The organism is Brevibacillus fulvus (assembly GCF_016908525.1).
Lineage (GTDB): Bacteria > Bacillota > Bacilli > Brevibacillales > Brevibacillaceae > Brevibacillus_G > Brevibacillus_G fulvus.
Genome location: NZ_JAFBEB010000004.1, coordinates 1 through 114833, shown reverse-complemented (window position 1 = coordinate 114833; position 114833 = coordinate 1). Strand labels below are relative to the sequence as shown.

General features: G+C 50.4%; 116 protein-coding genes, 1 tRNA gene, 1 rRNA gene and 3 pseudogenes (1 of these 121 running past the window's edge). 97 read left to right on the top strand and 24 right to left on the bottom strand.

Going from position 1 to position 114833, the window contains the following annotated elements:
• The 4 genes from mltG to JOD01_RS07600 all read left to right on the top strand — a co-directional run.
• Positions 1–569, top strand: partial view of an endolytic transglycosylase MltG gene (gene mltG / locus JOD01_RS07615; RefSeq protein WP_338028539.1) — the 3' portion only. 505 nt of this gene lie to the left of the window's left edge; 569 of the gene's 1074 nt are visible here — the last part of the coding sequence; its start codon lies off the left edge, out of view; the stop codon is at positions 567–569.
• Positions 570–628: 59 nt separating this feature from the next.
• On the top strand, positions 629–1261 hold the full coding sequence (locus tag JOD01_RS07610) for an O-methyltransferase (protein ID WP_204517664.1): 633 nt from the start codon (positions 629–631) through the stop codon (positions 1259–1261).
• Between the two features lie 48 nt (positions 1262–1309).
• On the top strand, positions 1310–1951 hold the full coding sequence (gene udk, locus JOD01_RS07605; protein ID WP_204517663.1) for a uridine kinase: 642 nt from the start codon (positions 1310–1312) through the stop codon (positions 1949–1951).
• A 254-nt stretch (positions 1952–2205) separates the two neighbouring features.
• Complete coding sequence (locus JOD01_RS07600; protein WP_204517662.1) at positions 2206–4029, top strand: peptidoglycan D,D-transpeptidase FtsI family protein; 1824 nt, start codon at positions 2206–2208, stop codon at positions 4027–4029.
• Here the strand turns inward: JOD01_RS07600 and JOD01_RS07595 are convergent.
• Positions 3968–4444, bottom strand: coding sequence for a Mov34/MPN/PAD-1 family protein (locus JOD01_RS07595; protein WP_204517661.1), 477 nt, complete (start codon positions 4442–4444; stop codon positions 3968–3970). The genes JOD01_RS07600 and JOD01_RS07595 overlap by 62 nt on opposite strands.
• 220 nt (positions 4445–4664) lie before the next feature.
• Here JOD01_RS07595 and JOD01_RS07590 point away from each other — a divergent pair.
• Positions 4665–5057 (top strand): annotated as a pseudogene (locus JOD01_RS07590) (sigma-70 family RNA polymerase sigma factor); the annotation flags it as partial.
• A 27-nt stretch (positions 5058–5084) separates the two neighbouring features.
• Here JOD01_RS07590 and JOD01_RS07585 read toward each other — a convergent pair.
• Positions 5085–6107: a CapA family protein gene (locus JOD01_RS07585; RefSeq protein WP_204517660.1), complete on the bottom strand. Its 1023-nt coding sequence runs from the start codon at positions 6105–6107 to the stop codon at positions 5085–5087.
• A gap of 181 nt (positions 6108–6288) precedes the next feature.
• Between JOD01_RS07585 and JOD01_RS07580 the strand changes: the two genes are divergently transcribed.
• The 5 genes and pseudogenes from JOD01_RS07580 to JOD01_RS07560 form a co-directional block, all read left to right on the top strand.
• The gene (locus JOD01_RS07580) at positions 6289–7521 is read left to right on the top strand and encodes a UDP-N-acetylmuramoyl-tripeptide--D-alanyl-D-alanine ligase (RefSeq protein WP_338028537.1); all 1233 of its coding nucleotides are present in this window, start codon (positions 6289–6291) and stop codon (positions 7519–7521) included.
• A gap of 263 nt (positions 7522–7784) precedes the next feature.
• Positions 7785–8828: a C40 family peptidase gene (locus tag JOD01_RS07575; RefSeq protein WP_204517659.1), complete on the top strand. Its 1044-nt coding sequence runs from the start codon at positions 7785–7787 to the stop codon at positions 8826–8828.
• Between the two features lie 221 nt (positions 8829–9049).
• Positions 9050–10549, top strand: a complete 1500-nt coding sequence (locus JOD01_RS07570) for a recombinase family protein (protein ID WP_204517658.1) — start codon at positions 9050–9052, stop codon at positions 10547–10549.
• Positions 10550–10651: 102 nt separating this feature from the next.
• Positions 10652–11077 carry a hypothetical protein gene (locus tag JOD01_RS07565; RefSeq protein ID WP_204517657.1) on the top strand — a complete coding sequence of 142 codons (426 nt, stop codon included), beginning with the start codon at positions 10652–10654 and terminating at the stop codon, positions 11075–11077.
• Positions 11078–11173: 96 nt separating this feature from the next.
• Positions 11174–11554 (top strand): annotated as a pseudogene (locus JOD01_RS07560) (sigma-70 family RNA polymerase sigma factor); the annotation flags it as partial.
• A 76-nt stretch (positions 11555–11630) separates the two neighbouring features.
• Here the strand turns inward: JOD01_RS07560 and JOD01_RS07555 are convergent.
• Complete coding sequence (locus JOD01_RS07555) at positions 11631–12215, bottom strand: pyridoxamine 5'-phosphate oxidase family protein (protein WP_204517655.1); 585 nt, start codon at positions 12213–12215, stop codon at positions 11631–11633.
• A 585-nt stretch (positions 12216–12800) separates the two neighbouring features.
• On the opposite strand from JOD01_RS07555, the gene JOD01_RS07550 reads away from it, so the two are divergent.
• The 6 genes from JOD01_RS07550 (at position 12801) to JOD01_RS07525 (ending at position 18378) form a co-directional block, all read left to right on the top strand.
• Positions 12801–13754, top strand: coding sequence for a catechol 2,3-dioxygenase (locus tag JOD01_RS07550; RefSeq protein WP_338028536.1), 954 nt, complete (start codon positions 12801–12803; stop codon positions 13752–13754).
• A 218-nt stretch (positions 13755–13972) separates the two neighbouring features.
• Positions 13973–14704, top strand: a complete 732-nt coding sequence (locus tag JOD01_RS07545) for a PIG-L deacetylase family protein (protein ID WP_204517653.1) — start codon at positions 13973–13975, stop codon at positions 14702–14704.
• Complete coding sequence (locus JOD01_RS07540; protein ID WP_204517652.1) at positions 14704–15384, top strand: 4-carboxy-4-hydroxy-2-oxoadipate aldolase/oxaloacetate decarboxylase; 681 nt, start codon at positions 14704–14706, stop codon at positions 15382–15384. Before JOD01_RS07545 ends, JOD01_RS07540 begins: the two co-directional genes overlap by 1 nt.
• A 178-nt stretch (positions 15385–15562) precedes the next feature.
• Positions 15563–16603 carry a TRAP transporter substrate-binding protein gene (locus JOD01_RS07535; protein ID WP_204517651.1) on the top strand — a complete coding sequence of 347 codons (1041 nt, stop codon included), beginning with the start codon at positions 15563–15565 and terminating at the stop codon, positions 16601–16603.
• A gap of 6 nt (positions 16604–16609) precedes the next feature.
• Complete coding sequence (locus JOD01_RS07530) at positions 16610–17101, top strand: TRAP transporter small permease (protein ID WP_204517650.1); 492 nt, start codon at positions 16610–16612, stop codon at positions 17099–17101.
• On the top strand, positions 17101–18378 hold the full coding sequence (locus JOD01_RS07525) for a TRAP transporter large permease (protein WP_204517649.1): 1278 nt from the start codon (positions 17101–17103) through the stop codon (positions 18376–18378). Before JOD01_RS07530 ends, JOD01_RS07525 begins: the two co-directional genes overlap by 1 nt.
• A 127-nt stretch (positions 18379–18505) precedes the next feature.
• Here the strand turns inward: JOD01_RS07525 and JOD01_RS07520 are convergent, their stop codons facing one another.
• Entirely contained in the window at positions 18506–19027 is a 522-nt protein-coding gene (locus JOD01_RS07520) for a GNAT family N-acetyltransferase (protein WP_204517648.1), read from the bottom strand.
• 179 nt (positions 19028–19206) lie between these two features.
• Here JOD01_RS07520 and JOD01_RS07515 point away from each other — a divergent pair, with 179 nt between their 5' ends.
• Entirely contained in the window at positions 19207–19563 is a 357-nt protein-coding gene (locus tag JOD01_RS07515) for a response regulator (protein WP_204517647.1), read from the top strand.
• A gap of 55 nt (positions 19564–19618) precedes the next feature.
• Here the strand turns inward: JOD01_RS07515 and JOD01_RS07510 are convergent, their stop codons facing one another.
• A complete protein-coding gene (locus JOD01_RS07510) occupies positions 19619–20296 on the bottom strand; it encodes a type 1 glutamine amidotransferase domain-containing protein (protein ID WP_204517646.1) in 678 nt (225 codons plus the stop codon).
• Positions 20297–20479: 183 nt separating this feature from the next.
• Here JOD01_RS07510 and JOD01_RS07505 point away from each other — a divergent pair.
• The 4 genes from JOD01_RS07505 to JOD01_RS07490 all read left to right on the top strand — a co-directional run bounded on the left by JOD01_RS07505 (position 20480) and on the right by JOD01_RS07490 (position 24143).
• Positions 20480–20553 (top strand) — tRNA-Thr (locus tag JOD01_RS07505).
• Positions 20554–20863: 310 nt separating this feature from the next.
• A complete protein-coding gene (gene aspA / locus JOD01_RS07500) occupies positions 20864–22291 on the top strand; it encodes an aspartate ammonia-lyase (RefSeq protein WP_204517645.1) in 1428 nt (475 codons plus the stop codon).
• A 95-nt stretch (positions 22292–22386) separates the two neighbouring features.
• Positions 22387–22749 carry an MmcQ/YjbR family DNA-binding protein gene (locus JOD01_RS07495; protein ID WP_204517846.1) on the top strand — a complete coding sequence of 121 codons (363 nt, stop codon included), beginning with the start codon at positions 22387–22389 and terminating at the stop codon, positions 22747–22749.
• A gap of 104 nt (positions 22750–22853) precedes the next feature.
• On the top strand, positions 22854–24143 hold the full coding sequence (locus tag JOD01_RS07490) for an MFS transporter (RefSeq protein WP_204517644.1): 1290 nt from the start codon (positions 22854–22856) through the stop codon (positions 24141–24143).
• On the opposite strand, the gene JOD01_RS07485 is transcribed toward JOD01_RS07490, so the two are convergent.
• Positions 24098–24766, bottom strand: a complete 669-nt coding sequence (locus tag JOD01_RS07485; protein ID WP_204517845.1) for an MFS transporter — start codon at positions 24764–24766, stop codon at positions 24098–24100. The two genes, JOD01_RS07490 and JOD01_RS07485, sit on opposite strands and share 46 nt — an antisense overlap.
• Positions 24747–25145 carry a DoxX family membrane protein gene (locus tag JOD01_RS07480; protein ID WP_204517844.1) on the bottom strand — a complete coding sequence of 133 codons (399 nt, stop codon included), beginning with the start codon at positions 25143–25145 and terminating at the stop codon, positions 24747–24749. Before JOD01_RS07480 ends, JOD01_RS07485 begins: the two co-directional genes overlap by 20 nt.
• A 135-nt stretch (positions 25146–25280) precedes the next feature.
• Between JOD01_RS07480 and JOD01_RS07475 the strand changes: the two genes are divergently transcribed.
• A complete protein-coding gene (locus JOD01_RS07475) occupies positions 25281–26030 on the top strand; it encodes a DUF4931 domain-containing protein (RefSeq protein WP_204517643.1) in 750 nt (249 codons plus the stop codon).
• Between the two features lie 92 nt (positions 26031–26122).
• Here JOD01_RS07475 and JOD01_RS07470 read toward each other — a convergent pair whose 3' ends face one another.
• From JOD01_RS07470 to JOD01_RS07460, 4 genes are all read right to left on the bottom strand, one after another.
• Complete coding sequence (locus tag JOD01_RS07470) at positions 26123–26920, bottom strand: ABC transporter permease (protein ID WP_204517642.1); 798 nt, start codon at positions 26918–26920, stop codon at positions 26123–26125.
• Positions 26913–27845, bottom strand: a complete 933-nt coding sequence (locus JOD01_RS07465; protein ID WP_204517641.1) for an ABC transporter ATP-binding protein — start codon at positions 27843–27845, stop codon at positions 26913–26915. The genes JOD01_RS07470 and JOD01_RS07465 overlap by 8 nt, the downstream gene beginning before the upstream one ends.
• A 165-nt stretch (positions 27846–28010) precedes the next feature.
• Positions 28011–28145 carry a hypothetical protein gene (locus JOD01_RS19840; protein ID WP_275581932.1) on the bottom strand — a complete coding sequence of 45 codons (135 nt, stop codon included), beginning with the start codon at positions 28143–28145 and terminating at the stop codon, positions 28011–28013.
• 13 nt (positions 28146–28158) lie between these two features.
• A complete protein-coding gene (locus JOD01_RS07460) occupies positions 28159–28464 on the bottom strand; it encodes a hypothetical protein (protein WP_204517640.1) in 306 nt (101 codons plus the stop codon).
• Between the two features lie 231 nt (positions 28465–28695).
• Between JOD01_RS07460 and JOD01_RS07455 the strand changes: the two genes are divergently transcribed.
• Positions 28696–29826: a virulence factor gene (locus JOD01_RS07455; protein WP_204517639.1), complete on the top strand. Its 1131-nt coding sequence runs from the start codon at positions 28696–28698 to the stop codon at positions 29824–29826.
• Here JOD01_RS07455 and JOD01_RS07450 read toward each other — a convergent pair.
• Positions 29823–30032: a hypothetical protein gene (locus tag JOD01_RS07450; RefSeq protein ID WP_204517638.1), complete on the bottom strand. Its 210-nt coding sequence runs from the start codon at positions 30030–30032 to the stop codon at positions 29823–29825. The two genes, JOD01_RS07455 and JOD01_RS07450, sit on opposite strands and share 4 nt — an antisense overlap.
• Positions 30033–30264: 232 nt before the next feature.
• On the opposite strand from JOD01_RS07450, the gene JOD01_RS07445 reads away from it, so the two are divergent.
• Positions 30265–31560: a phytoene desaturase family protein gene (locus JOD01_RS07445; RefSeq protein ID WP_204517637.1), complete on the top strand. Its 1296-nt coding sequence runs from the start codon at positions 30265–30267 to the stop codon at positions 31558–31560.
• Between the two features lie 160 nt (positions 31561–31720).
• Positions 31721–32173: a MarR family winged helix-turn-helix transcriptional regulator gene (locus tag JOD01_RS07440; protein ID WP_239565298.1), complete on the top strand. Its 453-nt coding sequence runs from the start codon at positions 31721–31723 to the stop codon at positions 32171–32173.
• A 52-nt stretch (positions 32174–32225) separates the two neighbouring features.
• Here JOD01_RS07440 and JOD01_RS07435 read toward each other — a convergent pair whose 3' ends face one another.
• Positions 32226–33035, bottom strand: coding sequence for a serine hydrolase (locus JOD01_RS07435; protein WP_204517636.1), 810 nt, complete (start codon positions 33033–33035; stop codon positions 32226–32228).
• Between the two features lie 179 nt (positions 33036–33214).
• Between JOD01_RS07435 and JOD01_RS07430 the strand changes: the two genes are divergently transcribed.
• From JOD01_RS07430 to JOD01_RS07390, 9 genes are all read left to right on the top strand, one after another.
• A complete protein-coding gene (locus JOD01_RS07430) occupies positions 33215–34288 on the top strand; it encodes a DNA polymerase IV (RefSeq protein ID WP_204517635.1) in 1074 nt (357 codons plus the stop codon).
• Between the two features lie 122 nt (positions 34289–34410).
• Positions 34411–34935 carry a YqeG family HAD IIIA-type phosphatase gene (locus JOD01_RS07425; protein WP_204517634.1) on the top strand — a complete coding sequence of 175 codons (525 nt, stop codon included), beginning with the start codon at positions 34411–34413 and terminating at the stop codon, positions 34933–34935.
• The gene (yqeH, locus tag JOD01_RS07420; protein ID WP_204517842.1) at positions 34935–36038 is read left to right on the top strand and encodes a ribosome biogenesis GTPase YqeH; all 1104 of its coding nucleotides are present in this window, start codon (positions 34935–34937) and stop codon (positions 36036–36038) included. The genes JOD01_RS07425 and yqeH overlap by 1 nt, the downstream gene beginning before the upstream one ends.
• Before the next feature lie 33 nt (positions 36039–36071).
• Positions 36072–36923, top strand: a complete 852-nt coding sequence (locus JOD01_RS07415) for a shikimate dehydrogenase (RefSeq protein WP_204517841.1) — start codon at positions 36072–36074, stop codon at positions 36921–36923.
• Between the two features lie 69 nt (positions 36924–36992).
• Positions 36993–37283 (top strand): ribosome assembly RNA-binding protein YhbY, encoded by a 291-nt coding sequence (yhbY, locus tag JOD01_RS07410; protein ID WP_204517633.1) that lies wholly within the window; start codon positions 36993–36995, stop codon positions 37281–37283.
• A gap of 8 nt (positions 37284–37291) precedes the next feature.
• Entirely contained in the window at positions 37292–37876 is a 585-nt protein-coding gene (locus JOD01_RS07405; RefSeq protein ID WP_204517840.1) for a nicotinate-nucleotide adenylyltransferase, read from the top strand.
• Complete coding sequence (gene yqeK / locus JOD01_RS07400; protein ID WP_204517632.1) at positions 37860–38441, top strand: bis(5'-nucleosyl)-tetraphosphatase (symmetrical) YqeK; 582 nt, start codon at positions 37860–37862, stop codon at positions 38439–38441. Before JOD01_RS07405 ends, yqeK begins: the two co-directional genes overlap by 17 nt.
• On the top strand, positions 38441–38797 hold the full coding sequence (gene rsfS / locus JOD01_RS07395; protein ID WP_204517631.1) for a ribosome silencing factor: 357 nt from the start codon (positions 38441–38443) through the stop codon (positions 38795–38797). The genes yqeK and rsfS overlap by 1 nt, the downstream gene beginning before the upstream one ends.
• Before the next feature lie 2 nt (positions 38798–38799).
• Entirely contained in the window at positions 38800–39555 is a 756-nt protein-coding gene (locus JOD01_RS07390; protein WP_204517630.1) for a class I SAM-dependent DNA methyltransferase, read from the top strand.
• A gap of 66 nt (positions 39556–39621) precedes the next feature.
• Here JOD01_RS07390 and comER read toward each other — a convergent pair whose 3' ends face one another.
• The 4 genes from comER to asnB form a co-directional block, all read right to left on the bottom strand.
• Positions 39622–40455, bottom strand: coding sequence for a late competence protein ComER (gene comER / locus JOD01_RS07385; RefSeq protein WP_204517629.1), 834 nt, complete (start codon positions 40453–40455; stop codon positions 39622–39624).
• Positions 40456–40521: 66 nt separating this feature from the next.
• Positions 40522–41202: a ComEA family DNA-binding protein gene (locus tag JOD01_RS07380; protein WP_204517628.1), complete on the bottom strand. Its 681-nt coding sequence runs from the start codon at positions 41200–41202 to the stop codon at positions 40522–40524.
• Positions 41203–41344: 142 nt separating this feature from the next.
• Positions 41345–42310, bottom strand: a complete 966-nt coding sequence (coaA, locus tag JOD01_RS07375) for a type I pantothenate kinase (RefSeq protein ID WP_204517627.1) — start codon at positions 42308–42310, stop codon at positions 41345–41347.
• Positions 42311–42454: 144 nt separating this feature from the next.
• Entirely contained in the window at positions 42455–44383 is a 1929-nt protein-coding gene (asnB, locus tag JOD01_RS07370) for an asparagine synthase (glutamine-hydrolyzing) (RefSeq protein WP_204517626.1), read from the bottom strand.
• 180 nt (positions 44384–44563) lie between these two features.
• Here asnB and JOD01_RS07365 point away from each other — a divergent pair, with 180 nt between their 5' ends.
• The 5 genes from JOD01_RS07365 (at position 44564) to JOD01_RS07345 (ending at position 50991) form a co-directional block, all read left to right on the top strand.
• The gene (locus tag JOD01_RS07365) at positions 44564–46993 is read left to right on the top strand and encodes a DNA internalization-related competence protein ComEC/Rec2 (RefSeq protein WP_204517625.1); all 2430 of its coding nucleotides are present in this window, start codon (positions 44564–44566) and stop codon (positions 46991–46993) included.
• A gap of 47 nt (positions 46994–47040) precedes the next feature.
• Complete coding sequence (locus JOD01_RS07360; protein WP_204517624.1) at positions 47041–47589, top strand: RNA polymerase sigma factor; 549 nt, start codon at positions 47041–47043, stop codon at positions 47587–47589.
• Positions 47589–48551: a hypothetical protein gene (locus JOD01_RS07355; protein WP_204517623.1), complete on the top strand. Its 963-nt coding sequence runs from the start codon at positions 47589–47591 to the stop codon at positions 48549–48551. The genes JOD01_RS07360 and JOD01_RS07355 overlap by 1 nt, the downstream gene beginning before the upstream one ends.
• Positions 48552–48785: 234 nt before the next feature.
• Complete coding sequence (gene holA / locus JOD01_RS07350) at positions 48786–49832, top strand: DNA polymerase III subunit delta (protein ID WP_204517622.1); 1047 nt, start codon at positions 48786–48788, stop codon at positions 49830–49832.
• Between the two features lie 169 nt (positions 49833–50001).
• Positions 50002–50991: a bile acid:sodium symporter family protein gene (locus tag JOD01_RS07345; protein ID WP_204517621.1), complete on the top strand. Its 990-nt coding sequence runs from the start codon at positions 50002–50004 to the stop codon at positions 50989–50991.
• 71 nt (positions 50992–51062) lie between these two features.
• Here the strand turns inward: JOD01_RS07345 and rpsT are convergent, their stop codons facing one another.
• Positions 51063–51338, bottom strand: a complete 276-nt coding sequence (gene rpsT, locus JOD01_RS07340) for a 30S ribosomal protein S20 (protein ID WP_204517620.1) — start codon at positions 51336–51338, stop codon at positions 51063–51065.
• Between the two features lie 156 nt (positions 51339–51494).
• Between rpsT and gpr the strand changes: the two genes are divergently transcribed.
• From gpr to JOD01_RS07295, 9 genes are all read left to right on the top strand, one after another.
• Positions 51495–52595 (top strand): GPR endopeptidase, encoded by a 1101-nt coding sequence (gene gpr / locus JOD01_RS07335; RefSeq protein WP_204517619.1) that lies wholly within the window; start codon positions 51495–51497, stop codon positions 52593–52595.
• A 127-nt stretch (positions 52596–52722) separates the two neighbouring features.
• Complete coding sequence (gene spoIIP, locus JOD01_RS07330; RefSeq protein ID WP_204517618.1) at positions 52723–53898, top strand: stage II sporulation protein P; 1176 nt, start codon at positions 52723–52725, stop codon at positions 53896–53898.
• A gap of 8 nt (positions 53899–53906) precedes the next feature.
• Entirely contained in the window at positions 53907–54221 is a 315-nt protein-coding gene (locus JOD01_RS07325) for a DUF3679 domain-containing protein (RefSeq protein WP_239565297.1), read from the top strand.
• Positions 54222–54413: 192 nt separating this feature from the next.
• Entirely contained in the window at positions 54414–55382 is a 969-nt protein-coding gene (locus tag JOD01_RS07320) for an ABC transporter ATP-binding protein (protein WP_204517616.1), read from the top strand.
• A gap of 18 nt (positions 55383–55400) precedes the next feature.
• Positions 55401–56372, top strand: coding sequence for a dipeptide ABC transporter ATP-binding protein (locus JOD01_RS07315; protein ID WP_204517615.1), 972 nt, complete (start codon positions 55401–55403; stop codon positions 56370–56372).
• A gap of 101 nt (positions 56373–56473) precedes the next feature.
• Positions 56474–58132: an ABC transporter substrate-binding protein gene (locus JOD01_RS07310; RefSeq protein WP_204517614.1), complete on the top strand. Its 1659-nt coding sequence runs from the start codon at positions 56474–56476 to the stop codon at positions 58130–58132.
• Between the two features lie 87 nt (positions 58133–58219).
• Positions 58220–59230, top strand: coding sequence for an ABC transporter permease (locus JOD01_RS07305; protein ID WP_204517613.1), 1011 nt, complete (start codon positions 58220–58222; stop codon positions 59228–59230).
• An 18-nt stretch (positions 59231–59248) separates the two neighbouring features.
• A complete protein-coding gene (gene nikC, locus JOD01_RS07300; protein ID WP_204517612.1) occupies positions 59249–60136 on the top strand; it encodes a nickel transporter permease in 888 nt (295 codons plus the stop codon).
• A 117-nt stretch (positions 60137–60253) separates the two neighbouring features.
• A complete protein-coding gene (locus JOD01_RS07295; RefSeq protein WP_204517611.1) occupies positions 60254–61357 on the top strand; it encodes a M24 family metallopeptidase in 1104 nt (367 codons plus the stop codon).
• A 118-nt stretch (positions 61358–61475) separates the two neighbouring features.
• On the opposite strand, the gene JOD01_RS07290 is transcribed toward JOD01_RS07295, so the two are convergent.
• Positions 61476–62126: a VOC family protein gene (locus JOD01_RS07290; protein ID WP_204517610.1), complete on the bottom strand. Its 651-nt coding sequence runs from the start codon at positions 62124–62126 to the stop codon at positions 61476–61478.
• Positions 62127–62281: 155 nt separating this feature from the next.
• On the opposite strand from JOD01_RS07290, the gene JOD01_RS07285 reads away from it, so the two are divergent.
• The 14 genes from JOD01_RS07285 (at position 62282) to JOD01_RS07220 (ending at position 76632) form a co-directional block, all read left to right on the top strand.
• The gene (locus JOD01_RS07285; protein WP_204517609.1) at positions 62282–62851 is read left to right on the top strand and encodes a GNAT family N-acetyltransferase; all 570 of its coding nucleotides are present in this window, start codon (positions 62282–62284) and stop codon (positions 62849–62851) included.
• A gap of 174 nt (positions 62852–63025) precedes the next feature.
• Positions 63026–64843, top strand: coding sequence for a translation elongation factor 4 (lepA, locus tag JOD01_RS07280; protein ID WP_204517608.1), 1818 nt, complete (start codon positions 63026–63028; stop codon positions 64841–64843).
• A 123-nt stretch (positions 64844–64966) separates the two neighbouring features.
• On the top strand, positions 64967–66112 hold the full coding sequence (hemW, locus tag JOD01_RS07275; protein ID WP_204517607.1) for a radical SAM family heme chaperone HemW: 1146 nt from the start codon (positions 64967–64969) through the stop codon (positions 66110–66112).
• A 112-nt stretch (positions 66113–66224) separates the two neighbouring features.
• Entirely contained in the window at positions 66225–67244 is a 1020-nt protein-coding gene (hrcA, locus tag JOD01_RS07270; protein WP_204517606.1) for a heat-inducible transcriptional repressor HrcA, read from the top strand.
• 109 nt (positions 67245–67353) lie between these two features.
• The gene (gene grpE, locus JOD01_RS07265) at positions 67354–67920 is read left to right on the top strand and encodes a nucleotide exchange factor GrpE (protein WP_275581938.1); all 567 of its coding nucleotides are present in this window, start codon (positions 67354–67356) and stop codon (positions 67918–67920) included.
• 58 nt (positions 67921–67978) lie between these two features.
• On the top strand, positions 67979–69820 hold the full coding sequence (dnaK, locus tag JOD01_RS07260; protein WP_204517604.1) for a molecular chaperone DnaK: 1842 nt from the start codon (positions 67979–67981) through the stop codon (positions 69818–69820).
• A 213-nt stretch (positions 69821–70033) separates the two neighbouring features.
• Positions 70034–71161 (top strand): molecular chaperone DnaJ, encoded by a 1128-nt coding sequence (dnaJ, locus tag JOD01_RS07255; protein ID WP_204517603.1) that lies wholly within the window; start codon positions 70034–70036, stop codon positions 71159–71161.
• An 83-nt stretch (positions 71162–71244) separates the two neighbouring features.
• Positions 71245–72183: a 50S ribosomal protein L11 methyltransferase gene (prmA, locus tag JOD01_RS07250; RefSeq protein ID WP_204517602.1), complete on the top strand. Its 939-nt coding sequence runs from the start codon at positions 71245–71247 to the stop codon at positions 72181–72183.
• A gap of 18 nt (positions 72184–72201) precedes the next feature.
• Complete coding sequence (locus JOD01_RS07245) at positions 72202–72936, top strand: 16S rRNA (uracil(1498)-N(3))-methyltransferase (RefSeq protein WP_204517601.1); 735 nt, start codon at positions 72202–72204, stop codon at positions 72934–72936.
• Between the two features lie 29 nt (positions 72937–72965).
• Positions 72966–74324, top strand: a complete 1359-nt coding sequence (gene mtaB, locus JOD01_RS07240) for a tRNA (N(6)-L-threonylcarbamoyladenosine(37)-C(2))-methylthiotransferase MtaB (protein ID WP_204517600.1) — start codon at positions 72966–72968, stop codon at positions 74322–74324.
• Complete coding sequence (locus JOD01_RS07235; RefSeq protein WP_204517599.1) at positions 74321–74752, top strand: NUDIX hydrolase; 432 nt, start codon at positions 74321–74323, stop codon at positions 74750–74752. Before mtaB ends, JOD01_RS07235 begins: the two co-directional genes overlap by 4 nt.
• 3 nt (positions 74753–74755) lie before the next feature.
• Positions 74756–75421, top strand: coding sequence for a deoxyribose-phosphate aldolase (gene deoC, locus JOD01_RS07230; protein WP_204517598.1), 666 nt, complete (start codon positions 74756–74758; stop codon positions 75419–75421).
• Between the two features lie 154 nt (positions 75422–75575).
• Complete coding sequence (locus tag JOD01_RS07225; RefSeq protein WP_204517597.1) at positions 75576–75971, top strand: CidA/LrgA family protein; 396 nt, start codon at positions 75576–75578, stop codon at positions 75969–75971.
• Positions 75964–76632 carry an LrgB family protein gene (locus tag JOD01_RS07220; protein ID WP_204517596.1) on the top strand — a complete coding sequence of 223 codons (669 nt, stop codon included), beginning with the start codon at positions 75964–75966 and terminating at the stop codon, positions 76630–76632. The genes JOD01_RS07225 and JOD01_RS07220 overlap by 8 nt, the downstream gene beginning before the upstream one ends.
• A 10-nt stretch (positions 76633–76642) precedes the next feature.
• Here JOD01_RS07220 and JOD01_RS07215 read toward each other — a convergent pair whose 3' ends face one another.
• Positions 76643–77590, bottom strand: a complete 948-nt coding sequence (locus JOD01_RS07215; protein WP_338028535.1) for a Na/Pi cotransporter family protein — start codon at positions 77588–77590, stop codon at positions 76643–76645.
• 119 nt (positions 77591–77709) lie between these two features.
• Between JOD01_RS07215 and JOD01_RS07210 the strand changes: the two genes are divergently transcribed.
• Complete coding sequence (locus JOD01_RS07210; protein WP_204517595.1) at positions 77710–79005, top strand: class I SAM-dependent rRNA methyltransferase; 1296 nt, start codon at positions 77710–77712, stop codon at positions 79003–79005.
• A gap of 176 nt (positions 79006–79181) precedes the next feature.
• On the top strand, positions 79182–80615 hold the full coding sequence (gene cshA, locus JOD01_RS07205) for a degradosome RNA helicase CshA (protein WP_204517838.1): 1434 nt from the start codon (positions 79182–79184) through the stop codon (positions 80613–80615).
• A 49-nt stretch (positions 80616–80664) separates the two neighbouring features.
• Here cshA and JOD01_RS07200 read toward each other — a convergent pair whose 3' ends face one another.
• Entirely contained in the window at positions 80665–81156 is a 492-nt protein-coding gene (locus JOD01_RS07200) for a hypothetical protein (RefSeq protein WP_204517594.1), read from the bottom strand.
• 241 nt (positions 81157–81397) lie between these two features.
• Between JOD01_RS07200 and JOD01_RS07195 the strand changes: the two genes are divergently transcribed.
• Positions 81398–82507, top strand: a complete 1110-nt coding sequence (locus tag JOD01_RS07195) for a D-alanine--D-alanine ligase (RefSeq protein ID WP_204517593.1) — start codon at positions 81398–81400, stop codon at positions 82505–82507.
• A gap of 51 nt (positions 82508–82558) precedes the next feature.
• Here the strand turns inward: JOD01_RS07195 and JOD01_RS07190 are convergent, their stop codons facing one another.
• Positions 82559–83935, bottom strand: coding sequence for a UDP-N-acetylmuramoyl-tripeptide--D-alanyl-D-alanine ligase (locus JOD01_RS07190; RefSeq protein ID WP_204517592.1), 1377 nt, complete (start codon positions 83933–83935; stop codon positions 82559–82561).
• A 148-nt stretch (positions 83936–84083) separates the two neighbouring features.
• Between JOD01_RS07190 and JOD01_RS07185 the strand changes: the two genes are divergently transcribed.
• The 23 genes from JOD01_RS07185 (at position 84084) to JOD01_RS07075 (ending at position 104082) form a co-directional block, all read left to right on the top strand.
• Positions 84084–84407, top strand: a complete 324-nt coding sequence (locus tag JOD01_RS07185) for a histidine triad nucleotide-binding protein (RefSeq protein ID WP_204517591.1) — start codon at positions 84084–84086, stop codon at positions 84405–84407.
• Between the two features lie 117 nt (positions 84408–84524).
• Positions 84525–84698, top strand: a complete 174-nt coding sequence (gene rpsU / locus JOD01_RS07180; RefSeq protein WP_204517590.1) for a 30S ribosomal protein S21 — start codon at positions 84525–84527, stop codon at positions 84696–84698.
• Between the two features lie 17 nt (positions 84699–84715).
• Complete coding sequence (locus tag JOD01_RS07175) at positions 84716–85162, top strand: GatB/YqeY domain-containing protein (protein ID WP_204517589.1); 447 nt, start codon at positions 84716–84718, stop codon at positions 85160–85162.
• 131 nt (positions 85163–85293) lie between these two features.
• Positions 85294–86649: an NfeD family protein gene (locus JOD01_RS07170; protein WP_204517588.1), complete on the top strand. Its 1356-nt coding sequence runs from the start codon at positions 85294–85296 to the stop codon at positions 86647–86649.
• Between the two features lie 2 nt (positions 86650–86651).
• Positions 86652–87656: a flotillin-like protein FloA gene (floA, locus tag JOD01_RS07165; protein WP_204517587.1), complete on the top strand. Its 1005-nt coding sequence runs from the start codon at positions 86652–86654 to the stop codon at positions 87654–87656.
• A 12-nt stretch (positions 87657–87668) separates the two neighbouring features.
• Positions 87669–88169, top strand: a complete 501-nt coding sequence (locus JOD01_RS07160; protein ID WP_204517586.1) for a hypothetical protein — start codon at positions 87669–87671, stop codon at positions 88167–88169.
• A 266-nt stretch (positions 88170–88435) separates the two neighbouring features.
• A complete protein-coding gene (locus JOD01_RS19640) occupies positions 88436–88696 on the top strand; it encodes a sigma-70 family RNA polymerase sigma factor (protein ID WP_239565296.1) in 261 nt (86 codons plus the stop codon).
• A gap of 296 nt (positions 88697–88992) precedes the next feature.
• Positions 88993–89277 carry a sporulation protein YqfC gene (gene yqfC / locus JOD01_RS07150; RefSeq protein ID WP_204517585.1) on the top strand — a complete coding sequence of 95 codons (285 nt, stop codon included), beginning with the start codon at positions 88993–88995 and terminating at the stop codon, positions 89275–89277.
• A gap of 24 nt (positions 89278–89301) precedes the next feature.
• On the top strand, positions 89302–90525 hold the full coding sequence (gene yqfD, locus JOD01_RS07145) for a sporulation protein YqfD (RefSeq protein WP_204517584.1): 1224 nt from the start codon (positions 89302–89304) through the stop codon (positions 90523–90525).
• A gap of 33 nt (positions 90526–90558) precedes the next feature.
• A complete protein-coding gene (locus JOD01_RS07140) occupies positions 90559–91536 on the top strand; it encodes a PhoH family protein (protein WP_204517583.1) in 978 nt (325 codons plus the stop codon).
• A gap of 15 nt (positions 91537–91551) precedes the next feature.
• Positions 91552–92025, top strand: coding sequence for an rRNA maturation RNase YbeY (gene ybeY / locus JOD01_RS07135; RefSeq protein ID WP_204517582.1), 474 nt, complete (start codon positions 91552–91554; stop codon positions 92023–92025).
• A 9-nt stretch (positions 92026–92034) separates the two neighbouring features.
• Entirely contained in the window at positions 92035–92418 is a 384-nt protein-coding gene (locus JOD01_RS07130; RefSeq protein WP_204517581.1) for a diacylglycerol kinase family protein, read from the top strand.
• A 160-nt stretch (positions 92419–92578) separates the two neighbouring features.
• Positions 92579–92977, top strand: a complete 399-nt coding sequence (locus JOD01_RS07125) for a cytidine deaminase (protein WP_204517580.1) — start codon at positions 92579–92581, stop codon at positions 92975–92977.
• A complete protein-coding gene (gene era / locus JOD01_RS07120) occupies positions 92970–93890 on the top strand; it encodes a GTPase Era (protein ID WP_204517579.1) in 921 nt (306 codons plus the stop codon). The genes JOD01_RS07125 and era overlap by 8 nt, the downstream gene beginning before the upstream one ends.
• Positions 93891–93994: 104 nt before the next feature.
• Positions 93995–94147: a YqzL family protein gene (locus JOD01_RS07115; protein WP_204517578.1), complete on the top strand. Its 153-nt coding sequence runs from the start codon at positions 93995–93997 to the stop codon at positions 94145–94147.
• Positions 94138–94899 (top strand): DNA repair protein RecO, encoded by a 762-nt coding sequence (gene recO, locus JOD01_RS07110; protein ID WP_204517577.1) that lies wholly within the window; start codon positions 94138–94140, stop codon positions 94897–94899. The genes JOD01_RS07115 and recO overlap by 10 nt, the downstream gene beginning before the upstream one ends.
• Before the next feature lie 312 nt (positions 94900–95211).
• Complete coding sequence (gene glyQ / locus JOD01_RS07105; RefSeq protein WP_420829075.1) at positions 95212–96099, top strand: glycine--tRNA ligase subunit alpha; 888 nt, start codon at positions 95212–95214, stop codon at positions 96097–96099.
• Positions 96092–98170: a glycine--tRNA ligase subunit beta gene (gene glyS, locus JOD01_RS07100; protein ID WP_204517575.1), complete on the top strand. Its 2079-nt coding sequence runs from the start codon at positions 96092–96094 to the stop codon at positions 98168–98170. Before glyQ ends, glyS begins: the two co-directional genes overlap by 8 nt.
• Positions 98171–98291: 121 nt before the next feature.
• Positions 98292–98930, top strand: coding sequence for a transcriptional regulator CcpN (ccpN, locus tag JOD01_RS07095; RefSeq protein WP_204517837.1), 639 nt, complete (start codon positions 98292–98294; stop codon positions 98928–98930).
• 11 nt (positions 98931–98941) lie between these two features.
• The gene (locus JOD01_RS07090) at positions 98942–99775 is read left to right on the top strand and encodes a pyruvate, water dikinase regulatory protein (RefSeq protein WP_204517574.1); all 834 of its coding nucleotides are present in this window, start codon (positions 98942–98944) and stop codon (positions 99773–99775) included.
• A gap of 236 nt (positions 99776–100011) precedes the next feature.
• Positions 100012–101862, top strand: a complete 1851-nt coding sequence (dnaG, locus tag JOD01_RS07085; RefSeq protein ID WP_204517573.1) for a DNA primase — start codon at positions 100012–100014, stop codon at positions 101860–101862.
• Positions 101863–101896: 34 nt separating this feature from the next.
• Entirely contained in the window at positions 101897–103021 is a 1125-nt protein-coding gene (gene rpoD, locus JOD01_RS07080) for an RNA polymerase sigma factor RpoD (RefSeq protein WP_204517572.1), read from the top strand.
• Positions 103022–103173: 152 nt separating this feature from the next.
• Positions 103174–104082 carry a hypothetical protein gene (locus JOD01_RS07075; protein ID WP_204517571.1) on the top strand — a complete coding sequence of 303 codons (909 nt, stop codon included), beginning with the start codon at positions 103174–103176 and terminating at the stop codon, positions 104080–104082.
• 71 nt (positions 104083–104153) lie between these two features.
• Here JOD01_RS07075 and JOD01_RS07070 read toward each other — a convergent pair whose 3' ends face one another.
• Positions 104154–104708, bottom strand: coding sequence for a pyridoxamine 5'-phosphate oxidase family protein (locus JOD01_RS07070; RefSeq protein ID WP_204517570.1), 555 nt, complete (start codon positions 104706–104708; stop codon positions 104154–104156).
• A 111-nt stretch (positions 104709–104819) separates the two neighbouring features.
• Between JOD01_RS07070 and JOD01_RS20090 the strand changes: the two are divergent.
• From JOD01_RS20090 to JOD01_RS07035, 8 genes and pseudogenes are all read left to right on the top strand, one after another.
• Positions 104820–104912 (top strand): annotated as a pseudogene (locus JOD01_RS20090) (hypothetical protein); the annotation flags it as partial.
• Positions 104913–105007: 95 nt separating this feature from the next.
• Positions 105008–106237, top strand: a complete 1230-nt coding sequence (gene pdxR, locus JOD01_RS07065; RefSeq protein ID WP_476695686.1) for a MocR-like pyridoxine biosynthesis transcription factor PdxR — start codon at positions 105008–105010, stop codon at positions 106235–106237.
• A gap of 132 nt (positions 106238–106369) precedes the next feature.
• Positions 106370–107125, top strand: a complete 756-nt coding sequence (locus tag JOD01_RS07060; RefSeq protein WP_204517569.1) for a tRNA (adenine(22)-N(1))-methyltransferase — start codon at positions 106370–106372, stop codon at positions 107123–107125.
• Entirely contained in the window at positions 107080–108195 is a 1116-nt protein-coding gene (locus JOD01_RS07055; protein WP_204517568.1) for a Nif3-like dinuclear metal center hexameric protein, read from the top strand. Before JOD01_RS07060 ends, JOD01_RS07055 begins: the two co-directional genes overlap by 46 nt.
• Positions 108196–108210: 15 nt before the next feature.
• Positions 108211–108708: a C4-type zinc ribbon domain-containing protein gene (locus tag JOD01_RS07050; RefSeq protein ID WP_204517567.1), complete on the top strand. Its 498-nt coding sequence runs from the start codon at positions 108211–108213 to the stop codon at positions 108706–108708.
• A gap of 19 nt (positions 108709–108727) precedes the next feature.
• Positions 108728–110722 carry an S-layer homology domain-containing protein gene (locus tag JOD01_RS07045; protein ID WP_204517566.1) on the top strand — a complete coding sequence of 665 codons (1995 nt, stop codon included), beginning with the start codon at positions 108728–108730 and terminating at the stop codon, positions 110720–110722.
• Positions 110719–112215, top strand: coding sequence for a S41 family peptidase (locus tag JOD01_RS07040; protein ID WP_204517565.1), 1497 nt, complete (start codon positions 110719–110721; stop codon positions 112213–112215). The genes JOD01_RS07045 and JOD01_RS07040 overlap by 4 nt, the downstream gene beginning before the upstream one ends.
• Before the next feature lie 120 nt (positions 112216–112335).
• On the top strand, positions 112336–113817 hold the full coding sequence (locus tag JOD01_RS07035) for an alkaline phosphatase family protein (RefSeq protein WP_204517564.1): 1482 nt from the start codon (positions 112336–112338) through the stop codon (positions 113815–113817).
• Here JOD01_RS07035 and JOD01_RS07030 read toward each other — a convergent pair.
• Positions 113777–114457, bottom strand: coding sequence for an endonuclease/exonuclease/phosphatase family protein (locus tag JOD01_RS07030; protein WP_204517563.1), 681 nt, complete (start codon positions 114455–114457; stop codon positions 113777–113779). The two genes, JOD01_RS07035 and JOD01_RS07030, sit on opposite strands and share 41 nt — an antisense overlap.
• A 285-nt stretch (positions 114458–114742) precedes the next feature.
• Between JOD01_RS07030 and JOD01_RS07025 the strand changes: the two genes are divergently transcribed.
• Positions 114743–114833: ribosomal RNA gene (locus JOD01_RS07025) — 16S ribosomal RNA — on the top strand; the annotation flags it as partial.

Sequence of the window (114833 nt, the reverse complement as noted above, 5' to 3'; positions counted from 1 at the left end):
ATATACCCCAAAAAGAAGGCAGGAAGTATCGCCTGGAAGGTTATTTGTTCCCGGAAACGTACGAGTTCAAAAAGGGGGCGACCGCGCATGAAGTGGTGGCCAAGCTGTTGGGGCAGTTTGAAAAGGAATTAAAACCGGAATGGCTGGACACTTTGAACAAGAGAAAGCTGTCGCTGGATGACGCGGTCAACCTGGCCTCCATCGTCGAGCGGGAAGTGGTCAGCGACAGAGAACGGCCCATTGTCGCGGGAGTGTTTTTCAATCGGATGCGGGAGAGCTGGCTCTTGCAATCTTGTGCCACGGTACAGTTCGTGTTGGGGAAACAGCGCGACCGAATCACGTTGGACGATTTGAAAATCGACAGTCCTTATAATACTTATATCCATCCAGGGCTGCCGCCCGGCCCGATCGCCAATCCGGGGAGAGCTTCGCTGGCGGCTGTCGTCAACCCGGCTGTCCATGATTACTTTTTCTTCGTTACCAAAAAAGACGGTTCCTCGGAGCATTATTTTTCCAAGACGTATCAAGAGCATCTGGCACGTGACGCGAAAAGTCGCGGAAACTTCTAAGACAAGCTTTCCAACTATGGCAGATATGATATAATAGTTCGGTTGACGGGGGTGAAACTATGATTACCAATCCAGCAATTGAAGATTACGTGACTAAACTGGTGTCAGCGCGTTCCCCGTTGCTAGCCCAACTGGAACAAGAAGCAGAGACAGAAGGGATTCCGATTATCCAACTGCCCTCTGCCCAGACGATTCGCTTGCTGCTCATGCTTCATCGTCCAAAAGCGATTTTGGAAGTGGGCACAGCGATTGGCTATTCAACGATTTGGTTGGCAGAAGCCGCGGTTGATGCAAAGATTGTGACCATGGAATTAGACGAAGAGCGGATTCAACGGGCACAAAACAATTTCAAATTGGCTGGTCTGTCGGAGCGAATCGAGCTGATTGGCGGCGATGCGACCAAAGGTTTGCCCGATCACTACGAATTTGACTGTCTGTTTATTGATGCGGCCAAAGGACAGTATCGCACCTTTCTTGATCTGTATCTGCCCAAAGTACGGTCAGGCGGACTGATTATTTGTGACAACATTTTATTTCGTGGCCTCGTGGCGGCGCCGGAGGAAGCAAGCAAACGTCTGCGGCCGCTGGTTGAAAAAATTGACCGATTTAATCATCATTTGATGGAACGGCCGGATCTGGAAACGGCCATCCTGCCGGTAGGAGACGGCCTAGCCGTCAGCTATAAACGATAACGACTATACAGAGCAGAGTCTGACGACGCAGGAAGGAGAATTACGAGCATGGGTAACCCCGTCTTGATAGGGGTAGCCGGAGGAAGCGGTTCCGGCAAAACCACTGTAGCAAAAGAGTTGTTTCGCCAGTTTCAAAACGACAGTGTGATCATGATTGAACAGGACTCCTATTACAAAGACCAAAGTCATCTGAGCATGGAGGAACGGGCGCGAACCAATTATGACCACCCGTTCGCTTTTGATAATGACTTGTTGCTGTTTCATTTGCAGGAACTGCTCAATCGGCGCCCGATTGAAAAACCGATCTATGATTTTAAACAGCATAATCGCCGACCGGAGCGGATTCGCATTGAACCGAAAGATGTCGTCATCTTGGAAGGCATGCTGATTTTGGAAGATCCGCGCATTCGCGAGCTGATGGACATTAAAGTATTTGTCGACACCGATGCGGACGTCAGGATTGTGCGCCGGATTCAGCGGGACATTGAAGAGCGCGGCCGAACGCTGGAATCAGTCGTCAATCAGTATTTGTCTGTCGTGCGCCCGATGCACCTGCAGTTTATTGAACCGACCAAACGGTACGCAGATGTGATCGTTCCGGAAGGGGGCTACAATCGCGTAGCCTTGGATCTTTTGTCCACGAAGATCCGCAATATCCTGGAAGAAAAACAGACTGTGGCAGAGCTGTAAGAAGCGGCGCGAAGTTGCGCCGCCGCCGACCGGTCCACGTTGCTCATGACTGGGCGGTTAAACCGCTCGCCATCGGAAACGGCCCCCCAACTTGCAATGCAAATAGTTTTGTCTGCAAACCGAGCAAGAGTGCACAGAAATGGTGCGCTCTTGCTTTTTTTTACTTTTTAAATCCGTTTCAGCCATTCCTCGCTTAGACATGGTTTTTCCTCGTTGTTTTCCGTCAACAATGGAAAAAGGAAGGAGGAATCGAGATGAATCTGGTCCGTCAGATCAAACGGCGCAGTTTTGTCGTGTTGCTGTTTTTAACGTTGGTATGGAGCGGTTTGGCCGCCCGGCTTTGGTGGATTCAACTGGGGGCGCCGCACAACTTTTCCAAGCATCATATCGATCTGGTCAAAAATGCCGTGAAACAGCGGCAGCAAAGCATAATGTTGAACAGCGGCCGCGGCGATATTCTGGATCAAAAGGGCCGCTCTTTCACCGGCAAGGAAGAGCAGGCGCTGATCATTTTTCCGTTGGCGAGGGGAAGCCTGGAAGGAACGGATATGTTGGACAAAGTGGCGCAAATTGTCCAGCAGCCGGCTGCGGAAATTTCACGGATTGTGCACGAAGGAAAAACGCCGATGATGCTGCGCGATCAGCAGGGAAATATCATTCCATTGAGCGATGAACAGGCCGAGCGGATAAATGCGCTGCAGATTCCCGGCATTGTGGCTCTCGAAGTGACAGAGCGCTATCGGTCAGATGAAGTGGCCAAACACGTCGTCGGCTTTGTCAACCAAAATCCGCAATTGGTCCAATCCGTATACCAACAGGAACTTGAGGCGGGAAAAATGAGTCTGGACAGCCTGGTTGGCGCATCAGGTTTGGAGCACAGCTTTGACCGATTTTTGCAGGGCGTGCAGCCTTCGATCCTTTCCTATTACGTCGATGGTCAAGGAAACCCGCTGCGTGGCTTGGATATTCGCCTGACGGAGCAAACCAATCAATTTTATCCGTTGTCGTTGATCACCACATTGGATAAGGATATTCAGCGGAGCATGGAAGATGTAGCTGACCAAGCCCAACTGAACGAAGGAGCGATCGTTGTATTGGATGCAACGACCGGGGATGTCTTGTCGATGGTCAGTCGGCCCAACTTTGATCCCAATCATGTCAATCTGGCGGAAGGCGCCTGGCAAAATCATGCCGTCAAGCAGCTCGCGCCCGGTTCGGTTTTCAAAACCATCGTCGCAGCCGCCGCTTTGGCGGAAGGGGTTGTTTCCCCCGGCGAACATTTTCTCTGTGAAGGGGAATACGGCAAGTATGGCTTTTCCTGTTGGAAAAAGGGGGGACATGGCAGTATTACGATCGATGAGGCTTTTGCCGAATCGTGCAATGTTGTGTTTGCCCAGATTGCCAATCGTTTGGGAGCAGACAAAATCGAAGAATATGCGAAACGGTTGGGATTAGGAACGCAGGTGGGCCATCTGACCGCCCAGTTTTACAAGCTGGAAAACTTCCGGCAGATTGACGGAGAAGAAAAAGGCGAGATTTTTGCACCACAGACCTCGCGGACGGACGAAGGGGTGCTCATTCAGACTGCGATCGGCCAGCGGGACGTGCGCGTCACTCCGCTGCAGGCGGCCAACATGATGGTCACGATTTTACGCGGTGGACAGCCGGGGCAGGTTCGCCTCGTTTCCGATATTGCGTATCGAAACGGGATGAATTTTTATCATTTTTCCCCACAAATGCTTCCCCAGGAGGGTATCGATACCGCGACGTCGCTCAAATTGAAAAAAATGCTGCGGGAAGTGGTGACCGAAGGAACAGGCAGCTACTTGCAGCAAGCCGCCTGGCCGGTTGCGGGAAAAAGCGGAACGGCTGAAGTGGAGCAAAATGGCGTCGCCAGGAATCATCACTGGTTTGTCGGGTATGCGCCGGAGGATCACCCGAAATATGCGATCGCTGTCGTCGCGGAAAATCAACCGGTTTCTGCGGTCAACCGGGGACCGGAATTGTTTGCGCGTGTCATCGACGCGCTTGCCGCTCTTTCAGATAAATCTCCTTCACCTCGGTCAGCGAATCCGTAAGAATATAAGCACGTGCATTCAACTGGTCGCGCTTGCCTAAGCCAACGATCAGCATCAAGGGAGAGGTGGAGGCGTATTTGGCCTGAACCGCTTTTTCATAAACGGTTTGCCGATCCCCTTTGCTGGGAGAGAGGCGTCGGACCGTATGGCTGTGCCAGTCGCCGATATAACGCCACCGCCCCGCCCCGCGTCGATTTAATTTGCGCACCAGATTGCGCAAGTAGGGCTCATCAAAAAAGATGGAGCGCGGCTGATGGATCGCTTTCGGACCGGGTTCGCTGGCATAGGTGACCAACCAGTCTTGTTCGTTCAACGGATAGCCCATCATGATCCCCCCGGTCTCCACTTCCGGATTTTTGCGGACGGCCCGCTCAATCTGGTTCCATGCACGTGCCGAGATATAGAGTCTGGTCATCGTTTCCTGATCCTCCTCGATCAAAAAATACGGCAGGGAATTATGGTCTTTACATTGTATGAAACGAACGGTACGGATGTCCCTGCAGAATTCGCTTTGCCGGCTGAGGACGACAGTGACTTTTTCCGTTCGGTCGCCCGCCCGTGAACAGGCACACTTAGGCACGCGCCCACATATGGATAAAAGTAAGCAGCAGCAAGAAGACCTGGAGGTGGCAGACGTGTCCAGCATCTTAATGGCACTTTCGCTTTTTTTCAAAGAACTTCTGATGTTTGTAGCCTATGTCAAAAACAATGCGTTTCCACAGCCTCTTCCGGAAGTGGAAGAAGAGAAATATCTCAGGCTGATGGCAGATGGGGACCCGTATGCGCGAAACAAACTGATTGAACATAATTTGCGGCTTGTAGCGCACATCGTGAAAAAATTTGAAAACACCGGAGAAGACAGCGAGGACCTCATTTCGATCGGGACCATCGGTTTGATCAAGGCGATTGAAAGTTACCAGGTAGACAAAGGGACGAAGCTCGCCACATACGCCGCCCGATGCATTGAGAATGAGAGTTTACTGTCAAAGCTTCGAGGCAAACAAAAAAGCTTGCAAAAGCCAGACGGAGGCTTCACAAGCTGCAGCACAACCAGCTTACCGCGCGTGTCCTTTTAAATGAGCGGTCGTATTGTTCCACACCTGTTTCAAAGTGTCACGGTCTTTCGCGGAAATATGGGAATCGGGATGACGAAGAAACTTTTTGACCGGCAAGACGCGGTAGGATGCCTTTCCGTTTTTGCTCCATTTTTGCGTCCACGTGGGGATATAGTCGAAGCCGGATACATAGGTTTCGCCGTTGTCCTCTTTTTTTATGGTCAAATTGAGAATGACACCGCTCTCCGTCTGAAGATTGTCGCGCATTCTGGCAGAGATAAAGTTGCCCAGCGAGTAAATCGCAAACTGGCGGTTTTTCCAGACGATCGGCTGAAGCACATGCGGATGACAGCCTAAAATCACATCCGCGCCCGCTTTCAATACCGCTTTGACCAATCGTTTCTGCTTGTCTGTCGGATAACGGCGGAACTCTTGGCCAAAATGCAAGGCAACGATGGTGACGTCCGCCTTTTTGCGCAGCCGGCGAAGATCGCTGCGGATTTTCTCCAGTTTGATCCGATTGACCAACCAAGGCTTTGATTTGGGAACGGAAATATAATTGGTGCCGTAGGTGTAAGCGAGTATGCCGACGCGGATTCCTTTCACATTTTTGATCAGGAATTTGCGGGAATCTTCCTTTTTGCGATACGTTCCTGTATGAGCAAAACCGTGGCGGTCCAAAACTTGCAACGTGCGTTTCAAGCCGCGGACGCCCCGATCCATGCAATGGTTGTTGGCTGTCGTCAGTACGTCAAATCCGGTCGCTTTTAACGTTTTGGCAAGTTCATCCGGACAATTGAACATCGGATAACCCGTCTTCGGGTTTTTTTGTTGGTATTGTTTTTCTCTGCCCGAAAAGGTCGTCTCCAGATTACCGATGGTGAGATCGGCGCCGCGCAAATAAGGGCGGACTTCTTGAAACATGGAGCGAAACGAATAGCCGCCGTTTTTTTTGGCAGCGGCAATTTGCTTGCCCCACATCAAAATGTCGCCGACTGCTACGATTTTGATTTTCGTTGTCATGACTCGCCTCCCTTGACCGTTTCAATTCTATAGTTTATTCCAGTGGGTCAAGGTTGGTTTTGGGTGAAAGCGGACAGGGAGAAGGCGGATACCCGTCTATACCAATCACCTATTCTTTTCATAAGATGGTGTGCGTCTGTGGAGTGGCTAAACAACACATAGGAAAAAGGTGGGATGATTGGTGGTTCGAACGCGAGTCAAACGATGGCGGGTTGGCGCAAAATCTAAAACACGCAAGACAGCCGTCAAACCGAAAGCAACGCCAGTGCGAAAGGAAAAGACGCTGATCTTGAACAAACCGGTGATCGCGATTACCGGCAGTGCGGGAAAGACGACAACCAAAGAGATGATTGCCTCCATTCTAAGAAGGCGCTACAAAATTTTCCAGACAGCCAAAAATATGAATTTTATAAACAATACGCGGGCGAACGCGCGTAAAATCACTGATCAACATCGCGCGGTCGTCTTGGAATATGGCTTGCTCAAAAAAGGAAACATCAAGCGGCATTGTCAAATTATTCAGCCCAATATCGGAGTGATCACCAATATCGGGACGGCGCACATCGGCAATTTTGGCGGGAAAATATCGGGAATTGCCCGGGCCAAGTCCGAACTGATCCAATATATGAAACCGACGGGAACGTTGTATTTGAATGCGGATGACCGAAACTCGCGCTTGCTGTTGACGCAAAAATTTAAAGGGAAAATTATCCGGGTCGGAACAGGCAAGCATGCCCAGTATCGGGCCAAAGGCATCCGGTTTCAATCCAACGGCATGAGCTTTCGCGTCGCTCTGCGGAATAAGGAACATACTTTTTTCGTCCCCGCTTTTGGCGAACACAACATATACAATGCGCTGTTTGCGATTGCCGTCACGCACCAACTCGGCTGTTCCATCCCGTTGATCAAGGCCGGATTACAACATTATAAAAAACCGGAACGAAGATTGGTCGTCAATCGCTTGGCAAACGGAATTAAAGTGTTGGATGACACATACAGCGCCAACCCCACCGCGGTAAAAGCAGCCGCCGATGTTTTGGCCCGAATTGCGACAGGACCCAAAATTGCGGTGCTGGGCAGCATGTTGGAAATGGGAAACTATGCGGTCAAAGGACACAAGGAGGTGGGCAAATATCTGGCAAAGAAAAAGATTGATTACTTGTATACATTGGGGCGGGATGCCAAACATATTCGAACGGGGGCACTGCAGCATGGACTTTCCAGACAAAAAGCTGTCCACTGCTCCTCCAGGCAACAGCTGCATCGTCTGTTGGCCAAACGGCTGCAACCGAACACCACGATTTTGGTCAAAGGTTCACACAAGATGAAGATGGATCAAACGGTTTCTTATATAAAGCGAAAGTTGGCAAGAAAAAATAAACGACTCGTCAGAAAGCGGAACATAAGATCATAAGCGAGTATGCAGCGCCATGTTTTTACATTTTCCTGTAAATACATGGCATTTTTTTTCTGAGCAAATGATTAACACTTTATGGGACTTTGTACCCTGTCCCTTTACATAAAGATGCGTTATTGGAAACTGCAGATAAACGTGGGACTATCTAATCAAATACTTATTTGGAAAAAATTGCGGTCTTAATTTCTGGCAAACAGACCAGTAAGATGGGGTTGTACCCAGTTGACTGGGAGAAAACATCACAGCTAGGAGGAAACAAAATGACGAAACAAGCATGGTTGCAAAAGTCATCATTGGCCGTCATCTTAAGCACGTCCCTGTTGATGTTGGCTGAAGGTGGACAAGCTTCTGCAGCACAAACCGGGGAAGCCGCGTCCGCAAATACGCAAGAAGTTGTTGCTTTGGCCAAATCATTGGTTGGCCAAGATTATCAATCGGGAGCCAATGGCCCTACCCAATTTGATTCAGCAGGTTTACCAGCCTACATATATCGGCAAGTGGGAATCGATGTTGCGGACAGCATCTCTGCATTATACAAAGCAGGGGTAAAAGTAGATGCCGCCAGCATTCAGCCGGGGGATTTGGTTTTCTTCTCCACGAAAGGCACCAGTACTCCTAATTATATGGGGGTTTATGTAGGGGCTCAACAATTTGTCTATGCTTCAGCGGGAGAGGACGAGGTTGTGACCAAATCTTTGACCGGAAGCCAGGCAAGCAAACTGATCGGAGTGCGCCGTCTGTTGAACGATACGGTGCAAACGCCGGACAAGCCTGAACCGAGCCAGCCGGTGATTTCCAAACCGGTTACACCTGCCCAGCCGCAACCGGCACCAACTGCACCGAGCAATGAGACAACTGCGAATCAGGATATCGCCGAGAAAGTCATTGCAGCCGGTATGAAATATTTGGGGACTCCGTATGAATATGCCTCTACCCGCTCCAACAGCAAAACGATGGACTGCTCCGAGTTTACGATGCTGGCCTACAAGGAAGGTGCAGGAATTAACATCGGCAGCAATTCCCGTTCACAAGCCGAGTTTGTGAAGAAAAGCGGAACGCCAGTCTACAACGTGGACGATTTGCAGCGCGGCGACCTGATCTTCATGATGAGCTACAAAGGTTCGAAAGCGTCCAGTTACAGCGGAATTGACAAAGCGAGCCAAAGAATCACCCACGTGGGGATTTATTTGGGCGACGGAAAGATTCTCCACACCTACAGCAAAGAAGCGGGCGGTGTAAAAATCACCCAGTTTAACGATACTTCCTGGGAATATCGCTTCGTTGTCGGCGGGCGCCCATATTAAGAATATTGGCAATGATTAAACAAGAGGGGACATTCGTCTCCTCTTGTTTGTGTTCTGCAGGCAGCAGATAAAAGACAAGAAAACAAGCCGTTCTCGCATATCCTCTTTCTCAGGGAGGGGATGTATGATGTTGGTACATTTTCTCACTGGCGATTCATCTGACCGCATTCGCTCCGATTGTTACCGCTACCTGATCGAAAAATTCAGGAGGGAGAGATTGCATGGTAGGGATCTACGCGAGAGTGAGCACAGAGGAACAGGCGAAGAGCGGCTTCAGTCTGCAGGACCAGATACGGGAATGCCGGAGGAAGGCGGGCGGCGAAACGGTGATTGAATATATCGATGAAGGCGTGTCGGGAGAGATTTTGGATCGGCCCGCTTTGACCCGCTTGCGGCAGGACGCGAAGCGGGGAGTAATCCGCAAAGTGATTTGTCTCGACCCCGACCGTTTGTCGCGCAAGCTGATGAATCAACTGATCATTACGGATGAATTGGATCAGCGGGGAATCGAATTGCTTTTCGTCAACGGAGAATACGCGAAAACGCCGGAAGGAAATCTCTTTTACAGCATGCGGGGCGCTATTGCCGAGTTTGAAAAAGCGAAAATCAACGAACGCATGTCGCGCGGACGAAAGGAAAAGGCACGTCAGGGGCGTGTCCTGCGCGACTTTAAAATATTCGGGTACGATTATTGCAAAGAGCAAGAGAAGTTTATCATCAACGAAGCGGAAGCGGAGATCGTCCGCTTGATCTTCAACTTGTTTACGACACCGCAACCCGACATTCACGGCATCAACGGAATCGCCAGATATTTGACCGAGCAAGGGGTCCCGACCAAACGGGGCGCGGCTGTCTGGCATCGGCAAGTCGTCCGGCAAATTTTGGCCAACCGGACTTACATCGGCGAGTTTTACCAAAATCGCTGGAATACCGAGGGCATGTTGGCCAATCGGTATAAGCAAGCGGACGAGAGGCGGGTCGTTCAACAACGGCCAAGAGATGAGTGGATTTGCATTCCTTGCCCCGCGATTGTGGACAAAGCGCAGTTTGAACACGCCCAGCAGTTGTTGAAGGAATCGAGACGCCGTTGGGCCGGGAAAGCGCAACACCAATACTTGCTAAGCGGATTGCTGCGCTGTGGCGAATGCGGAAACACGATGACCGGGCAAAAAGCGAGCCATTGGGGGAAAACTGTTTTTCTTTATTCTGATCGGAAAAATACGCAAGGGGCGAAACAGCCGGGTTGTGGCCATACCGTTCTGTGCGAACAAGTGGACCAACTCGTTTGGCAAAGCGTGAACCGCTGGCTGGGCGAGGAGAGCGATATACAGGAAGCGGAGCGGTTGGCGGTGCGCGAACAGCAGCAGGAGCAACTGCAGGAGCTGGCTCGCTTGAAACGGGAATTGGCAAAAGCGAAGAATGCACAAAGCAGGCTGCTGACGATGCTGGTTGAGCACAGCGAGATGGCAGATGAGCTGGAACAGGCATTGCGGCAAGCAAAGGAGAAAATCACCAGAATTACCAAGCAACTGCAGCGGATGGAAGCAACAAATATCGAGGTAAGCGGCGCCACCAGTCCGGAACATGACGCAGTACGCTTTTATCTTGAGGTTGCGCCGGAGCAACTGACGGACCAAGACAGACGAGAGCTGATTCGGCGAGTCGTGCGTGAAATCAAGGTCTACAAAAGTTCACCGGCAATCGAAATTTATACCTTCTAGCCGAGTGTGAATGGAAATTAGGGAAGTGCCCCGTTACATTCATCCAATCCATTTCAGTCCCCGCCGCATCTCCTATAAGAGACTGATTGGAGGTGACAGCAAGTGAGTTACAGACCACCATTTCCTCCCGGCGGCGGGTTTCCTCCCGGCGGCGGGTTTCCTCCCGGCGGCGGATTTCCTCCCGGCGGCGGATTTCCTCCCGGCGGCGGGTTTCCTCCTGGCGGCGGGTTTCCCCCTGGCGGCGGGTTTCCTCCCGGCGGACAAAGAGGCGGCGGTGCTCCACCCGGTCCTCCACCGGTAGGTCGCACTCCTTCCCGACCTTTTGGCAGAACATATCGTGTCGATCCCGGTGCAATTCGTTCCTGCCTGTATCGCTATACGTATGTATGGCTGCGAAATGGCAGAGAATTCTGGTTCTATCCTGTCTTCGTCGGTCCCACTTCGGTAGCAGGTTATCGTTGGAATGGCTTTTCTTGGGTGTATACCGGATTAGATCTGAATCGGATTGACTATTTCGAGTGTTATTAACGTGCCAGCGCAAGGTTTAGCTTCGAGTTCCGCGGCCAGCATCTTTCCCGATGCTGGTTTTTCGTTGTCTATAAGGTCGCCGGTCGCTTTGACCGTGAAATCGAGATATTAATGCATCTCCGCAGTTTGAAAAAAACCAAAAAAGACGTATCGCTGCATGACCCGATTGGCACGGACAAGGAAGGAAACGAGATTACATTAATTGATGTGCTGGGTACGGAGACGGATGAAGTGGTCGATGCGGTTCAGCTAAAACTGGAGAGCAACAAGATTTACCAGCACATTCACATCTTGGACGATCGGGAAAAAGAGGTCATTATTGGCCGCTTTGGCTTGGATCAAGACAAGGAAAAAACGCAACGGGAAATTGCTCGCGAACTGGGGATCTCCCGTTCCTATGTTTCTCGGATTGAGAAGCGGGCGTTGATGAAGTTGTTTAACGAATTTTACCGTTCCAAACAGGCGCAGGGAAGATAAATCACGCTAACAAATAAGCCATCTGCAAACGAACGCCCCCGGTGATACGGGGGCATTTTTCACAAGTGGACCGTGCTTAGCCGTTTTCGTCAGCATCTGCAGTTTGGGAGGGAATTTGACCCAAGGGTGTAACCAATCCATCCATGGTGAGGCTGTTTTTTTCCTGACGGTACGCTTTAAGAGCTTGTTCTCCTTTTTTTTGGGCCCACTGTTGCAGTGTGTTGCGATCTCCAGCGTAAGAATAGTAAGGGACGCTGTAACCGCAAGATGTTTTCACCGCATGGATTTGGACCGAGATGATTTGACGCGCGCCGGGCAGCAGATCGAAGTGTGGAATCAACCGCTCCCAATCCGGCATATTTGGCAAGACGACACGTCCACTCCCGTATAGCCGCAAGATCAGGGGAGCTCCTTCAAACGCGAGAAACATCAGCGTGATCCGTCCATTCTCGGTTATGTGCGCGCTTGTTTCGTTGCCGCTCCCCGTCAAATCCAGATAGGCGACTTCTGAAGACGACAAAATCCGCAGTACATCATAGCCCTTTGGAGAAATGTTTACATGTCCCTCAGGCTGCAAGGGAGCCGACCCAACAAAAAAGATTCGTTGCTTCTGGATAAACTGCTCATGTTCCGGCCGTAAAGCGGAAAAAAGTTTTCCCATCGAAAACCCCTCTTTTTAACGAGATCTATGTGATGATTATCGATCACTTCTTTATATTTGTAAAATATATAGAAGTGATCTTCTTTATAGATAATGCCTATAGGTTGTTTCCTGTCGAATCGCTTGGTGCAAATGTGCATAACGATTTCCGCGCAGATCAGTCAGGGGGGAAGAGACGGATTTTTTTTCTTTCCATTCGCAATCCGTTATTTCCATAAAAACGCTGCTGTATAAAAGCGGTTTTTTTAACCAAAATCATTGTCAAACAGTTCCCGGGAAAATTTTAAACGATTCGCCGGATACCATCAGCTTTCACCATTGCCCGAATGGCAACTCCGGGAAAGCTACCGATTGCTTTAACGAATCGTCTAGATCACTTGCTCATTCGATGATGAAAAGTCCTTGATCGTTCGTTTCCGGATCAAGGGCTTTTTATTGCTCCGGCGCACGGTTTCCGCAACTCCGCAGCAAATAAACCGATCGTTCAGAAAATTGATAACAGATTGACAACGGAAAGCCCTTTCATTTACAATTATTGCAAGCCATAATTGATAAACAATATTGTTATATACGGAGGGGCAAATGATGGCACAAGAACAAATTCATGATGTAGCGCATTTGGGACATGTTGAATTGCTTACGCCAAAGCCGAACGAGAGCTTGCATTTTTTCAAGGAAATTCTCGGGATGGAAGAAGTGGCGAGGCAAGGTCAATCCGTCTATTTACGGGGCTGGGGAGATTACCAGCTATACAGCCTGAAATTGACCGAATCACCCCAAGCAGGGTTAGGCCATATCGGAATGCGTACATTTTCTCCCGCTGCTCTGGAGCGCAGAGCGTTGGCGATTGAAAAGACCGGATACGGCATAGGCTGGGCAGAGCAGGGCGATATCGATCACGGCCTGACTTACCGCTTCACCGATCCTGACGGCCATCGGATGGAGATTTATTATGAAGCGGTTAAATATACACCTCCCGCCGAGTTAAGACCGTCGTTAAAAAATCAGCCGCAAAAAAACACGGCGCGAGGAGCGAATATTCGGCAACTGGATCATCTCAATTTGCTCACTTCCAATGTAGATGCAGACAGCCAATTCATGATGGAGCATGTTGGATTCAAAATGAGCGAACAGCTTATCCTCGATGATGGGAAACGAGGCGCAGCCTGGCTGCATGTTACCAACAAATCGTATGAAATTGCTTACACATCCGACAAGACGGGAGCAAAAGGACGCCTGCACCATTTGACTTTTAATGTGGAAAGCAGAGAAGCGGTACTGCGGGCGGCGGATATTTTTCTCGACAATGGCGTTTATATCGAATTTGCTCCCAGCAAACATGCAGCCAACCAAACTTTTTTTGTGTATGTTTACGAGCCAGGCGGCAATCGCATTGAATTGTGCGCAGGCGGTTACCTGATTTTTGCCCCGGATTGGGAACCGATCACCTGGACACAAGCGGAACGAGCCAAAGGACAGGCGTGGGGCAATGCCACGGTGCCGACTTTCCATACATATGGAACTCCCGCCGTCGAATAAGGAAATGGAATAAAAGGACGGAATAATCATGCAAACGATTATTTCGTCTTTTTTTATGAAACAGGCTGGCAGCAAAAATTTCGCTAAAGAAACGAAATTCAAACTATTGACTAATTGCAGGACGATATTTATACTCAATACATGGAATCAATATTGTTGAGCAATTTTATGCAACAAAGATCGCGTGCGACTATTCAGGCAGATAGAGGAGGATAACGATGATTGATCACGATGTCAATGTGTTGGTGGTAAGCGCACATGCCGCCGATTTTGTATGGAGAGCGGGCGGAACGATCGCCAAATATGTGAAAAACGGCGCAAACGTCTCACTGGTCATTCTCAGCTACGGCGTAAGAGGCGAGTCCAATGATCTTTGGAACATCGCGGGGCAAACGGTTGAAAACGTGAAAAACGTGCGAAGAGAAGAAATCGAACAAGCTTGCAAGCATTTGGGCGTGACCGACGTTGAGATCTGGGACTTTGCAGATTACCATATGCAGATCACCCCGGAAAGAATGGAGCGGTTGACCAAAAAAATCCGCGAAGTGAAGCCGCACCATATTATTAGCCATGGTCCGCGGGATGCCTTTAACCCTGATCACGAGACCGTTTCCAAATATGTATTTGAAGCAAGTGTGTTGTCCACCTCAAACGGTGTGCGCATCGACGGCTATCCTGCAGCGAAACAGGCGCGACTGTTCGGATTTGAACCGCACCAATCCGAGATTAGCGACTTTAAGCCGGATGTGATCATCGATATTACGGAGGTTTACGAACAAAAAGAAGGCGCGATGAACTGTTTCAAAGCGCAACAGCATCTGATCGATTATTACGGTGCCAAGGCAAAATTAAGAGGCAATCATGCGCGGCGCTGCTCGGGAAACAACCAGTACAAGTATGCGGAAGCGTTCAGCCGCTTCTTCCCTTATGTTGGAGGTGAATTAGTTTAATGGAGAAATACGTTCGCCGCAACATCGCGAGACCGGATTCAGCCATGATCGCACAGTATGCCGCGTTGGATACTTCCACCGTTTACGAGGCGCAGGGCCGAACCGGTCTGATGAATCATTCGTTAAAGCCGGTGATTGAAGGAAGAGCCATCTGCGGTCCGGCGGTTACGGCGATTTGCCATGCCGGAGACAATTTGATGATCCACGCCGCCATTGAGGTGTGTCAGCCCGGGGATATTCTGGTTGTGACGACGATCGGTGAAAGTGTCCACGGGATGATCGGTGAACTGATCGTCAGGGCGTTGATCAAGCGGGGAGTTCAAGGCGTGGTGATCGATGCCGGCATTCGCGATGCGGCCAAAATTAGAGAGCTTGGTTTTCCGGTATGGAGCAAGGCGATTCATTCGCTTGGCACGACCAAGACAAGAGGCGGATGGGTGAATGCTCCGACGGTTTGTGCCGGTGTTCAAGTGGGGCCGGGAGATTTGCTGCTGGCCGATGACGATGGTGTCGTTGTGGTCAGACAGGAAGATTTGCAAACTTCGCTGGAAGCGGCCCAAAAGCGTGTGCAGAAAGAAGAAGACACCAAGGCGAAAATCGAACGGGGAGAGTTAAGCCTCGATTTTTACGGGCTGCGGGAGATTTTGTCGAAAGAAAATGTACGTTATTTTGAAGATTGAATCAGTCAACATGGAACGTTTCCCATGTGCAGGAGGGTTCAGCTTTTTCAGTTGTCTTCTTGCGCATTCGGGAATCTTTCCGAAACAATGCTGAAAGCGCATACATCAAGGCTGACGCCGTCTTGCAGATCGAAGTTCAAAGTTCGCTAAATTCGTTTTTTGAAAACAGGGGGGGCCTATGAAAAAACAGGTAATCGCGTTCTTGTTATCAGCTGTTAGTGCAGCCGCCATTCTATCGGCGTGCGGCAGCAATGAGAACACCGCACAAGGGGGAGCAAGCGGTGCGGCCGATGGATCTGCCAAACCGAGCTATACGTTCAAACTCGGTCATGAAGTACAAGCTGCCCACATCAAAAACCAGGTGGCGGAAAAATTTAAAGAAGAGTTGAATAAACGCTCTGCCGGCCGCATGCAGGTCGATATTTTTCCGGCGGCTCAGCTCGGCAAGGAAAAAGAAATGGTACAGCAGGTGGAGACGGGCACGCTCGATTTCGCCATTATCAGCAACGGATATATGAGCAGCCGTTCGGAATCTTTGAATGGATGGTTTTTGCCGTTTCTGTTTCCTGACTTGAAATCGGCTGCCGAAGCAAGAAAAGGGGAAGCCGCCCAACAAATGCTGAAAGAGCTGGACAGTCAAGGCATTGTCGGAATGGATTACTTCTTTGCGGGTAACCGGCACATTTTGCTGCGATCCGGGCTGGTGACGACGCCCGACGATTTGAACGGGAAAAAGATTCGCATTCCTTCCAGCCCGCTCTTCGAAGAGTTCTGGAAAGGCGTGGGTGCGGGACCGACACCAATTCCGCTGCCTGAGGTGTATACTTCGCTGCAAACCGGGGTGATCGATGGCGTCGATATTGACCTCGATGCGCTGCTTTCGCAAAAATTTTATGAAATTGCCAAAGATTTAACCTTAACCAGCCATATGACGTTTCCCGAAGTGGTGATGGCCAGTAAAAGCAGCTTTGAGAAACTGAGCCCGGAAGATCAACAGATCGTCCGCGAGGCGATGACGGCTGCGGTTGATTGGGGCATTGAGGAAGCGATCAAGCTGGAATCTTCCCGAATCGAAGAAATCAAAAAGAATGGTGTAAACGTCGCTGTGTTTGCCAATAAAGCGATGCTGCAGCCGCTGATTGATCAAATGTATAAAGAATATTCCGAGAAGAATCCGCTGATCAAAGCTTTCTTGGAACAGAATAAAAGCTGGGAGTAGAGAAGGATGACTTTTATCAAAAAATGCAGCGACCTGATCGCCAGGCTTGAGTCCGTGCTCGTGATTGTGCTGTTCTGCGTGATGCTTCTCTCGATCGTCCTGGGGGTCGCCTTTCGCTACTTTCTTAACAGTCCGTTAAGCTGGGCAGAAGAGGTCGCCATCTACACGCTGGTATGGATTACCTTCATTGCCGGGAGCATGGGGATCAAGCGCCAGCAGGCCGCTACCGTTACGCTCGTATTTGACCGCCTGAGCGGCAGAGTCCGGCGGGTAGTACTGGCCGTTGGCTTTGCGATCATTACCCTGTTTTGTCTGCTCGTGTTGGTGCTGTCCATCAAATGGGTGACGGCGCCTTCCATGCTGATGCAAAAATCGCCAACCTTGGGCATCTCCATGCTCTACCCCTATCTGTGCATTCCGTTTGGCATGATTTGCATGGCCATTCATGCTTTCGCTTTCTTGCTGACAGCGATCCGCGGCGAGGAGGAGATTGCCTGATGCTGTTTACCTTGATCTTGTTCTTCATGCTCATGTTGATCAGAGTGCCGATTTCACTCGTCCTCGGCATCAGCAGTGTCTTATACATCGTGATGAGCGACAAATGGGGGTTGCTGGAAAGCTTGCCCCAACGCTTGTACTCGGGTGTGGAAGGATTCAGTCTGCTGGCGATCCCTTTGTTTATGCTGGCCGGTGAATTGATGAATGCCAGCGGAATCACGGTCAGGTTGATCGAGTTTGCGAAAACGCTGGCAGGTCATTTTCGCGGGGGATTGGCCTATGTGAATGTGATTGCCAACGTATTTTTGGCCTCCATTATCGGTTCCGCCACGGCGCAAACGGCAATGATGAGTCGTGTGATGATTCCGCAAATGGAAAAAGACGGTTACAACCGCTCGTTCGCCGCTGCCACCACCGCTTCCGCAGCCTTGTTGGGGCCGATTATTCCGCCAAGCATGCTCTTCATTATTTATGCGGTCGGTTCCAGCGTCTCGATCAGTCAAATGTTTCTGGCGGGTATTATTCCCGGCATCTTGCTGGCCGCTTCTTTGATCGGTCTGATTGCTTTTATCGGATATAAACAGAATTTTCCCAAAACCCAGCGAGCGACATTCGATCAATTGTTTAAAGGCTTTGTGCGTGTCCTGCCGGCGTTGTCCGTTCCGTTGATCATCATTGGCGGTACGATTTCAGGGGTGTTCACGGCAACCGAATCGGCCGGGATCGCTTGTGTGCTGGCGATCGTGTTCGGCAAGTTTGTTTATGGCGGACTGAAATTCAAACAATTCCCCAAAATTTTAGTTCAGGCCGGGTTGTCCACAGCAACCGTGACGATGTTGCTATCGATGGCGTCGGCGTTCGGCTGGGTGCTGGCCTTTGAGCAAGTGCCACAGCATTTGGTCGAATGGATTGGCGGTATAACTTCCAGCCCGGGGGTCTTTTTGCTGCTGGTCAATTTGCTGCTGTTGATTACCGGAGTAGTGATGGATGAGATGGCGGTTATGGTTATTTTGCTGCCCATCTTTTTGCCCTTGCTCGAGCATTTCCACATTAACCCTGTTCATTTCGGCGTTGTCTTATGTCTCAACGCCACCATTGGTTTGTTAACGCCGCCGGTAGGTGCGGGGCTGTTCATCGCCTCGGCGGTGGGGGAAGTTCGTCTGGAAGAGTTGATCAAAGCGATCTGGCCATTTATCGCCGTCACCATTATTGACTTGCTGCTCATCACTTATTGGTCCGATTTGACATTGTGGTTGCCCGGTATTTTCGGCATATAGCGGAGGAGAACGGTGGCACCGGATGGACAAAAACAAACGGAGGATCGTTTTTCGCTGGTTTTAGAGCGAAACCGCCTCCGTTTTGTTGTGGAACCGATGGCTCTTTCTTACAGGTCGGCCACAGCGTTTATTCGTTGTGGTTATTGGGGGTGGCGGCAAGGCCGTGAGCTTGGTAAATTGTCGGCCAATCCAACTGTCGATGCATCCGGTTTTCCGGTTGATCCACCAACTCGAAGCCATATTGGGCATACAGTTGGTGGGCATCTGCTGTTGTCAAATTAAATGACGTACCTTTTAACAGCGGATGTTCCACGATCAGACCGACCATCCATTTGCTTAACCCGCGTCCGCGGTGGGCGGGGACGACGAAGACATCGCCGAGCCAGGAAAAACGGACGAGATCAGAAACAACGCGGGCAAATCCGACTTGTTCCGCCTGGCTGTTTGTGTAAGGATTTCCGTTATAGATTCCATAACAGATGGTCGAGGTTTGCACAAGTTTCTCGACAAGTTCGCGGGCAATGTCTTTTGCCCAATACGATTGCGTGCTGAGAAAATGATGGATTGTATCAATATTCAAACAATTTTTGTCCGTCGTGATCGTATAACCGTCTGGACGGCTCCAGATTTGTTGGTCCTGTTCTGCCATGGAAATCGCTCCTTGTCAACAGATTAGCTGGTTTGATACTAAACCGGATGCACCGTCCGGTCAAGTCTGTCAGGAAAGAGACCGGTCTTTTTTCCTATCTTTTTTTGCAAAACTTGTTTAGCTGGCAACATGCCTGGGTATATAACTCTATGAATAACCAGCTTAGGAGTTGAAAGAAGATGGCAAAAATACTAGTGGTTGACGACGCAGCGTTCATGCGCATGCAATTGACTGATATTTTACAAAAAGGCGGGCATGAGGTCATCGGCCAAGCAGAAAACGGCAAGGATGCGATTGAAAAATACATGCAATTGAAACCCGATATCGTCACGATGGACATCACCATGCCGGTGATGGAAGGAATCGACGCGGTAAAGGGAATCAAACAGTTTGATCCGGACGCCAAAGTAATCATGTGTTCCGCCATGGGGCAGCAGCATATGGTTGTCAGCGCAATTCAAGCCGGGGCAAGAGACTTTGTCGTCAAACCATTCCAACCGGATCGGGTATTGGACGCCATCGGTAAAATCGTCTAGGAAGCGAAGCATCCCTCTGTCAACCGACAGAGGGATGTTTGCTGATCGCGTTGCTTCATTTTTGGGAAGTGCTCTCCAATGCCTCGACCACTTTTTCCGCTGTGCTTCTGCTTGACATCGGATTTTGTCCGGTGACCAAGAGACCGTCCCGAACGGAGAAATCGCTCCAATTCTTACCCGAGACAAATCGCGCGCCACGCTCGCGAAGTTTTGATTCCAGCAGGAAAGGCATATGCATATCCAGCTTCATTTCTCGCTCTTCATCATCGGTAAAGGAAGTCACCGTTTTGTCTTTGACCAAGGGGGTTCCGTCTTTATAGGTAACATTGACAAGACCGGCGGGGCCGTGACACACAGCGCTGATCACCTTGCCGTCTTCCGCGAATTGTTGGAGAACTTTTTGCAACGTATCATTGTCGGGAAAATCAAACATAGTGCCGTGGCCGCCGGGCAAAAAGACGGCATCATAACCACGGGCGTCTTCAAGACTTAACTTTGCGGTGTGCCTCAACTCCTGCTCTGCTTCTGCCCATTCTGCATTTTTTTCCTCGCCAATACTGTTCGGGTCAAGCGCGACTTCGCCGCCCAGGATACTGGTAACTTTTACAGCATAGCCTTTTGCTTTGAAGACATTGTAGGGAACGGCAAATTCCTCGAGCCACAAGCCTGTTTTGTGATCATCGGTAATCGTGGTGTGATTGGTGACAACCATTAAAATGCGTTTTTGGGCCATGCAGGTTTCCTCCTGTTTTCCATATGTATAGAGTAAAAAGGGGCCATTTCCTATATTTTTCATCTTTAACGATATTCATGTATATGAATTGGTGAAATATGAATTTTTTCTTAAAAAACTCTTGATTTTTTTAATAGCATCTGATACTATAATAAACGTCGATGGCGACAGCTTAAGACATTTGCCCCCATAGTTAAATGGTATAACAGATCACTCGTAATGATCAATTCGTGGTTCGATTCCGCGTGGGGGCACCATTTCCATGCGATACATACAGTCCTTTTCGTTGGCGTTACAGCGGCGAAAGAGGGCTTTTTTTATGTCTTTATAGAGCTTTTGGCATTGAGCGGTCTTTTTCAAAACGGCAAACGCAACGGAACGAACGGTCTAGCCCAGGGAAAGTACCTTTTTGCATCTTGTCGGGGGAAACGCGATTTTTTGGATGCCCGATTTATTTGAACTACCCGAAATTGCCTCCATTTGTGGTAGTATGAGGTAGACCGGCCACAAGCAATTTTATATGCAGTTTTTACGATTACTCAATTCTTGTGATAGGAGATGCAAACTATGGCGGGGCTTGAAAACAAGCGAATCGAAAAAGACTTTTTGGGGGAAAAGGAAGTTCCAAAAGATGCGTATTATGGTGTGCAAACATTGCGGGCAATGGAAAATTTCCCAATAACGGGCTACCGCATCCACGAATCGTTGATTACCGCAATGGCGATGGTGAAAAAGGCTGCCGCGTTAGCCAACATGGAAACAGGTCAGCTCAACAAGCGCATCGGACAAGCGATTGTGGCAGCAGCAGACGAGATCATCGACGGACGCTGGCATGAGCAATTCATCGTAGATCCTATTCAGGGAGGCGCGGGCACTTCCATCAACATGAACACCAATGAAGTCATCGCCAACCGCGCTTTGGAAATTCTCGGTTTTGAGAAAGGCGACTATTTTCAGGTAAGCCCGAACACTCACGTAAATATGTCCCAGTCGACAAACGATACGTTCCCGACAGCGATCCACCTGTCGACTTTAATGATGTTGGAAAAATTGCTGGCGACGATGGAAGTGCTGCGTGAGTCTTTTGCCAACAAGGCGAAAGAGTTTGACCACATCATCAAAATGGGCAGGACTCATCTTCAGGATGCGGTGCCGATCCGTCTTGGCCAGGAATTTCAAGCCTATCAGAAAGTATTGAGCCGCGATATGGAACGCATCAAACAGTCGCGCCAGCATTTGTATGAGGTGAATATGGGGGCGACCGCTGTAGGAACCGGTTTGAACGCCCAACCGCGTTACATCGAAAATGTGGTGAAACATCTCGCCGAAATTAGCCGTTTTCCAATCGTCGGCGCCGAAGATTTGGTTGACGCTACCCAAAATACCGATGCGTATACAGAGGTCTCCGCTGCCTTGAAAATATGCATGATCAATATGTCCAAAATCGCCAACGACTTGCGGCTGATGGCTTCCGGACCGCGTGCCGGATTAGGGGAAATTTCCTTGCCCGCAAGACAACCGGGATCGTCGATTATGCCGGGGAAAGTCAACCCGGTCATGGCGGAAGTCGTCAACCAGGTTGCCTTCCAGGTCATTGGCAATGACCATACGATTTGCCTTGCATCTGAAGCGGGGCAGTTGGAATTGAACGTCATGGAGCCTGTTTTGGTCTTCAACCTGCTGCAATCGATCAGCATCATGAACAACGCCTTCCGTGTGTTCAAAGAATATTGTCTCGATGGCATTAGCGCCAATGAAGAGGTGATGAAGGCGTATGTGGAAAGAAGTGCCGGTTTGATTACCGCCGTTAACCCGCATATTGGCTACGAAGTGGCGGCACGCATCGCCAGAGAGGCGATTCTGACTGGAAAGTCAGTGCGGGAACTTTGTCTAATGTACAACGTACTGACAGAGGAAGAGCTGGATTTGATTTTGGACCCGTACGAAATGACGCATCCCGGCATTGCCGGAGCGCGGCTGCTTTTTGAACAGTAAGCAACTGGGGACCTTGAAAAGGTCCCCTTGCAATTTGAGGTGATGGCGCTGCTGTCCGTTATTTTATTTGAGCAGCAGTAAGGAGGACTAAAATGATGACGAAGGATGACATCATAAAGTATTGTCTGTCATTTCCAGGCGCATATGAAGACTATCCTTTTGGCGATGGCTGGATCGCGATTCGGCACCAAGGGAATAAGAAAATGTTTGCACTCATCTTCAACTATAATCAGCATTTGTGTGTCAATCTGAAATGCGAGCCGCATCGAGCCGATTTTCTCCGCGGCCTTTTTGGAGAGGTCAAACCCGGCTACCATATGAACAAGGAGCACTGGAACACGGTTATCCTGGATGGGGAACTCCCGGAGCATGAAATTCATGATATGGTGAAGCACAGCTTCGAACTGACGAAACCAAAGAGCAAAAGGCGCTTGATTGACGAGTGGGACGAGCAATGAAGTTTCCGAGTGCAACCCTCTTGAACTTTCTGGGTAAATATGTAAAATAATATTATTTGGAACTGTGAGAATATTGGGAGAATGGCAGAACGGAGGAAATCAGAATGTCTCAATCCATCAATCGAGAACAAAAAAGACGAATTACAGCAAACATCTTCAAAGGATCGGTCGGCAATCTGATTGAATGGTACGACTGGTATGTGTACTCGGCGTTTGCCGTCTATTTTTCCGCAGAGTTTTTCCCCAAAGGGGACGCGACCAGCCAATTGCTGAACACGGCGGCGGTCTTTGCCATCGGCTTCTTGATGCGGCCGATCGGCAGCCTCTTGATGGGGCGTTACGCTGACCGGCATGGACGGCGGGCCGCTTTGACGCTGTCTGTCACGATCATGGCGGGCGGCTCGCTGGTAATCGCCTTTACGCCAAGTTATGCCAGCATCGGGATGGGAGCGCCGATTATCCTTGTGCTTGCACGGTTGCTGCAAGGGATTTCGCTGGGAGGGGAATATGGAACTTCGGCGACGTATTTGTCGGAAATGGCCAGCAGCGGTCGGCGCGGTTATTATTCCAGCTTCCAGTATGTCACCTTGGTTGCCGGACAATTGGTCGCCCTGGGGGTTCAGATCGTCCTGCAGCAAATTCTCAGCGAACCGGAGATGAAGGCGTGGGGCTGGCGGATTCCTTTTGTGATCGGTGCGTTGGGAGCGCTGGTGGTCTTATGGTTGCGCCGGACGATGGATGAATCGGAGCAGTTTGAAAAAATGGGAGAACAGAGCAAGAAAAAAGCCGGAACGCTTCGGGAATTGATGAAATATCCGAAAGCGGTCCTGACCGTTGTCGGGTTAACGTTAGGCGGTACAGTCGCTTTCAACACCTACACGACCTATTTGCAAAAGTTTATGGTGAACACCATCGGGATGGACAAGGTGACGGTCAGTTGGATCAATTTTCTCGCCTTGCTCATTTTCGTCATTTTACAACCGCTGGCAGGCTTGCTGTCGGACCGGATTGGACGGCGCCCGTTGCTGCTCGGGTTTGGCATTCTCGGAACGTTGTTGACGGTACCGCTGTTTGTATTGCTGGAACATACGGAGGCGCCATTTGTTGCCTTTATGCTGATGTTGGCCGCCTTGGTCATCGTGACCGGCTATACGTCGATTAATGCGATTGTGAAGGCGGAACTGTTCCCCACCGAAATCCGCGCGCTCGGCGTTGGCTTTCCTTATGCCGTGACGGTCGCGATCTTTGGCGGTACGGCGGAATTTATTGCACTCGGGCTGAAGAGCTTGAACATGGAGTCGATGTTCTACTATTACGTGGCGGCATGCGTTGCGATCAGTCTGATCACCTACTGGCGAATGGGCGAGTCGTCGAAAACTTCCAAGATTGAATAACGTCGTGGGGCGAAGTGGTTACGCTTTCGCCCCGGATTTTTTTGCTTGTTGTGCACTGCTTTGCTCACTTGATACAAAACGAGGACAGCCACCAGCAACACGACGAGCATAAGATAAATATTGCTGTAGACGGCAGCAGTGGCGGATGTGTTCAGCGGATTCCAGGGAGTGCGGGAACCTTGATCGACGATTTTGCTGTATATGCCGGTGCCGATCGCTCCGGCAATAAAGTTAAGCATGGACAGCAAGCCCATCCCGATACCCGTCTGTTCCTTCGGCAGCGTACGGGAGATCGCGTTGGATAAAGTAATTTGCATGAACATCTGTCCGACCGACCCGAGAATTAGCAGGAGGGCGATCAGCGACACAGCGCTTCCGGCAAAACTGGATAATAGCGCAAAACAGAGCACGAGCAGAGCGCTGGCTGTGTAAAACATGAAGGGAATCCCTTGGCGATCGACCCATATGCCTGCTCTTCGGCCCAAAATGGCGGAGATGGCGGTAGCCGGAACGTTTTGAGTTAATCTTGGGCCAATGGCTTTGCAGACAGGGATGATAAATAAAAAGGGCTGCCGTGAAAAGCAGCCCCAGTGAGGTATCCGTTTAGGCGAACAAAGCGGCATCAAGCGAGTAAGCGCCCGGACCGGTCAAAGCAATGCCCACCGCGATGGCGATTAAAGCCAGATTGTATTCATAACCGCCTGTTGCGAGGTATCCGTTTTTGCCGTGAACAGTAAAAATGGCCACCAACATCGGCACGACGATCAACAGAGAAGCCAGCGGCGTGAGAAAACCAGCGGCGAAGAACAGACCGCCGGCAAGCTCGCCCAGACCGGCCAGTATTGCCATCGCTGCACCCGGTTTAATCCCAATCGATTCAAAAAAGCCGGCCGTTCCTTTGACGCCATGACCGCCAAACCAGCCAAACAGCTTTTGTGTTCCGTGTGCGGCAAATGTAAGTCCAATAACCAAGCGAATAATCAGTAGTCCAAGATGCATGATGGAAAAGCTCCCTTCTTGTTAGGAAAAATTAAATTAACTTACTTTGTTATAGTATAATAATATGTTTAATAAGTCTTGTAAAGTGTTTTTTTAGCGTTTGTTGTTTTTCATCGCTGTTGGGTAAAGGAGGCCGCCATGCAATCCCATATGATTTTTAACACTTCGATCGGCAGGCAAAAGCCGGAAACAATCATCAATCGCCAGCACGCTTGCCCGTTTTGTGAGCGGGAGCAGTTAGATGATATTATTGATCAGCGTGGTTCTATTATTCTGGTCAAAAATAAATATCCCGTTTTGCTCGATACGTTTCCGACCGTATTGATCGAAACGGACGAGTGCGATTCAGAGCTGTCCATCTATGACAAAGACCACCTGCACGACTTGTTCGCCTTTGGCGTTGAGCATTGGCTGAGAATGGAGCAAAGCGGGGACTATCGATCGGTTATCTTTTTCAAAAATCACGGGCCGCTGTCAGGGGGCTCCATTCGTCATCCGCATATGCAGATAAGCGGTTTGAAGCATTATGATTACCGTTTGAATATTGCGGAAGAACAGTTTCGCGGGGTGCTGATTGATCGGCAGCCGGGAGTAGAGTGCAATATTTCCACACATCCGCGGATCAGTTTCTATGAATATAATGTGCTGTTGAGCGACTTTGACCAGCTTCCCAAACTGGCTGACTATGTGCAGATGCTTGTCCGTTATGTCGTCCAGCACCGCAAAATCAGCAGTTATAATCTCTTTTTCTATCAGTTGCAAGAGACGATCGCGGTGAAAGTGATCCCACGGTTTCCGACCTCTCCGCTGGCGATCGGATACGGCATCAAGCAAGTGTCCAACAATTTGGACGAAGTTGCCGCCGAGATTCAACAATTGTATTTATAAACAAAAAAAAGCTTTCCCTGGGGAGCGGAAAGCTCTGCGCCGGAACGTCTTTACAAAGGCGGGAGTGGACAGGAAGTGTTCCAGAGCGTTGTTTAGACTATATCGCGTTTTTGGAAAACAACAAAGGAGATCGCCACAAACAGTGCCAAATAGACGGCCAGAACGGTCAGAGAAAAGCCCAGGGTCATTCCTGCCTGAAACGGCAGTCCCCGATCATACATCTCCAGATCAAGATTCACAAACAGCCAATAACGGGACCATCCGTATTTGGCGATCAGCAGGTTGGATAGACCGCCAAGCATATAGAGCGGGAGAGCGATCCCCATCGCCAGGCTGGTGCTGCGGGCCAGAACGGAAAACATAAAGGCGAGCGCAGCAAACATCACGGTTTCGATCATTCCGTATGCGTAGGCCTTGATCGCCGTATAAAAGGAATCGGCCGTGTCCAAGTCGGCCGCAGTTCCGGCCTGTATCGGCGATGAAAAGCCGTAGGCAAGACCGCCCGCCAGACAAGAGCAAACAAAGAGCGTAAGGTAGAACAAAATGATCAGCGACAAAACGGTCAGCATTTTCGATAACAATAGTTTTGTCCGGGATACCGGCCGAATCATCAAAAATTTAATCGTGCCCAGCGCAAACTCGCTGCTGACGATTGAGCTGGCGATCGCAAGCGAATAGAGCACGATTAGAATGCTTCCGTTTTGCAGCATGGCGACAAAGCCCCATAAGCTTCGGTTCGCGATCGGTACGGTGTTGCCTTGCAAGTATCTGTAAGCGACAAACCCGGCAACTACGTTGATCGCGACAAGGGAACCAAACATCAGCCAGGTTCGCTTTCGTTTGAACAGCTTGGCATATTCGTTTTTGATCAGGTTCTGCAAGCTAGACAATCCGGTTTCCTCCTGTCTTTTCCAAAAAACGGTCTTCGAGATTTTTTCGCACCGGTTGTACGCTGAAGATGCGAAGCTGTGCGGCTAGCAACAAGGCGAGTATCTCCGTAATGCGCTCTCTTTCTACGGGGAGAGAGACGGTATGCGTGCCGGCCACAATGCCGTCAGCGCCCTCCGGGTAGCGGGCAGCGAGGATTTGCCGCGCTTTTGGCGGATCGTCTACCTCGAAGGCAATGACCGATGCCTGATTGTCTTCAAGCGGTGCGGAGACCGTTTGTGTATCCACTAATTTGCCATTTTGAATGATTACTACGCGATCGCACATTAATTCAATCTCGGACAGCAGGTGGCTGGATACTAATATTGCCACACCTTCTGAGCGGGCAATTCGTTTGAAATAATCGCGCATTTCACGAATGCCGGCCGGATCAAGGCCGTTGGTCGGTTCGTCCAGAACGAGCAGGGAAGGCTTGTGCAAAAGAGCCTGGGCGATTCCAAGACGTTGTTTCATGCCTAACGAATAAGCATCGCTTCGCTTGTGGATCACATCGGACAAGCCGATTAACGCCACCACTTCGGCAATTCGCTGTTCACTTACGTCCGCGTACATTCTGGCGTAGTGGCGCAGATTTTCGTAACCGCTAAAAAACGGATAAAATTCCGGATTCTCTATGACTCCACCGAGATGGGAGACAGCCTGAACATACCGATGTTTGATGCTATGGCCGTGAACAAGGACGTCTCCTTCTGTAATGGAAATCAAACCGACGATCATGCGCATCGTCGTTGTTTTCCCAGCCCCGTTCGGGCCAAGCAACCCGACGATCTCTCCTTTGTACAGATCAAAAGAGAGGCGGTCAACCACGGTTTTGCCGGCATATCGTTTCGTCGCATTTATTACTTGCAAGATCGGTTTGTTTGCCATTTTTCTCCCCCGGTCACTTTTAGTCACAACAGATAAACGATGTCTGAAGGAAATGCAAATATCTGGAATGGACAGTTTCCATTATAACGAATGATTCCATCGAAACAAAATGCAGCGGCTTTGTGCAAAAGAAAAACCAGCACCCGAAGGCACTGGTTTTTTGTTTTATTTCAACTGGCTATGTTCCGCAATCAGATTAAACACGTCGACCATCGCCTGCAAGCCTTCAAATGTTTGAAAGGCGAGCAGCGGCAAACTAACCAAATAAATCAAAAGATCACCAATATACTGGGAAATCATGTTGTCAACCTCCTTAGATTCGCTTCGCGGCAACTTGCAACCCCATATACGAATCGTAAGAGGTTTCCTCCTGTTCATCGGCATTCCCCTGTTTCAACCTGTGCAACAGAATCGTAAGCGGGTAAACAAATGGTGGATATTGTTCCAGAAAGAGGGGGATCACTTGGCTGGACTGATTATGTTGATTTGTTCGCAACAAAATGCGCAATCTGGGTGCCTGAAACGTTCTGAAACAAAACAGCGTGCTTGCGATTCCAAGCAGCAAAGGGAACAGGAAGCTTAGATCATCGAACGAAAACAGATAAAGCAATTCGTCCATCTCGTTGCTCCCCCTTTGTTAATGAATCGTGATGTTATTTTAAGCCGTCGGTCGAAAAGTTGCAAGCAGGTTATCTTGCCAAAATGAGGTTGGGCGAAGCGGCATCCGTGCACTTGGCAAGCTGAAGTTGCCGGCGGAACGCAGTGACTTCTGCAGACGATTGGTATACAATTCAAGAGGAGACTGCAAGGAAGTTGTGTCATTTCTATCTAAACAAAGGAGCGGATTGGGATGAAATTGCTATCGATCGAACCAACACCTAGTCCAAATTCGATGAAATTGAATGTGGACCAGAAATTGCCAAACGGCATTCAGAAGGTCTATGACAAAAACAACCTGGCCGATGCCCCGGAATTGATGAAAAAGCTGTTGCAAATCGATGGGGTTACCAGTTTGTTTCATACCGCCGATTTTATTGCGATTGATCGTAAATCAACCGCAGACTGGCAACAAATTTTGTCGCGCGTACGGGAAATTTTCGGAGATACATCCGCCGCTGTGCAAAGCAGTTCGACCGTGGAGACAAGTTTTGGGGAAGCGCAAGTATTTGTGCAGATGTTCCGGCAAATTCCGATGCAGGTAAAAGTGACAATGGGAACGGAACAAATTCGGGCTGGTTTGCCGGAACGATTTATGAAAGCCGCCATGACCGCCGGCGCGGCTTCACCGAATGTCATTCTCGAACGCAAGTGGATCGAACATGGGGTTCGTTACGGGGATTTGCAGGAAATCGGCCAGGAAGTGGCGCAGGAAATCGATGCCACTTATGATCAGGAGCGATTGGATCAGCTTGTGGAGCAAGCGATGCAAATGACAGGGGAAGCCCCGCCGGTCGTGGAAGAACAAAAAGAAGAGAAACCGCCGGTTACTTTGGACATGTTTGATCAGCCCGAATGGCAAAAACGCTATGCCGTGCTGGAACAGATGGAACCGACAGAGGAACAGTTGCCTGTTCTGGTGAAAGCGTTGCACGACCCGAAATCGTCCATCCGCCGTTTGGCTACCGTTTATTTGGGGATGGTTGGCGGAGACAAGGTCCTTCCTTATCTGTTTGAAGCGCTGGAGGATGAATCGGTCTCTGTACGACGGACCGCTGGCGACACGCTTTCCGATTTAGGCGACCCGCGTGCGATCGGTCCGATGGCGCGCGCGCTGAAAGATCGCAACAAACTGGTTCGCTGGCGGGCCGCCCGTTTCCTTTATGAAGTAGGCGATGAATCTGCTTTGCCGGCATTGCGGGAAGCAGAAGACGATCCGGAATTTGAGGTGCGCCTGCAAGTCAAAATGGCGTTGAAACGAATTGAAAGCGGCGAAGCGGCCAGCGGTACGGTCTGGCAGCAAATGACGCGCAGAAACGACTAGATCGGAGCCAAGTTCGGTCGCTCTGCAGACAGAGTGACTCGGACGGGCAAGAAACGGGCGACCTCCTCGCCGCGTCGCCAGTCATCGCCTGAAAGGAAGCAGCAAAGACCGCTCCCGGCCGGGCAGACAAGAAAGGCAGATTCAGGCAGCAAATGCTCTTGCGGTTTGGCAAGCGGCAAAGCAGGATGAATCTGCCTTTTTTGCATCGAATAGCACAGCTTCGCCGCAGGCCATACAAGGGAATCAGCGTGACAAAGACAATGCCCGTTCCAAGCAAGGTACAGAACAGTTGCATTTGCTTGAATAATAACAAGTATAGGAATAGACACAGTACATTTTTATTGACAACTTCTAGGAACTTCCGTTATTCTATCTGATGATTAAAGGTTGTGCGATAACCGTTTTACCCACGATACGTTGAGATTGAAGGAGATCGTTATGACAACAAATCATTTTGACGTGGTTATTGTTGGTGGAGGATTAGCTGGTCTTTCCGCAGCTGCTTATTTGTCATCGAAAGGGAAAAAGATCGCTTTGCTGGAGCGCGGCGCATTGGGCGGAAGAGCAGTAACATTAAAAATCAAAGGGTTCAACTTTAATTTCGGCGCACACGCAATTTATGGAAGAGATACTTCTGTCTTGAGTAAACTGGAAAAGGAATTGGGGTTGAAAATTGATTGGCGTGATTTTGAGCCGACCAAAGCGAAATACGATATCGGCAATGATTTGACAGCCGTTCCCGCCAATATTCAAGGCTTGTTTCAAACGAAACTGCTTAAAGGTTTCGATAAAGTCAAATTTACTTTTGAAATTCTGAAAACCATGTTGAAACTGGAAACCGGACATCCGCATTTATCGATTCAAAAGTGGATGGAAAGAAAACAGGTAAACGAAGAAGTGCGGGAGATGATGCTTGGTCTTGCTTCCTCCAACTTCTTTACACGAGAACCGGAAAAGATTCCGTCCGATGTCTTTTTTAATTACTACCGTCGGATTTTTACGACGAATAAACCGGTCGCCTATATTGGCGGCGGTTGGCAAGCTTTGATCGAAGAGTTTGTCCGCGTCATCGAAGCAAACGATGGAAAAATATTCACCAAACTGAAAGCGGAATCATTGGCTGTCGAGGGGGATCATGTCACTGGCGTCAACACAGCGGATGGCGTTATCTCAGGCGACGAATTCGTTTTCTGTATCCCGCCGAAGGAACTCGCCAAAATCTTCCAGGAAACCCGCCTGGAACATATCATGACGCATTATGCCAACTACGATCCAACCTATGTCATCGTCTACGATGTCGGGTTAAAAAGCCGGATAGATGTTCCTTACACTTATATTTACGATAAGCAGAACAACATGTTTATTACCGATATTTCCTATTATGATTACACTTGCGTTCCGGAAGGTGGACAACTTTTGCAGGCGACCGCTTATTTGAGCCAGGAGGAATTGGGCAACAAAGACTTGGTTGAACAGCGCAAGGAAGTGATCGAAAAGCTGTATGACAAGCATTTTCCCGGCTGGCGCGAGCAGCTGGTTGTTCCGCGGGTATCGACCCGAGCGGTTGTTCAGGAGATCAAGTGGACGATGAATCAGCAAGCGTTGCCGACGTTTTTCCCGGATTATCGCAATGCTTTCTTTGCCGGCGACTGGTGCCAGGGACAAGGACAACTGTCGGAACTGTCCTTCTCCAGCGCTTACGAGGTCAGCAAGTGCATTTTGCAAAAAGGTTAATCTTTCATACTGTGAAAGCTCGATGGGGAACTGATCCTGCCGTCCAAAATGGCGGGGGGCAGTTCCCTTTTTTAATTGGGCGGCAGGATTCTTTGTTTGACCCAACTATTGCTTGTAGATTAAGATATTGCTATCAACATAGTTATAGGGAGGTGAGCCTTTGTCTGACAACACACGTGAGACCGAACAGGCTCTGCATTTATATCGAGTTTTATCTCGTTCCTACCAAAGCGTTTGGGCGCATTCGATGAGAGATATTAAGCTGCACGGATTACACCCCACAGAGTTTGCCGTGCTGGAACTGCTTTACCATAAAGGACCGCAGCCGCTTCAACAGATCGGCAACAGCATTCTGATTACCAGCGGCAGCGTAACATATGTAGTGGATAAGCTGGAGAAAAACGGTATGTTGTCGCGCCAACCATATCAAAAAGATCGGCGAGTCATTCATGCCGATCTGACAGAAAAAGGGAGAGCGTTGCTTGATCAGATTTTTCCCGAACACGCCGAAGCGATTCGTCATGCGCTTGGAGGTCTGGAAGAGCAAGAAAAAGAGCAGTTGATCCACTTGCTGAAAAAAATGGGTCTGGAAGCGGAACGAAGATTTCAGTAGAAACGAAGCCAACTTGCTCGTAAGGTGGCTTCGTTTTCATTGTTTATCATCATCAGCTTTGCCGGTAATGGTCAAACAGCAGTTTGCCTGTCCGACCGATCGTTTCGCGGGCCAGACGTGCCTCCACATTTTGGCTGAGCATGGCGATGAGAATAGCGTGCTGTCCCAGATACAAAATGCCGACATCATGTTGAATATGGCGAACCATCCCGGTTTTGTTGGCCAACTCCCACAGCGGAAGCCCGCCGATTACGGGATGATCCGGTTCCGGCAAATAATAAGGAAGGCAGTCGCGCAATTGCTGTTTTTTCAGGATAGCGATCATTTGCTGACAGCTGTGATAGGAAAGGATTTGTCCTTTGGACAACTGGCGAAACAGCGCAGCCATCCCTGCGGCGCTTACTTCGTTGGAGCCCTCGGCTTTTGCAGGAACAATCATCAATTTATGATGAAACTGACTGTTCGTCATGCCGAGCTGCTGAATCATCTGCCGGATTCGCTCCTTCCCGAGCAAATCGATCAGGATGTTGGTGGCGGTATTGTCGCTCTGGATAATCATCAGCGTGGTCAAGTCCCACAAAGTGAACGCCGTACCAGGTGTCATATGCTGCAGTACACCGGCTCCGCCGACCAAATCTTCCTGGCGCAGCAGGCAGGTGTCGGCAAAGCTGCGGTTCCCGTTGTAAACTTCTGCAAACACCGCGGCCATGATGGGAACTTTGATCAAACTGGCCGCGTAAAAAGGACGTTGCTCGTTCCAGACCAGCTGTTCGCCAGTCGTCAGGTCTTCGATTACAATTCCCCATATTCCTCCTGCTTTGTCAAGCAGCTCCTGAAGCGATGGTTGGATGTCGGCAAGCATTGGTTCAGCTCCTTCATTGACCTAATTTTCCATCTATCATAATATAGTTGGCAAATTCAGACAATTGCTTTCTTGGCGTGTGCTTGAGCACCTCGCCTTGCTGGCAAGAGACCTTGCATAAAGCCGGCCGGCGCGAGATAATAACAAAATGAGAATATTTGTTTGGGGGGGACCCCCGTTTGAAAAAATTTTTACACCTCGATCTGGACGCTTTTTTTGCCAGCGTAGAGCAGTTTGATCATCCTGAACTAAGAGGCAAGCCAGTGATCGTTGGCGGCACAGGCAGACGCGGGGTTGTGTCTACCTGCAGCTATGAAGCGCGCGCCTATGGAGTCAGATCGGCGATGCCCGTCGCCTTGGCCCGCAAAAAATGCCCGCAGGGGATTTTTTTGCCGGTACGGTATGCGCGGTACCAAGAAATATCAGCGGAGATTCGCCGAATCTATCAGCAATATGCCGAGCGCTATCAAACAGTCGGTTTGGATGAGGCATATTTGGATGTATCACACTATGCGAACGCCGTACCGGTCGGCCGGGAAATCAAACAACGAATCAAAAAAGAAGTCGGACTGACCTGCAGCATTGGCCTGTCCTACAATATGTCTTTAGCGAAAATCGCCAGCGATCTGCGCAAGCCGGATGCTTTTGTCGTGATTCGGCCGGAGTCGGCGCTTGACATTTTACGGACGCTGCCGATCGGCTCGCTGCACGGCATCGGCAAAAAGTCACAGGAGCTGTTGGCAAAGAAACAGATTTTCACCGTGGAACAATTTTGGCAACTGTCGCTTGAGGAAGTGGTTCAGCTCTTCGGTAAAATGGGCTATTCGCTCTATGAGCGCGCCCGCGGCCGGGATGACCGCGAAATCGTCATGGATCGGTCAGTCAAATCGCTCAGCCGGGAGACAACGCTGACGGACAACCTGTTTGACCGGGACGCTGTGCTCCAGCTAGCCCGCCAATTGCTGCAAGAGGTCATGCAAGATGTGAAAGAAGAAGGTGTGCATCCGCAAACGTTGACTTTAAAGATCAAATATGCCGATTTTACGTTGCGGACGAAACAACGGAGGATCGAGTCGGGCATCGGGTGGGAACAACTGTTGGAATCGCTGGTCGACAGTTTCGACTATGCACCGGGAATCAGACTGGTAGGTGTCGGCTTTTCCAACTTTCTTGATCAGTCGCAGTCGCGCTACGAACAACTTGATCTTTTTTCCCTGCTGGCGCGCCGTGACGAGAGCCAACAATATTTTTGACAGGTCGAGCTGCAGACAACGATCGGGCGAAGCCTGTATTTTTTTTGCAACATACAGGGGGATTATGGTATATTTAGTCCCGATATTGGAGCTTTGGACGGGAGTAATGCAGGAGGTGCAGCGTGTTCCTCGAAAAGTTAATGCCAAATGAGTTTGTTGATTCCATCTACCATATTGATATAGCGGAACTGCAAAGGAAGAATATTCGCGCAGTCATCACCGATCTGGACAATACCCTTGTCGAATGGGATCGTCCATTGGCTCCCCCCGAGATCATCGATTGGCTCGGCAAATTGCGTCAAGCGGGCATTCAGGTGACTGTGGTTTCGAATAACAAACAAGAGCGGGTGGAGCGATTTTGCCAGCCGCTGGGGATTTATTACATCTGGGAGGCGCGCAAGCCGACGCGTCATGCCTTTTTGAAAGCGGTCCAATACATGAATGTACCGATTGCGCAAACGGTGGTCATTGGCGATCAATTGTTTACGGATGTACTGGGCGGCAATTTGCTGGGTTTACATACCATTTTGGTCGTACCCGTTGCACGAACGGACGGTTTTTGGACGCGTTTTAACAGGCAAATGGAGAAAATTGCTCTTTATTACATGCGCAAGAAAGGAATGATTTCGTGGAAGAGCAAAGCTTGATGGAACAGCACTGTGCCGGTTGCGGCATTCTGTTGCAAACGGAGGACAAAGCAAAACCGGGTTATACCCCGAAATCGGCGCTGGAACGGGAAGTAGTCATTTGTCAGCGCTGCTTTCGCATCAAACATTACAATGAAGTCGCTCCCGTCGCGATGGACGATGACGACTTTTTACGCATTTTAAACGGAATCGGTGCCACCGACAGCGTGGTGGTGATGGTCGTCGATCTGTTCGATTTCAACGGATCATGGCTGCGCGGCTTGCCCCGCTTTGTCGGAAACAACCCGATTCTGCTCGTTGGCAACAAAGTCGATCTGCTGCCGAAAAATATCAATCTCAACCGTGTGCGCAACTGGCTGCAGCACGAAGCGAAGGAACGCGGTTTGCGCCCGGCCGATGTGTTGCTGGTCAGTGCGCAAAAAGGAATCGGCATCGAGGAACTGCTGGCGAAGATCGGCCAATTGCGCAAGGGACGTGACGTGTACATCGTCGGGGTAACCAATGTTGGCAAGTCTACATTGATGAACCGGATTTTGCACGATTACGGCGCGGCGGATATGGAAATTACGACATCGCCTTTCCCGGGAACGACACTGGACAAGATTGAAATTCCCCTCGAAGATGGCAGATCGCTGTATGATACGCCAGGAATTATTAATCGCGATCAAATCGGACATATGGTTACACCCAAGGACTTGCGTCAGTTGACACCAACTTCCCGAATCAATCCAAAAGTATACCAGCTTGATTCTGGACAAACCTTGTTTTTGGCCGGCATGGCCCGGATCGACTTTGTTCGCGGCGAACATCAGCCATTTGTTGTCTATGTGGCCAACAACCTGTATATCCATCGAACGAAACTGGCCAATGCGGACGAAGTATTTGCCAAGCATCACGGCGAACTGCTGGCACCTCCGCACAACGAAGAGGCACAACAGCTTCCACCGATGGTTCGGCACAGTTTCAAAATTGATCCGCAAGGGCCGACCGATCTGGTTATTTCCGGTTTGGGATGGGTAAGCCTGCAAGGAAAATCGCCCGCTTATGTGGATGTGCACGCACCAAAAGGAGTAAGTGTCGGGATGCGAAAAGCGCTCATTTAGGCTAACCGGTAAAAAGGGGAGAGGGGAATCATGATGATAACGAGTACGACCAAACTGGTTGGATTGTTGGGGCACCCAGTCGGCCATTCTTTCTCGCCATTGATGCACAATGCCGCCTTTGCTGAAAAGGGGCTGCCGTTTGCCTATGCGGCTTTTGATGTCGACCCGGCGCGAATTGGCGAAGCGATCGCCGGCATCCGCGCATTAGGCTTGCGTGGCGTCAATGTAACCATCCCGCACAAGGTAGCGGTGATGCCTTATCTCGATGAAATCGATCCATTGGCGGCACAGATCGGGGCAGTCAACACGATTGTAAACGAGCAGGACAAATTGATCGGCTACAATACCGACGGGCCGGGCTATGTCCGCTCACTGACAGAAGAGACGGGCATCAATCTGCAAGGACAGACTGTAACGATCGTCGGCGCTGGCGGCGCGGCCAGGGCGGTCGCTTTTTCGCTGGCCAAGCAGCAGGTAAAAGAAATCCGCTTGATCAATCGCTCTCGCGCGAAAGCCGAGGAACTGGCTGAACAGTTGTCGGCGATTCTGCCGGCCGTGGTGGTAGAGGCGGAGCAAAGCAAGGAAGCGATTGCCAATTCCGGTCTGCTGATTAATACGACCTCGGTTGGCATGTATCCCAACGTTGCCGACACACCGATTGCGGCAGAATGGCTGCATCGCGATTTGATCGTCAGCGACCTGATTTATAACCCGTTTAAAACGAGGTTGCTGGCGCTTGCGGAGGAAAACGGTGCCACCGCTCATTCCGGCTTCGGCATGTTTATTAATCAGGGCGCATTGGCCTTTGAATTGTGGACGGGGCTCGATGCACCCGCCGAGCTGATGCGCAAGACCGTGCTGGATGCATTGCGGCAAGCGGTATAGTGTTCATTATTCAGCAAAGCCGGGTTTATAATAAAATAGAAAAGATCACGACCCAAAAGGAGACACGACATGTTAACAGGAAAACAAAAGCGTTTTCTGCGCTCGCAAGCGCACCATCTGACCCCGATCTTTCAAGTGGGAAAAGGTGGAGTAAATGAGAATATGCTTAAACAGATTCAGGAGGCTTTGGAAGTTCGGGAACTGATCAAGGTATCCATTTTACAAAATAATCTTGATGACAAGAATGAAGTGGCGCAACAGCTGGCGGAAGGAACGGGAGCAGAATTGGTGCAATTGATCGGACATACCGTTGTTTTGTACAAAGAATCTGCCGAGCAAAAAACGATCGAGCTGCCGTAGTCATGGTCATGAAGCAAATCGGGATTTTTGGCGGGACGTTTGATCCGATCCACTATGGCCATTTGCTGGCTGCCGAACAGGCAAGAGAGCAGGCGCATCTGGATGAAGTCTGGTTTATGCCGGCGCGGATTCCTCCCCATAAGCAAGGCAAAGGGATCAGCGAAGAGCAGCATCGTTACCGGATGGTGCAGTTGGCGATAGCCGACCACCCGTTTTTTCGCATAACCGACTTGGAATTGAAGCGGGAAGGACCCTCTTACACATATGATACGATGCGGATACTGGTGGAGAGGTACCCGCACTGCCGTTTTTCCTTTATTGTGGGGGGAGATATGGTGGAGATGCTGCCGACGTGGCATCGGTTTGAGGAGTTGAGCGAACTGGTCCAATTTATCGGGTTGGCACGACCAGGGGCCAGCTATGATCAGACGGCCGCTTCCGCCTATGTTCGCTTCGTGTCGATGCCGGTCTGGGAGATTTCGTCCACGCTGATCCGGGAAAAGGCAGCCGGCGGACACAGCATCCGGTATTTGGTGCCGCCGGCAGTCGAGACCTATATAAAGGAGCAGAGGCTGTATGAGTTTACTGGCTAATCGCGAAAGACTGCTGGAACAGGTCAGAGCGCAGATGAACCAAAAACGTTATGAACATACGCTTGGCGTCGCGGAATCCGCACGCCAGCTGGCGGTCCGCTACGGGGCAGATCCGGACAAAGCGGAATTGGCCGGGTATGTCCATGATTACTGCAAATGCTGGCCGGTAGCCAAGATGCGGGAAGTGATCGTGCGGCACGATTTGCCGGCTGAGCTGCTTCATGGAGAAAAGGAATTGTGGCACTCTTTCGTCGGGGCGATTGTCATTCAAACGGAGTTGGACATTGTTGAACCGGACGTGATTCAAGCCGTGCGCTACCATACGACGGGACGGGTTGGCATGTCGCTGTTAGAAAAAATCGTTTGTGTGGCAGACTATATAGAACCGAATCGTGTATTTCCCGGCGTGGAGCAAATCCGGAAGTTGGCCGAACAAGATTTGGACCAAGCATTGGCGCAAGCGTTAGGCGGTACAATCACCTTTTTGATTGAGCAAAAAAAGCAGGTATATCCGCTTACCTTGCATGCCTATAATGATCTCGTCAGCAAAAGAGGAGGAATTTGATGGTAAAAACAGTGGAAGAATTAACCAAAATCGTGGCGAAAGCGATTGACGATAAAAAAGCAAACAATATCCAGATTCTCGATATTCGAGACCTTTCCGTCATTGCGGATTACTTTGTCATTTGCAATGGCAATAACGAACGGCAGGTTCAGGCGATTGTTTCGGAAATCCGCGAGCAGGTGCATAAACACGGTTACGATGTGAAGGGCATTGAAGGCGCGGAAGAAGGCCGTTGGGTATTGGTAGATCTCGGCGACGTGGTTGTCCATGTTTTTCACCGCGAAGAACGGGAATTCTATAATATTGAACGTCTCTGGTCAGACGCCAAAATGGTTTCTTGGGAAGAGAGAGCGTGACGATGGCGTATCAACATTTGGCCGCTGTTTATGACAAGCTGATGCAAGACACACCGTACGAGCAATGGCTGGAATGGCTGGAGCATTTTTTTGCCGAACACGGTCGGCCGAAAACGATCATCGATCTTGGCTGCGGTACAGGCAAAATCGCTATCCCGCTGGCGAAACAAGGGTACAGCGTAACAGGCGTAGACTTGTCTGCAGAAATGCTGGCGATGGCCTATGCAAACATGCGGCAGGCTCATGTCGAAGTCGCCTTGGTGGAACAGGACATGCGCGAACTGGACCTGTTTGTGGCGGATACGGTTATTTCCTTTTGCGATTCGCTCAGTTATCTGGTGGAAGAAGATGAGGTTCAGGCCACGTTTCAGCAAGTTTATCGGCATCTGCGACCAGGAGGCTGCTTTTTGTTTGATGTACATAGTCCGTACAAAATCCTGCATGTCTTTGCAAACAACACGTTTACCTTGCTCGAGGACGAAGTTTCGTATATTTGGCAATGTTTCTGCGATCCGTTGCGTCTTGAGGTCGAACACGAATTGACCTTCTTCCTGCAGCAACCGAACGGGTTGTACCAACGGGTCGAAGAAGACCACAGACAGCGGGCCTATCAACCGATTCAAATGCTGAAATGGTTAAAAGACGCAGGCTTTTCCGACATTTCCGTCACGGCTGACTTTCAACCGCTTCCGCCGCAGCAACAGAGTGAACGTTTGTTTTACATCGCGCGTAAACCGCTTGAGGAAGTTCGCCCCTAAAGCAACAAAAAACTTGGCCGCTTGCCCGTGCCAAGTTTTTTGCATTTGTTGCCATTGTTTTCGGGTTTACGTCTGTTTCATAGAATCCAAATATTTTTTCACTTCTTCGATGTCCTCCGCAAACTTTTGGTGCGTTCGTTTAAAAACCTCATGAAAAAGACCGGGGACATGTTCCTTCAGCGGAATCAAACCTTGGCCCGTGATTCCCGCGGGTACGACAACCCGGGCTTCCAGCTCGGGAAGCGTAAAGATTTCTTTCTCCAGCAGCTTGCTGAAGCCGAGCACCATCTGGGTTGTGAAAAAAGTTGCGGCTTCCCGCGAAATGCCCGTCTCCACAACAGCGGCCTCAATCATTTGCTGCAACAAGTAACTAAGGAAAGCGGGGCCGCAGCTGCTGATGTCGGAAGCGATCCTGAGCAGCGAAAAAGTGACCTCGACCGGTTGTCCCAGCGCGGAAAAAAGTTGATAAATCCGCTTGCGCAATGATTCAGTTGCTTGCGGGCCAAACTCACACAACACCATCCCGCCCAGAGCGGCATTGGTGATGCTGGGTACGACCCGCACGACCGGGCACGGGACCAGTTGCGCCAAGTCTTCCAGCGGGATCGGGCTGGTGATTGTGATTAAAACGTGCTGCGCAGTCAATGCATCGGCGAATTGCTCCAATGCCTGTCTGTATTCGAACGGTTTGACGCAAACGACCACGATTTCCGCGCGGCGGACGACCTCATCGTTATTGGCGGCAACCACCAGACCGGGGTGACGCTCAGCCAGCAACTCGACTTTGGCCAACGTTCGGTTTGCCGCGATAATCTGGCTGGGCTGCAGGGAGCGGGAAGTCAACAAGGCGTCGATGATAATGCTGCCCATGCTTCCGGTACCGATAAAGCCGATCTGCATGTCTATCCCTCCATCCAATCTAATAGTTTCAGTGTATGAACTGAGAGGATCGAACATGACGAGGAACTATTTGACCGTGATGTTATTTTTTAACTGGTCGTACGTTTTCTCCCCGATTCCCGTCACCTTTTTCAAATCGGCTGGCGTTTGAAACGGCCCGTGTTTTTCCCGATAGGCGAGGATCGCGGCGGCGCGAGTTTCCCCAATGCCGGGAAGATTCATCAGTTCCGTCGCGTTGGCCGTATTGATATTGACCTTGCCGCTGTCCGTTGCGCTGCTTGTGCCAATGATGACGGCCGGTTCAGTCTCGCAGGCGCAGGCCGCTGCGTCTGCTTCCCCCTTAGCCGGAATGCGCACGATACTTTCATCGGATAAGCGCTGGGCAAGATTGATCCGGTTAAGATCGGCGGTTGGCAATGCGCCACCGGCCCTGGCAATCGCGTCGGAAATACGCTGACCTTCCTGAAGTTGGTAAACTCCCGGCTGTTTGACGCTGCCTTTGACATCGACCACGATCAGCTGCTCCGCCTGGCGATTGGATTGCTCGCTGTCCGCTGGGCCGTTCCCGACCGGTTGACCGGTTTTGGCCGCAGGCTGTTCTGCCAAAGTCAGGGCGTGCGCGTGCAATGGCAATAGCCCCCCTTCCTTCGCATCACGGGAATAAAGCCACAGACTAAGCAAGCACAAGAGCACAATGCCACCGGCAATGATCCAGCGCTGATAACGCTCCCAAAGCTCCACCAGCATTTGATCCACCTCCTCTGACTGCGCTGTTCCCAGCATACGCAAAGACAGAATCGCGTGCAAAAAAAGAGATGCCTCCGTTTTTGCAAACGAAGGCATTCCAGCTATGCGGTTGCCAGGCAACCAGCGGATGTGATTGTATGGTCTATAATTTGCGCAATTTCACCTGTTCGACAAAATGGTTTTCCCCTTTGCGCATAATCAGGTGAGCGCGATTGCGTGTAGGCAAAATGTTTTTTTGCAAATTGACCAGATTGATTTCCCGCCAAATGGATAATGCTGTCTGCGTCGCTTCCTCGTCTGACAAGTTGGCATAACGATGGAAGAACGAATCGGGATTTTGGAAGGCGGTGTTTCGCAGCAGCTTGAAGCGTTCCACATACCACTTCATAATCTGTTGTTCGTCAGCATCGACATAGATGGAGAAGTCGAAGAAATCGGAAACAAACAGTTGCGGGGTCGAGCGGGCTTGTTCGCTTTTGGGCGGTTGCAGCACATTGATTCCTTCCACGATTAAAATGTCCGGTTGGCGAATGATCTGCTTTTCATCGGCCAAAATATCGTAAGCCAGATGAGAGTATACGGGGGCTTCGATCTCCGCGACACCCGATTTGACATCGGCCATAAACTGCAACAACCGTTTGATATCGTAGCTTTCCGGAAACCCTTTGCGTTTCATCAGACCACGTTGTTCCAAAATCTGATTGGGGTAAAGAAACCCGTCTGTCGTAACCAGATCCACCTTCGGATGGTTGGGCCAACGGGCCAGCAACGCCTGCAAGATCCGGGCCGTCGTGCTTTTGCCCACGGCAACGCTGCCGGCGATGCCGATGATATAGGGGACTTTGGCCGATTGATCGTTCAAAAAGGTGTGGGTCGCTTTGTAAAGCTTTTGGGTGGCATCCACATATAGATTAAGCAAGCGGGAAAGCGGCAAGTAAATTTCCGCCACTTCATCCAAGGATAAGTATTCATTGATTCCTTGTAAGTTTGCGATTTCCTCCTCGGTTAATGTAAGCGGGGTGGATTGGCGCAACGCTCCCCATTCCGAGCGAGTAAAAGTAAGATAAGGAGAGTACTTGCTTTGATTGCAGGTGTGATTGTCATTCATCGCCTACGCTCTTCCTTTCCTGGCAGCAATATGTAGTAAATCCTTAAACTATTCTGGATCGGGAGCGGTGGCTCCTTTTTTTGGATACAGAAAAATATGCCCGGCACAGGCATTTCGTGCAGGCCGGGCATTTTTGATCCAGAGTTAGCCGATTTGTTGCATCGATGCGTTCTTTTTGCGGCGAATTTCTACGGTTGGACTTACAAAAGGTTCAAACGAATATTTTTGTTCAATAAAGATTTGATGCCATAGCATGAAAATAAGAATGGTCCAGATCTTGCGGCTATAGTCGCCATGTCCTTCGCGATGTTCGTCTAACATATACAAGACGTAAGCCTTATTGATTAAATGATCGACCTTTGCTTCAAAGATAATCTCTTTTGCCCATTTATAGAACTCATTTTTCAGCCAATGACGAGTCGGAACCGGGAAGCCCAGTTTCGGCCGCGTTTTAATTTCAGGCGGAAGAAAGTCTTTCATCGCTTCCCGCAATACATGCTTGGTTGTCCCATTGGCGATTTTGTATTTGGTCGGAATTGTTGCGGCAAACTCGAACACTTTGGTATCGATAAACGGAACGCGCAACTCCAGCGAATTGGCCATGGTCATTTTGTCCGCTTTCATCAGGATGTTTCCGCGCAACCAGGTATGGATATCCAGATACTGCATTTTGGTGACATCATCGTACTCGCTGGCCCGTTTATAGATTTCCTCCGTAATCGTCCAGGGAGAACGATAGTTGGCAGAGGTGCGAAGGTTTTCCGTGACCACCTGTGCTTTCAGTTCTTCGCTGAAGATCAGCGCGTTTCCGAAAAAGCGTTCCTCCACAGTTTTGGAGCCCCTGATCAAAAAGTTTTTCCCTTTTACATGATCAGGCAGTTTTTCGGCAAAGCTGCGCAATGAGCTCTTCAACCAACCTGGCATATGGGCAAACATCCGCAACGAATGCGGTTCCCGATAAATGTTGTACCCGCCGAAAAACTCATCGGCACCTTCACCCGATAGCACAACGGTCACATGTTCACTGGCCAGCTCGGCGACAAAATTGAGCAAAATGGCCGAAGGATCTGCTACCGGCTCGTCTTGGTGCCAGACCAGACGGGGAAGTTCTTTCATGTAATGTTGGGCGTTGACGATGACTTCGTGGTGCTCTGTCCCGAGATACTGTGCCGTGCGGCGGGCATAATCCAATTCGCTGTATCCGGGAATATCCGAACCGACCGAAAACGTTTTTACCGGTTCAAATGTCCGCAACATACCGACAATACTGCTGGAGTCAACACCGCTGGACAAAAATGCGCCGCGGGGAACCTCGCTGACCCGGTGCTTATTCACCGAATCAAGCAAAACTTCCCGGGTTCCTTCAACAAAATAGGAGAAAGGCTTGCTCTCATCGGGAGTGAATTTGGCTTCCCAATATTGCTGCAAAGTTATTTGATCGTCTTTGATCACAAAATAATGCGCGGGTGGTACGCGATAAATCCCCTGATACATCGTTGCCGGATCGGGAACATATTGGAAGGTCAGGTAATGATAGAAGGAGGTAGGATTGACTTCCCGCTTAACGCCAGGCAGTTCCAGCAAGCTTTTGATTTCGCTGCCGACCGCAATCGAATCCGCCGTCTCGGTATAGTATAGCGGCTTAATGCCAAAGTGGTCGCGAGCGCCAAACAGCAGCTTTTTTTGCCCGTCCCAAATCGTAAAGCCAAACATGCCGCGCAAATGTTTGGGGGCGTCAAAACCGACCTGTTCATACAAGTGCAGGATGGTTTCGATATCGGATTCACTCTGGAATACGTGCCCGCAATCTATTAACCAGTTGCGCAGTTCCTGATAGTTATAGATTTCACCGTTACCGATGATCCAGATATCCTTGGTTTCATTATAAAAGGGCTGATGCCCGCCGCTTACGTCAATAATGCTTAATCGGCGGAAGCCCAAAGCGACATTGTCCGCCAGATGAAAACCGTCATCATCTGGACCGCGGTGCAAAATCACCCGGGTCAAAGATGAAATGGTCTCCTGATCTACAGGGACGTTTCGTTTATTGTAAAGAGATACAATTCCGCACATAAAAATAGACTCTTCCTCTCATTGGGTATCCCCAAAATCACGATATAGCTAATCTATCATGTATTAGACAGCAGTGCAATCTCTCCACAGTACCAGAAATGCCTGGAAAACAATTGCTTTTTTTGTCCCTGTTGCTTTGCCTACGATAAAAACGATCGCTTGTATCAAGGAGTCGGGGACATGGGGAAACGATTGAAGGAAAGATTGTTCGGACTCAGTATCGCCGCGGTTGTCGGCTTGCTAATTGCTGCTTATGCAAAACCGTTTCTCATCGCAGCGGGAGCCGCAGTCACGCTGGGCTGCTGTCTGCCGTTGTCTAATCGGAAGAAACGGACGGTTTTGGTGTATTTGTTCACAGCGATTTGTTTCGCCGCTTACTTTTATGTTTATGATCATTTGCATCAATCGACGCTCGTGGAATACGTTGCTAAAGACGGGGTGGAGCTGTCCGGCATCATTGATTCTGCTGTGGAGCGAGACGGAGATCAAGTTCGTTTTTACGCAAAGGTGGACTTATGCAAAGTCCGGGCGAATGTGATACCGGTGCGGCCACGCGAGCGAATTGCCTTTCGCGTCAAATTGAACGAACAAGCGCAGATTGAGCAGGCGGCCAGGTGGCGGCAAGGGCATCGGCTTACCGCCGTCGTGTCACTGTCATTGCCGGCAAAGGCCAGCAATCCTTATGCGTTTGATTATGCCGATTATTTGCGGTGGCAAGGGGTGACGGTTACCGCGCAAACGCAATTTGAACAGGTGACGATCGACTTGGCCTCGGCCAATCTGTTTACCTTTTTTGAAAACTGGCAGGCGCAGGCCGCCCGGCAATTATCGCTCGTTTTCACAGACGAGACAATTGCCGGGTATATGCAATCGCTGCTCTTGGGCATGCAAAGCAACGTTTCACCTGAGCTGGAGGAAACATATGCCAATCAGGGATTGATTCATGTGCTTGCCATTTCCGGACTGCACGTTACCTTGGTAAGCGGTTTGTTTTTATGGGTGGTGGAAAAAGTCGGGATCAGCCGGGAGAAAACGACCGGCCTGACCTTGTTGTTCATAGTGGTGTATGTTTTGTCGGTCGGTGCCAGCTCTTCCGCCGTAAGAGCGGGGATCATGGGCATGCTCGGCATTTGGGGGAGGAATTCCGGGAAACGGCTGGACGTCTTGCAAATTTGGGCGGCTGCACTGTTGTTGATGCTGGCCATCAACCCTTATCAATTATGGCAGATCGGGTTTCAGCTCTCGTTTGTCGTTACGCTCGGTCTGCTCATCTATGTTCCGATATTGTCGCAATCGCCTTATCCAAGGAAGGCGTGGCTGCGTACCGCATTTGCCGTAACGTGGTCGGCGCAATTGATTTCTTTTCCCTTTTTAATTTATTGGTTTCATCAGTTTTCGCCACTTTCCTGGCTGCTCAATTTGCTGCTTGTCCCGATATTGTCTTTTATTGTGCTGCCGGCGGGATACGTGCTGCTCGTCACCGGATGGTTGCATCCTGCTCTGGCTTATTTTCCCTCCAAGCTGATCAGCTGGATTTTGCAGACATTGCATCCGCTGTTGCTGGAAATCGATCGGTTGCGGATTCCTTTTTCTTATTGGCCGCACCCGCAGCCGATCTGGCTATGCTCTTACGCAATTTTTCTTGTTTTGCTCCCGGTTTTATGGCACAGAGGGTTTCGCCGAAGACGCGATGCTGCATTCTATGGGATGAGCTTAGTTCTTTTGCTCGTATTCGCCCGGCAGCCGTTTGACAACGGGAACGAAGTGAGGGTCACTTTTCTGGATGTCGGGCAAGGAGATTCTATCGTTGTCGAGGTAGGCAAGAAAAAGGTATACTTGATAGATAGTGGTGGAACTATCCCCTTTTCCCGTGAAAAGTGGCGGGAGAAGCGGGAACCATTTGAAGTGGGGAAAAATGTGGTGCTTCCGTATTTGAAGGCACGCGGTATTGAACGGATTGACCATCTCGTGCTGACGCATGGAGATTACGATCATATTGGCGGTTTTTTCGCGATCATAAACAAAGTGTCAGTTGGCAGCGTACTTGTAAATGGAACCGAACCATCCGATCAAGAGAGAAAGCTGCTTGATTTGCTGCAGCAACACGGGGTTTCGATCCAAACAGGCGAGCCAGCCGAGATGTGGACGGATCGGGAGGATGTGTATTGGACATGGTTGCATCCCGGTCCCGATACGCAAACAGGCGAAAATGACGCATCGCTGGTATTGCTGCTGAGTGCGTATGGAAAACAAATTTTATTTACGGGTGATCTCGAACAAACGGGGGAAGAACAGCTGCTCAAAAGCGGTCTCCTGCCCCGAGTTGATGTATTGAAAGTGGGGCATCACGGCAGCAAGACGTCTACTTCGTTGCCGATGCTGAAAAAAACGCAGCCCGACTTGGCAATTATCTCTGTCGGCAAAAACAATCGATACGGGCATCCCTCGAATGAAGTCATTCAACGGTTAACGGATGCAGGAACGCTCATTTTGCGAACCGACCGGCAAGGGGCGGTTACATTGCATATTCGGCCGGACAGTCTGACATGGGAAAGTCAGCTTCCCCTTGCCCAAAGTCAAGAAAATTACAACTATGATAGCTCGCAGTAAAAACTGCAACCTTTTCGCAGAGCGTCACGTCTGTAGGGGGGAGAAGAATGAATCAGGAAGCAGAGCTGATCAGCAGGGCCAAAGCGGGAGACCATGAGGCGTTGGTTGAACTGCTCCGCTCAATCGAAAACTCTGTCTACCGCAGCGCTTACTATATCCTGGGAAATGAACAGGATGCGCTTGACGCTACTCAAGAAGCGTTGATTCGCGTATACCGCAAAATTGATTCTTATCAAGAACGAGCGAAATTTAGCACGTGGGTGCAGCGGATCGTCAGCAACATCTGCATTGACAAATTTCGCAGCAGAAAAGAGACGATTTCCATCGAGCAGCATGAACTGTCGATACCGGATCAACATAGTGTTGAAGAAGAAATTCTTTACAACGGTTTGACCCGCGATATCGAGTCGGCGATTCAAAAATTGCCCGAGCAATATCGCATGGTCGTCGTGTTTCGCTACTTGCGAGACATGTCTTATCAGGAAATAGCCGATGCGTTGGAAATTCCGCTTAATACGGTCAAGTCGTATTTATTTCGCGCTAGGCAACAGCTTCAGCAAATGCTGTACGATTATCAGAAAGGGGGGATTGGGTAATGCAAAGGGAAGACGCGCTTGAACTGATTCAACGAGATCTTGATCACGATTTAAACATGTTGGAACAGCAACGATTGGCCGTACTGCTGCAAAGAGAGCCGGAACTGCAACTGATCTATGATCGCCTGAAGAGCGTCTCTGACCAATTGACCCAACTCCCCCCTGTAACACCAAAAATCAGCATTGTGGACGCGATCTTGCCCAAGCTGGAAGCGGAACGGCGTCAATCTTTCGGCAGTCAGGCGGCGGCCAACGAGCCGGAAGTGGCCAGATTGGCAGTGAAGCAACGGGCTGACCGTCCAAGCAAGCCGAAGAAAATGCCGGTCTGGTTGGCAAAGCTGGGCTCAGGCGTTGCAGCAGCCTGTTTGCTGATCGGCGTTGTTTTGTATGGAATCAGTGCCAATCAAGATTTGCGCAACGGCTCCCATCCGGGAAATCAGCCGTCGAAAGTGGTGGATGCACCGTCGCAACCGGTTGAACAGCCACAGCTGCCGGAACCGGAAACGAAAGAGCCGACGCCGAAAGAAACGCCGCAAACGGAGCAGTCTCCGATCAAACCGCAGACGAAAACGGCGGAGGGGGAAAAACAGAGTGTTCCGGCGGCGACTCCGAAGCAGGAAGTGATTACGGAGCTTCCGTCAAATGGCACCTTGCCAAGAAAAGAGGTTCCGGAAACGAACCGACGGGATTTTCCGACTGGTTCGAAGGACAATCCGCTTGCCACACCGCAACGTTATGGCAATGAACAACAATATGGTACGGCTGGCGTAAGACAAAAACCGGCTGGCGTTGAAAAAAAGCGGTCGGGGAACGGCCCGGAGCAAAAAAATGAAAATCAGGATCAGGGAAAAGAAGCAAACAAAGCAACCGGCAATAAAAACAATCTCGGCAATAACGGCCGGCATAACGGAAAATGGGAGGATCCTCCCGGGAAAGCGATTGGCCGGGAGAAACGGGATTAAGGAACGAAAATGGTTGAACGGACCGGCACCAAACGGCAGCTCCTTGCGTAAGTTATACTACCAAGCACCCCCTGCTTACCGTTTATGGAGGAGAAAACCCGGGGGCTTCTCCTTAGACGTTTACATAGAGGTGCCTAAGCGAAAAACCGTGGCGATCCGAATCCCACGGCTTTTTCAGTTTTCCAATATTAAGATGTTTGGACAAGCCGACTTTGCGAAGAAAGGGGTAACAGGGTGGTACCATTACATTCAGTCATTCGCGATCTAAAAGAGAAAAAATTTGCGCCGGTTTATGTGATTTATGGAACAGAATCTTTTCTCGCAGAGGAATTTATGGACACAGCGCGCCGGCAAATGGTCGATCCCGCTTATGCCGATTTGAACTACAGTCAGTATGATTGTACGGAAACGGAGTTAGCGGAGATTTTGACCGATGCGGAAACGCTGCCGTTTTTATCCGAACATCGGCTGGTGATTGCCCGTCAGGCTTACTTTCTGACCGGAATGAAACCTCCGGCCAAGACGGAGAGCAATCCGGAAGCATTGCTTGCCTATTTGGAAAATCCGCCCGAATACACTTCCTTAATTTTGGCGATCGAGGCGGACAAGCTGGATGAGCGAAAAAAACTGGTCAAGCTTCTGCAACAGCGAGCGGTCGTTTTGTCTTTTGCTCCGTTGCGTGACAATGATTTGCTGGCCTGGATCGAGCGGCGTGCCGAGCAATATCAGGTCGTGATCCATCGTCCGCAAGCAGCCAATCTAATTGAAAGAATTGGCGGCGAACTTCGTCTGCTGGATAAAGAATTGGAGAAAATGGCTCTCTATCTCGGCAAACCCGGGGCGGTTATCAGCGATGAAGTCATTGAATTGTTGTCCTCCCGTACTTTGGAGCAGGATGTTTTTCAACTGATTGAACAAATAGTCACCGGTCGTCTGGAACGGGCTTTTCGCACCCTGTATGACTGTTTGAAAACAGGAGAAGAACCGATCCGCCTGCTTGCCTTGTTGGCGCGGCAATTTCGCTTGCTGCTGCATGTGAAGCAATGGGCACCGCGCGGCTATACGCAGCAACAGTTGGCGGGCATGCTGAAGGTTCACCCTTATGCGGTGAAAAAGGCGATGGAGCAAGGACGATACTTTAAGGAAGAATCATTGCGGAGACTGTTGGGATATTTGGCGGAAGAAGATTTCCGCATCAAATCGGGCCAGGTGGAAAAGAGATTGGCAATCGAGTTGTTTGTCACAAAAGTGGCTGCGGAGCTGCAAAAAAGTGTGCAGTGACCGCGGGGTATGGGACTCCCGTTTGTTGCGTCGGCAAGAGCGGGATTTTCTTTCAACAGTTGTTCATCTCTTTTCAATATTTATAAATAGTGTTAAAATACATACAAAATTTTTCGGGCTGGCTGATTTTTTACCGTTCTAACAGCAGCAGCAAATGAGAGGGTTTTTTATGGCTATTTTGCAAAAATATAACGCGATACTGGAGAAGCTGATGCCGATTTCCACGCCGCTGAGTGTGCTGATTGGCGTGCTGTTCGGCTCCTGGTTGCACCCGTTCGCATTTTTATCTCCGTGGATTTTCGCTTTTATGACTTTTACAGGAAGTCTCGGGTCGAACTTTTCGGAATTGGGCAAAGTGGTCAAACAGCCTCTGCCGATGCTGGTCAATCTGTTGATTTTGCATGTTTTGATGCCGCTGATTGCCTGGACGGCCGGGACTCTTTTGTACCCTGACGATATTCATACGATTACCGGTTATGTATTGGCTGCCGCGATCCCGACGGGAATCACCAGCTTTATTTGGGTGTCCATCTACAAGGGGGATATTCCGCTTACCCTGTCGATCATCCTGATTGATACGCTGCTGTCACCGCTGATTGTTCCTTTCTCGCTGCATTGGCTGGTGGGAGCGGAGGCGAATATTGACGCTGCTTCGATCATGAATGGGTTGCTCTTTATGATTGTCATCCCGTCCGTACTGGGGATGGGGCTGAACCAGCTGACTCGCGGGAAAGTTAAGACGGTCCTTGGCCCAAGGCTGTCGCCCTTCTCCAAAACGGGACTGTCGTTGGTAGTGATGATTAATGCCTCTGTAGTTTCTCCCTATCTGCGGCAAATCGACAGCAAGCTGATCGGAATGGCGGTGGCCGTGTTTTGTATTGCCGTGCTTGGTTATTGGCTCGGGTGGGCTTTGTCCAAACTATTCCGCTGGAAACGCGAAGTGGTTGTTACGTTAACCTACAACTGCGGAATGAGAAACATTAGCGCCGGAGCGGTGTTGGCGATTGCTTATTTTCCGCCGCCGGTAGCGGTTCCGGTTGTGTTGGGCATGCTTTTTCAACAGGTGCTCGCTTCCGTTTTCGGATTGTTCTTGCGGACGGTTGAACGAGACAAAACAGACCAAGCGATTTCGCTAACGGGAGAATCGGTCTCCAAGTAGCGGTCGCGTCTGTCTTATAAATACGAAAAAACCCGTGAACATGAAGTTCGCGGGTTTTTTGCGATCACACCTTATGCTACTGGAGCAGTCAGGGTGTTCATTTTTTTCATCAAGCGTGACTTTTGACGGTTTGCTGCGTTTTTATGAATAAGACCTTTGGTAGCAGCTTTATCCAACTTTTTCACAGCTACCAGAAGAGTGGATTTTGCCAACTCAACATCGTTTGCAGCTACGGCTTTCTCAAAGCTTCTTACTGCGGAACGCAGATCGGATTTTTGGGAAGCACGTTGTGCGCGACGTTTTTCAATTTGTTTGGTACGCTTGATCGCGGATTTAATATTTGGCATGTATGTCACCTCCTTAGGACGAAAAAACACATCGGTTCTTGCAAGAAATACAACAAAACTTATTCTAGCACGCAGTTTGGCTGATTGCAAGAAAGGATTCGGAATAAAATTAGAAAGATCAAGCAAACTAAAACTAGCAGAAGGGAGTGGCAATGGATGGAACATAACGTGAATTTGGCTGGCTACGATGTCCGAACCGATCTGGCTGTAGAAGCGCATGAACGGATACGCCAGCAAGCGGAAAGCGATATACCCGGGGTGACGCTGGAAACGGACGAAAGCGAACCGGGAATCAAAGTGACGCGCTTGCATGTCCAAAGCGAGCAGGCGGCCAGGGAGATCGGAAAGCTGGTCGGCCATTATGTAACCATAGAGGTGCCGAAACTGCGAGATAACGATACAAAGATAGAAGAGCAAGTGATGGCCCGCTTCAGCACAGAATTCCAGCAATTTCTTGAACGAATGGGAATCACTGCGGAGCAAAAAGCGCTGGTGGTTGGATTGGGGAACTGGAATGTTACGCCCGATGCCTTGGGCCCGATGGTCGTGGAAAACTTGCTGGTCACGCGCCATCTGTTCTCTTTGGCGCCGGATTCGGTTGAGCCGGGTTATCGCGAAGTCAGCGCGATCTCGCCGGGAGTGCTGGGAATCACCGGAATTGAAACAAGTGAAATCGTCTATGGCGTTGTCGAGCAAAGCAAACCTGATTTTGTGATCGCGATTGACGCGCTGGCTTCTATGGCTTTGCATCGGGTCAACACCACGATCCAAATATCGGATACAGGTATTCACCCCGGCTCGGGCGTAGGCAACAAACGCAAAGCGCTCGATCAGGCGACGCTTGGCGTGCCGGTGATCGCCATCGGCGTACCGACAGTCGTTTTTGCTTCGACGATCGTCAATGACGCCATTACTTATCTCTTGGGTCATTTCGCTCAGTCACTGCAAGAAAGCAAGCGAGCTTTCAACCGATTGGCGCTCAGCAATCTGCCTGAACGCAAAGAGCCATATACGGAAGCGGATTTGCCCGATCCCGAGTCACGCCGGACGTTTATGGGGCTGGTCGGTTCGCTCAATGAACAAGAGAAACGGCAATTAATCCATGAAGTGTTGCGACCGCTTGGACAAGATCTGGTCGTCACTCCCAAAGAAGTGGACGATTTTATGGAAGGCATCTCGAACATCATCGCCAGCGGCTTGAACAACGCGCTGCATCGGGCGGTCAATCGGGAAAACAGCGGTGCTTATACGCACTAAGAACAAGCGAGATTTGAAGCAAATAGAAAATGAACGCAAAAAACTAGGGTTGCTAGTTCTACCTGCTTTCTACTAGACATAGGTATTAGTAGTAAAATGCTAAGCCATCGTCAGAGGAGGGGGAGAAATGGCAACCCTTATTCAGCGTCAATTCATTTTTCTATCTTTTCTTACGGCCTTTCTGTTTGTCATCAGCGGTGTGCTCACATTGAACGGACACCGGCTGCTATTTACATCTGCGACTGTTCAGCAGGTGACGGCCAAAGTTTCCAGCATTGCGTTGCTATCGATTATGGGGCAAGAGATACCGGCGCTCAGTCAGTCTGTCCATCCGCCTTCCGCGAGGGCCAGTGAAAGTTTGACCTCATATATGTTTCACATATTAACCGGAGTGCAGCCGGGCGATTGGCACGGTGTAATAGAGCAGGAAGTGCCGGGACTGCTAACGTTCGAAAGCAAGCAAGGAACGAAACAGGAGCAGGCGATGGACCTTTTGACGATCGAGTATCCTCAGGCGGTACCGAATACCGGCCAAGCGGCAACGGCCGAGGACGACCAGGCCAATGCAACGGACAAGCCCAAGACGGAGACGATCGCTTCACCGCCGGTGGCCAAACCGACGACGGATGGGAAGAAAATTGTGTTTGTTTATCATACGCATAATCGCGAGTCGTGGCTGAGTGTCACCAAGATGGATCAGCAAACCGAATCTGTCAACGATTCAAAGGTCAATATCACCCTGGTTGGCCAAAAGCTGGCGGAAGCTTTAAATGAACGGGGAATCGGCACAGAGGTCAGCACTGCCGACATTTATCAGCGGTTGGTCGATGCCGGTAAACGCTATCCCCTCTCTTATGCCGAATCTTTGAAGGAAGTGCAGGCCGCCGTGCAGCAAAACCGCGAACTTCACTATTTTTTTGATTTGCATCGCGATTCCAGTCCGCGAAGCGAAACGACCGCGACGATCAACGGAAAAACGTATGCGCGCCTAAAGTTTGTGATCGGCAAAGGCAACAAAAACTATGAGCAAAACGAAAAATTTGCCAATGAGCTCAAGCAACTGCTGGAGCAAAAATATCCCGGTTTGACCCGAGAAATTTCGTCCAAAGGGGAAAATAGCGGTGATGGCGAGTATAACCAGTCGGTCTCTCCGGGCAGTCTGTTAATAGAAATTGGCGGGATCGAAAACGTTCCCGAAGAGTGCTATAACACAGCGGAAGCTTTTGCGGATGTGTTTGCGGAATATTACTGGCAAGCGGAGCGGGTCAATGCAGCGCAACCGCAGGAAGCGAAGGAAGGCTGACAGGGGGGATGGTTGTGAATGTCACCGCGAAATTGACGGGCTTGCTGCTCATTCTGTTTCTCGGCATTGCGCTAGGCTTGCAGGCAGCGGAAAAAGGAATTTACAAAGTGGAAGGGTTGCCTGAGCAAAAGCCGCAAACGTTTTATATCAAAAAAATCGATAACGGCGAGATGGAAATAGCGGTGATGGGAAAGCATGTCGAAGCGCGTCCCAAGGAGATGGTCAATTATGTCAGCAGCCTGGGCAATTCGCTGGGACAAGCGATAAAAACCGGCATCCAGCAGGCGGTTGATTGGCTCTCCTCTTACTTTGAACCCTCTTAAAGAAATCCAGGAAATGCATGAATCCGCCTAATTACGTTTAATTAGGTGGATATTTTTTTAGTATAAATTTAAATAGTATGAATAGTTGCAATTCACATTTTGTTTTATCTTGTCAATAAATTAGGTTAATGGCATAATGTTTCTCACAGTTGGTTTTTATTACAAATTCGTTCGGCAAGAGGGGTGCGATTTTTGACACAGCCTATTTTGGAATTAGTAAACTTGCAAACGCACTTTTTCACTGATAATGGACAAGTTCCGGCGGTAGACGGGGTGACGATTACTGTCAATCGGGGCGAAATTTTGGGAATCGTCGGCGAATCCGGCAGTGGCAAAAGTGTTACCTCGCTTTCCGTCATGAAATTGATTCCCAATCCCCCTGGCAAAATTGTCGGTGGTTCAATCAAGTTTAAAGGCGAAGATCTGGTGCAAGCGAGTGAGAAAAGGATGAAACAAATTCGCGGCAATGAGATCGCCATGATCTTCCAGGAACCGATGACCTCGCTCAATCCGGTCTTTACCATTGGCAATCAAATTTCGGAAGCCATTCGCTTGCACACGAAAGCTTCCAAAGCGGAAGCGAGAAAGCAAGCGATTCAAATTTTGAACAGGGTAGGAATTCCCCGCGCAGAACAAATTGTCGATGAGTATCCCCACCAGCTTTCCGGGGGAATGCGCCAGCGCGTGATGATTGCCATGTCCATGGCCTGCAATCCGGAATTGTTGATTGCGGATGAGCCGACGACAGCGCTGGATGTGACCATTCAGGCGCAAATCCTCGATTTAATGCGCAAATTGAACGAAGATTCAGGTACGGCCATCATGTTGATTACTCACGATCTGGGGGTGGTTGCAGAGATGTGCCACCGCGTTGTCGTGATGTATGCCGGAAATATCGTGGAAGAAGGGGACGTGCGGACGATCCTGAAACAGCCAAAACATCCGTACACCATCGGCTTGCTCAATTCCATTCCAACCATGGATGGCAAGAAAGAGCGGCTTTATTCCATTCCGGGAAATGTGCCGACCCCGGGTTCGTTAAAAGCCGGTTGCCGCTTTGCGCCCAGGTGTGAGCACGCGACTGACAAGTGCAGGGCAGCAATGCCGGAATTGCTCCAAGTTGGCGAGAATCACCGATCCCGCTGCTGGTTGAACGAATAATCCGAAAGGAGCATGGATGTGAACCAGGAACTACTTACAGTAAAAAACCTGAAAAAATATTATCCAATCACAGGCGGCGTCCTTGGGAAAGAAGTTGGCCAGGTGAAAGCGGTTGACGATGTAACGTTCAGCATTCGACGAGGAGAAACATTTGGTTTGGTCGGGGAAAGCGGCAGCGGAAAATCGACGACCGGCCGTTCGTTGTTGCGACTGATCGAACCAACCTCCGGAGAAGTGTGGTTTGACGGAAAACAGGTGACGTCGTTAAAGAAAGACGAACTGCGTCCGCTTCGGCGGGATATGCAGATTGTGTTCCAAGATCCTTTCGCTTCGTTGAATCCACGACATACTGTTGCCAAAATCCTCGAGGAACCGTTGCAAGTACATAACATCGGCACGCCGGCCGAACGGCGGAAAAAAGTAGAGCAAATGCTGGAAATCGTCGGCTTGAACAGCTATCACGCCCAACGCTATCCCCATCAGTTCAGCGGCGGTCAGCGTCAGCGGATCGGCATTGCCCGCGCGTTGATGCTCAATCCGAAGTTGATTGTGGCTGACGAGCCGGTATCGGCGCTCGATGTATCCATCCAGTCGCAGGTACTCAATCTCATGCAGGATTTGCAGCGTGATTTCGGGCTGACCTACCTGTTTATCGCCCACGATTTGAGCGTTGTTCGTCATATTAGCGACCGGGTCGGAGTCATGTATTTGGGCAGGCTTGTTGAATTGGCTCCGAGTGAACAGTTATATGAAAAACCGCTGCACCCGTATACCCAGGCTTTGTTGTCTGCTGTTCCGGACCCTGATCCTGACAACAGAAGAGAACGGATCATCCTGCAGGGCGAGTTGCCCAGTCCGGCCAATCCGCCGAGCGGATGCACATTCCACACCCGCTGTCCCCATGCGATGGACATTTGCCGTACGGTGCGACCAGAATTTCGCGATATCGGGGGAGACCATTTTACGGCTTGTCATTTGTACAACGAGTGATCGCGAAATCTGAAGGGTTACGGAAAAAGGGGGGATGCGGGGGAAATAGTTAGCGAACCAGGCATTCGTCAGTCGGAGAGAAAAACAAAGGGGGATATGAAATGAAAAAAGGAGTGTTAAGCGCTGCACTATCCGGCTTGCTTGCTTTATCGCTGGCATTGGCAGGATGCAGCGGATCGCAACAAGCGCAAACAACCGATAACGGACAACAGGCACCCGCAGCGGACCAAGCGGCCGACAGTGCCAGCAGCGGTCCGAAACAACTGATCGTTGGACGCGGTGCCGATTCGCCTGGATTGGACCCGATCACGGTGACAGACGGTGAGTCCTACAAAGTAACCGAAAATATTATGGAAACGTTGGTGAACTTTGAAGAGACCAATACAAATGTCGTTCCCGGACTGGCTGAAAGCTGGGAAGTGTCGCCTGACGGTTTAACCTATACATTTAAACTTCGCCAGGGCGTAAAATTCCACGACGGCTCTGATTTTAACGCTGATGCCGTCAAGTTTAATTTTGACCGCTGGATGGATAAAAGCAACCCATTGCACAACCCGGAAGGTTTCCAATACTACAACGACATGTTTGGCGGCTACAAAGGGGATGAAGGCCATGTCATCAAATCGGTTGATGTGGTCGATCCTTCTACGGTGAAATTTACGCTGAACCGCCCGTTGGCGCCATTCATTGCCGACTTGGCCATGTCTCCGTTTGCCATCGCGTCGCCAAAAGCGCTGCAAGAAATGGGTCCGGAGAAATTTAACGAGCATCCGGTAGGAACAGGTCCGTTCAAATTTGTTGAATGGAAGCGGAATGATACGATCACATTGGAGAAAAACCCGGACTACTGGAACAAAGGTTATCCAAAAGTCGATAAACTTGTGTTCAAGGTTATTCCGGAAAACAGCGCGCGTTTGACCGCACTGACTTCCGGTGAAATCGATCTGATGGATGGCCTGAATCCGGATGATGCGGAAACGGTAAAAAGCAACCCGGATCTGCAACTGATCCTCCGTCCGTCGATGAACATCGGTTTCCTCGGCTTCAACACCGAGAAAAAACCGTTCGACAATCCAAAAGTACGGGAAGCGATCGCTTATGCCGTAAACAAACCGGCTTTGGTAGAAGCGTTCTGGAACGGTTTGGGCCAACCGGCGAAAAACCCGTTGCCGCCTTCGATTTGGGGCTATAACGACGACATCAAAGACCGTGAGTTCAACTTGGATAAAGCGAAGCAATTGCTGGCGGAAGCAGGTTTCCCCAATGGCTTTAAAACCACATTCTGGGCAATGCCGGTACCGCGTCCTTACATGCCGGATGGACAAAAAATTGCCGAAGCGATTCAACAAGATTTAAAACAAATTGGTGTTGAAACGGAAATCGTCACGATGGAATGGGCGACTTATCTGGAAAAAACCCGCAAAGGGGAACAAGATATGTTCCTGCTTGGCTGGAACGGTGATAACGGTGATCCGGACAACTTCCTGTACACCTTGTTGGATAAAAACAACATCGGCAGCAACAACAACACCCGTTATAACAATGAAGAAGTTCACCAACTGCTGATCAAAGCTCAATCGGCTGTCACTCAGGAAGAGCGGGAAAAACTGTATAAGCAAGCGCAAGAAATTATTTTCAAAGATGTGCCGATGGTGCCGATTGCTCACTCTGAGCCTGCTCTGGCAGCAAGTGCAAAAGTGATCAATTACAAACCGCATCCAAAAGGTTCCGAAAGTCTCGAAAAAGTAGACATTCAATAATCCAGCAGTTCTTACTGGCGTCAGGGTAAGAGGAGTTCCCCTCTTCTTACCCTTTCCTCATGCATCTTATCTTTTGAAAGCGAGGAGATGGCATTGTTATCCTATACAATCCGAAGAGTGCTCATGCTCATCCCCGTTTTATTGGGAATGTCCATCATCGTGTTTTCCATCATCCATGCCATCCCGGGCGATCCTGCTTTAACGATCTTGGGTGAAAAGGCAAGTCCGAAAGCTGTCGAAGAATTCCGCGAAGTGTTGGGGCTGAATAAGCCGCTTTACGAGCAATATTTTCTCTTCCTTAAAGATATTTTAACTGGCAATTTGGGTGTATCTTTGCATACAAAAGCGGAAATCACTTCGGAGATTGGGCCGTATTTGGCGGCGACTGTGGAATTGACCGTATTCAGCATGATATTTGCGATTTTTATCGGGGTAAACGCGGGGATTATTTCCGCGTGGAAACAAAATTCCTGGTTTGACTACATCTGTATGCTCATTGCCTTAATCGGGGTATCGATGCCGATCTTCTGGCTGGGGTTGATGGAACAGTGGTTTTTTGCGCAGGAATTAAAATGGCTCCCGTCGGTAGGCCGTGACAGCTCGCGTGATCCGGTAACTGCAATTACACAATTTTACATAATTGATACAATTTTGGCCGGGCGTTGGGATCAACTGAAAGACGTAATCTCGCACTTGATTCTGCCTGGTATTGCCTTGGGAACCATTCCGATGGCGATCATTGCGCGGATTACCCGTTCGAGCATGCTGGAAGTGATGCGCTCGGACTATATTCGCACAGCGCGGGCCAAAGGTTTGGGCCAATTTTTCGTGGTCTACAAACACGCTTTGAAAAACGCCTTTATTCCGATCCTGACGATCATCGGATTGCAAACCGGTTTGTTGCTGGGCGGAGCCGTGTTGACCGAAACGATTTTTGGCTGGCCGGGGATCGGTCGCTATATTTACACGGCGATCGGCAACCGTGATTATCCGGTCATTCAGTCAGGGATTTTGGTGATCGCCACCATTTTCGTCGTGATCAATCTGCTGGTCGATCTTCTGTATGCCCTCATCGATCCACGTATTAAATATCGCTAGAAGGAGGGAGGTTACGATATGGCACAAGTTGAAACCCAGACAGTAGTTCAATCGAAAGAAAAGGTTTCCTCGCCTTGGCGCGATGCATGGAAGGTATTGCGGAAAAACAAGGCGGCGGTGATCGGGTTTATCATCATTTTGTTCTTCATTGCCATCGCTTTGCTTGCTCCTTTCATCACGGATTACAAATACGATGAAGGGGTGCTGACGGATAAAAATAAGCCGCCATCCGCCGAACACTGGTTTGGCACGGACTATAATGGCCGCGATGTGTTCACCCGCGTAGTATATGGCGCGCAGTTGTCTCTGTGGGTTGGCTTCTTTTCCGTCATCGGCTCGATTATTGTCGGCACATTTTTCGGGCTGTTGGCAGGCTATTACGGTCGTTGGATTGATATGCTGATTTCGCGCATATTTGACATCATGCTCGCTTTTCCGAGCATCCTGCTGGCGATCGCGATCGTGGCGATTCTGGGCCCTTCCTTGCAAAATGCGTTGCTGGCCATCTCGATTATTAACGTTCCTACCTATGGACGGCTCGTTCGCTCACGAGTATTAAGCCTCAAAGAAGAAGAATATGTGACGGCAGCAAGGGCGATTGGGATGAAAGATTCCCGAATCTTGTTTCGGCACATTTTGCCAAACAGTCTGGCGCCCATTATCGTAACAGGGACGTTGGGTATTGCCACGGCGATTATCGAAGCGGCTTCGCTCGGGTTTCTTGGATTGGGTGCACAAGCGCCCGAGCCGGAATGGGGCAAAATGCTCGCAGATTCCCGCCAGTATATCCAAAAAGCGCCGTGGACTGTCATCTACCCCGGTCTGTCGATCATGTTGACTGTATTGGGCTTTAACTTAATCGGTGACGGTCTGCGCGATGCGCTCGACCCGCGGATGAAAAATTAAACAGCTCATCAAAAACTGGAAGCCCGCTCGAAACACGGGGGATATACCCGATCGCGGGCTTTTATTTTTTCTTCAATTTCCCATCGGAAAATGGTATCCTCACAGTAAAGAACAGGAATGGCGGTGGAACCCTTGAACAATCGACTTGAACAAATTCAGCGATATATGGATCATCAGAAACTGGATGCTGTGATCATCACCTCTCCACGGCATGTGTATTATTTGACCGGGTTTAACTCCGATCCGCATGAACGATTTCTCGGTCTGGTCATTCCCCATGGCGATGAGCCTGTCTTGATCACGCCGGAATTGGACCGTCAGGCGGCCAGTCAGGCTTCCAGCGTGCAAAAAATTGTCACGCATACCGACACCCAAAATCCGTACGAAGTGCTAAAAAGTACGTTGCCTTCATCGCTTCGTCAGGTCGGTATCGAAAAAGGGCACTTGACCGTCAATCGTTACGAACAATTGAAGGCGGCAATCGGGGCGGAAGTTTTTTTGGATATGGAAGCGCTGCTGCAGGAGATGCGTTCGGTCAAAACAAGCGAGGAAGTGCAACGGATCAAGCATGCGATCCGTCTGGTCGAGGATGTATTGCGCGAAGGTCTGAAAAAAGTACAGGTGGGCGTAACCGAGATTGAGATTGTTGCCGAACTGGAATACCAAATGAAGAAGCTGGGTGCCCAGGGGCCATCATTCGAGACGATGGTATTGGCCGGGGAAAAGTCGGCGTTGCCGCACGGAAAGCCGGATCATCGCCCCATTAAGGAAGGCGAATTTTTGCTGTTCGATTTGGGCGTTTATGCGGATGGATACATTTCCGATATTACCCGGACATTTGCGGTTGGGCGCGTCACCCAGCGCATGGCTTCCATGTATGAAGCGGTATTGGCCGCCAATCGCGCGGGGATCGACGCGACAAAGCCCGGCGTGACTTTCGCCAGCATCGATCAGCAAGCGCGCGAAGCGATCGCCGAGCGTGGCTACGGTGAATATTTTATCCATCGCCTCGGTCACGGAATGGGACTGGAGACACACGAGTATCCCTCGGTTCATGGGGAGAATCAAGATATCGCCAAAACGGGAAACGTGTTTACGATCGAACCGGGTGTTTATATTCCCGAAGTGGGCGGCGTACGAATCGAGGATGACGTGCTGGTCACAGACAACGGTTGTGAAGTGTTGACAACGTTTCCGAAAGAATTGAAAATTATTGGCTGATGTACGGACAGTGAGATCGCATGTCCGCCCTGAAGGATGGAGTGGCAGTGAATGCTGTCGACTCCATCTTTTTTATGGACGGGAGCAAGCTGCGGGATGCGGAGAGTAAGCCGATTGGTTAGTTTGGCGGAAACAAGATGCCGTTTTTGTCAAAATAGGCAAAACTTTCTTCGGCTGCTTGGACAACGCGAAAGCATCCGTTACTCATGCGGAAACTGACGGCTGAGGAGGAGCGGTCCGGTTTTTGCCCGAAGATTTTCTCCAGGAGGTTGGTATCCGCTTGCCAGAAAGGGCTGTACAGAATCACTCCCTGCTCTTGCTCGCTTTCGGGAGAGACGCGCGGTTGATTATATTGGACGAACCATGGCAAATGAGCAGCGCTGCCGACCATTTGAAAGCGGATCGTTTGTCCTGTCGGATCGACCGCTTCTTGCGGAGTTGTCACATAAGTGGGATAAAAATTGCTTTTCAATGTTTTCTTTACGTGCACCAAGCGATCGGTTTCCAAAATCAACGAGTAATAACCAGCTCCTTTTTCTGCCAAAAACTGTTGCAGGGCGCTGCCGCCTTCGGAAGCAGCGATTTGCGACTGATCTTCGATAGACGTCACTTCCAAAAAGCCACCGCCGGGAAGGGGATAGATCCGCGTGGCTACGCCGGGAAAAGATGTGCCTGTCGCAGCTACAGACAGACCGCGTTCCCGCCGCAGGAACGAATCCACTTCGTCGGGCTTTGTTGTCGCATAAACCAGGCGATCCAGCTGAATCATCTATGATCTCTCCTTTCACTTCCTAACAATCTATCATAATCTCTGGATGAATGCGAATTTTGCCAAGCCGGCTCCCCCCAAAAGGGTACAATAGAAGGTAGCAACATTTTGATCGCATGTTCGGGTGATCCGACGGAAGGAAAGGAGGAGGCGCAGTGGACGAAATCACCTATCAACTTGCCGTACAGTGGGACGAGGCCGCCTGGTTGGCGGCAGAGCCCATTTATGAACAAGCGTTTCCCGATGGCAGAAAAAGCCGTGAGATCATTCGCCGGATGTTTGCCAGAAGGCTGTGCCAGCTGCACACGATTTGGCAAGGGGCGGACATCGTCGGAATGGCCTTGAGCGGATTGGACGAGCAGGCAGGAGCCTTGGTCGTCGATTATTTGGCGATTCGCCAGGATCTGCGCGGCAGAGGCCTTGGCCATCTCTTGCTGGAACAAATCGGGCGGTGGGCTTGTACGTTACCAGGCTGTAAAGGAATGATTGTCGAAGTGGAGGCAGAGTCATCAGAGGAAAATCGACGGCGCGTCCGCTTCTGGGAAGCAAACGGTTTTCACCTGACAGCGTATATACACAAATATATTTGGGTGCCGGAACCTTATCAGGCGATGTACCGAAACTTTGATGAGCGCCATCCGCTGCCGAAGGAGGGCAAGCAGCTGTTTCGGATCATTACCCGATTTCATGAGAAAGCGTATCGGCGTTCGCTTGCTGATTCGTGACATGAAAGAGGCGGAATCCTCTCGCAGCGTTGCATGGGTGAACAGCCTGCTTATTGCTACTCCCATCATGCTTTGCTATAATCAATCTTAGTGCAATTTTTACGGTTACAATCGATTCTCATATAAATGTTAATCGCGCAAGCACTTCTGATTGCGTGGGAGGGAAACAAACGAATGGATCGTCGAGAAAGACAGAAAAAAATTCGCAACTTTTCCATTATCGCTCACATTGACCATGGAAAATCAACCTTGGCCGACCGGATTCTCGAACTGACGGGAGCCCTGTCCGAGCGGGAAATGGAAGCGCAATTTCTAGATACAATGGATTTGGAACGAGAGCGCGGGATTACGATCAAACTGAATGCCGTGCGGTTGAATTATAAAGCGGATGACGGAAACGACTATATTCTGCATTTGATCGATACGCCTGGACACGTCGATTTCACTTATGAAGTGTCCCGCAGCCTCGCCGCCTGCGAGGGTGCGCTGCTGGTCGTCGATGCCGCGCAGGGGATCGAAGCGCAAACATTGGCCAATGTCTATTTGGCTTTGGACAATAATCTGGAGATTATCCCGGTCATCAACAAGATTGACTTGCCCAGCGCCGAGCCGGAGCGCGTCCGCCAAGAAGTGGAAGATGTGATCGGCCTGGATGCCAGCGAAGCTTGTCTCGCTTCCGCCAAGGCGGGAATCGGCATCAAGGATATTCTGGAAGCGGTTGTGCAAAAAGTGCCCGCGCCCGAAGGAGATCCGGATGCGCCGCTGCAAGCGTTGATTTTCGACTCCTATTTTGACCCTTATCGCGGGGTGATCGCTTCTGTGCGAATTGTCAACGGCACGCTGCGCAAAGGCATGAAGATCAAAATGATGGCGACCAACAAAACGTTTGAGGTAACGGAAGTGGGTACATCCACACCTCGGCAAACCCAGGTCGACGAGCTGACTGTCGGCGATGTTGGCTATGTTGCCGCGTCGATCAAAACGGTTGGCGACACGCGGGTTGGGGATACGATCACAGATGCGGCGCGTCCGGCGTCCGAGCCGTTGCCGGGTTACCGCAAAATCAATCCAATGGTTTTCTGCGGCCTATACCCGATTGACACCAGCGATTACAACGATTTGCGCGATGCCTTGGAAAAATTGCAGTTAAACGATGCTTCATTGCAATTTGAACCGGAAACATCGCAAGCGTTGGGCTTCGGTTTCCGCTGTGGCTTCCTCGGTTTGCTGCATATGGAAATTATTCAGGAGCGGATCGAGCGGGAGTTTAACATTGACCTGATTACGACTGCCCCGAGCGTTATTTACCGGGTGACGATGACCAACGGCGAAATGATCGAGATCGATAACCCTTCCAAAATGCCGGAAGTGCAAAAGATCGACTTTATTGAAGAACCATATGTAAACGCAACGATTATGGTCCCAAAAGATTATGTGGGCGACGTCATGCAACTGTGCCAGGGAAAACGCGGCGATTTCCTCGATATGCAATATCTCGGGGAAAATCGCGTCCAGCTCAAATATGATATGCCGCTTTCCGAAATCGTGTATGACTTCTTTGACCTGTTGAAATCGGGCACAAAAGGTTACGCTTCTTTCGACTACGAACTGGCCGGCTACAAACCGTCCAAGCTGGTCAAACTGGACATCTTGCTCAATGGCGAAGTGGTCGATGCGCTGTCGTTTATCGTCCACAAAGACAATGCCTATGCACGCGGCAAGGTCATCTGTGAAAAATTAAAAGAATTGATTCCGCGCCAGCAATTTGAAGTACCGATTCAGGCGGCTATCGGAAATAAGGTTGTTGCCCGCGAAACGATCAGCGCGATGCGCAAAAACGTTTTGGCGAAATGCTATGGCGGGGACATCACCCGGAAACGGAAGCTGCTGGAGAAGCAAAAAGAAGGGAAAAAGCGGATGAAAGCCGTCGGCTCCGTAGAAGTTCCACAAGAAGCGTTCATGGCTGTCCTGCGGATGGATGACAAAAAGTAGGAAACGACCGGTTGCTCTATCCCGCGGACCGGCTGGCAAACAACTCCAAATCACGACCTGGCCAACGAAACTGGCGGGTCGTGATTTTCTATGCGAAACTTAACCGAAAAAGGAGGGAGTGACATGGCTCCCCAATCCGTCTATATTCATATCCCGTTCTGTACAAATAAATGCTATTATTGCGACTTTAATTCGTTTGTGACCAAAAATCCGCAACTGATCTGGGACTACCTGGAAGCGCTTGATCGGGAAATGGCGCTGACGTTTGCGGAACAACCGCCCGAGCAAGTCAAAACAATCTTCGTTGGAGGCGGCACGCCGACCTTTTTGGATCAGGCGCAGATGGCCGCTTTTCTGCAGATCGTTCATAAGCATCTGAACAAGCATTTGACTGTGGACCTGGAATTTACGATGGAGGCGAATCCGGGAACAACCGATCGGGACAAGCTGGCGCTCATGCGCGCCGAGGGAGTTAACCGACTCAGTTTTGGCGTACAATCGTTTGACAACAGATTGTTGAAACGGTTGGGGCGGATTCACGATGTGGATGATGTATACCGCAGCATCGACAACGCCATTGCCGCAGGATTCCAAAATATTTCCATCGACCTGATGTTTGGTTTGCCCGAACAAACGGAAGAAATATTTGCGCAGACTTTGCAAAAAGCGTTTGAAATGCCGACTACGCATTTTTCGGCATACAGCTTGAAAGTCGAGGAAAATACATTGTTCCATACCCTCTATCAAAAAGATCAGCTGCCGCTGCCGACGGAAGAGGCGGAATTGGCCATGTATATGATGCTGATCGATCAAATGGAACAGCACGGTTACCCGCAGTACGAAATCAGCAATTTTGCTCGACCGGGAATGGAAAGCAGACATAATAAAACGTATTGGCTCAACAATGAATACTATGGTCTGGGAGCAGGAGCGCACGGCTATGCAAACCATCAGCGGCACGTCAATGCCGGGCCGCTGGCGATCTATATGCAGATGTGCAACAAAGGATTGCCGCGGGTTGAACAGTTTGCGGTCAGTGACAGCGGAGCGATGGAAGATGAACTAATCCTGGGCTTGCGGCTGATGGAAGGCGTTGACTTGCAACGGTTTGCCAAACGGTATGGCCGTTCGGTGGAAGAGGAATTCGGCCCGATCGTGCAGGAAGAAAAGGAAAAAGGGATGTTGATTGAAGAAGAAGGCTTTTTGCGCTTGACCCGTAAAGGTCTTCCGCTGGGCAATGAAGTATTTGCTCGTTTTCTCAGAGATTAAAATCCTTTAACACGTTGAAAACATTGACAAAAACTTCTTCTACTGCTACTTTTATAGTATGATTTAGCACTCAATCAGCAGGAGTGCTAACAAACAGGGGGCGAACAGCAGCATGTTATCAGACCGTCAGCGAATGATCTTGAATGCGATTGTCGATAATTATATCCATTCTGCCGAACCTGTCGGCTCCAGAACGATTTCGAAGCGCGAAGATATTGGCTTTAGTTCGGCCACCATCCGCAACGAAATGGCTGATCTGGAGGAGCTTGGTTATTTGGAGCAGCCGCATACGTCCGCCGGAAGAATCCCTTCGACCAAGGGATATCGTTTTTATGTAGACAACCTGATCCAACCGCAATTTTTGTCGCAAGTGGAAGTCGAAAAGCTGAAAAAATTGTTTGCGGACCGTATCCACCATTTCGAACAAGTGATTGAATCGACGGCTGCCATCTTGTCGCAAATGACCAATTATACGTCGATTGTGCTTGGTCCGGAAATTTTCGAGCATCGTTTGAAGCATATCCAAATCGTCCCGCTGAACGCAGCACAAGCTGTGGCGATAGTGGTCACCCATACCGGCCGTGTGGAAAACAAGCTGTTTGACTTGCCTGTGGGAATTCAGGCTTCGGAGATCGAGAAGCTGGTCAACTTGCTCAACAGCAGGCTGCGCGATGTGCCGTTCTGGCAGTTAAGACAGCGGCTCTATCAGGAGATTGCCGGTGAAATGCAGCGGAATATGGAGCAATACGCGGAAATTCTGCAAGTCATCGAAGATTCTTTCAGCAAGGATGAAAGCGACAGAGTGCTGTTGCGGGGCGCAACAAAAATCATGGAGCAGCCCGAATTTCGCGATGTGGAGAAAGTGAAGGACATTTTGGAACTGCTCGAGCAAAACGACAAAGTCATCCGTTTGTTTGGTTCCCCGTCCCAAGGCATGCAAATTCGAATTGGTCAGGAAAATCACCTGGAAGCCATCAAACAATGCAGTGTCATCACCACTTCGTATTATCTGGAAGGAAAGCCGGTTGGCATGATCGGTATTCTCGGTCCGACCAGAATGGAGTATTCCAAGGTAATTTCGGTGTTGGACTTCTTGGCGAAAGGTTTGTCCAAGATACTGAATGAACAGTAGCATTTATCACGGTATGACGCGGGGTTTTTCCCGCCTACAATAGAAAGTGAATGGAAGCATCTGTTATCTGTGGGCAACGGAGCAGTTGTTTTGTAGGAGGTAATGCATGTTGAGTGACGAAAAAACACCAATCGAACAAGAACAGGAGTCCGGCAACGAAGCCGCCAAGGAAGCGACTGAAGCGGCAAGTGCTGAATCGGCCGAGCAGACATCTGCGGTGAAACCCGAGGAGACGGTTGAGCATTGGAAAGCTTTGGCGGAGGAACACCAAAGCCGGATGTTGCGGACACTGGCTGATATGGAAAACTTGCGCAAAAGAGTTCGGCGCGAACAAGAAGACTTGCAGAAATATGCTTCCTTGAAAGTGATCGAGGAACTGCTGCCAGCGCTCGACAACTTCGAGCGCGCCCTGAACGTCGACAAAGAGACGGTCACGGTTGAATCGTTGCTGCAAGGAGTCAATATGGTCTATCGCCAGATGGTGCAAGTGTTTGAAAAAGAAGGTTTGACGCCGATTGAAACGGCAGGGAAACCATTTGACCCCAATCTGCATCAAGCCGTGATGCAGGTCGAGGACACCAATCTCCCATCCGGGGCTATTGTCGAAGAGTTGCAGAAAGGCTATCAGTTTAAAGATCGAGTGATCCGGCCGGCTATGGTTAAGGTCAATGCTTGACCTGTTTTGGTGTCGAGGCCGTTTCATGAATGAGAGATATTGAAGGAGGAACTACGTAATGAGTCGCGTAATTGGTATTGACTTGGGTACAACAAACTCTTGTGTGGCTGTAATGGAAGGCGGAGAGCCGATCGTTATTGCCAACGCGGAAGGAAACCGGACAACACCTTCTGTTGTCGCATTTAAAAATGGTGAACGGATTGTCGGTGAGGCGGCAAAACGTCAAGCGATTACCAACCCTGACAATACAGTCATTTCGATTAAACGCTGGATGGGAACTGACCATAAAGTTACATTGGAAGGAAAAGATTACACGCCGCAGGAAGTCTCCGCAATGATTCTGCAAAAATTGAAGGCAGATGCGGAAGCTTACCTGGGTCAACCGGTGACTCAGGCGGTTATTACCGTTCCGGCCTATTTTAACGACAGTCAGCGTCAAGCGACAAAGGATGCCGGGAAAATCGCCGGTCTGGAAGTGCTGCGGATCGTCAACGAACCGACTGCTGCTGCGCTGGCATATGGTATTGAGAAGAGCGAAGACCAGACGGTGCTCGTCTTTGACCTCGGCGGCGGTACGTTTGACGTGTCCATTTTGGAGCTGTCTGACGGCTTCTTTGAAGTGAAAGCAACCTCCGGTGACAACCGTTTGGGCGGTGACGATTTTGACCAAGTCATCATTGATTATCTCGTAAGTGAGTTCAAGAAAGAGCATGGCATCGACTTGTCCAAAGACCGGATGGCCTTGCAACGGCTGAAAGATGCAGCGGAAAAAGCGAAAAAAGACTTGTCTGGTGTTTTGACCACCACGATCTCGCTGCCGTTTATCACTGCGGACGCAACCGGTCCGAAACACTTGGAATTGAATTTGACGCGCGCGAAGTTTGAAGAACTGTCTGCCAACCTGGTCGAACGGACGATGGGGCCAACTCGCCAAGCGTTGCAAGACGCCGGCTTGACGCCAAACGACATCGACCGTGTCATTCTCGTCGGTGGGTCTACCCGGATTCCGGCTGTGCAGGAAGCGATCAAAAAATTTATCGGCAAAGAACCGCATAAAGGCGTTAACCCTGACGAAGTCGTCGCGCTCGGTGCGGCTGTTCAAGCGGGCGTCTTGACCGGCGATGTGAAAGATGTCGTTCTGCTGGACGTCACCCCGCTTTCGCTCGGGATTGAAACTTTGGGCGGCGTGTTCACCAAATTGATTGACCGGAATACGACCATCCCGACCAGCAAATCGCAAGTATTCTCCACGGCAGCCGACAATCAGACTTCAGTTGAGATCCATGTTCTCCAAGGGGAACGTCCGATGGCAGCCGACAACAAGACTTTGGGCCGTTTCCAATTGACCGATATTCCACCGGCGCCGCGCGGAATTCCGCAAATCGAAGTCAGCTTTGACATTGACGCCAACGGGATTGTAAACGTTCGTGCCAAAGATTTGGGCACCGGAAAAGAACAACGAATCACGATTACTTCTAACTCGGGCTTGTCCGATGAAGAAATCGAACGGATGGTAAAAGAAGCGGAAATGAACGCAGAGGCGGACAGAAAACGGAAAGAAGAAGTGGAAGTCCGCAATGAAGCCGACCAGCTCGTCTTCACCACCGAAAAAACGTTGAAAGAGGTCGAAGGCAAAGTCGATCAGGCGGAGGTTGACAAAGCCAATGCCGCCAAAGACAAGTTGAAACAAGCGCTGGAAGGCGGCAACATCGAAGAGATCAAAGCGGCCAAAGACGAATTGTCGCAAGTGGTTCAACAAATCTCGATCAAGCTTTATGAGCAAGCGGCTCAGGCTGCGCAAGCGCAAGGCCAAGCGGAAACCGCGGGAGCACAAGGCGGCAGCGCGAAAGATAATGTCGTCGACGCAGATTATGAAGTAGTCGATGAAGACAAGAAATAAGCAGGAATGAGATTGAGCCTGACGATGGGCTGCCGATCGATTCCAATCAAGGATGCGAACTAAACAGTGCGATCAAAAAAGTCAAAGTCAAGGTAAGCTGGCTTTGACTTTTTTTCAAGTCAACTCCACAAAACAGGCAACCTTGATTGATGCATTGACTGGCACATGCTATGATAACATTTGACTGGCTTGGAAACGGGAGTGATCAATGCAATGAAACGGGATTATTATGAGGTTCTGGGGGTCAGCAAGGACGCCGGTGCGGACGAGATCAAGAAGGCGTACCGCAAATTAGCTCGCCAGTACCACCCTGACGTAAACAAGGCGCCAGACGCGGAAGAGAAGTTCAAGGAAGTGAAAGAAGCGTACGATGTGTTGTCCGATTCTCAACGCAGAGCCCAATACGACCGTTTCGGCCACCAGGATCCGAATCAGGGCTTCGGCGGCGGTGGCTTTGGCGGTTTTGATACAAGCAACATGGGCGGGTTCGGCGACATTTTTGACATGTTTTTCGGCGGCGGACGCCGAGCCAATCCGAATGCGCCGCGCAAAGGCTCCGATTTGCAATACAGCATGCAGATTGAGTTTAAAGAGGCGATCTTTGGCAAGGAAACCGATGTGGAAATTCCCCGCGAAGCGACTTGCGACACGTGCAATGGTTCGGGAGCGAAGCCTGGAACGCCGGTGGATACATGCAAAACCTGTAACGGAACCGGCCAGCAGGAAGTGGTGGCCAATACGCCGTTTGGGCGGATTGTTAACCGCCGAGTCTGTCAGACGTGTGAAGGCAAAGGGAAAGTGGTTCGAGAGAAATGCAGCAAATGTCGTGGAACCGGCCGGATGAAGATTCGCCGGAAGATCCATTTGAACATTCCGGCCGGGGTGGACGACGGTGCGCAGCTGCGTGTGTCCGGTGAAGGAGAACCAGGGGTAAACGGCGGTCCGGCCGGGGATTTGTATGTTGTGTTGCGAGTGAAACCGGACGAGTTCTTTGAACGCGAAGGCAACGATCTTTATTGTGAAGTGCCGATCAACTTTGCCCAGGCAGCGCTTGGCGACGAAATTGAAATACCAACCGTGGAAGAACGGGTAAAACTAAAAATACCCGCCGGTACGCAAACAGGAACGTTCTTCCGGTTGCGCGGAAAAGGAGTTCCCTATTTGCGCGGCAACGGGCGGGGCGATCAACATGTGAAAGTGCGGATTGTAACGCCAACCAAACTGACCGATCGGCAAAGAGAGCTTCTTCGGGAGTTTGCTTCTTTGGCAGGCGGATCACCGCATGAAAATGACGAAGAAGGCTTCTTTGAAAAAATGAAACGGGCGTTTCGTGGCGAGTAATAATCATTGACTGTGGGAACCGGCTGGGACCAAAGCGGGTACAGGCCGGCTTCCTGCTATATTCCATTGGGGAGTTGGGAGTAATGAATTGGACGGAAATCAGCATACATACAACGGCAGAAGCGGTCGAAGCGGTTTCCAATATTCTGCACGAGGCAGGAGCAAACGGGGTGGTTATCGAGGACCCGGAAGTTCTGTATCGGGATTGGGATACGCCGTTTGGTGAGATCTACCAGCTCTCCCCTGACGATTTTCCCACGGAAGGCGTCTTTGTGAAAGCGTACTTTCCGGTCGAAAGTGTCAATATTACGGAAACGGTCGACTTTATCCGCAATCAGTTGCATCAATTGCACACGTACGATCTGGATGTGGGCAAAGCGGCAATCGTGGTGACCGATGTCCATGAGGACGAGTGGGCGCATGCTTGGAAAAAGTATTATAAGCCGGTTTCGGTTTCCGAACATATTACGATCAAGCCGATCTGGGAAGAATATACACCGCGCGAAGATGAACTCGTGATCGAGATGGACCCGGGCATGGCGTTTGGAACGGGAACACACCCGACAACCGTGCTTTGTTTGCGGGCTTTGGAGAAGTATTTAAAACCCGGCGATCGCGTTTACGATGTGGGCACAGGAACAGCGATTTTAAGCATCGCGGCCGTAAAGCTGGGCGCAGCCCATGTGCTGGCTCTGGATTTGGACGAGGTTGCCGTTCGTTCGGCGCAGACCAATACGGAGATCAACCATGTTGATGAACACATCACCGTGCGACAGAACAATCTGCTCGATGGCATCGAGGAACCGGTGGAACTGGTTGTCGCCAATATTTTGGCAGAAGTGATTGTGCGTTTTACGGATGATGTGGCTCGCGTACTGAAGCCCAATGGCACATTTATCGCTTCCGGTATTATCAGCGCACGCGAAGATGACGTAAAACGCGCGTTGCAGCAAGCAAACTTGGAAGTGATAGAAACAGTTTACATTGAGGATTGGGTGGCAATCATCGCAAAAAAAAGGTAGAATAGTGGGGTTAGATAGATGCAAAGGTACTTTGTCGAGCCGCACCAAATTTCCGACCGGGAAGTGACGATCACCGGTGATGATGTTCACCATATCGTAAACGTGATGCGCCTCAAACCAGGAGAGCAAATCATCGTCTGCGATGGTCGGGGGCGCTCTTGCTTGGCCAGACTGCGCCAAAGCTCGGCGAACGCCGTGCAGGCACAGATTGAAACTTGGTTGGATGAGCAAAAAGAGCTTCCTGTCCAGATTACGATCGGGCAAGGCTTGCCAAAAGGCGATAAAATGGAATGGATTTTGCAAAAGGGGACGGAATTGGGCGCGTTCGCTTTTTTTCCGTTTTCATCCGAGCGTACGATTGTCAAGCTCGAACCGAAGAAAGAAGCGAAAAAGCTGGAGCGCTGGACGAAAATTGTCAAGGAAGCGGCAGAACAATCGCATCGCAGCGTTTTGCCGCAAATACGCGGGCAGCTTTCGTTCAAGCAGGCGCTGGAGACGGGCGCACAATATACGCGCTGTGTGATCGCCTATGAAAAGGAAGAGCAGGCGAAACTGCGCGAAGTGTTGGATACGCTGGTTCCCGGCGATTCCTTGCTTGTCTTGATCGGCCCGGAAGGCGGGTTTACCGAACAAGAAGTCGAGTGGGCGGAAAGCAAAGGGTTCCAGGCCGTTACGTTCGGTCCGCGCATTTTGCGCACGGAAACAGCCAGCCAATATTTGTTGTCGGCCGCATCCTACCATTTTGAAAGATAAATGATCTTGCCATGAAAGGAGGAAGAGCAATGTCTACAGTTGCTTTCCATACGCTAGGTTGCAAAGTTAACAGTTATGAGACGGAAGCGATCTGGCAGCTGTTTAAAAATAACGGGTACCAACGAGTTGACTTCGAATCGGATTCAGCGGACGTATATGTGATCAATACATGTACGGTTACAAATACAGGTGATAAAAAAAGCCGGCAGGTGATCAGACGAGCGATCCGCCATAATCCTGATGCGATTATCGCGGTTACCGGCTGTTATGCCCAAACGTCCCCGAATGAGATCGCGGAGATCCCCGGGGTGGATATTATTGTCGGAACGCAAGGCCGGGAAAAATTGGTCGAATATGTGGAGCAAATCCGTCAGGAGCGCACGCCGATCAATGCAGTCGGCAACATCATGAAAGCGCGCGAATTTGAAGATCTGGACGTTCCTTCGTTTAGCGACCGGACGCGAGCTTCCTTGAAAATCCAAGAGGGCTGCAACAATTTCTGCACGTTTTGCATTATTCCCTGGGCGCGCGGTTTGATGCGTTCACGCCAACCGGAGAGCGTGATCGAACAAGCGAAAAAACTCGTCGAGGCCGGTTATTTGGAGATTGTCTTGACCGGTATCCATACAGGCGGCTACGGAGAAGATCTGGAAGATTACAACTTGGCCAAATTGCTCGTTGACCTGCATCAGGTGGAAGGCTTGAAACGGATTCGAATCAGTTCGATTGAAGCAAGTCAAATTACCGATGAAGTGATTGAAGTAATCAACCATTCTGATAAAGTTTGCCGGCATTTGCATGTGCCGCTGCAGGCTGGCGACGATGCTGTGCTGAAACGGATGCGCCGCAAATATACAACCGCCGAGTTTTACGAAAAAATGGTGAAAGTTCGTCAGGCATTGCCGGGCGTGGCCATTACGACCGATGTAATTGTCGGCTTCCCGGGCGAGACCGATGAGCAGTTTATGAACACGTATAACTTCATTCAAAAGATCGGCTTCGCTGAACTGCATGTGTTCCCTTATTCGATGCGCACAGGTACGCCAGCGGCGCGGATGGAGGATCAGATCCCCGAAGAGATCAAACATGAGCGGGTAAGCAAGTTGCTGGAATTGAACGAACAGTTGACGCTCGACTACGCCAAACAATATGTGGGCGATGTGCTGGAAGTCATTCCGGAAAGACCGTATAAGGATGCACCGAACAGCGGACTGCTGATGGGTTACTCGGACAATTACCTGAACGTCGTTTTCCCGGGCAATGAAGAGATGATCGGCAAACTGTGCAAAGTTCGGATTGATCAGGCCGGCTCCGAATATTGTCAGGGTACGTTCGTTCGTGTGCTGGACAACATCACCGTTCCCGTGGTAAAGGAAAAAGCGATATGACAGAGATTTCGGCCGGGGGAGTCGTCTATCGTGTCACGGAGGAAGATCGGCTGCTTTTTTTGCTGATCGAGGATCGTTACGGGAAAATGACGTTGCCGAAAGGAAAACAGGAAATCGGCGAAACCATTGAGGAAACGGCGATTCGCGAGGTCTTGGAGGAAACGGGCATTCGCAGCAAGCTGGTCGATCAACTGGAAACGACCCATTATCAGTATCATCATCCAGTAACCGGTGAGATTGTAGACAAAGATGTGCATTTTTATTTGATGGAAGCTTACACGTCTGAAGTGACGGTGCAGGTCGAAGAGATAAACGGCGTGCAATGGGTTGAGCCGGCAGTCGCCTGGAAACTCCAGCAGGAGAAAGGGTACCGCAACAATGACAGCGTGCTTCGCAAAGCGCTATCCCACTTTCAAATCGAGGTGTAACGAGTGGACTTAAACAAATATATCGATCATACATTATTAAAACCGGAAGCAACCAAGGCCATGATTGAACAGTTGTGCAAAGAGGCAAAGGAATATCAGTTTGCGTCTGTCTGCGTCAATCCGGCATGGGTGAAGCTTTGTGCGCAATTGCTTGCTGACAGTCAAGTAAAAGTGTGCACAGTGATCGGCTTTCCGCTGGGAGCAACCACCACTGCGGCCAAAGCGGCGGAAACCCGCGATGCTATCGCCAATGGAGCGGATGAAATTGATATGGTGCTTAATGTGGGCGCGTTGAAATCGGGTGAACGGGACGTCGTGGAGCAAGACATCGCCGCGGTTGTTGCCGCTGCAGATGGCAGACTGGTCAAGGTTATTTTGGAAACCGGACTGCTGACTGACGAGGAAAAAGTGCTGGCTTGCCAGCTTTCCGTAAAAGCAGGCGCGCATTTCGTGAAAACATCCACGGGGTTCGGACCAGGAGGAGCGACAGTGGAAGATATCGCGCTCATGCGCAAAACCGTTGGTCCCACGATCGGCGTGAAAGCGTCCGGGGGAGTGCGGAACCGGGAGGCCGCTTTGGCAATGGTCGAGGCTGGAGCAACCCGCATCGGCGCGAGCGCGGGCATTGCCATCGTTTCCGGGCAGTCGGCTTCCGGCAGCGGGTACTAAAGCGATAACTTTCCGGCAATTTTTGCAGGCAACATCGACGAACAGCAGCTCGACCTATAGGGTCGAGCTTTTCGTTTCAATGATTATGGCAAGGGGCATCAACGGTCTGATTGCTTCATACATAACAGGAGAACGAAAGGAAGGCGTGATTTGCATGGGCGGATGGATACGCGGGAGTTTGCTGTTACTTGCGTTTTACGCGTTGGGCATGTTGTTGCAGAAAGGCTTGTCGCTGCCTTTACCGGGCAATTTGCTCGGTATGTTGCTGCTGGCAACAGGATTGCTGTTTGGCTGGATCAAGTTGGAGTGGGTTGAGCAGGCCAGTTCCTTTTTTCTCAAACATATGCTGCTGTTTTTCGTACCCATCATCGTCGGTGCGGCCCGGTATGCCGATGTTTTCGCCGCCCATCCGATTGTTTTGCTCTCAGCGATGCTGATGGGTCCGCCGTTGGTCATGTGGGCAAGCGGCGCCATTATGCAAAAGTACGCGCAAAAAATCCGGCGGGACCAGCAGCGGGGAGAGCAGGAAAGGGGAGCGCTGCATGCTTGAAGCGGCTGCCTTTTTCGTTACGGTTGCGGGCTATTTGGCAGTTATGGCGCTGCGGAAGCGGATCAGCTGGTTATCGCCACTTGTTGGCACCGTCTTCCTGGTTGGACCGGTCTGGTGGTTGATCAGCGGGGATTGGCAGGCATATCAACGAGGCGGGGATTGGATCGCTGTTTGGCTGGGACCGGCAACGGTGGCGCTTGCTGTGCCGTTGGCCAAACAGGCGAAAGCCTTCATCCGATACTGGCGGGGAGCATTGCTGGGAATCGCAGTCGGATGCGCGCTGTCGCCGCTTTCGGCTTGGTTGGTCTTGACCTTGGCGAATGTCGATGACTCGCTTGTCCGAAGTCTGTTAAGCAAATCGGTGACTACACCAATTTCTCTGGAATTGACCAAACTGGTTGGGGGAATCTCCGCATTGGCAGCCGTGTTGACCGCTCTGACCGGGATGATCGGCAGCTTGATCGCTGGCCCGCTGTTAAAGAGGTTGGGTATCACCGATGATTGGGCCATAGGCGTTGCGGTGGGAACCGCTGCCCATGCCATCGGAACGGCTAGTCTGCAGCGAAGTTCGCCGATCCAGGCGGCCGCCGCCAGCGTGGCCATGATCATTTCCGCAATTTGCACCTCGCTCTATTTGATTCCGCTCGCCTTTTGGCTCTGATCCGTGCTGATCACTTGGACAAATGATCGTCAGGCACAAGCCAACGAATGAAGCGGGCGATGGCTTTGGCGAATGGCAAGGCGGCCAGCGAACAAATCAGGTTGAAAATGGTTTGCGAATGGGCGATCTGAATTGCCGGATCGCTCGCAAAAATTGCGCTGATTTGGGCAAGACTAGATAAGAAAGGTAAAAACAACAAGGCTCCTGCTACGTTAAACAGCGTATGGCACCAGGCTACTTGCCGGGAGGCGGCATTGGTGCCAATACAGGCGATCAGTGCGGTAAAGCAGGTGCCAATGTTCGCTCCGAGAATAATCGCCAGCGCCGTTTCCATTGACAGCAGCCCATGGGCGATCAAGCTCATGGTGATCGCCGTAGTTGCCGATCCACTGTGGATCAGCGCGGTAAACAACGTCCCTGTCACCAACCCGATCAAGACGGAGTGGCTGCTTTCCAGAAAGAGCGTGCGAAAAGTTTCAGACTGTTCAAGCGGCTTCGCCATTGCTTTCATTGTGTCGATACCGATAAAAATGAGGCCAAAGCCGGCAAGGACAAGCCCGGTATAGCGCAAAAGGGGACGAGATTGCAGCCAGAGGGCGACGCCGATCAGGAACAGCGGTACGGCAATCGTTTCCAGACGAAGCGCAATCAATTCGGTGGTTGCCGTTGTACCGAGATTTGTCCCAAGTATAATCCCGACGGTTTGGGTAAAGCTGATCAAACCTGCCTGGGTCAATCCGATCGTCAAGACGGTGACTGCCCCGGAGCTTTGCAAAACGACGGTGGTGATCAAGCCGGTCAAAAAACTGTGGATCGGCGTCCGGGTAAAGCGATAAAGCCACTGTTCCATTTTTTTTCCCGCCAAATGATAAAAGCCGATCCGCATCGCGTACATACCGAGCAAAAAAAAGCCTAATCCGAGTATGAGCGGAACGAGAATATTGAGAGTGAGCTGCACGGGTATCCTCCTTATCAGTACAGGAAATCGCGGCCAACGAAGGAGCCAGCCTGTCCTGATTACTTATTACTAACGCTATGCGTAAACAGAGACAAGCATGACAAGGAGCGAAAGATTCAATGGCAAAAGTGCTGTTAAACAAAAGTCGGAAAAAACGGCTGGAAGCCGGGCATCCGTGGGTGTTTCAATCGGAAGTGCAGGAAATTCAAGGGGAATATCAACCTGGGGAGATTGTTGATATTGTCAACCATCAGGGGCATTTTTTGGCCAAAGGTTATATAAATCCCGCCTCGCAAATCATTGTGCGGATTTTGAGTTATGATCAAAAGGAAGAAATCGACCAACAGTTTTTTACCAAACGGGTCAGAGAAGCGTTCGGGTTTCGCACCCGTTTTGTGTCCAACCCGAATGCTTGCCGGGTTGTCTATGGCGAGGCCGATTTTTTGCCGGGGCTGATCGTCGATCGGTATAACGACATTTTGGTGGCGCAAATCTTATCGCTCGGCATGGATGTGCGGCGGGAGCAAATCAAACAAGCGCTGATTGACGTTTTCCAGCCGGCGGGGATTTATTTGCGCAACGACGTTCCGGTACGGGAACTGGAAGGTCTGGAGCAGGGCAAAGAAGTGTTGTATGGACAATGTCCGCAAGAGGTGACGATTGAAGAAAACGGTTTGAAATATATCGTCGATATCGTCGAGGGACAAAAAACCGGCTTTTTCTACGATCAACGGGAAAACCGCGCGGCGATCGCCCCGTTGATGACCGGCTGGGGGGAAAAGCATGGAATTTCCTTGCAGGAAGTGGAGAACGACGGCAAGCGTCAGCCAATGCCGGTGGACAAACGGGGGAAAGTGGTAAAAAATCCGTTCTGGGATGGCGCCGAAGTGCTGGAATGCTTCACCCATACCGGTTCGTTCACGATGAACGCTTGCAAGCACGGGGCCAAGAAAGTCACCGCTCTGGATATTTCCGAACATGCGATCGAGACGGCGAAGCGAAACATCACCTTGAACGGTTTTTTGCATCGCGTGGACTTTGTCGTGGCCAACGCGTTTGATTACTTGCGGGAAAGCGTGGAGCTTGGCCGATCCTGGGATGTGGTCATCCTCGATCCGCCGGCCTTCGCCAAGTCGCGTGCTGCCGTCCGTGGAGCGATTCGCGGCTACAAGGACATCAATTTGCACGGTCTGAAGCTGGTTCGGCAAGGCGGCTATCTGGTTACGGCGTCGTGTTCCTATCATGTTTCGCCGGAACTTTTTTTACAAACTATCCAGGAAGCGGCATTTGATGCAAAAAAAATTATCCGTTTGATTGAATGGAGAGGGGCAGGAAAAGACCATCCTGAGATAAGCGGAGCAGATGAAGGTCACTATCTCAAGTTTGCCATTTTTGAAGTCAGGGATCGGCGCTAGGCAGTTGTTGGTTTTCTTTTCTTTTCATTTATCCTAAAGTCTGCTACAATTAAGCGTCTCGTCGTAACGCGAACTAACGACTGCAACGGTAGTAAAGAGATAAAGGAGTATTGTCAGTGAATAAAACATTTTATGATTTTCCGCTCGATCACAGAATTACGAGAGCAATTAGCGAAATGGGCTACACATCTGCTACCCCGATTCAAGAACAAGTGATTTTGCCAGCTTTGTCCGGCAGGGACTTGATCGGCCAAGCGCAGACCGGTACGGGAAAAACAGCGGCGTTTTCCATTCCGTTGTTGGAAAAAGTTGATACAGAAGTGGGCAAAGTACAAGCTTTGGTGCTGGCCCCTACCCGCGAACTTGCCATTCAAGTTGCGGAAGAAATGACCAAACTGGGCCGCCACAAAGGTGTGAACGTCCTGGCCGTTTACGGTGGGCAGGAAATCAGCCGCCAAATACGCGCTTTGAAAAATCGGCCACACGTGATTATTGCCACGCCTGGACGCTTGATCGATCATATCGAACGGCGGACCATTCGCCTGGCAGACGTTCACACGGTTGTGCTCGATGAAGCAGATGAAATGCTGAACATGGGTTTCTTGGATGAAATCCAAAAAATCTTGAGCCAGGTTCCGAGCGAACGGCAAACTATGCTGTTTTCCGCCACAATGCCAGCGCCGATCCGCAAATTGGCCGACCAGTTTTTGCGTGATCCCGAGCACATATCAGTTGTTCCGCAGACGGTGAAAACCGCGGCGATCGCACAGTCTTACGTTGAAGTCAGAGAACGCGAGAAATTTGATGTCCTTTGCCGCCTGATTGACATTGAGGGCCCGCAATTGGCGGTCGTGTTTGGCCGGACGAAGCGGCGTGTCGACGAACTGGCCGCCGGTTTGCAAAAACGCGGCTATCTTGCGGAAGGTTTGCACGGTGATTTGTCGCAAAATCAGCGTGACCAGGTGATGCGCAAATTCCGTGAGGGCCGGATTCAACTGCTGGTCGCCACCGACGTGGCAGCCCGCGGGATTGACGTCTCCAATGTGAGCCACGTGTTTAACTTTGACCTGCCGCAAGACCCCGAGAGTTATGTGCACCGGATTGGCCGGACGGGTCGGGCTGGCCGCGAAGGGGTGGCCATCTCGCTGGTGACGCCGAATGAACTGGATCATTTGCAGTTTATTGAACGGGTAAACAAAATCAAGCTGAAAAAACGCCCGGCTCCAACCAAAAAAGAAGCGCTGATCGGGCAGTTGGATGAGACAGCGGAAAAGCTGACCACGGCGATCCAGGAGAGCAATCTCGACTCCTATTTGCAGAAAGCAGCCGGATTGCTGGCAGAATTTGAATCCGAACAGATCGTAGCGGCGGCGTTGAAGCTGCTTACCCGCGACAGCGGCGATGTCCATGTGGAACTGACTCCGGAAAAACCGCTGCGCACGAGAAAGCCAAGAGGCGCAGGGTCAGGCTCCGGTTTCAATCGCCGATCAAACGATTGGAAACGCGGTGAAAAAGGCCACGCTGGCTCGCGGGATCGGAACGACCGGAAAAGTCGGGACTGGGATCGAGAACGCGGAGCGAAACGTTCCCGTGAATTGGTAAAAAAATAACAAGGGATAAGCCCGATCGGCCAGCGCATGGCCGGTCGGGTTTCTTTGTTCAGGCAAATTGCTTGTCGGCCATCACCTGCTGGATAATTTCCAGCGCCCGTTTCATGCCCAATTCTTTGCCCAAAAGCACTTGTTGTTCCGCCGAGGTCTGACCCGACAGCTTGCTCAATTTGTTCAGTTCCTCCTGCAACAGGATCAGGGCGAGATGCATCTGGATTTTGCCTATTTCCCGCTCCTTCTTTTTGTCGCGTTCGTAATCGGTTTGCAAGGCAAGACTTTCCTCCACGTATTTGTCGAGGTCATCCTCGAGGAAATGGGCGGCCGTGCAGATGATATTCATATACTCCTCGGTTTTGGACGGAATCAGTCGCAACGAGTGGCCGAGATGGGAGAGCAGAAATTTGTTCAGCACGCTGCTGTTGCGTGTATATTCATTATGCAGCAAGGAATATTCGCCGAGAAAATCCCCTTTTTCTTTGTCATAGCTGTGCAGCAGTGTATAACTGGAACAGTACGTGCAATAGAGCAGATAATCTCGCATCAAGATACCCCCAATTGTGAACTTGTAAAAAATTAGGGAATAAGGCGGTGATTCGTCTGAATTATTGTACATTTTATGAAGCTCATCTGATTCGGTGATGCAGAAGTCTCTTGTAATCGCCACAAGCTTTGTGTATGCTTTATGGGTAATTTTTCAGCAAAGGCCGGCGCATGGACAGATCTGTGCGCATACCATAGCAAATAGTATGGAGACTCGGAAACGGGTGAAAGGAGCTTTATTCATGGGAAGCAAGATTCGACTGGGCATCGTGTATGGAGGAAAGTCTTCCGAGCATGAGGTGTCACTGCGCACAGCTCTTTCAGTGATGAACGCGATTAATAAGGATAAGTACGATATACTGCCCATTTATGTGCAAATGGACGGCAGTTGGGTGAAAGGCAAAGTGACTGACCAACAGCTGCACTCGGTGGACTCGCTGCGGTTGACTAACGGAACCGCTTCGGCGTCTGCAACCAACAGTGAACTGGTGACACATGCAGCCGTTCCGACGATGAATTTTGGGCAAGAACTGGATGTGATTTTCCCGGTGATCCACGGGCCAAACGGAGAAGATGGCACGATCCAGGGGTTATTGGAGCTGGCCAATATCCCTTACGTTGGCGCTGGCGTGATGGCTTCTGCGGTCGGGATGGACAAATGGATGATGAAAAACATCTTTGCCCAGGCCAATTTGCCGCAAGTGAAATATGTCGGACTGCTGCGCAGCCAATGGGAGAGAGAGGCGGAAGCTGTTTATGCGCTGATTGAGACACAGTTGGGGTACCCTTGCTTTGTCAAGCCGGCAAACATGGGATCGAGCGTAGGGATCAGCAAGGCAAAAAATCGGCAAGAGCTGGCGGCAGCCTTGGAACTTGCCGCAAAATTTGATCGCCGCCTCGTGGTGGAGCAATTTGTCAAGGCTCGTGAGTTGGAGATCGGCGTGCTGGGCAATGAACAGCTGCTTACCTCGGTCGTCGGGGAAGTGATTGCCGCCAAAGAATTTTACGATTATGAAGCCAAATACAAAGGCGCAGGCACGGAATTGCAAATCCCCGCCAATATCCCGGCAGAGGTGTCCGAACGAATCGCGGAACTGGCCAAACGGGCGTATGCCGCCATCGACGGCTCAGGGCTGTCTCGCATCGACTTTTTCTGGGATGAAGCAAATAACCAGGTTTATATCAATGAAGTCAATACAATGCCTGGTTTCACGCCGCACAGCATGTACCCGATGCTGTTTCAGGCAGCCGGGATCAGTTACAGCGAGTTGATCGACCGTTTGGTCAAGCTGGCGATGGAACGCCACGAAGAAAAACAGCGGAACATAGTAGCTGCGGAAAATTTTGAATAGGGAACAGCCCCCGACGCATTGTGCGCGGGGGCTGGTTGTTTTTTGATCCAGTTAGCCAAGCAGTTCGTTTGCGATCGATTCCAGCTTCATCCCGCGCGATGCCTTGATCAGGATGGCATGCTGTTGCGTGTTGTATCCCTGTAAAAAGTCCAGGGCGTCCTGTTTGTTCGTAAAATGGCGCTTGTTGCCTAGATAGGCCGCGGACAGTTTTTCGCTGTCCGTGCCGATCGTTACCAGCATGGCGAATTGCCCGCGGAATTGGTCGGCAAATCTTCCTACGCCGGCATGCATCGCTTCGCTGTCCGCTCCCAATTCAAACATGTCGCCAAGGACCAGGATGCGCTCGCGTTGCGGAAATATTTCTGCAAAGGTCGAGATGGCAGCTTCCATCGAAGCCGGGCTGGCATTGTAGGCGTCATTGATCACAATGGCTCCGCTGTTGGCGTGCAGCACCTCAAACCGCATCGCTGACAGACTGACTTCCGCAAGCGCTTGGGCGATCGCTTCCGGCGAAAACCCATAGTGGCGGGCAATGGCAATGGCGGGAAGCGTATTTAACACATTATGCCGTCCAAACAGCGGCATATAAACGGGAAAGCTCAGTCCGTCCTTGAAATGCACAGTGAACCGGGTGCCTTCCTGGTCGGGCGTGATCTGCTCGGCCCAAATGTCAGCCGGTCCGTTCACCGAGTAGTACAGGATCTTTCCGCAGTAGAGATGGCTGATCTGTCTGAGATAGCTGTTGTCGCCATTGAGCAGCACCAGACCGTCCGGGTCGGTATGGGGGAGCAATTCCGCTTTGGCCAAGGCGATTTTTTCCCTGCTTCCGAAGTATTCCAGATGACTGTCGCCAATATAAGTAATGACGCTGATCTGGGGCTTGACGAGCGAGGCCAGCAGATCGATTTCTCCGGCGTGGTTCATGCCCAACTCCAGTACGGCAGCTTGCTGCCCTGTTTGCAGCTGCAACAGGGAGTATGGAACCCCAAGATGATTGTTATAATTTTTATAGGTACGGTAGACAGACATTTTGGCGGAAAGAAGATAGGCAATGATATCTTTGGTCGTCGTCTTGCCATTGCTTCCGGTCACGGCGATGAATGGAAAGTCAAACTGGCGGCGATAAGCGGCGCTCAGTTTTTGAAAGGCGCGCAGCGTATCATTGACAAGAATGACGCCAACATTGTCCGGCAGTTGCTGCGGCAGTTTGGCTTGATTGGAAACGAGGACAGCAGCCGCCCCTTGTTGAAGCGCCTGTTCAATAAAATCGTGGCCGTCGCGTTCGCCGCCGACAATCGGGACGAACAGTCCATTTTTCTCCATTTGTCTGCTGTCAAAATGAACCGCTTCAATAAGTTGTTGGGGATTGCCATGCAACAGCAATCCTTCTGCCATCACGGCAGCTTGTTGGATTGTGATCGGATTCATGTCCTTAACCCCTTCTGTTAGGTTTCGAAGGTCATGCTATCATAATCCCCCTTGCATCGCAATCAGCTTGTTCGTTATGATGAAAATATTCCCTAGAGTAATGATTATGGCTGAGGGCAGATGCGTATGCCTGAACGGAGGTAAAAGGATGGAAAAAACGATTTTCAGCAAAATTATCGACGGTGAGATCCCCGGCAAATTTGCGTACGAGGATGAACAGGTCGTCGTGCTGCATGACATCAATCCAAAAGCGCCGATTCACTTGTTGATTATTCCCCGCAAGCCGATTCCCACATTGATGGATGTGACCGCAGAGGATCTTCCGTTGATCGCACATATCCACGTCGTCGCGCAAAAGCTGGCCAACCAATTCCAGGTGAAGGGATTTCGTCTGATCAACAACTGCGGCAAAGCCGGCGGACAAGAAGTTTTCCATATTCATTATCATTTTTTGGCCGGTTTTGAAGAATAATTGGGAAATCATCAGGAGAAAGGTTGACCTGTTAGCTTATTCTGTCCTATAATGTAAGTTGACAGTCTGTGCTCGAACAGTTTGTCCCACGGTTTTAAGCGGAGGGAGGGAAGACAGATGGCAGAAATTCGCGTCAAGAAAAACGAGTCTTTGGAAAGCGCACTTCGCCGCTTCAAGCGTGAAAGCGCAAAAGCTGGGGTATTGGCTGAGCTACGCAAACGCCGCCACTTTGAAAAGCCGAGCGTGAAACGTAAGAAGAAATCCGAAGCGGCTCGTAAACGCAAGTACTAATTAACGGGGGGCTCATCATGAGTGTAATGGAGCGACTCAATCAAGATTTGAAGCAAGCGATGAAGGACAAAGCTGCAGTTAAACTTTCTGTTATTCGCATGGTGAAAGCCGCACTGAAGAACGAAGAGATTAACAAAGGTAGCGAATTGTCCGATGAGGAAGTGCTTACTGTCTTGACCCGTGAGTTAAAACAGCGCCGTGACTCCCTCCATGAGTTTGAAAAAGCTGGTCGTGAGGACTTGGCAAGTAAAATACGAGAGGAAATCGAGGCTCTTCTTCCTTATCTGCCCGTTCAATTGAGCGAAGAGGAACTCCGGCAGATCGTCCGCGAGGCGATCGCAGCCACGGGAGCCGCTTCCAAAAAAGAAACAGGGAAGGTAATGGGGGCAATCATGCCGAAAGTAAAAGGCAGAGCCGACGGTACCCTCGTTCAAAAAATAGTATCTGAAGAGTTACCATCATAGATTCAGCAGAAAAGCCCAGCCGTAATCCGGCTGGGTTTTTTTATGCCGCCTATTCGTATGAAAGCGAAACGAAACGTCGTCTCATTCGTATAGCATTATATGAACAGATCTGTCGAAAAAAGGGGGGGTTCGTGATAAGCACTGATAAAAAGTTTGGGTATCCCCTATGGCGTTTGCTGTTCCTGTTGCAGTTCCTGTTGCTGTGCCTGTTTACAGGCTGGAACAGCGGTGAAGCGTCTGCCGCTGCTCAGAAACCAGTGTGGGTCCCGGTTGAACAAGGAATTGAACGGGGATTGGAAAGCTTTTTGCAACGAGCGTTTGCGAAGGCGGAACAGCAGGGTGCGGATCTGGTCATCCTGCACATCGATACCCCCGGGGGAGAGATTGGCGCGGCGAGCAGCATCGGGCAATTGATTCGGCAAGCGCCAATGCGGGTAGTCGCCTATATTGACAATCAGGCTTATTCCGCAGGCACGTATATCGCCTTGCACGCGGATGAGATTGTGATGACACCGGGCAGTTTTATCGGTGCGGCCACGCCGATTGATCTGGCCGGCAATGCCGCCGATATCAAGATTCTCTCGGCCTGGAGCCAACAAATGGAGACGGCGGCAGCCCTGAATGGCCGAGATCCGCAGATTGCGCGTGCGATGGTGCAAATCGAGATGAATTTGCCCGGCTTGAAAGAACCGGGCTCCGTTTTGGCTTTGGATGCAGAAAAAGCGAAAGCTGTCGGCTACGCGGATCAGTTGGTGAACAATGTCAATGAATTATACCAACATCTGGGGGTTGCGGGGGCGCAGGTGCAAGCCATCGAGCCGACATTGGGTGAAACAATCGCCCGATTTGTCACCAGCCCGCTGGTCATGAGTGTGCTGCTGATTATCGGGTTGGCGGGGATTGCCGTGGAATTGTTTGCCCCGGGATTTGGCATCGCCGGCGGCCTCAGCCTGTGCGCGTTTGGCCTTTACTTCTTTGGTCATTTGATGGCCGGATATGCCGAATGGTTCCACCTTGGGCTGTTCCTCATCGGCTTACTGCTGATGGTCTTGGAACTGTTTGTGCCAGGCATGATTGTGGGCTTGATCGGATTTGTCTGCATGATCAGCGGACTGGCGCTGGCCGCTTACGACATCCGCCAAGGTTTGCTGGCACTCGCGCTTGCTATGCTCATTACCGTCATTGTCGCTGTCGTGTTGGCCAAGATTTATGGAATCAGAGGATTTTGGCGAAAACTGATTCTGGAGGATGCCCAGCGCAATGAAGCGGGGTATGTGGCTGCCAAGGATCAGCGGGAACTCCTTGGGCAGCACGGGCTGGCTCTGACACCGCTGCGTCCGGCCGGAATCGTAAACATTCAAGGAATGCGCGTCGATGCGGTCAGTCAGGGAGCTTACATCGAGCCAGGCAGCTCGGTGATTGTCGTGCAGGTGGAAGGTGCCCGGGTGGTCGTAAGCAAAGCAAATTCCAAAGGAGAAGGTGAATAAGATTGTTTAACGGCAGCTTGATTTTTTTCATCTTTATTGTAGTGCTCATTGTGATCGTGCTCTCTGTTTTTTTCACGTTTGTACCCGTGATGTTGTGGATTTCCGCATTGGCTTCAGGAGTTCACGTCAGCATTATTACGCTGATCGCCATGCGGTTGCGCCGCGTTATTCCTTCGCGCATCGTCAATCCGTTGATCAAGGCGCGAAAGGCTGGATTGCAGCTGGACACCAATCAGCTGGAAAGCCACTATCTTGCCGGCGGGAACGTCGATCGAGTCGTCGATGCGCTGGTTGCCGCCCAACGAGCGGACATTCCGCTCGGCTTTGAACGTGCCGCGGCGATTGATCTGGCTGGCCGCGACGTGCTGGAAGCGGTGCAAATGAGCGTTAATCCGAAAGTGATCGAGACCCCGGTGATCGCGGCGATGGCCAAAGACGGGATCGAGGTGCGGGCCAAGGCGAAAGTAACCGTACGGGCCAATATCGACCGTCTGGTTGGGGGAGCGGGGGAAGAAACGATTATTGCCCGGGTCGGGGAAGGGATCGTCACGACGATTGGTTCTTCCGCCAGCCATAAGGACGTGCTGGAAAATCCTGATCTGATTTCACAAACGGTTTTAAGCAAAGGATTGGATGCAGGAACGGCGTTTGAAATTTTGTCAATTGATATTGCCGATGTCGATGTAGGCAAAAACATCGGTGCACAGCTGCAGACCGATCAGGCGGAAGCGGATAAGCGCATCGCCCAGGCAAAAGCGGAAGAACGGCGGGCGATGGCGGTGGCGACGGAACAAGAGATGAAGGCGCGTGTACAGGAAATGCACGCCAAAGTCGTGGAAGCGGAAGCAGAAGTGCCATTGGCGATGGCGGAGGCGCTGCGCAGCGGAAAATTGGGCGTCATGGACTACTACAACCTGCAAAACATCCAGGCTGATACCAAAATGCGCGATTCGTTCGGACAAAACGCAGAGGGAAAACAAAAATCGATCGGCGACGACAAAAAGTAGGGGAGACGACAGATGGATCTGATCGACCTGATTGATGGTTTGATTGGCTTGGCGCTGTGGCTCTTGTCTAAGTTTTGGTACGTGCTGCTGGCCTTGTTCGGACTGCGGTTGTTGGGGCGTTCCCAATCAGGGAGAAGGAATCAGCGGCGCCGGGATATTTTAACTCCCGCCTACGGTACTGGTGATCGTCCGGCCGGTCAAAGCCAGCGACGGGAAAGCAGCCGCAAGTCGATGGTACGGCCTGAACCGGTCCCGCCAGCAGGACAATGGCGGGACTCGCGCGGGAAATCGGCCATCTCTGTTGCGCCCGAACAAGAAGCGGCTGAGACGCCGTTTAGGCAGAGCGAACCCGAAGTTATCCGCGAAACCGTGAAGCAAGAGCAGCCAAACTTCGAAGGCCGCCATGAACCGGCGCTTGATCCTGTTGAAGGGATGAAATGGGCGCTCATTCTGTCGCCGCCTAAAGCCAAGGCACCGCGAACAATGCCGCCTTACTCGTCAAGAAATCGCTGATTACGGGCACTCGCTCGGCTTGGGAGTAACGCCGTTTTTCAACAACAACAGGGCTGTCTGCCATATGGAGAGGAAGGAGCTCGCTCCTCCTCTTTTTTTGTTTTTTCGACAAACCGGCTGACCATTCAACAAAATTTGACCATCTTTGCGAGTTGCTGTTGAATCAACGCTAAAATCGTCGAGATGAAAAGCTTGTCTGTTATCGTCCAATCCACTATTTTTAATTACATATATGTAAGTAATTGGAAAGAGTGGTGGCTTGATTCATGCAAGGGACTGTTTTGGAGTCGATTGATCAAACGGTAATGGCACGTCTGGGACGTTTTCGGCAAAAGGTGATTCGGCTGTGTATCTATGAAAACAAATCCATCTACGAGACAGCGATTGCCTGTGGATGCTCCGCTGATAAAGTGAAGCGAGTTATCAAAAAATGGAAAATGATCAGACGTGAGGAACAAAGAAAAGCATTGGCTGCTCAGAATACCCAATTGGAAGAATCGCGTATCCCGTCAACCAGTCTCTCGTAGAAACCGGTTAGTTAAAGCGGTCAGACCGCAGTTGTCAAGGCAACTGCGGTTTTTCTGTTTTACGGAATCAATCTTCGCTTCTATGCTTCACTTCCTTTATCAACCCCACTCCGTTAAACGATCTGAAGCTGTTGCAGAACGTGATGCGACAAAAATGATCGCTGGCATTTTTTATCGAATGAATCGCTCCCCCTCCTGCATAGGGTTATAAGAGAAAGCACCCTCCGGACATCTGGATTTCGCTTTCCATAGGACGAACAATGAGCGCTATGCGCCAGCATGAAGGGGGCTTACTCATGAAACGTTGGAGCCGCCGACTACGCCAATTGGCTGTAGGTGTATTGGATCTGCCACAGGATGTGGTCCTTGAGGTCCCGCGGATAACCATGATTGGTCATTTGCAAATGTACATAGAGAATCACCGTGGAGTTCTGCATTTCAGTGAAAAGGAGCTCCGCCTGTTGCTAACCAACGGCCAACTGATCGTCAGCGGTGAACAGCTGGTTATCCGGGCGATTTTGCCGGAAGAAGTACTGCTGGAAGGCCGGATACACAATGTGAAGTTTGTGGAAAAACCGTAAGAACATAACGGGGGGACTGAACAGATGCGGAATATGATGAAGGAGTGGCTGGAGGGGAATATTACCATCAAGGTCCGCGGCAAACGCTTTGAACGTTTGGTAAACATGGCGGTTCGAGAAGGCATCCATATTTGGAATATCAGGCGGATTGGCACAGAATTAAGCGAGTGCCAGATTTTGATCGGCGATTACTTTCGATTGCGTCCGCTGTTGCGTGAGACAGGCTGCCGTACGCACGTTGTCTCGCGCGATGGCTTGCCTTTCTGGTTTCGCAGAATTAAGGCGCGTTCCGGGTTTGTCATCGGAGCCTTGCTTTTTTTTCTCGGATTGTACATGCTCTCATCGCTTGTCTGGAGTGTGGAAATCCAGGGAACGTACCATATTTCACCGACAAAAGTCGGCCAAGCTGCTGAAAAGATCGGGATTAAAGTAGGGGCATGGAAGGCCAAACTAGAAGAACCGCAGCAACTGCAGCGCGAATTGCTTCGTTTGTTGCCGGAAGCTTCCTATGTCGGGGTACGCTTGCAGGGAACGAAGGCGATCATTCAGGTAGTCGAAAAAGAAGAACCGATGCCCAAGCCGGCTGTTGGTCCCCGCAACCTGGTTGCCAAGAAGCGCGCGGTTATCTCCAAAGTAATGGCCGAAGCCGGAAAGAGCATGGTCAAGGTGAATCAGTTTGTGGAAAAGGGACAAGTGCTGATTTCCGGCGTGATCGGCAATGAAGAAAGGCAAGGCTTGGTCGCGGCAAAAGGAACGGTGCAGGGAGAAGTCTGGTACGAAAGCCAGGTCACGGTTCCCTTGCGCCAATCGCGCTATCAGCTGACCGGCCAGCAGCAGGAAAACCATTACTTGCTGCTCGGTTCATGGGCAGTGCGGATCTGGCCAGTTAACGCTTCGCAGTACGCCAAGGCCGAGACGAGCGAAGAGCGGCACCAGCTTGGCTTGGGTGCAGCTTTCACATTGCCGGTCGGCTGGAAAACCGTAACCTTGCGCGAGATGGAGCAAAAAAACAAGCAGTTGACCGTGGAAGAAGCGGTAGAGATTGGCAAGCAAAGCGCCCGCCTTGATATATTAAAACGAGCCAGCGGCGATGCCCAAATAAAGGATGAAAAAGTTTTGCACACAAAGACGGAGAATGGTAAAGTTTACTTGAGTATTCATTATACCGTAATCGAGGATATCGCAGAGGAACAGCCGATCGTAGCGCTCCCTCCGCTCCCCGATTCATCGGAAAACAAGACAGAGTGACGTTATTTATCACGGCAAGGAGATGGAAGCCTGTTGCACGTACAAGAAGAGGTAAAGATCCAGTTTGCAGATGCATCGGAAGCACTCATGCTGTTCGGTCCTCACGACGCATATTTGAAGCAGATTGAGGCGAAAACGACTGCAAAAATCAGTACGCGAAGCGGAGAATTGGTGATTAGCGGGGCAAAGGAAGAAGTGAACAAGCTTGCTGATTTGCTGGAAACTCTGCTGCAGTTGGTTCGCCGCGGCATTACGCTCTCGGAGCGGGACATCGCTTATGCAATGCAGCTCGTAGACAAAGGAGAAACGGAACAGCTGCTCAATCTGTATGACGAGGAAGTGGCCCGTACACAGCGTGGAAAGATTATTCGTGCCAAAACTTTGGGCCAGCGTCACTATTTGTCGGCGATCAAACGTTCGGATATCGTGTTTGGGATCGGTCCGGCAGGTACAGGCAAGACTTATCTTGCTGTGGTCATGGCCGTCCAAGCCTTGAAAACGGGACGAGTCAAACGAATTGTCTTGACGCGACCTGCTGTGGAAGCGGGGGAGAGCCTTGGCTTCCTGCCGGGGGATTTGCAGGAAAAAGTGGATCCGTACCTGCGTCCGCTGTACGATGCGCTTTACGACATGTTGGGAACCGAACAGGTGGCCAAGATGATGGAACGCGGGTCGATTGAAGTCGCTCCGCTTGCCTACATGCGCGGGCGTACCCTGGAAGATTCTTTTGTCATTCTTGATGAGGCGCAAAATACGACTTCCGAACAGATGAAAATGTTTTTAACCCGTCTTGGTTTTGGGTCGAAAATGGTCATTACCGGAGACGTTACGCAAATAGATTTGCCAAAAGGCAAAAAGTCAGGTCTGAAAATTGCGGAGCAAATTTTGGCTCCAATCAAGGAGATTGCGTTTATCCGCTTTCAAGAGTCTGACGTCGTTCGCCACAGCCTGGTGCAAAAAATTATTCAGGCTTACGCCAAAGACGAAGTACAGGCCGAATTTCAAAAATGATGAGGAGCAATTAGCGTGTTAACAATCGAGATCATTCAGGAAGAAACAATCGACGACGAAATCGCAGCGCTGATGGAAAAATGTTTGCAAACCGCTGCCGAACTGGAGGAAGTATCCGGCGAGGTCGTGGTTACGCTTGTCGACGATGAGCGCATCCATGAGCTGAATCGGCAATACCGCGGGGTTGACCGGCCGACCGACGTGCTTTCGTTTGCGATGAATGAAACGGGCGAAGGTGAACCGGAAATTTTTGTTGAGGAAGAAGAACTGGCCGATTTTCCCAACATGCTGGGGGATATCATTATTTCCGTGCCAAGAGCGAAGGAGCAGGCAGAGGAGTATGGACACTCGTTGCAGCGTGAGATGGGCTTTCTGGCTGTCCACGGATTTCTCCATTTGCTCGGCTATGATCACGGTACAGCCGAAGAAGAGAAAGAGATGTTTGGACGGCAGGAGGAAGTGTTGGCGAAGATCGGCTTGACAAGGTAGGAGATCTTGTTGAACGAATGGCTCCGCTTTCGAAAAAGTGTCGCGTATGCCTGGTCCGGAGTCATCCGGACAATCCGAACGGAACCAAATATGCGCATCCATCTGGCGTTTGCCGGACTTGTTCCGCTGGCTGGCTGGTGGTTGCAAATCTCTCGGTATGAATGGTTGATTGTACTCGGATGTATCGCCCTTGTCATTTCGTTGGAGCTGGTCAATACAGCGATTGAGGCGACGGTGGATCTGTTGACGACAGAGTATCATCCGAAAGCAAAGGTGGCGAAGGATGCAGGAGCGGCGGCCGTTTTGATCGCCGCTTTGTTTTCCGCGATCATCGGTCTGGTGATCTTCGTCCCCCCGCTTTGGCAGAAAATTGCTAACTGGCTGTTCAGTTAGTGCTTGCCTGCAGTACGGAAACAGGAGGCAAAAAGCCGGACTTGTCTGAATGTGGCGGGTCTGGTTTTTCGTCGCCTCCCCGTCAAGCATTTGTCTCCAGTCAGATAGCTGATCGGGAAAACTTGGACATACTGAAAATGGGAAATGGGGGATAAAAAACATGACAGATCATGAATTGGTGGAAAAGGCTGAACAAGCTCGCAAGCTGGCTTATGTGCCGTATTCCAAATTTGCGGTAGGCGCCGCATTATTGACCGAAGATGGCAAGGTGTACCTCGGCTGCAATATTGAAAATGCCGCCTATCCGCTTTGCAATTGCGCGGAACGGACCGCCTTGTTTAAAGCTGTTTCGGAAGGAGATAAAAACTATAAAGCGCTGGCCGTCATTGCCGAGACCAAGGTTCCGGTTCCGCCTTGCGGAGCCTGTCGCCAGGTGATGGTGGAATTGTGCCCGCCGGATATGAAAGTCATTCTCGCCAACACGGACGGGGTCATCGAGGAAACAACGGTCTCAGCTCTGCTGCCGGGCGCTTTCACCAAGGAGGATTTGCGTGGATAAGCAAACAACGAAGAAGACTGCATTCAAATCGGGCTTTGTCGCGATCGTCGGCCGGCCCAATGTAGGAAAATCAACACTGCTCAACCATATCGTTGGCCAGAAAATCGCGATCATGTCCAATAAACCGCAAACGACGCGCAATAAAATTACGGCGGTACATACGACGGAGGAAGGCCAGATTATTTATCTCGACACCCCGGGGATTCACAAACCGAAATCGAAATTGGGCGATTACATGGTGTCAGTGGCTGAGAATACGTTAAATGAAGTGGATTTGATTTTGTTTGTTGTCGATGCCACGGAAAAGCGGGGCGCCGGGGATGACTACATCATCGAGCGGCTGAAACAGGTGAAGACGCCGGTTTTTCTGGTGATCAACAAAATTGACAAAGTCCATCCGGAGGCGTTGTTGCCGATTATCGATGATTACCGGCAGCTGCTTGGCTTTAAGCAGATCGTGCCGATTTCCGCGCTGGAAGGCAACAATACGAGCGCGCTTGTCCAGTCGATCTTTGACGAGATGGAAGAGGGGCCGATGTATTATCCGCCGGAACAAGTTACGGACCATCCGGAGCGCTTTATCGTTGCCGAGTTGATTCGGGAAAAGGTGCTGCACTTGACCAGAGAGGAAGTGCCTCACTCGATCGCTGTTACGGTAGAAGAGATGAAGCGGGGAGAAAACGGCCGAACGTTGTATATATATGCCGCGATCTATGTCGAGCGGGACTCGCAAAAAGGGATTCTGATCGGCAAGCAAGGCAGCATGCTGAAGGAGATCAGCAGCCGGGCCAGACAAGATATCGAGCGCTTGATGGGCGAACAGGTCTTCCTCGAAGTATGGGTCAAGGTGAAGAAGGATTGGCGCAATCAGGAGCGCTTGCTGCGCAATTTTGGTTTCCATGACGAACAGTAGCAACGCGTTTATACGTGTCAATTTTTCCAAGGCATAGAAAAGTGGGCGAGGGTGATTCTAAATAAGGAAGTGGATCAAGCCGATTTGAGAAAGGATGATGCTTTATGTTACGGGACTTTTCATGGCATTATTTTGCTTCAACCGGTGACATCCATGCTTACCTTCTTTACTGCGAACACAGCCAGATTTCCACAACAAAGGATGAAGAAGCAGACCTCGCCCCAGATGAACTGGGTGAGTCGCAAGCATGCTTGTAAAATGGGAAGGAATTGTTATACGCAGCGTTGACTACGGGGAGTCGAGCAAAGTTTTGACGGTTTTTACCCGGGAACACGGCAAAATAGGGATCATGGCTCGTGGTGCAAAAAAGACCAAGAGCCGCCTTATTGCCGTGTCACAACTTTTTAGTCATGCCTATTACCTTTGCAAGACCGGTCCGGGCAGCGGGATGCCGGATTTGTCGCAAGGGGAAGTGATTGAATCTTATCGCGATTTGCGCCAGGATTTGTTACATACGGCCTATGCGGCTTATATGGCCGAGTTGCTGGACAGGCTGACCCAAGAGCGGGAGGCCAATCCATATTTGTTTGAACTGCTGGCGATGACGTTTCATTATATGAATGAAGGCAAGGACCCAGAGATTCTTTGCCGAATTTTTGAGAGCAAAATGCTGATCGTGGCGGGAATACGCCCCCATTTGCAAGGATGCAGCAATTGCGGTGCGGAACGGGAGCCCTATGTAATCAGTGTCACCCAAGGGGGCTTGTTGTGCCCGCAGTGCGCTACGCTTGATCCCTACGCGATTGCCGTAACGCCGGCTGCCTGGAAGCTGTTGCGGCTGTTTCAGTTGTTCGAGTTGGAACGTTTGGGAGAAATCGATGTGAAACCGGCAACCCGAACGCAGCTTAGACATGTGCTGCGCAGTTTTTTTGACCAGCACCTTGATCTGCATCTGAAAACCCGTTCGTTTTTGGAGCAGGTGGAACGGATGGGCGACGGGACACGTTGACATTCTGGAACATTTTCGCTATGATAGGACCATTAGTTTCATAGATGCGGTGATGGAAAAAAGTAATCGGTCTCTTGCTATCCAAGCGAGTCGGGGAGGGTGCAAGCTCGACAGCAATGCCGGTGAAAAGGCGTTCCGGAGCATATTGTTTGATTGAAAGTTGGACACAGCGTTGGCAAGACGCTGGTCAAGTAGGGTGGAACCGCGGGAAATCCTCTCGTCCCTACACGAGCTAAAGGCTGGTGTAGAGGCGGGAGGTTTTTTAATATCCAAGACTGCCAATAAACTCAGGAGGTGGATTGTCCCATGAAGATGACTTTCCAAGACATTATCTTAACGTTGCAAAACTATTGGGCCAAACAAAATTGCTTGATTGTCCAGCCGTACGACGTGGAAAAAGGCGCGGGCACGCTCAACCCAATGACCTTTTTGCACAGCATCGGGCCGGAACCGTGGAATGTAGCCTATGTTGAACCGTCGCGCCGCCCTGCCGACGGCCGTTATGGCGAAAATCCGAACCGGCTGTATCAGCATCACCAGTTCCAGGTGATCATGAAACCGTCGCCGGACAACATTCAGGAGCTTTATCTGGAAAGCTTGCGGCAGCTTGGCATTGAGCCGCTGGAGCACGATATCCGCTTCGTCGAGGACAACTGGGAACACCCGGGTCTGGGTGCATGGGGACTTGGCTGGGAAGTTTGGCTCGACGGCATGGAAATTACCCAGTTTACTTATTTCCAACAGGTCGGCGGCATGGAATGCAAACCGGTCGCGGTGGAAATTACCTACGGTCTGGAGCGCCTTGCTTCCTACATCCAGGAAAAAGAAAACGTGTTTGAACTGGAATGGGTCAATGGCTACACGTATGGCGATGTGTTCAAACAGCCGGAATACGAGCATTCCAAATATTCTTTTGAAGTATCCGATACAGAAATGTTGTTCCAATTGTTCAACACCTATGAAAAAGAAGCAAAACGGGCCATGGCTGAACATCTCGTTTTCCCGGCATACGATTACGTTTTGAAGTGTTCCCACACCTTTAACCTGCTCGATGCGCGTGGAGCAGTCAGCGTGACCGAACGCACCGGCTATATCGCCCGCGTGCGCAATCTGGCCCGGGAAGTGGCGCAAACGTATTATGCAGAACGGGAACGGTTGGGCTTCCCTTTGTTGAAGAAAGGAGTGGCAACACATGAGTAAACGAGATTTGTTGCTGGAAGTCGGTCTGGAAGAAATGCCTGCTCGCTTTGTCGCCAATGCGACGGCGCAGTTTCAGGAAAAAGTGGAAAAATGGCTGCAAGCCGAACGGCTGCAATATGAGCGGATTCAATCGTATGAAACGCCGCGCCGATTCGCCCTGATCGTCGCCGGTTTGGCGGAAAAGCAGGCGGATCGCGATGAGGAAGCCAAAGGACCGGCGAAAAAAATCGCGCAGGATGAAACCGGCGCATGGACGAAAGCGGCGCTCGGATTTGCCCGCAGCAACGGTGTGGAACCGGAAGAACTGTATCTGAAAGAGGTCAACGGGGTAGAATATGTTTTTGCCCGCAAGCGTGAAGCTGGAAAAGAAACCGTTCAGCTGCTGCCGGCATTAAACGAAGTGATCACCGGGATGAACTTCCCGAAAAATATGCGCTGGGGTGCGCATGAATTGCGTTATGCCCGGCCGATTCGCTGGCTGGTGGCTTTGTTCGGATCGGCAGTCATCGATCTGGAAGTAGCCGGGGTGAAAGCGGGCCGAATCACGCGCGGGCACCGTTTCCTTGGACAAGAAGTAGCGATTGAGACACCGGACCAATATGAACAGAAACTGGCCGAGCAATTTGTAATCGCCGATCCGCAAAAGCGGCAGGCGGAAATCGTCAAGCAGTTGCGCGAGCTTGCTGATGAGAAAGGCTGGCATATTCCGGTAGACGAAGGGTTGTTGGATGAGGTTGTCCATCTGGTCGAATATCCGACGGTATTGTTTGGTTCATTTGACCCGGCCTTCCTGTCCATCCCGCGAGAAGTGCTGATCACCTCGATGCGCGAACACCAACGCTACTTCCCTGTCGAGGACAAAGCGGGCCAGTTATTGAATCATTTTGTCACGGTGCGAAACGGAAATGCACATGCATTGGAGAACGTGGCGAAAGGGAACGAGAAAGTGCTGCGCGCCCGTTTGTCCGATGCCCGCTTCTTCTATGAAGAAGATCAAAAACTGTCGATTGAGCATTGCTTGAAACGTCTTGAGAGCATTGTTTTCCATGAAGAGTTGGGAACAATCGGAGACAAGGTCAGACGTATTCGCCGCAATGCCGGGGAAATCGCCAAATTGCTGGCCTATGGCCCGCAAGAGCAACAAACGATCGATCGCATTGCGGAAATCGCCAAATTTGACCTGGTGACCAATATGGTCGGCGAATTTCCTGAACTGCAAGGGATCATGGGTGAGGATTACGCGCGGAAAGCGGGCGAAAGCGAGTCGGTCGCTCGCGGGGTATCACAGCATTATTTGCCGCGTTTTGCCGGTGACGATCTGCCGGATTCGGCGGAAGCGGCGATTGTCAGCATCGCCGATAAGCTGGATACAATCGCCGGTTGCTTCCTGATCGGAATCATTCCGACTGGTTCCCAAGATCCGTACGGCTTGCGTCGGATGGCAACGGGCGTAATTCATATTTTGCATCAACGCGGTTGGAACGTGTCATTGGAACAGCTGTGGCAAATTGCAATTGGCAGTTATCAGGAAAAAGGAGTGGGCAAGCGCTCCGCTGAAGAAGTCAAACACGATCTGGCCGAATTCTTCATCCTCCGCTTGCGGACTCTGCTGCAAGAAGAAGAAATTCGCTACGATTTGATCGATGCCGTGCTTGCCACAGACATTCATTTCGTGCCGAATTTGGTGGCACGGGCCAAAGCGTTGGCGATTGCCGTGCAGGCGGAAGAATTTAAATGGACTGTCGAACAATTTAACCGCGTGTATAACTTGGCGCAAAAAGCGGACAGTGACCAAGTTGCTCAGGATCGATTGGTTGAAGCTTCGGAACAACAGCTGTACGAAGCATACCGGCGAGTGACCCAAGAGGTTGAGCCTCTCTGGCAGCAAGGGGAGTTCCCTGCCGTGCTGGAAAAACTGGCGGAGTTGCGGGAACCGATTCAACGCTTCTTCGATCAGGTGATGGTCATGGCGGAAGATGAACAAATCCGGCGAAACCGGCTGGCGATGCTGCGCATGATCGCAAATCGGATTTACGCGTTCGCTGATTTTACCAAAATCGTTTTCGCCTAAGTTTAAAAAAGCGCCTCCGAGTTTAACGGAGGCGTTACTATTTTTCGTGAAAAAGCAGGAAAATACACGCCTATAGAGTAATACTAGGGATAGTAAAGCGAGAAACCGGTGGTGATTCGTCATCGAACTTACCAAGCGTCAAGAACAAATATTGCAGATTGTCAAAGAGGAAGGACCGATTACAGGAGAGCAGATTGCCGAACGTCTGCATTTAACCCGTGCCACCTTGCGACCTGACCTCTCCATCTTAACGATGTCAGGTTACTTGGATGCGCGGCCCCGTGTCGGTTATTTTTACGCGGGTAAAAAGGCGAACTCGGTGATCAGTGAGCGTTTGCACAAGTTGCTGGTCAATGACTACAAAGCTTTGCCCATCGTCGTGCAGGAGTCTGCGTCAGCCTACGATGCGACTGTTACGCTCTTTCTCGAAGATGTAGGCACCTTGTTTGTGGTGAATCAAAAAGGTCTGTTGGTCGGCGTCGTCTCGCGAAAAGACTTGCTGCGAGCCGCAATCGGCAACAAGGCATTGGAAGAAATGCCAGTGAGCATCATCATGTCGCGCATGCCCAATATCATTACATGTTTGCCGGGAGAAAGCCTTTACTCCGCGGCCAAAAAGCTGATCGATTTTCAGATTGACTCCCTGCCCGTTGTCCGCGAAAGCGAACAGGACCCCCGGCAATTTGAATTGCTTGGCAGAATCACCAAGACGACCATTGCCAAAGCGTTTGTCGAACTGGGCGAAGAGTCGGAAGTATAGGAGGAGAAGAGATGCAAAATAGCAAGCAAGGGCAACTCATCTATGTCGTCTCCGATTCGATAGGGGAGACAGCGGAACTGGTGGTCCGGGCAGTCGCCAGTCAGTTTGATCGTTTCGCGATCGATGTTCAAAAGTATCCGTACATCGAAGACAAGGAATCAATCGATGAGCTGATCGAATCGGCCAAAGAATCCGACGCTATGATTGTCTATACGCTGGTTATTCCCGAATTGCGGACCTACATCGCCCAGCAGGCTGCAGCAGCCGGCATTCCCAGCATTGATGTCATCGGGCCCCTGCTGGATTGCCTGCAAATGAACTTGCAGGTTCCGCCGACCGGAAAACCGGGCTTGGTGCGAAGGCTGGACGAGGAATACTTCCGCAAGGTCGATGCGATTGAATTTGCCGTCAAGTACGATGATGGACGTGATCCGCGCGGTTTGCTGCGCGCCGATGTCGTTCTGATCGGCGTATCGCGAACCTCAAAAACACCTTTGTCGATGTATCTGGCCAACAAACGGCTGAAAGTAGCAAACGTACCTTTGGTCCCAGAAGTAGATCCTCCTGAAGAACTATTTCAGTTGCCTCCACAACGTTGCATCGGTCTGACGATCAATCCTGAGCAATTGAACGGAATTCGCACGGAAAGACTAAAAGCATTGGGATTGACCGCTCAAGCGAACTACGCGACCATCGAACGGATCAATGAGGAATTGGTTTATTCCAAGAAAATTATGGAGCGGTTAGGTTGCCCGGTCATTGACGTCTCCAACAAGGCGGTGGAAGAAACGGCCAACATTATTCTCGAGTTGATCCGGAAAAATAAAATGCTGGAAAGAAAATAGGACATTAGAAGGAATTTTGACGTATTTTGTAGAATGATTAGGAGGCTTGAAGCAAAAGGTTTAATGGAGAGTATTCTGTGGAAAAGTAAGAAGTGCAGCGATCTCTTCAAGCAATTTCGGACACGAAATGCTTAAGTTTAAAAAAATAATGCCGTTGGAAGCAGGAATTTGATGAAAAATGACGAAATCTATTTCCTTGTTATTTTTTCATCTTTACATGAAAAAGGTGAAAAGTGATGGCTGGTCAAACTTCTGAGGAGATCGTGCGTCAGGTTCGGTCAGCTGTTGACCTCGTTGATATTGTCGGCGAGTATGTGCAACTAAGAAAGAGCGGCCGGGCGTTGGTGGGGCTTTGCCCTTTTCACTCGGAGAAAACCCCATCCTTCAATGTCAACGCAGAAAGACAGTTTTTTCACTGCTTTGGTTGCGGCGCCGGTGGAGACGTTTTTTCTTTTTTGATGAAAATCGAGCAGTTGACCTTTCCTGAAGCGCTCCACAAACTGGCTGAACGAGCCGGTATTACCGTTCCGCAACTGAAGGAGGAAAATGAGTCCCCTGAACGGTCGGCCAAGCAGAAGATGCTGGAAGCGTATTCGCAAGTTGCCCAAATGTACCATTATGTCTTGACATCAACCCCGTATGGAACAGAAGCGGTGAAGTATTTGCAAAAAAGAGGGTTCTCCCAGCAAACGATCAAGGAGTTTCAGCTTGGCTTTGCTCCGGATTCCTGGGATTTTATCACACAGTTTCTGAAAAGGCGGCAGTTTGATCTCGAGCAAATGGTGGAAGCGGGCCTGCTGGCCAAAAATGAAGGTGGACGCATTTTTGATCGGTTTCGCGGAAGAGTCATGTTTCCGATTCACAATTCACAGGGGGAAGTAATCGCTTTTGGCGGACGAGCGTTGGACGGGGGGCATCCTAAATATTTAAACAGCCCGGAAAGCATCTTGTTTAACAAAAGTGCCACCTTGTTCAATTTGCATCGTGCGCGAGCCTCTATCCGAAGGCGAAAACAGGCCATTTTGTTTGAAGGGTATGTTGATGTAATCTCGGCCTGGCAGGCGGGATTTTCCCAGGTGGTAGCTACCTTGGGAACAGCGCTGAACGAACAGCAGGCGAGAATCATCCGGCGAAATGCCGAACAAGTCACCATCTGCTACGACGGCGATTCTGCCGGTCAAGAAGCGACGGCAAAAGCGATTCAAGTTTTGCATCAGGCTGGTTGTACAGTGCGAATCGCTCCGTTGCCGCAGGGAATGGACCCGGATGATTACTTGAAACAGCATGGTGCAGAAGCGTTTTCACAGCAAGTTTTGCTTCAAGCGATGCCTGTTACCGCATTTCGGCTGAAACATTTACGAGGCAATCGCGTATTAAACGATGAGACAGATCAGGCTCGTTTTATACAAGAGGCTCTTCTCATCATTTCCGAACTGGATAGCCCGGTTGAACGTGATTTGTACGAACGACAGCTGGCGGAGGATTTTGGCTTGTCGCTGGACGCGATCAAGTCAGAGGCGCGCAAGGTCTATAAACAGCAAAAAAGTAATCAGCACAGGGATAAAGTAACGCCAGCATGGAATAATAGTATAAATAATGGCAAATTTACGGTCACAAAATCGCTGGCTCCAGCGCATCATACAGCAGAGAGAATGCTGCTTTACTACATGATGCGCAGCCGTGATATCGCTGATCGCGTACAAAGAGAGTGCAAAGCCAGCTTCCAGATTGACGAACATGATGCGTTGGCCGCCTTTTTGTACGCCTATTATGCTGAAGGGTATCCGGAAGACACAGGAAAATTTATACACTATCTGGAAGATGAAAAGTTAAAGCAATTAGCCTCGGGATTGGCCATGATGGAGTGGAAGGAAGACATATCTGATCAAGCGATCGGTGACTACATCAAACAAGTAAATAACTACCCGATGCGCACCGAATTGGATCGTTTGCGGGAAGAACAGCGAATGCTGAACTTACAAGCAGCAAGTGCCGAATCAGAGGATGTGCGCAAGCAACTGGAAATTCAAGCTGCCGTCGTAGGGATGAAGATTCTTGAATTGGAAAATGCTTTAAAGAGAGGGTAGCATCAGATCATTCCCGGGGAAGGAGGGATAGTAGATGAACAAGCAAAACATCACTTCAGATATGGAAGGAATCTCCATTGAACAAGTGAAAGAACAATTGGTCGAGTTAGGAAAGAAACGTGGTATTCTCACCTACAAGGAAATTATGGAACGTCTTTCCGGATTTGAGCAGGATTCTGATCAAATCGACGAGTTCTTCGAATTCCTGGGAGACCAGGGAGTAGAGGTAACGAACGAAAACGAGGAAGACGACGACGATGACGAAATGATGATCAAGGATGAGGAAGCTGACGAATTTGATTTCGACGATCTCTCTGTGCCACCCGGTATTAAAATCAATGATCCCGTGCGGATGTACCTTAAGGAGATAGGGCGTGTTCCTCTGCTTTCCGCAGAAGAGGAAATCAAGTTGGCGCAGCGTATCGAGCAAGGAGATGAAGAAGCAAAACGGCGCCTTGCCGAGGCAAACCTTCGCTTGGTTGTCAGTATCGCCAAACGGTATGTAGGTCGGGGAATGCTCTTCCTGGATCTGATTCAAGAAGGAAACATGGGTTTGATCAAAGCGGTGGAAAAATTTGACTACCGTAAAGGCTACAAATTTAGCACATATGCCACATGGTGGATTCGTCAAGCGATTACGCGGGCTATCGCCGATCAGGCTCGGACGATTCGGATTCCGGTGCACATGGTGGAAACCATCAACAAGCTGATTCGCGTTTCCCGCCAGTTATTGCAAGAACTCGGTCGAGAGCCAATGCCGGAAGAGATCGCCGAAAAAATGGATCTGACTCCGGAAAAAGTGCGGGAAATTATGAAGATCGCCCAGGAACCGGTTTCATTGGAAACACCGATCGGGGAAGAGGATGATTCGCACTTAGGCGATTTCATTGAAGACCAGGATGCTTTGGAACCATCTGATGCTGCCGCTTACGAGCTGCTCAAGGAACAGTTGGAAGATGTACTGGATACGTTGACCGATCGCGAGGAGAATGTGCTTCGGTTACGGTTTGGGTTGGATGATGGACGGACACGGACGTTGGAAGAAGTAGGTAAAGTGTTCGGTGTAACCAGAGAGCGCATCCGCCAAATTGAGGCGAAAGCCCTACGGAAATTACGGCATCCGAGCCGCAGTAAACGCTTAAAAGATTTCCTCGAATAGCCGATATTAGAATAGAGATGAATGCCTACGTTCTGGCGGAGTCAGTCACTGCGTAGGCTTTTTCTTTTGTATCCGGTTGTTCGAAAGGCGCTTTCGTATTTTCGTGGATGTTCCTTTTCGGACATGAATGCGCTCAAGGAGGGCAGTGACCATTGAATGATCAACGGAAGAAGATTATTATTGCAGAAATTGAAACTTGGCGTAAAAATAACTTGATTCCTGAACATTATTGTATATTTTTACTCAATCTCTATACAGAAGGTGAACGCCCGGTTGGCGACGCAGCTCGCACAATCGCCAAGAAAGCGCATACAGGAACGGCAGCATACGGTACCGAGCGACTGACGTCCGGAACAGCCAACCATGCGGGAAGCGCTGGAATCAGCGTATCATGGAAGCTGATCTTTGCTTGGTTTGCGGGCGCCTGTTTCATAGCGGCAATGATCTTATCTGCTTTTCATTTTAGCGATTTTAGTACGCCAATGCAAATTGCGATCTTTTCCATTTTTGCGCTGATCTTTTACTTGATGGCGGTTATTTTCCGCCGATCGCTGCCGATTCTCGGGCATATTGGACTCGGCGGTTCGTTTCTGATCCTGATTATTGGCGGCGTTTATTTGCTGCGCTCCCTGGGGTATGGGACGGGCGTCCTGTTGGGCTTTTTGACGATCGTCTGCTTGCTGTGGCTCGTCAACGGCTTGTTTTTTCGCTACAGCTACCTGCTGTATTGCGGGTTCCTCGGTCTGGCCATGATATACGGTCTGGCCGTGTCCGATCGATTGGCGGCCGATTTCAGCTGGTGGAAAGTGGAACTTTATTGGGTGCCGATTGCGCTGCTGATGCTGGGACTGGGCTTCCTTTGGAATGAACGCAATCAGCAGCTGGCCGGCGTGTTGGCGATTTGCGGCTTGCTGTTCTTCTTCGGGTCCGAAGTGGAAGCTTTATACATACCCGCAGCGAAGACGGATGTCATTCAATTGCTTCTGTTTTTGAAAGTGTTTCTGGGAGCGGTTTTCTTCTTCTTTACGCGAAAATACTGGTTTGGCTGGCTGCGTTTGTGACTTCCGCCGAAAAACAAAAAAAGGATCTGGCCATCGCTCCAGATCCTTTTTTTGTTTTGCTGCGTGCAGAGTTAACTGCGGTTTAAATCAGCTGCGGCCGTTCGCCCGGGATAAAAGAGAGAGGCGGTGTCGGCCGCATTTTCCTTGGCGGTGAGCTCTGTCGGCTTGATGCGGTAAACAACCGCCGGGCTATTCCGGGAAGACCGGTACTTTTCGACATGCGACGCGGCGAGCGGGGACGAAAAATAACCGGGGACGTGCTTATCCAACAGCTGCTGCAGGGCATCACGTTTTTCGGAAACATCCGTGACCAAGGAGGCCGTCCCGAAGATGATCACACTCATATAGGCGGTATCGGTATGGGCCGGGACAGGATCGGCGACCGTTCCATACTCTTCGCAGACGGAAAAACAGACATCAGGCTGCCTGGCGAGGATTGCCGCTTTGCGGCCGGAATCCGCTCCGTGGAAATAAATAGACTCTTTCCACCAAACAAAATTGAGCGGCACGACATATGGGCCGTTCTTGTCGATCAGACCGAGATGGCCGACTCTGGCTGTTTGCAAAAACGTCTCGATTCGTTGCGGATCGGTGCAAGTGCGTTGGGTTAAGCGGATTGGCATCATCGTTCAGAAACGCTCCTTTTCGGTTTGGGTCTTGTAGGTTACTATAGAACATAATTGACTGGTTCCCAATGGACAATTTTCGTATTTTTGTTAAGGACAGATGGAGGGTCTATGCTGGAAATTACTGTGCACTTGCAAAAACATGCAGAAATTCCGCTGTATCTGCAGCTTTATCAATATTTGAAACAGGAGATTCACAGCGGCCGGATTACGCCCGGTACCCGTCTGCCCTCGATCCGTGCATCAGCCAGCCATTTGGCGTCAGCAAGATCACGGTCGAACTGGCCTATCAGCAACTGTTGGCTGAGGGCTATGTGGAAAGTCGTGAGCGAAGCGGCTATTTTTCCGTGGAACTGGCAGCAGAATTGCTGGACCGCCGTGCAACGGATCGGCCGAGCTTGCGAAACAAGAAGCAAGAGGCGCCAACCCAGCCGATCTTGTATGATTTCAAGCTATCGACACTTGATCCCGCCCAATTTCCGCTGACGGTTTGGCGAAAGCTCAGCCAACGGTCGATGAATGACCCATCGCTCTATAGTTATGGCGATCCGCAAGGTGAAGCGGGCCTGCGTGAAGAACTGGCGGATTATCTGCGCCACGCCAGAGGGGTCAACTGCACGGCAGAGCAAATTGTGATCGGTGCAGGAACGCAAACGTTGTTTTCTATGCTTTGCCAGATGCTGACGGTGCTGGGACTCAAGCAAATCGGCTTTGAACAGCCGGGGTATCAGGCTGTGCAATTTGTCAGCAAGCATCTAGGTTTGCAAAATATTCCGATTGAGTTGGATGAAGAAGGTCTGGATGTGCAGCAACTATGGCAGAGCGGCGTGCGGGCAGCTTACATCACGCCTTCTCATCAATATCCGACAGGAATCGTCATGCCGATCGCCAGGAGGTTGAAGCTGCTGCAATGGGCGGAAGCGGTTGACGGCTTTATTGTCGAGGACGACTATGACGGGGAATTTCGTTATCGGGGCAAACCGGTTCCTTCCCTGCAAGGGCTTGACCGGCAAGGGCGCCACGTAGTCTATATCGGGACTTTTTCCAAAGTTTTGCTCCCGGGCATTCGCGTTGGTTATATGGTGTTGCCGCCCCCGTTATTGAACTTGTACCGGACGCAACTGATCCATTATGAACAAACAGCGTCGCGATTTCATCAGCGGACGTTGCAACTGTTTATGCAAGAAGGCGAATGGGAGCGCCATATCCGGCGCTTGCGGATGGTGTATCAAAAGAAACATGCCCGCCTGTTGGAAGCGCTGAAAACAGTGATGGATGCCCGTGTCAAAATAGTCGGGCAGGATGCTGGTCTTCATCTTGGCATCGAAGTTGACAGCGAGCAGAGTGCAGCTGAGTTGGTCCGCCTGGCGTTGGAACAAGGTGTTCGTGTCTATGATGCACTGGCTTTTTCCACAGGATCTGCCGGCCGGGTCAATCGGATCTTGTTGGGGTTTGCCGGTATGGAACTAAGCGAGATCGAGCCGGCCGTCAGACGGCTTCATCAGGCGTGGCAGGGAGTTTACCGCTGACGGAGGAGACTCCGAAATTCCGCAAAAATCCCTATTCGGCTCGTATGCTCGGGATTTTTCTCGGTTTTTGTTTGTTGGGATTTGCCAGGCGAATAGGGTAAAATAAAGGGTATCGGAAGGAGAATGCTGCAAATGACGTCGATCATGATTTCCAAGCGGTTAGAGACGATCGCCAACTATTGTCCGCAAGGGGCAAAAGTAGCGGATATCGGTTCAGACCATGCCTTGCTCGCCGCCTTTTTGCTGACGAGCGGGACGGCTTCTTATGTAATAGCAGGTGAACTGAATGAAGGCCCTTTCCAAGCTGCGAAAAAACAAATAGATAATTTACAGCTTCATCAGCGGGCAACCGTTCGCAAAGGTGATGGATTAGCCGTACTTGCCCCGCAAGAAGTGGATGTAATTTGTATCGCCGGGATGGGGGGGCAGTTGATTGCCTCCATTCTGGAAGCGGGCAAGGATAAACTGGATGGCGTTTCCCGGCTGATTTTACAGCCGAATGTCGGAGCGGATACAGTGCGGCGCTGGCTGATTCACAATGGTTGGCAGCTCGTGGCCGAAACGATTATGGAAGAAGACCAGATCATTTATGAAATTTTGGTTGCGGAACCGGGGGACCCGCTCGTTCCTTACACGGGTCAGGACCGCACCGTGGAAGAATTAATCCGGATCGGCCCCTTTTTATGGCGGGAACATTCGGCCGCTCTGCGGAAAAAGTGGCAGGCGGAACAGCAAAAGCTGCAATATGTGGCCAAACAGCTCCAGCAATCGAGCCGGGAGGAAGCAAAGCTTCGTCTCGACGAGGTCAATCGCGAGCTTCAATGGATAGAGGAGGTAGTGCAATGCTTGCAAACGGACAAACCATCATTCAATGGGTCGAACAGCTAGCGCCAAAATCGCTGGCCATGGAAGGGGACAAGATTGGCCTGCATGTCGGGACATTGCAGAAACCGGTCAAAAGAGTAATGGTTGCGCTTGATGTTTTGGAACCGGTGGTCGATGAGGCGATCGCTCAAGGCGTTGATTTGATTGTTGCCCACCATGCGGTCATTTATCGGCCGCTGAAACATTTGCGAACCGATTTGGCTGCCGGACGGCTTTTCGAAAAACTGCTCAAACACGACATTGCGGTTTACACGGCGCACACGAATCTCGATGTTGCTGTCGGGGGAATGAATGACTGGTTGGCCGAAGAGCTCGGCTTGCAAGATGTTGAGGTGTTGGAGGCAATTCACGAGGACCGGTGGAAGAAATTGGTCGTTTACATACCTGCCGCTCATCGCGATGCTGTATTTGAAGCGATCATGGCTGCCGGCGCCGGGCAGATTGGCAATTACAGCCATTGTTCCTTTCAACTGAGCGGAACGGGAACATTTTTGCCGGAGGAAGGAACGTCGCCTTATATCGGCAAGACCGGACAACTGGAGCGGGTGGACGAGATTCGCTTGGAAACCGTTATTCCAGCATCCAAGCAAACGTCGATCATCCAGGCGATGAAAAAAGCCCATCCATACGAGGAAGTGGCTTATGACATCTATCCGTTGGAATTGAAGGGGGCCGGACTGGGTATCGGCCGGATCGGCAAGCTGCCCGAACCGCTTACGCTGCGGAGTCTGGCCGAGTTGGTCAAAAGCCGCTTTGATTTGCGCGGGCTGCGCGTCGTTGGTAAAATGGATGAATTGGTAAAAAGAGTGGCAATTGTCGGCGGTGACGGTAATTCCTTTGTGGGAAAAGCGGCTTTTCGCGGAGCAGATGTGTTGATAACCGGCGATATTTATTACCATACGGCCCATGACGCGATGGCCGATGGGCTGAAACTGATCGATGCCGGCCATAACATCGAGAAAATCATGAAGCGCAAATTGGCCGAATATTTGGGGCAACGATTGGCTGCGGGCGGTTATCAAACAGAAGTGTTTGCCTCAGTGGAACATACCGATCCGTTTCAATTTGTCTAGGAGAGGTGGAAACGGATGTTGATGGCGAAGCGTCTATTGGTATGGCATCAGGCAAAAGAAGCGGTTAAACAGGCGGAACGGGTGCGGGAAGAGTACGCAAACCGCCTGGCACAGCATGATCAGCTGATTCAGCAACTGACGGAAAAGTTGGCAGCGGTGCCTGCTCCGCAAACTCCGGATGAGGAGATAGCCAAGCTGTTGCTGGAACAGGAATTATGGATGGCCAACAATGAAAGGGACCGTTATGCAGCCTCCCATCAGAAAGAGGCGTTGCGAGCGGAACAGACGATTCAACAAAAATCGTTTGAAATCGTGCAATGGGAACAGGAGCTTGACGGAGAGGCGCTGGCTCAGTATTACCGGATCGCTGAGAACAAGGCAAACCCGTTGGCGGAAGTGAGAAACAATTCATGCACGGTTTGCTTTATGCCGCTTTCACTGAGCAAGATGAGCGAATGGAGAAGGGGAAAGGGACTGGTTTACTGTGATGAATGCGGAAGAATCCTTGTCTAACAAAAACAGAACAAAGAGAATGGCCAAAATTGCCGGATCGGTCATGCTGAGCGGGACATTGCTGTGGACTGCGATGCCGACCCAGGCTGCGGTCCAATGGTTGCCTTATACGGATATCAGCAAGAATTGGGCGAAAAAGGAAATTGTCAGCGCCGTTGAAAAAGGCTTGTTTGTCGCCGGAAAAGAGAATCCGCGTTTCTTTCCGCAACGGCCGATGACGCGGGCCGAATTTTTGACGCTGCTCGATCGTCTCTTTACCTTGGGCCAAGACCAATTGTACAGTCTGACGCTTACTTCGGGGGCTGATCATTTGGTGGAAACAAACGGGACGGAAGAACCTTACTTGCCTTATCGGGACGTCGATCGACTGACCTGGATGTATGAACCAATCTTGCGCGTTTCCGTCGTTCTGGAACGTTTATACGGTCCGCAGGCAATCCAAAACATTTTTCCCGGCAAGGAGTTCCATCCGGAGCAGCCAATCACCTGGCAGGAAAGTGCGAATTTAATCCAAATGTTCGTCACTGCTGCTCCGGAAAAAAAGGCGTTGCAAATTCTCAGTGAGCGTGGCTGGTTGGATGGCAATCAAAGCAAACCGCTGACACGCGCCGATGCTGCGGTGCTTGCCGATAAGGTCAGTGCCTATCTGGAACAGGGGGAAGTGCTGCCGCTGCTTGATTACGACGGCCAGAAATTTCCGCAAGTTCCCTATATCGAGAATATTTTCCCTTTGTTTTACGGGTATTTGAAAAACTCGACCGGGGATGACAAAGTTTTTCTGGACAGCGTCACGGCAGTCAGCAATCAGATGGACAATCCGGACACTTACCGTCGTCTGGAAGCGTTGGGGAAAGCCGGCTACCCCAATCAGGTCGGCATTCATTACTATTTAAGCTGGAATCCGGACACCGATTTGTCGCAAAACTTGAACGAGGCGATTGCCGCGATTGACGCCTACTACGCTGACAAAATTGTCATTCCGGAAACGCTCAAACTGCTGATGGCCAATGTGTATGACATTTGTCTGCAAATCGAATACACCGATCCGCAAATTTATGAACAGACGTTGCCGCGGCTCTACGGCTACGAGCAAAAGATGAAACAAGGGTCTGAAGAGTGGCAACAGTGGGCCATTTACATAGCGGCGTTGGAGATGAAAAGCGGGGCAATGGACAAAGCTCTGGCGCATTATCAGCAATTGACGGAAATTGACGCGGGATTGATCAATACCGTTTATTATTTGGCCAACCAAGGACGGCTGGGCGAAGCGGAAGAAGTATTGGACAATGCCGGCAAACGGCTGAAACCGGACCGCAAGCAACTCTTGATCACGTTGGCAGACGAACTCAACAGTTTGAAAAAGCAGCCGGATTATATCCGCGATCTCGCGTATGCGCTCAAACGCACGGAAGCGGTCAGAGGATACAAGGTTACCGGAGAATCAACGTTGAGCGGCTATTTGTTCCACTATACGCAGGTCTTTGATGAGAAAACAAAAGCAAGCCATACGACCGGCTTTTTCCAATCACCGTACAAATTGGTCAAGGAAAAACTGGAAACTTACGATGATTACCGAAACAACGTGCAATATTCCTATGATTTTGAACAGCAGAAATGGACGAAAACGAAAACAGGTTCCTTTGATTATTTGCATGAATGGGTCGAATCTCAATCGGTTGAGCAGCGCGCCGAGCAATTGGGTGCCCGCTACTTGCAACAATCGTTTGGCTCATATGATGTGATAACGGAGTGGATTCCCGGCGACAAGCTGGTCAAGTCCGCCGACTCAATCGAATTCGATTCGGCGCGGATCAAGCGGGTGCCGATGTACGTGAACAAATACTATGTAGATCGGCGCAGCGGATTCGTTGTCCGGCATATTTGGCGATATGAAGAGGTTTACGACAGCAATGAATATGCCGCGTATTCCGGTCAGGAAACTTACGGCGATTACGATCAAGTGAAAATGGTCATTCCGGCCACGATCAGCGAACAGGCGGGTGAAGAGAAATGAAATGCTTGAGAGGAATCATACTGGGTGTTGCTTTCACCTTGCTTTTCGGGACGACCTCGGGATATGCCGAGACGCAAAATCCGTATTTGGAATTGGACGAGGTGTTTCAGCTTCTGCACGAAAATCATTTGAGCCGTCCGGCGGAATCGCAATTGGTTCAAGGGGCGCTTGCCCATGTTCGTGAGGAAGTCAACGAAACAAAAAAACAGGAACTGACTTATGCTAAGACCGATGACACTTTGGACGAACTGGAAGCAAGGCTTTCCAGCTGGCAAAATCAATACGATTTGGAGCCGCGGTTTCTGTTGACGGAATCGATCAACGGGATGCTGTCGACTCTCGATGATCCGCATACCGTATTTTTTACCGAAGAGGAGTTGCGCAAATTTACCGACAGCGTGGAAAACCAGATGGTTGGATTTGGCTTCCGTCTGAGCACCAAAAATGATCGTTTGCTGATCCGCGAGATTATTCCCAATTCTCCGGCGGCGGCTTCGGAACTTCAGCCGGGCGATCAGATTTTGGGCGTTGATGATATCGATCTGAGCGGAAAAAGTCTGGAGGATGCCCTGAATTTGTTGAAAGGGCCGGAAGGAAGCCAGGCTGTGCTGCGCATCTATCGGGAAAAAGAAAGCGCGGAAAAACAAATAAGGCTGAAGCGGGCTCGCCTGTCGATTCCGGAAGCGGAAGGCACGCTTTTCAACGATAACATCGGCTACATTAAATTGGAGACGTTCGGCTCGGATGCGGCGACACAAGTGCGTGATCAGTTGCAAAAACTGACAAACAGTCAGACTCCGATGAAAGCGTTGATTTTCGATTTGCGGGACAATGGGGGCGGCTACTTGACAGCTGCGCGGGATATCGCCAGCCTGTTCATGGAAGACGGTCTGCTGATGTACACCACCGATCGCAATGGGGTGGAAATGCAAACATGGGTGCACAACGGTCGCCAAGTCAACTATCCGGTGATCATTTTGGTCAATGAGAATACCGCTTCTGCTTCCGAGCTGTTGTCCGGCTCACTGCGCGACCACGGCATCGCCCGATTGGTTGGCACGAAAACGTATGGCAAGGGCAGTGCCCAGCAAATTATTCCGTTGACTGACGGCGATGCCTTAAAGATCACCTTGAACGAATATTTTACTCCGAATCATATGGTGGTCAATCATGTTGGCTTGCAACCCGATATCGAAGTGGAAGATTATGTCGGCCAAGTTATCGCCGGGCTGAAACATTTCGATGTGAAGCGTTTTGTACTAAGCGAATCCGAGGATGGCACACAGATTAACGGGGTGGAGTTCCCGATCCTGGAGCAAATTTTTAAAGAAGACACGGCGGGATCGACGATGCGTAATTCGGTGTTGTCCAGCATTACCGGTGACCAGTCCTTGCCAAAAGAAGGATACACCTCGATCCAATCATACTTGGCGCAGCATAAGGAAATCGGCTGGCAAAAAATTGGCAATCAGACGATCATCACCATTCCTTAACCGGCTTTCTTCTCCCTTGCCTGTAACGGGCAAGGGAGTTTTTTTCAGGAATAGATGGAGGAGGAGAGTCTACACTAAGACGAGCAGAACTTATCACGCGGACAGGAAGGATGGAAGGATATGAAAAAGGTACTTCTATTCCTAATCGATTCAATGATGCCGGAGGTGCTTGACCAGTGTATCGCCGAAGACAAAGCACCCGCTTTAAAATTTTTGGTAGAGAAAGGGCAATACATTTCCGACTGTGTCACCGCTTTTCCGACGATGACCGCTTCGGTGGACTGTTCCTTGATTACGGGAGTGTATCCCGACCAACATAAAGTACCGGGTCTGGTCTGGTTTGATCCGGCTTCAAAAAAAATTGTCAATTACTTAAACGGGTTTCTCCCGGTTTATCGGATAGGTGTGGAACAATGTGCAACCAATGTTCTTTTTGACTTGAACGAATCACATCTGAGCAAAAATGTGAAAACCGTTCATGAAGAACTGGAGGAACGGGGGCTTGTTTCCGGCTCGATTAATGTCATCGCCCACCGCGGCAAGGAGAAGCATAAAGCGGCGCTGCCGTTTTTGGTTGACGTCTTGACGAGCTTTCAACTCCATCGAACCATCAGCGGTCCGCAGATTTTGAGTGTCGGGACATTCGTCAAGCCCTCCATTTTCCGGCCCATCAACTGGAGTTGGTCTCATTCCATGCCGTCCCGTTTTGGCATCAATGATATGTATGCCATCGATGTCTTAATAGAAGTGATCCGCAGTGGTAAGCAGCCCGATTGCACCTGTATTTATCTTCCTGACAACGATCATAAACTGCATGTTTCCCCGGATCAGGCTGTAAACCATTTAGCCCAGGTGGATCAACAGTTGGTGCGGTTCCTGGACTCATTTGAAACATGGGATGAAGTGGTGGAAAAGAATGTCATTCTTTTAATCAGTGATCATGGACAGACAAAGATCGGCCGCGATGAACGGCACAATATCTCACTGGACAAATTGTTGGCTGATTTGCGTATTTACAAGCTTGGCGAACCGGTTCGCGATGATGATCAACTCGTCATTTGCAATAATGAGCGAATGACTTATCTGTATCCGCTGCAGCCAGACATTAGCGGCGAAGTGATCAACAGGCTGGAAGCGGATCCGCGTATTGACATCATTGCCTGGAAAGAGCAGGGTTGGGTAAATGTCTACAACGGGGAAAACAGGAAGCGGCTCCGATATAAAAAAGGCGGGGCAATCCGGGATATTTACCGATCTGCATGGACGATTGAAGGGGAAAGAGAGGCGCTTGACTTGCACTTCAATGAAGAAGGGGTGCTTTTTTATGCCAATTATCCGGATGGTTTGGCCCGTTTATATGGATCGCTGTATTCGCAAGAGACCGAAATGATTGTGATTACAGCAGCGCCAGGGTATGAATTTTTGTCCGAGTACTCGCCAACCCATCTTGGAGGGGGCAGCCATGGTTCTCTTCATCGTCAGGATTCGCTTATCCCGTTAGTTGTCGTCGGCGCTGCCCATCCTTTCAAAAAACCGGCAAGGCTCATTGATGTGAAAGACTTTATCCTTCAACAGTTGGCGGTTGAGTCAGTTTTAGTGTAGCAAGCAAAGGATAGTGATCGGACAATGCGACCTTGATCACTTCATAATCGACAACTTCCCATTGAGGACTTACATAAATAAAGTCAATCCTTTTGGGAAAAGGGCTGAGCGTCGGGAGTGTATGACGCTCTTTTTTTTGGGCGCAATCCAGCAAATGGGCGGGAAGCGAAGGCGTTTGTGTATTAAAATCGCCCAACAGGATGACAGGAGATGTTTGGCTGCGCAACTGCTCTTCGATTACCGCTAATTGGGTCTTTCTGCTTTTTGCGCTTAAACTTAAGTGGGTGACCCAGGTTTCGATGGTTTGTCCTTGCCACGGCAGTGAAGCGCTAAGCAAGCTGCGAGGTTCTTTGCTCGCGGGAAGCAGGCGGCAGTTTGCTTCGGCTATCGGAATCCGGGTGAACAAGGCGTTGCCGTAATAACCGTCGGCAACCGGCAACGTGGGGGCGAATATATAGTGATATTGAAGATGTTCGGCGATTTTCTGTGCCTGGAAGCCGTATTTACTGTTTTCGTGCACTTCTTGCAACCCGATGATGTCGGCATTGAGCGAACGGAGCAGGATCATCATCTCTGCTAGCCGCTTTCGCCAGAACAGATCTCTACCACTGTGTATGTTATAACTGACAACACGCAACATAGGCAGGTTCCCTTCGCAATGATTCATATTTGTTTATAATGTTAGTATCAAGTTGAACAAGCATTTTCATTCTGTTGCGTTTATTCTCGGCTGACACTTTGTGAATATTTTTTTTAAATTTACTGTTGCATTGTTTTTTTATCTGTGCTATATTATTAAACGTTCCCCTCCGAAATAGAAAATGGAGAGAGAACGAAGTAGGATTCGTTGTGAGATTTGTTCTTTGAAAATCGGATAGAAATCGACTCACATTGCTAGTATCGTTTTTGGTCAGTTTTCCAAACTTTATTGGAGAGTTTGATCCTGGCTCAGGACGAACGCTGGCGGCGTGCCTAATACATGCAAGTCGAGCGAGGGTCTTTAAGACCCTAGCGGC

Excerpts from the sequence above, each read along its gene's own strand:
- JOD01_RS07295 (WP_204517611.1), top strand. The coding sequence starts at position 60,254 with ATGGCGGTGGAACCCTTGAACAATCGACTTGAACAAATTCAGCGATAT.
- JOD01_RS07090 (WP_204517574.1), top strand. The coding sequence starts at position 98,942 with ATGCAAAATAGCAAGCAAGGGCAACTCATCTATGTCGTCTCCGATTCG.
- JOD01_RS07365 (WP_204517625.1), top strand. The coding sequence starts at position 44,564 with ATGGGGAAACGATTGAAGGAAAGATTGTTCGGACTCAGTATCGCCGCG.
- JOD01_RS07195 (WP_204517593.1), top strand. The coding sequence starts at position 81,398 with ATGGGAAGCAAGATTCGACTGGGCATCGTGTATGGAGGAAAGTCTTCC.
- JOD01_RS07570 (WP_204517658.1), top strand. The coding sequence starts at position 9,050 with ATGGTAGGGATCTACGCGAGAGTGAGCACAGAGGAACAGGCGAAGAGC.
- rpsT (WP_204517620.1), bottom strand. The coding sequence starts at position 51,338 with ATGCCAAATATTAAATCCGCGATCAAGCGTACCAAACAAATTGAAAAA.
- JOD01_RS07360 (WP_204517624.1), top strand. The coding sequence starts at position 47,041 with ATGAATCAGGAAGCAGAGCTGATCAGCAGGGCCAAAGCGGGAGACCAT.
- JOD01_RS07355 (WP_204517623.1), top strand. The coding sequence starts at position 47,589 with ATGCAAAGGGAAGACGCGCTTGAACTGATTCAACGAGATCTTGATCAC.
- JOD01_RS07290 (WP_204517610.1), bottom strand. The coding sequence starts at position 62,126 with ATGATTCAGCTGGATCGCCTGGTTTATGCGACAACAAAGCCCGACGAA.
- dnaJ (WP_204517603.1), top strand. The coding sequence starts at position 70,034 with ATGAAACGGGATTATTATGAGGTTCTGGGGGTCAGCAAGGACGCCGGT.
- JOD01_RS07585 (WP_204517660.1), bottom strand. The coding sequence starts at position 6,107 with ATGACAACGAAAATCAAAATCGTAGCAGTCGGCGACATTTTGATGTGG.
- yqfC (WP_204517585.1), top strand. The coding sequence starts at position 88,993 with ATGAAACGTTGGAGCCGCCGACTACGCCAATTGGCTGTAGGTGTATTG.
- yqeK (WP_204517632.1), top strand. The coding sequence starts at position 37,860 with ATGAGTTTACTGGCTAATCGCGAAAGACTGCTGGAACAGGTCAGAGCG.
- JOD01_RS07455 (WP_204517639.1), top strand. The coding sequence starts at position 28,696 with ATGAAATTGCTATCGATCGAACCAACACCTAGTCCAAATTCGATGAAA.
- JOD01_RS07220 (WP_204517596.1), top strand. The coding sequence starts at position 75,964 with ATGCTTGAAGCGGCTGCCTTTTTCGTTACGGTTGCGGGCTATTTGGCA.
- lepA (WP_204517608.1), top strand. The coding sequence starts at position 63,026 with ATGGATCGTCGAGAAAGACAGAAAAAAATTCGCAACTTTTCCATTATC.
- JOD01_RS07555 (WP_204517655.1), bottom strand. The coding sequence starts at position 12,215 with ATGGGAAAACTTTTTTCCGCTTTACGGCCGGAACATGAGCAGTTTATC.
- JOD01_RS07525 (WP_204517649.1), top strand. The coding sequence starts at position 17,101 with ATGCTGTTTACCTTGATCTTGTTCTTCATGCTCATGTTGATCAGAGTG.
- JOD01_RS07595 (WP_204517661.1), bottom strand. The coding sequence starts at position 4,444 with ATGACCAGACTCTATATCTCGGCACGTGCATGGAACCAGATTGAGCGG.
- JOD01_RS07445 (WP_204517637.1), top strand. The coding sequence starts at position 30,265 with ATGACAACAAATCATTTTGACGTGGTTATTGTTGGTGGAGGATTAGCT.
- JOD01_RS07185 (WP_204517591.1), top strand. The coding sequence starts at position 84,084 with ATGGAAAAAACGATTTTCAGCAAAATTATCGACGGTGAGATCCCCGGC.
- JOD01_RS07035 (WP_204517564.1), top strand. The coding sequence starts at position 112,336 with ATGAAAAAGGTACTTCTATTCCTAATCGATTCAATGATGCCGGAGGTG.
- JOD01_RS07345 (WP_204517621.1), top strand. The coding sequence starts at position 50,002 with ATGGCTATTTTGCAAAAATATAACGCGATACTGGAGAAGCTGATGCCG.
- comER (WP_204517629.1), bottom strand. The coding sequence starts at position 40,455 with ATGCAGATCGGCTTTATCGGTACCGGAAGCATGGGCAGCATTATCATC.
- dnaK (WP_204517604.1), top strand. The coding sequence starts at position 67,979 with ATGAGTCGCGTAATTGGTATTGACTTGGGTACAACAAACTCTTGTGTG.
- JOD01_RS07175 (WP_204517589.1), top strand. The coding sequence starts at position 84,716 with ATGAGTGTAATGGAGCGACTCAATCAAGATTTGAAGCAAGCGATGAAG.
- gpr (WP_204517619.1), top strand. The coding sequence starts at position 51,495 with ATGGAACATAACGTGAATTTGGCTGGCTACGATGTCCGAACCGATCTG.
- JOD01_RS07060 (WP_204517569.1), top strand. The coding sequence starts at position 106,370 with ATGACGTCGATCATGATTTCCAAGCGGTTAGAGACGATCGCCAACTAT.
- JOD01_RS07050 (WP_204517567.1), top strand. The coding sequence starts at position 108,211 with ATGTTGATGGCGAAGCGTCTATTGGTATGGCATCAGGCAAAAGAAGCG.
- dnaG (WP_204517573.1), top strand. The coding sequence starts at position 100,012 with ATGGCTGGTCAAACTTCTGAGGAGATCGTGCGTCAGGTTCGGTCAGCT.
- JOD01_RS07210 (WP_204517595.1), top strand. The coding sequence starts at position 77,710 with ATGGCAAAAGTGCTGTTAAACAAAAGTCGGAAAAAACGGCTGGAAGCC.
- yqeH (WP_204517842.1), top strand. The coding sequence starts at position 34,935 with ATGGAACAGCACTGTGCCGGTTGCGGCATTCTGTTGCAAACGGAGGAC.
- JOD01_RS07575 (WP_204517659.1), top strand. The coding sequence starts at position 7,785 with ATGACGAAACAAGCATGGTTGCAAAAGTCATCATTGGCCGTCATCTTA.
- JOD01_RS07540 (WP_204517652.1), top strand. The coding sequence starts at position 14,704 with ATGGAGAAATACGTTCGCCGCAACATCGCGAGACCGGATTCAGCCATG.
- hemW (WP_204517607.1), top strand. The coding sequence starts at position 64,967 with ATGGCTCCCCAATCCGTCTATATTCATATCCCGTTCTGTACAAATAAA.
- JOD01_RS07380 (WP_204517628.1), bottom strand. The coding sequence starts at position 41,202 with ATGCTGGTGGAGCTTTGGGAGCGTTATCAGCGCTGGATCATTGCCGGT.
- JOD01_RS07125 (WP_204517580.1), top strand. The coding sequence starts at position 92,579 with ATGACAGATCATGAATTGGTGGAAAAGGCTGAACAAGCTCGCAAGCTG.
- JOD01_RS07465 (WP_204517641.1), bottom strand. The coding sequence starts at position 27,845 with ATGGCAAACAAACCGATCTTGCAAGTAATAAATGCGACGAAACGATAT.
- cshA (WP_204517838.1), top strand. The coding sequence starts at position 79,182 with ATGGGCTACACATCTGCTACCCCGATTCAAGAACAAGTGATTTTGCCA.
- rsfS (WP_204517631.1), top strand. The coding sequence starts at position 38,441 with ATGGTAAAAACAGTGGAAGAATTAACCAAAATCGTGGCGAAAGCGATT.
- JOD01_RS07235 (WP_204517599.1), top strand. The coding sequence starts at position 74,321 with ATGACAGAGATTTCGGCCGGGGGAGTCGTCTATCGTGTCACGGAGGAA.
- aspA (WP_204517645.1), top strand. The coding sequence starts at position 20,864 with ATGGCGGGGCTTGAAAACAAGCGAATCGAAAAAGACTTTTTGGGGGAA.
- glyS (WP_204517575.1), top strand. The coding sequence starts at position 96,092 with ATGAGTAAACGAGATTTGTTGCTGGAAGTCGGTCTGGAAGAAATGCCT.
- JOD01_RS07160 (WP_204517586.1), top strand. The coding sequence starts at position 87,669 with ATGGATCTGATCGACCTGATTGATGGTTTGATTGGCTTGGCGCTGTGG.
- JOD01_RS07475 (WP_204517643.1), top strand. The coding sequence starts at position 25,281 with ATGCAATCCCATATGATTTTTAACACTTCGATCGGCAGGCAAAAGCCG.
- yqfD (WP_204517584.1), top strand. The coding sequence starts at position 89,302 with ATGCGGAATATGATGAAGGAGTGGCTGGAGGGGAATATTACCATCAAG.
- JOD01_RS07405 (WP_204517840.1), top strand. The coding sequence starts at position 37,292 with ATGAAGCAAATCGGGATTTTTGGCGGGACGTTTGATCCGATCCACTAT.
- JOD01_RS07045 (WP_204517566.1), top strand. The coding sequence starts at position 108,728 with ATGGCCAAAATTGCCGGATCGGTCATGCTGAGCGGGACATTGCTGTGG.
- JOD01_RS07225 (WP_204517597.1), top strand. The coding sequence starts at position 75,576 with ATGGGCGGATGGATACGCGGGAGTTTGCTGTTACTTGCGTTTTACGCG.
- JOD01_RS07040 (WP_204517565.1), top strand. The coding sequence starts at position 110,719 with ATGAAATGCTTGAGAGGAATCATACTGGGTGTTGCTTTCACCTTGCTT.
- JOD01_RS07325 (WP_239565297.1), top strand. The coding sequence starts at position 53,907 with ATGGTTGTGAATGTCACCGCGAAATTGACGGGCTTGCTGCTCATTCTG.
- JOD01_RS07490 (WP_204517644.1), top strand. The coding sequence starts at position 22,854 with ATGTCTCAATCCATCAATCGAGAACAAAAAAGACGAATTACAGCAAAC.
- JOD01_RS07495 (WP_204517846.1), top strand. The coding sequence starts at position 22,387 with ATGACGAAGGATGACATCATAAAGTATTGTCTGTCATTTCCAGGCGCA.
- JOD01_RS07520 (WP_204517648.1), bottom strand. The coding sequence starts at position 19,027 with ATGGCAGAACAGGACCAACAAATCTGGAGCCGTCCAGACGGTTATACG.
- recO (WP_204517577.1), top strand. The coding sequence starts at position 94,138 with ATGCTTGTAAAATGGGAAGGAATTGTTATACGCAGCGTTGACTACGGG.
- glyQ (WP_420829075.1), top strand. The coding sequence starts at position 95,212 with ATGACTTTCCAAGACATTATCTTAACGTTGCAAAACTATTGGGCCAAA.
- JOD01_RS07435 (WP_204517636.1), bottom strand. The coding sequence starts at position 33,035 with ATGCTTGCCGACATCCAACCATCGCTTCAGGAGCTGCTTGACAAAGCA.
- JOD01_RS07530 (WP_204517650.1), top strand. The coding sequence starts at position 16,610 with ATGACTTTTATCAAAAAATGCAGCGACCTGATCGCCAGGCTTGAGTCC.
- JOD01_RS07055 (WP_204517568.1), top strand. The coding sequence starts at position 107,080 with ATGCTTGCAAACGGACAAACCATCATTCAATGGGTCGAACAGCTAGCG.
- prmA (WP_204517602.1), top strand. The coding sequence starts at position 71,245 with ATGAATTGGACGGAAATCAGCATACATACAACGGCAGAAGCGGTCGAA.
- JOD01_RS07485 (WP_204517845.1), bottom strand. The coding sequence starts at position 24,766 with ATGCCGCTTTGTTCGCCTAAACGGATACCTCACTGGGGCTGCTTTTCA.
- JOD01_RS07415 (WP_204517841.1), top strand. The coding sequence starts at position 36,072 with ATGATAACGAGTACGACCAAACTGGTTGGATTGTTGGGGCACCCAGTC.
- JOD01_RS07200 (WP_204517594.1), bottom strand. The coding sequence starts at position 81,156 with ATGCGAGATTATCTGCTCTATTGCACGTACTGTTCCAGTTATACACTG.
- mtaB (WP_204517600.1), top strand. The coding sequence starts at position 72,966 with ATGTCTACAGTTGCTTTCCATACGCTAGGTTGCAAAGTTAACAGTTAT.
- hrcA (WP_204517606.1), top strand. The coding sequence starts at position 66,225 with ATGTTATCAGACCGTCAGCGAATGATCTTGAATGCGATTGTCGATAAT.
- JOD01_RS07030 (WP_204517563.1), bottom strand. The coding sequence starts at position 114,457 with ATGTTGCGTGTTGTCAGTTATAACATACACAGTGGTAGAGATCTGTTC.
- coaA (WP_204517627.1), bottom strand. The coding sequence starts at position 42,310 with ATGAATGACAATCACACCTGCAATCAAAGCAAGTACTCTCCTTATCTT.
- asnB (WP_204517626.1), bottom strand. The coding sequence starts at position 44,383 with ATGTGCGGAATTGTATCTCTTTACAATAAACGAAACGTCCCTGTAGAT.
- nikC (WP_204517612.1), top strand. The coding sequence starts at position 59,249 with ATGGCACAAGTTGAAACCCAGACAGTAGTTCAATCGAAAGAAAAGGTT.
- udk (WP_204517663.1), top strand. The coding sequence starts at position 1,310 with ATGGGTAACCCCGTCTTGATAGGGGTAGCCGGAGGAAGCGGTTCCGGC.
- rpoD (WP_204517572.1), top strand. The coding sequence starts at position 101,897 with ATGAACAAGCAAAACATCACTTCAGATATGGAAGGAATCTCCATTGAA.
- spoIIP (WP_204517618.1), top strand. The coding sequence starts at position 52,723 with ATGGCAACCCTTATTCAGCGTCAATTCATTTTTCTATCTTTTCTTACG.
- JOD01_RS07390 (WP_204517630.1), top strand. The coding sequence starts at position 38,800 with ATGGCGTATCAACATTTGGCCGCTGTTTATGACAAGCTGATGCAAGAC.
- JOD01_RS07510 (WP_204517646.1), bottom strand. The coding sequence starts at position 20,296 with ATGGCCCAAAAACGCATTTTAATGGTTGTCACCAATCACACCACGATT.
- JOD01_RS07535 (WP_204517651.1), top strand. The coding sequence starts at position 15,563 with ATGAAAAAACAGGTAATCGCGTTCTTGTTATCAGCTGTTAGTGCAGCC.
- JOD01_RS19640 (WP_239565296.1), top strand. The coding sequence starts at position 88,436 with ATGCAAGGGACTGTTTTGGAGTCGATTGATCAAACGGTAATGGCACGT.
- JOD01_RS07070 (WP_204517570.1), bottom strand. The coding sequence starts at position 104,708 with ATGATGCCAATCCGCTTAACCCAACGCACTTGCACCGATCCGCAACGA.
- JOD01_RS07115 (WP_204517578.1), top strand. The coding sequence starts at position 93,995 with ATGTTACGGGACTTTTCATGGCATTATTTTGCTTCAACCGGTGACATC.
- JOD01_RS19840 (WP_275581932.1), bottom strand. The coding sequence starts at position 28,145 with ATGATTTCCCAGTATATTGGTGATCTTTTGATTTATTTGGTTAGTTTG.
- JOD01_RS07460 (WP_204517640.1), bottom strand. The coding sequence starts at position 28,464 with ATGGACGAATTGCTTTATCTGTTTTCGTTCGATGATCTAAGCTTCCTG.
- JOD01_RS07600 (WP_204517662.1), top strand. The coding sequence starts at position 2,206 with ATGAATCTGGTCCGTCAGATCAAACGGCGCAGTTTTGTCGTGTTGCTG.
- JOD01_RS07545 (WP_204517653.1), top strand. The coding sequence starts at position 13,973 with ATGATTGATCACGATGTCAATGTGTTGGTGGTAAGCGCACATGCCGCC.
- JOD01_RS07550 (WP_338028536.1), top strand. The coding sequence starts at position 12,801 with ATGGCACAAGAACAAATTCATGATGTAGCGCATTTGGGACATGTTGAA.
- JOD01_RS07310 (WP_204517614.1), top strand. The coding sequence starts at position 56,474 with ATGAAAAAAGGAGTGTTAAGCGCTGCACTATCCGGCTTGCTTGCTTTA.
- JOD01_RS07610 (WP_204517664.1), top strand. The coding sequence starts at position 629 with ATGATTACCAATCCAGCAATTGAAGATTACGTGACTAAACTGGTGTCA.
- JOD01_RS07515 (WP_204517647.1), top strand. The coding sequence starts at position 19,207 with ATGGCAAAAATACTAGTGGTTGACGACGCAGCGTTCATGCGCATGCAA.
- JOD01_RS07450 (WP_204517638.1), bottom strand. The coding sequence starts at position 30,032 with ATGCAAAAAAGGCAGATTCATCCTGCTTTGCCGCTTGCCAAACCGCAA.
- JOD01_RS07305 (WP_204517613.1), top strand. The coding sequence starts at position 58,220 with ATGGCATTGTTATCCTATACAATCCGAAGAGTGCTCATGCTCATCCCC.
- rpsU (WP_204517590.1), top strand. The coding sequence starts at position 84,525 with ATGGCAGAAATTCGCGTCAAGAAAAACGAGTCTTTGGAAAGCGCACTT.
- JOD01_RS07190 (WP_204517592.1), bottom strand. The coding sequence starts at position 83,935 with ATGAATCCGATCACAATCCAACAAGCTGCCGTGATGGCAGAAGGATTG.
- yhbY (WP_204517633.1), top strand. The coding sequence starts at position 36,993 with ATGTTAACAGGAAAACAAAAGCGTTTTCTGCGCTCGCAAGCGCACCAT.
- JOD01_RS07245 (WP_204517601.1), top strand. The coding sequence starts at position 72,202 with ATGCAAAGGTACTTTGTCGAGCCGCACCAAATTTCCGACCGGGAAGTG.